This is a genomic window from Umezawaea endophytica (genome assembly GCF_025061645.1).
GTDB classification, from domain to species: domain Bacteria; phylum Actinomycetota; class Actinomycetes; order Mycobacteriales; family Pseudonocardiaceae; genus Umezawaea; species Umezawaea endophytica.
Genome location: NZ_JANYMP010000004.1, coordinates 123529 through 236046, shown reverse-complemented (window position 1 = coordinate 236046; position 112518 = coordinate 123529). Strand labels below are relative to the sequence as shown.

At 71.7% G+C, this 112518-nt stretch carries 109 protein-coding genes; 61 read left to right on the top strand and 48 right to left on the bottom strand.

What is annotated here, in order from left to right:
* The 3 genes from NZH93_RS11000 to NZH93_RS10990 all read right to left on the bottom strand — a co-directional run.
* Positions 1 to 475 (bottom strand): acetoacetate decarboxylase family protein (locus NZH93_RS11000; protein WP_259622886.1); only part of this gene is annotated, 475 nt, incomplete at its 3' end.
* A gap of 10 nt (positions 476 to 485) precedes the next feature.
* Positions 486 to 2156 carry a GMC oxidoreductase gene (locus tag NZH93_RS10995; protein WP_259622885.1) on the bottom strand — a complete coding sequence of 557 codons (1671 nt, stop codon included), beginning with the start codon at positions 2154 to 2156 and terminating at the stop codon, positions 486 to 488.
* Positions 2153 to 3598, bottom strand: coding sequence for a flavin-containing monooxygenase (locus NZH93_RS10990; protein ID WP_259622884.1), 1446 nt, complete (start codon positions 3596 to 3598; stop codon positions 2153 to 2155). The genes NZH93_RS10995 and NZH93_RS10990 overlap by 4 nt, the downstream gene beginning before the upstream one ends.
* 71 nt (positions 3599 to 3669) lie before the next feature.
* Between NZH93_RS10990 and NZH93_RS10985 the strand changes: the two genes are divergently transcribed.
* Positions 3670 to 4689 carry an AraC family transcriptional regulator gene (locus NZH93_RS10985; protein WP_259622883.1) on the top strand — a complete coding sequence of 340 codons (1020 nt, stop codon included), beginning with the start codon at positions 3670 to 3672 and terminating at the stop codon, positions 4687 to 4689.
* A gap of 6 nt (positions 4690 to 4695) precedes the next feature.
* On the opposite strand, the gene NZH93_RS10980 is transcribed toward NZH93_RS10985, so the two are convergent.
* The 4 genes from NZH93_RS10980 to NZH93_RS10965 form a co-directional block, all read right to left on the bottom strand.
* Positions 4696 to 5595: an alpha/beta hydrolase family protein gene (locus NZH93_RS10980; RefSeq protein ID WP_259622882.1), complete on the bottom strand. Its 900-nt coding sequence runs from the start codon at positions 5593 to 5595 to the stop codon at positions 4696 to 4698.
* A 142-nt stretch (positions 5596 to 5737) separates the two neighbouring features.
* Positions 5738 to 6205 (bottom strand): MarR family winged helix-turn-helix transcriptional regulator, encoded by a 468-nt coding sequence (locus tag NZH93_RS10975; protein WP_259622881.1) that lies wholly within the window; start codon positions 6203 to 6205, stop codon positions 5738 to 5740.
* A 34-nt stretch (positions 6206 to 6239) separates the two neighbouring features.
* Positions 6240 to 8264 (bottom strand): xanthine dehydrogenase family protein molybdopterin-binding subunit, encoded by a 2025-nt coding sequence (locus NZH93_RS10970; RefSeq protein WP_259622880.1) that lies wholly within the window; start codon positions 8262 to 8264, stop codon positions 6240 to 6242.
* Complete coding sequence (locus tag NZH93_RS10965; protein ID WP_259622879.1) at positions 8264 to 8734, bottom strand: (2Fe-2S)-binding protein; 471 nt, start codon at positions 8732 to 8734, stop codon at positions 8264 to 8266. Before NZH93_RS10965 ends, NZH93_RS10970 begins: the two co-directional genes overlap by 1 nt.
* 105 nt (positions 8735 to 8839) lie before the next feature.
* Here NZH93_RS10965 and NZH93_RS10960 point away from each other — a divergent pair, with 105 nt between their 5' ends.
* From NZH93_RS10960 to NZH93_RS49720, 9 genes are all read left to right on the top strand, one after another.
* Positions 8840 to 9826 (top strand): hypothetical protein, encoded by a 987-nt coding sequence (locus tag NZH93_RS10960; RefSeq protein WP_259622878.1) that lies wholly within the window; start codon positions 8840 to 8842, stop codon positions 9824 to 9826.
* The gene (locus tag NZH93_RS10955) at positions 9823 to 10680 is read left to right on the top strand and encodes an alpha/beta hydrolase (protein WP_259622877.1); all 858 of its coding nucleotides are present in this window, start codon (positions 9823 to 9825) and stop codon (positions 10678 to 10680) included. Before NZH93_RS10960 ends, NZH93_RS10955 begins: the two co-directional genes overlap by 4 nt.
* A gap of 71 nt (positions 10681 to 10751) precedes the next feature.
* Positions 10752 to 11495 (top strand): SDR family NAD(P)-dependent oxidoreductase, encoded by a 744-nt coding sequence (locus tag NZH93_RS10950; protein WP_259622876.1) that lies wholly within the window; start codon positions 10752 to 10754, stop codon positions 11493 to 11495.
* Positions 11496 to 11547: 52 nt separating this feature from the next.
* On the top strand, positions 11548 to 12654 hold the full coding sequence (locus NZH93_RS10945) for a threonine synthase (RefSeq protein ID WP_259622875.1): 1107 nt from the start codon (positions 11548 to 11550) through the stop codon (positions 12652 to 12654).
* Positions 12651 to 13271, top strand: a complete 621-nt coding sequence (locus NZH93_RS10940) for a helix-turn-helix transcriptional regulator (RefSeq protein ID WP_259622874.1) — start codon at positions 12651 to 12653, stop codon at positions 13269 to 13271. The genes NZH93_RS10945 and NZH93_RS10940 overlap by 4 nt, the downstream gene beginning before the upstream one ends.
* A 1-nt stretch (position 13272) precedes the next feature.
* Entirely contained in the window at positions 13273 to 14340 is a 1068-nt protein-coding gene (locus NZH93_RS10935; protein ID WP_259622873.1) for an alanine racemase, read from the top strand.
* Positions 14341 to 14344: 4 nt separating this feature from the next.
* On the top strand, positions 14345 to 15253 hold the full coding sequence (locus tag NZH93_RS10930; protein WP_259622872.1) for an ornithine cyclodeaminase family protein: 909 nt from the start codon (positions 14345 to 14347) through the stop codon (positions 15251 to 15253).
* Positions 15254 to 15530: 277 nt separating this feature from the next.
* Positions 15531 to 16763: a metallophosphoesterase family protein gene (locus tag NZH93_RS10925; protein ID WP_259622871.1), complete on the top strand. Its 1233-nt coding sequence runs from the start codon at positions 15531 to 15533 to the stop codon at positions 16761 to 16763.
* Entirely contained in the window at positions 16763 to 20416 is a 3654-nt protein-coding gene (locus tag NZH93_RS49720; RefSeq protein WP_276023174.1) for an AAA family ATPase, read from the top strand. Before NZH93_RS10925 ends, NZH93_RS49720 begins: the two co-directional genes overlap by 1 nt.
* Before the next feature lie 199 nt (positions 20417 to 20615).
* Here NZH93_RS49720 and NZH93_RS10910 read toward each other — a convergent pair whose 3' ends face one another.
* From NZH93_RS10910 to NZH93_RS10895, 4 genes are all read right to left on the bottom strand, one after another.
* Positions 20616 to 21392 carry a maleylpyruvate isomerase family mycothiol-dependent enzyme gene (locus NZH93_RS10910; protein ID WP_259622870.1) on the bottom strand — a complete coding sequence of 259 codons (777 nt, stop codon included), beginning with the start codon at positions 21390 to 21392 and terminating at the stop codon, positions 20616 to 20618.
* Positions 21393 to 21526: 134 nt separating this feature from the next.
* Entirely contained in the window at positions 21527 to 22324 is a 798-nt protein-coding gene (locus NZH93_RS10905; protein ID WP_259622869.1) for a MerR family transcriptional regulator, read from the bottom strand.
* Positions 22325 to 22332: 8 nt separating this feature from the next.
* Positions 22333 to 22647, bottom strand: coding sequence for a nuclear transport factor 2 family protein (locus NZH93_RS10900; RefSeq protein ID WP_259622868.1), 315 nt, complete (start codon positions 22645 to 22647; stop codon positions 22333 to 22335).
* 60 nt (positions 22648 to 22707) lie between these two features.
* On the bottom strand, positions 22708 to 23328 hold the full coding sequence (locus NZH93_RS10895; RefSeq protein WP_259622867.1) for an alpha/beta hydrolase: 621 nt from the start codon (positions 23326 to 23328) through the stop codon (positions 22708 to 22710).
* Between the two features lie 106 nt (positions 23329 to 23434).
* On the opposite strand from NZH93_RS10895, the gene NZH93_RS10890 reads away from it, so the two are divergent.
* The gene (locus tag NZH93_RS10890) at positions 23435 to 23899 is read left to right on the top strand and encodes a MarR family winged helix-turn-helix transcriptional regulator (RefSeq protein WP_259622866.1); all 465 of its coding nucleotides are present in this window, start codon (positions 23435 to 23437) and stop codon (positions 23897 to 23899) included.
* On the opposite strand, the gene NZH93_RS10885 is transcribed toward NZH93_RS10890, so the two are convergent.
* Both NZH93_RS10885 and NZH93_RS10880 read right to left on the bottom strand, forming a co-directional pair.
* The gene (locus NZH93_RS10885; protein WP_259622865.1) at positions 23896 to 25002 is read right to left on the bottom strand and encodes a M20/M25/M40 family metallo-hydrolase; all 1107 of its coding nucleotides are present in this window, start codon (positions 25000 to 25002) and stop codon (positions 23896 to 23898) included. The genes NZH93_RS10890 and NZH93_RS10885 overlap by 4 nt on opposite strands.
* A 128-nt stretch (positions 25003 to 25130) precedes the next feature.
* Complete coding sequence (locus tag NZH93_RS10880) at positions 25131 to 26429, bottom strand: NAD(P)/FAD-dependent oxidoreductase (protein ID WP_259622864.1); 1299 nt, start codon at positions 26427 to 26429, stop codon at positions 25131 to 25133.
* Between the two features lie 132 nt (positions 26430 to 26561).
* Between NZH93_RS10880 and NZH93_RS10875 the strand changes: the two genes are divergently transcribed.
* Positions 26562 to 27503 carry an alpha/beta hydrolase gene (locus tag NZH93_RS10875; protein ID WP_259622863.1) on the top strand — a complete coding sequence of 314 codons (942 nt, stop codon included), beginning with the start codon at positions 26562 to 26564 and terminating at the stop codon, positions 27501 to 27503.
* Between the two features lie 95 nt (positions 27504 to 27598).
* Positions 27599 to 28414, top strand: coding sequence for a pentapeptide repeat-containing protein (locus NZH93_RS10870; RefSeq protein ID WP_259622862.1), 816 nt, complete (start codon positions 27599 to 27601; stop codon positions 28412 to 28414).
* On the opposite strand, the gene NZH93_RS10865 is transcribed toward NZH93_RS10870, so the two are convergent.
* Positions 28415 to 29056, bottom strand: a complete 642-nt coding sequence (locus NZH93_RS10865; protein WP_259622861.1) for a MerR family transcriptional regulator — start codon at positions 29054 to 29056, stop codon at positions 28415 to 28417.
* 263 nt (positions 29057 to 29319) lie between these two features.
* On the opposite strand from NZH93_RS10865, the gene NZH93_RS10860 reads away from it, so the two are divergent.
* The gene (locus NZH93_RS10860) at positions 29320 to 29766 is read left to right on the top strand and encodes an STAS domain-containing protein (protein ID WP_259622860.1); all 447 of its coding nucleotides are present in this window, start codon (positions 29320 to 29322) and stop codon (positions 29764 to 29766) included.
* A 7-nt stretch (positions 29767 to 29773) separates the two neighbouring features.
* Here the strand turns inward: NZH93_RS10860 and NZH93_RS10855 are convergent, their stop codons facing one another.
* The 3 genes from NZH93_RS10855 to NZH93_RS10845 form a co-directional block, all read right to left on the bottom strand.
* Positions 29774 to 30052, bottom strand: coding sequence for an early set domain-containing protein (locus NZH93_RS10855; RefSeq protein WP_259622859.1), 279 nt, complete (start codon positions 30050 to 30052; stop codon positions 29774 to 29776).
* Positions 30053 to 30215: 163 nt separating this feature from the next.
* A complete protein-coding gene (locus NZH93_RS10850) occupies positions 30216 to 32159 on the bottom strand; it encodes a DUF8729 domain-containing protein (RefSeq protein WP_259622858.1) in 1944 nt (647 codons plus the stop codon).
* Positions 32160 to 32273: 114 nt separating this feature from the next.
* Positions 32274 to 32912: an HD domain-containing protein gene (locus NZH93_RS10845; protein ID WP_259622857.1), complete on the bottom strand. Its 639-nt coding sequence runs from the start codon at positions 32910 to 32912 to the stop codon at positions 32274 to 32276.
* Positions 32913 to 32971: 59 nt separating this feature from the next.
* Between NZH93_RS10845 and NZH93_RS10840 the strand changes: the two genes are divergently transcribed.
* Positions 32972 to 33958, top strand: a complete 987-nt coding sequence (locus NZH93_RS10840) for a GlxA family transcriptional regulator (RefSeq protein WP_259622856.1) — start codon at positions 32972 to 32974, stop codon at positions 33956 to 33958.
* Positions 33955 to 34896 carry an isopenicillin N synthase family dioxygenase gene (locus NZH93_RS10835; protein ID WP_259622855.1) on the top strand — a complete coding sequence of 314 codons (942 nt, stop codon included), beginning with the start codon at positions 33955 to 33957 and terminating at the stop codon, positions 34894 to 34896. The genes NZH93_RS10840 and NZH93_RS10835 overlap by 4 nt, the downstream gene beginning before the upstream one ends.
* Here the strand turns inward: NZH93_RS10835 and NZH93_RS10830 are convergent.
* Complete coding sequence (locus NZH93_RS10830) at positions 34883 to 36133, bottom strand: cation:proton antiporter (RefSeq protein ID WP_259622854.1); 1251 nt, start codon at positions 36131 to 36133, stop codon at positions 34883 to 34885. The two genes, NZH93_RS10835 and NZH93_RS10830, sit on opposite strands and share 14 nt — an antisense overlap.
* A gap of 144 nt (positions 36134 to 36277) precedes the next feature.
* Between NZH93_RS10830 and NZH93_RS10825 the strand changes: the two genes are divergently transcribed.
* Both NZH93_RS10825 and NZH93_RS10820 read left to right on the top strand, forming a co-directional pair.
* Complete coding sequence (locus NZH93_RS10825; protein WP_259622853.1) at positions 36278 to 37531, top strand: SLC13 family permease; 1254 nt, start codon at positions 36278 to 36280, stop codon at positions 37529 to 37531.
* 45 nt (positions 37532 to 37576) lie between these two features.
* Positions 37577 to 38419: an oxygenase MpaB family protein gene (locus tag NZH93_RS10820; protein ID WP_259622852.1), complete on the top strand. Its 843-nt coding sequence runs from the start codon at positions 37577 to 37579 to the stop codon at positions 38417 to 38419.
* On the opposite strand, the gene NZH93_RS10815 is transcribed toward NZH93_RS10820, so the two are convergent.
* A complete protein-coding gene (locus NZH93_RS10815; RefSeq protein ID WP_259622851.1) occupies positions 38406 to 40349 on the bottom strand; it encodes a glycoside hydrolase family 32 protein in 1944 nt (647 codons plus the stop codon). The genes NZH93_RS10820 and NZH93_RS10815 overlap by 14 nt on opposite strands.
* A 265-nt stretch (positions 40350 to 40614) precedes the next feature.
* Here NZH93_RS10815 and NZH93_RS10810 point away from each other — a divergent pair, with 265 nt between their 5' ends.
* The 5 genes from NZH93_RS10810 to NZH93_RS10790 all read left to right on the top strand — a co-directional run bounded on the left by NZH93_RS10810 (position 40615) and on the right by NZH93_RS10790 (position 45851).
* Positions 40615 to 41658: a sugar ABC transporter substrate-binding protein gene (locus tag NZH93_RS10810; RefSeq protein ID WP_259622850.1), complete on the top strand. Its 1044-nt coding sequence runs from the start codon at positions 40615 to 40617 to the stop codon at positions 41656 to 41658.
* Between the two features lie 5 nt (positions 41659 to 41663).
* A complete protein-coding gene (locus tag NZH93_RS10805) occupies positions 41664 to 42671 on the top strand; it encodes an ABC transporter permease (RefSeq protein WP_259622849.1) in 1008 nt (335 codons plus the stop codon).
* Positions 42668 to 43438 (top strand): ATP-binding cassette domain-containing protein, encoded by a 771-nt coding sequence (locus NZH93_RS10800; protein WP_259622848.1) that lies wholly within the window; start codon positions 42668 to 42670, stop codon positions 43436 to 43438. Before NZH93_RS10805 ends, NZH93_RS10800 begins: the two co-directional genes overlap by 4 nt.
* A gap of 144 nt (positions 43439 to 43582) precedes the next feature.
* Complete coding sequence (locus NZH93_RS10795; protein ID WP_259622847.1) at positions 43583 to 43942, top strand: putative quinol monooxygenase; 360 nt, start codon at positions 43583 to 43585, stop codon at positions 43940 to 43942.
* Between the two features lie 4 nt (positions 43943 to 43946).
* The gene (locus tag NZH93_RS10790; RefSeq protein WP_259622846.1) at positions 43947 to 45851 is read left to right on the top strand and encodes an FAD-dependent monooxygenase; all 1905 of its coding nucleotides are present in this window, start codon (positions 43947 to 43949) and stop codon (positions 45849 to 45851) included.
* 42 nt (positions 45852 to 45893) lie between these two features.
* Here NZH93_RS10790 and NZH93_RS10785 read toward each other — a convergent pair whose 3' ends face one another.
* On the bottom strand, positions 45894 to 46322 hold the full coding sequence (locus tag NZH93_RS10785) for a YybH family protein (protein ID WP_259622845.1): 429 nt from the start codon (positions 46320 to 46322) through the stop codon (positions 45894 to 45896).
* 108 nt (positions 46323 to 46430) lie between these two features.
* Here NZH93_RS10785 and NZH93_RS10780 point away from each other — a divergent pair, with 108 nt between their 5' ends.
* Together NZH93_RS10780 and NZH93_RS10775 are read left to right on the top strand one after the other, a co-directional pair.
* Positions 46431 to 46802: a YciI family protein gene (locus NZH93_RS10780; RefSeq protein WP_259622844.1), complete on the top strand. Its 372-nt coding sequence runs from the start codon at positions 46431 to 46433 to the stop codon at positions 46800 to 46802.
* Positions 46799 to 48013 carry an RNA polymerase sigma factor gene (locus NZH93_RS10775; protein ID WP_259622843.1) on the top strand — a complete coding sequence of 405 codons (1215 nt, stop codon included), beginning with the start codon at positions 46799 to 46801 and terminating at the stop codon, positions 48011 to 48013. The genes NZH93_RS10780 and NZH93_RS10775 overlap by 4 nt, the downstream gene beginning before the upstream one ends.
* Here the strand turns inward: NZH93_RS10775 and NZH93_RS10770 are convergent.
* Positions 47999 to 48439 carry a MarR family winged helix-turn-helix transcriptional regulator gene (locus NZH93_RS10770; protein ID WP_259622842.1) on the bottom strand — a complete coding sequence of 147 codons (441 nt, stop codon included), beginning with the start codon at positions 48437 to 48439 and terminating at the stop codon, positions 47999 to 48001. The two genes, NZH93_RS10775 and NZH93_RS10770, sit on opposite strands and share 15 nt — an antisense overlap.
* Positions 48440 to 48533: 94 nt before the next feature.
* Between NZH93_RS10770 and NZH93_RS10765 the strand changes: the two genes are divergently transcribed.
* From NZH93_RS10765 to NZH93_RS10725, 9 genes are all read left to right on the top strand, one after another.
* A complete protein-coding gene (locus NZH93_RS10765; RefSeq protein WP_308214191.1) occupies positions 48534 to 48941 on the top strand; it encodes an SRPBCC family protein in 408 nt (135 codons plus the stop codon).
* Positions 48942 to 49052: 111 nt separating this feature from the next.
* Complete coding sequence (locus NZH93_RS10760; RefSeq protein ID WP_259622841.1) at positions 49053 to 50213, top strand: LLM class flavin-dependent oxidoreductase; 1161 nt, start codon at positions 49053 to 49055, stop codon at positions 50211 to 50213.
* Between the two features lie 7 nt (positions 50214 to 50220).
* Positions 50221 to 51561, top strand: coding sequence for an NtaA/DmoA family FMN-dependent monooxygenase (locus NZH93_RS10755; RefSeq protein ID WP_259622840.1), 1341 nt, complete (start codon positions 50221 to 50223; stop codon positions 51559 to 51561).
* Positions 51558 to 52229 carry a GNAT family N-acetyltransferase gene (locus NZH93_RS10750; RefSeq protein ID WP_259622839.1) on the top strand — a complete coding sequence of 224 codons (672 nt, stop codon included), beginning with the start codon at positions 51558 to 51560 and terminating at the stop codon, positions 52227 to 52229. The genes NZH93_RS10755 and NZH93_RS10750 overlap by 4 nt, the downstream gene beginning before the upstream one ends.
* Positions 52230 to 52255: 26 nt before the next feature.
* Positions 52256 to 52618 carry a YciI family protein gene (locus NZH93_RS10745; RefSeq protein WP_259622838.1) on the top strand — a complete coding sequence of 121 codons (363 nt, stop codon included), beginning with the start codon at positions 52256 to 52258 and terminating at the stop codon, positions 52616 to 52618.
* Entirely contained in the window at positions 52615 to 53850 is a 1236-nt protein-coding gene (locus NZH93_RS10740; RefSeq protein WP_259622837.1) for an RNA polymerase sigma factor, read from the top strand. Before NZH93_RS10745 ends, NZH93_RS10740 begins: the two co-directional genes overlap by 4 nt.
* Positions 53851 to 53919: 69 nt before the next feature.
* Positions 53920 to 54624 carry a dihydrofolate reductase family protein gene (locus tag NZH93_RS10735; protein WP_259622836.1) on the top strand — a complete coding sequence of 235 codons (705 nt, stop codon included), beginning with the start codon at positions 53920 to 53922 and terminating at the stop codon, positions 54622 to 54624.
* Between the two features lie 52 nt (positions 54625 to 54676).
* Entirely contained in the window at positions 54677 to 55423 is a 747-nt protein-coding gene (locus tag NZH93_RS10730) for a type 1 glutamine amidotransferase domain-containing protein (protein WP_259622835.1), read from the top strand.
* 63 nt (positions 55424 to 55486) lie between these two features.
* A complete protein-coding gene (locus NZH93_RS10725; RefSeq protein ID WP_259622834.1) occupies positions 55487 to 56128 on the top strand; it encodes a hypothetical protein in 642 nt (213 codons plus the stop codon).
* A gap of 449 nt (positions 56129 to 56577) precedes the next feature.
* Here NZH93_RS10725 and NZH93_RS10720 read toward each other — a convergent pair whose 3' ends face one another.
* Positions 56578 to 57060 (bottom strand): Lrp/AsnC family transcriptional regulator, encoded by a 483-nt coding sequence (locus NZH93_RS10720; RefSeq protein WP_259622833.1) that lies wholly within the window; start codon positions 57058 to 57060, stop codon positions 56578 to 56580.
* Positions 57061 to 57173: 113 nt separating this feature from the next.
* Between NZH93_RS10720 and NZH93_RS10715 the strand changes: the two genes are divergently transcribed.
* Positions 57174 to 57647, top strand: a complete 474-nt coding sequence (locus NZH93_RS10715) for a DUF2000 domain-containing protein (RefSeq protein WP_259622832.1) — start codon at positions 57174 to 57176, stop codon at positions 57645 to 57647.
* A 71-nt stretch (positions 57648 to 57718) separates the two neighbouring features.
* Complete coding sequence (locus NZH93_RS10710) at positions 57719 to 58516, top strand: SAM-dependent methyltransferase (RefSeq protein WP_259622831.1); 798 nt, start codon at positions 57719 to 57721, stop codon at positions 58514 to 58516.
* 145 nt (positions 58517 to 58661) lie between these two features.
* On the opposite strand, the gene NZH93_RS10705 is transcribed toward NZH93_RS10710, so the two are convergent.
* A complete protein-coding gene (locus tag NZH93_RS10705; protein ID WP_259622830.1) occupies positions 58662 to 59699 on the bottom strand; it encodes a zinc-binding dehydrogenase in 1038 nt (345 codons plus the stop codon).
* Positions 59700 to 59763: 64 nt separating this feature from the next.
* Complete coding sequence (locus NZH93_RS10700; protein ID WP_259622829.1) at positions 59764 to 60903, bottom strand: alanine--tRNA ligase-related protein; 1140 nt, start codon at positions 60901 to 60903, stop codon at positions 59764 to 59766.
* Between the two features lie 367 nt (positions 60904 to 61270).
* Here NZH93_RS10700 and NZH93_RS10695 point away from each other — a divergent pair, with 367 nt between their 5' ends.
* Complete coding sequence (locus tag NZH93_RS10695; RefSeq protein WP_259622828.1) at positions 61271 to 61954, top strand: hypothetical protein; 684 nt, start codon at positions 61271 to 61273, stop codon at positions 61952 to 61954.
* A gap of 37 nt (positions 61955 to 61991) precedes the next feature.
* Positions 61992 to 63083, top strand: coding sequence for a threonine aldolase family protein (locus tag NZH93_RS10690; RefSeq protein ID WP_259622827.1), 1092 nt, complete (start codon positions 61992 to 61994; stop codon positions 63081 to 63083).
* Here the strand turns inward: NZH93_RS10690 and NZH93_RS10685 are convergent.
* Both NZH93_RS10685 and NZH93_RS10680 read right to left on the bottom strand, forming a co-directional pair.
* Positions 63063 to 64259, bottom strand: a complete 1197-nt coding sequence (locus tag NZH93_RS10685) for a cytochrome P450 (protein WP_259622826.1) — start codon at positions 64257 to 64259, stop codon at positions 63063 to 63065. The two genes, NZH93_RS10690 and NZH93_RS10685, sit on opposite strands and share 21 nt — an antisense overlap.
* Positions 64260 to 64320: 61 nt before the next feature.
* Positions 64321 to 65865: an MFS transporter gene (locus NZH93_RS10680; RefSeq protein ID WP_259622825.1), complete on the bottom strand. Its 1545-nt coding sequence runs from the start codon at positions 65863 to 65865 to the stop codon at positions 64321 to 64323.
* A 91-nt stretch (positions 65866 to 65956) separates the two neighbouring features.
* Between NZH93_RS10680 and NZH93_RS10675 the strand changes: the two genes are divergently transcribed.
* Together NZH93_RS10675 and NZH93_RS10670 are read left to right on the top strand one after the other, a co-directional pair.
* Positions 65957 to 66490, top strand: a complete 534-nt coding sequence (locus NZH93_RS10675) for a PadR family transcriptional regulator (RefSeq protein WP_259622824.1) — start codon at positions 65957 to 65959, stop codon at positions 66488 to 66490.
* Between the two features lie 414 nt (positions 66491 to 66904).
* Positions 66905 to 67471, top strand: a complete 567-nt coding sequence (locus NZH93_RS10670; RefSeq protein WP_259622823.1) for a DUF3455 domain-containing protein — start codon at positions 66905 to 66907, stop codon at positions 67469 to 67471.
* Positions 67472 to 67503: 32 nt separating this feature from the next.
* Here NZH93_RS10670 and NZH93_RS10665 read toward each other — a convergent pair whose 3' ends face one another.
* On the bottom strand, positions 67504 to 67758 hold the full coding sequence (locus NZH93_RS10665) for a hypothetical protein (protein WP_259622822.1): 255 nt from the start codon (positions 67756 to 67758) through the stop codon (positions 67504 to 67506).
* Positions 67759 to 67963: 205 nt separating this feature from the next.
* On the opposite strand from NZH93_RS10665, the gene NZH93_RS10660 reads away from it, so the two are divergent.
* On the top strand, positions 67964 to 68473 hold the full coding sequence (locus NZH93_RS10660; protein WP_259622821.1) for a hypothetical protein: 510 nt from the start codon (positions 67964 to 67966) through the stop codon (positions 68471 to 68473).
* Here the strand turns inward: NZH93_RS10660 and NZH93_RS10655 are convergent.
* Genes NZH93_RS10655 through NZH93_RS10630 form a run of 6 tightly spaced genes read right to left on the bottom strand, consistent with a single transcriptional unit; the run spans position 68470 to position 74244 of the window.
* On the bottom strand, positions 68470 to 69306 hold the full coding sequence (locus NZH93_RS10655; RefSeq protein ID WP_259622820.1) for a helix-turn-helix transcriptional regulator: 837 nt from the start codon (positions 69304 to 69306) through the stop codon (positions 68470 to 68472). The two genes, NZH93_RS10660 and NZH93_RS10655, sit on opposite strands and share 4 nt — an antisense overlap.
* A 59-nt stretch (positions 69307 to 69365) precedes the next feature.
* Positions 69366 to 69848 (bottom strand): RidA family protein, encoded by a 483-nt coding sequence (locus NZH93_RS10650; protein WP_259622819.1) that lies wholly within the window; start codon positions 69846 to 69848, stop codon positions 69366 to 69368.
* A 9-nt stretch (positions 69849 to 69857) separates the two neighbouring features.
* The gene (locus tag NZH93_RS10645; protein WP_308214186.1) at positions 69858 to 70433 is read right to left on the bottom strand and encodes a hypothetical protein; all 576 of its coding nucleotides are present in this window, start codon (positions 70431 to 70433) and stop codon (positions 69858 to 69860) included.
* A complete protein-coding gene (locus NZH93_RS10640) occupies positions 70420 to 72030 on the bottom strand; it encodes a vWA domain-containing protein (protein ID WP_259622818.1) in 1611 nt (536 codons plus the stop codon). The genes NZH93_RS10645 and NZH93_RS10640 overlap by 14 nt, the downstream gene beginning before the upstream one ends.
* Entirely contained in the window at positions 72027 to 73175 is a 1149-nt protein-coding gene (locus NZH93_RS10635) for a toxic anion resistance protein (RefSeq protein ID WP_259622817.1), read from the bottom strand. Before NZH93_RS10635 ends, NZH93_RS10640 begins: the two co-directional genes overlap by 4 nt.
* Before the next feature lies 1 nt (position 73176).
* A complete protein-coding gene (locus tag NZH93_RS10630) occupies positions 73177 to 74244 on the bottom strand; it encodes a hypothetical protein (protein ID WP_259622816.1) in 1068 nt (355 codons plus the stop codon).
* Between the two features lie 222 nt (positions 74245 to 74466).
* Between NZH93_RS10630 and NZH93_RS10625 the strand changes: the two genes are divergently transcribed.
* Positions 74467 to 75315 (top strand): alpha/beta hydrolase family protein, encoded by an 849-nt coding sequence (locus NZH93_RS10625; RefSeq protein WP_259622815.1) that lies wholly within the window; start codon positions 74467 to 74469, stop codon positions 75313 to 75315.
* Positions 75316 to 75371: 56 nt separating this feature from the next.
* On the opposite strand, the gene NZH93_RS10620 is transcribed toward NZH93_RS10625, so the two are convergent.
* The gene (locus NZH93_RS10620) at positions 75372 to 75887 is read right to left on the bottom strand and encodes a sigma-70 family RNA polymerase sigma factor (RefSeq protein ID WP_259622814.1); all 516 of its coding nucleotides are present in this window, start codon (positions 75885 to 75887) and stop codon (positions 75372 to 75374) included.
* Between the two features lie 226 nt (positions 75888 to 76113).
* Here NZH93_RS10620 and NZH93_RS10615 point away from each other — a divergent pair, with 226 nt between their 5' ends.
* The 3 genes from NZH93_RS10615 (at position 76114) to NZH93_RS10605 (ending at position 81246) form a co-directional block, all read left to right on the top strand.
* Complete coding sequence (locus tag NZH93_RS10615) at positions 76114 to 78993, top strand: AfsR/SARP family transcriptional regulator (RefSeq protein ID WP_308214185.1); 2880 nt, start codon at positions 76114 to 76116, stop codon at positions 78991 to 78993.
* Between the two features lie 193 nt (positions 78994 to 79186).
* On the top strand, positions 79187 to 80275 hold the full coding sequence (locus NZH93_RS10610) for a DNA alkylation repair protein (RefSeq protein ID WP_259622812.1): 1089 nt from the start codon (positions 79187 to 79189) through the stop codon (positions 80273 to 80275).
* Positions 80276 to 80352: 77 nt separating this feature from the next.
* On the top strand, positions 80353 to 81246 hold the full coding sequence (locus tag NZH93_RS10605) for a GlxA family transcriptional regulator (RefSeq protein ID WP_259622811.1): 894 nt from the start codon (positions 80353 to 80355) through the stop codon (positions 81244 to 81246).
* Here NZH93_RS10605 and NZH93_RS10600 read toward each other — a convergent pair.
* The 3 genes from NZH93_RS10600 to NZH93_RS10590 form a co-directional block, all read right to left on the bottom strand.
* Positions 81226 to 81846 carry a TetR/AcrR family transcriptional regulator gene (locus NZH93_RS10600; protein ID WP_259622810.1) on the bottom strand — a complete coding sequence of 207 codons (621 nt, stop codon included), beginning with the start codon at positions 81844 to 81846 and terminating at the stop codon, positions 81226 to 81228. The genes NZH93_RS10605 and NZH93_RS10600 overlap by 21 nt on opposite strands.
* 9 nt (positions 81847 to 81855) lie before the next feature.
* On the bottom strand, positions 81856 to 82512 hold the full coding sequence (locus tag NZH93_RS10595) for a hemerythrin domain-containing protein (protein ID WP_259622809.1): 657 nt from the start codon (positions 82510 to 82512) through the stop codon (positions 81856 to 81858).
* A gap of 150 nt (positions 82513 to 82662) precedes the next feature.
* Positions 82663 to 83451, bottom strand: a complete 789-nt coding sequence (locus NZH93_RS10590) for a DUF2382 domain-containing protein (protein ID WP_259622808.1) — start codon at positions 83449 to 83451, stop codon at positions 82663 to 82665.
* 225 nt (positions 83452 to 83676) lie between these two features.
* Between NZH93_RS10590 and NZH93_RS10585 the strand changes: the two genes are divergently transcribed.
* Both NZH93_RS10585 and NZH93_RS10580 read left to right on the top strand, forming a co-directional pair.
* On the top strand, positions 83677 to 84093 hold the full coding sequence (locus NZH93_RS10585) for a hypothetical protein (protein WP_259622807.1): 417 nt from the start codon (positions 83677 to 83679) through the stop codon (positions 84091 to 84093).
* Positions 84094 to 84111: 18 nt separating this feature from the next.
* The gene (locus NZH93_RS10580; RefSeq protein WP_259622806.1) at positions 84112 to 84513 is read left to right on the top strand and encodes a DUF6924 domain-containing protein; all 402 of its coding nucleotides are present in this window, start codon (positions 84112 to 84114) and stop codon (positions 84511 to 84513) included.
* A gap of 32 nt (positions 84514 to 84545) precedes the next feature.
* Here NZH93_RS10580 and NZH93_RS10575 read toward each other — a convergent pair whose 3' ends face one another.
* Both NZH93_RS10575 and NZH93_RS10570 read right to left on the bottom strand, forming a co-directional pair.
* Positions 84546 to 85121, bottom strand: coding sequence for a copper resistance CopC family protein (locus tag NZH93_RS10575; RefSeq protein ID WP_259622805.1), 576 nt, complete (start codon positions 85119 to 85121; stop codon positions 84546 to 84548).
* 93 nt (positions 85122 to 85214) lie between these two features.
* Positions 85215 to 86432 (bottom strand): cytochrome P450, encoded by a 1218-nt coding sequence (locus tag NZH93_RS10570; RefSeq protein WP_259622804.1) that lies wholly within the window; start codon positions 86430 to 86432, stop codon positions 85215 to 85217.
* Between the two features lie 164 nt (positions 86433 to 86596).
* On the opposite strand from NZH93_RS10570, the gene NZH93_RS10565 reads away from it, so the two are divergent.
* The gene (locus NZH93_RS10565) at positions 86597 to 87085 is read left to right on the top strand and encodes a GNAT family N-acetyltransferase (protein WP_259622803.1); all 489 of its coding nucleotides are present in this window, start codon (positions 86597 to 86599) and stop codon (positions 87083 to 87085) included.
* Positions 87086 to 87096: 11 nt separating this feature from the next.
* Here NZH93_RS10565 and NZH93_RS10560 read toward each other — a convergent pair whose 3' ends face one another.
* Positions 87097 to 87942: a hypothetical protein gene (locus NZH93_RS10560; RefSeq protein WP_259622802.1), complete on the bottom strand. Its 846-nt coding sequence runs from the start codon at positions 87940 to 87942 to the stop codon at positions 87097 to 87099.
* A gap of 283 nt (positions 87943 to 88225) precedes the next feature.
* On the opposite strand from NZH93_RS10560, the gene NZH93_RS10555 reads away from it, so the two are divergent.
* Positions 88226 to 89203, top strand: a complete 978-nt coding sequence (locus tag NZH93_RS10555) for a tetratricopeptide repeat protein (protein ID WP_259622801.1) — start codon at positions 88226 to 88228, stop codon at positions 89201 to 89203.
* 9 nt (positions 89204 to 89212) lie between these two features.
* On the opposite strand, the gene NZH93_RS10550 is transcribed toward NZH93_RS10555, so the two are convergent.
* Together NZH93_RS10550 and NZH93_RS10545 are read right to left on the bottom strand one after the other, a co-directional pair.
* Positions 89213 to 90085, bottom strand: a complete 873-nt coding sequence (locus NZH93_RS10550) for a LuxR C-terminal-related transcriptional regulator (RefSeq protein WP_259622800.1) — start codon at positions 90083 to 90085, stop codon at positions 89213 to 89215.
* Between the two features lie 135 nt (positions 90086 to 90220).
* The gene (locus tag NZH93_RS10545; protein ID WP_259622799.1) at positions 90221 to 90982 is read right to left on the bottom strand and encodes a TetR/AcrR family transcriptional regulator; all 762 of its coding nucleotides are present in this window, start codon (positions 90980 to 90982) and stop codon (positions 90221 to 90223) included.
* Positions 90983 to 91018: 36 nt separating this feature from the next.
* Between NZH93_RS10545 and NZH93_RS10540 the strand changes: the two genes are divergently transcribed.
* The 6 genes from NZH93_RS10540 (at position 91019) to NZH93_RS10515 (ending at position 96823) form a co-directional block, all read left to right on the top strand.
* On the top strand, positions 91019 to 92044 hold the full coding sequence (locus tag NZH93_RS10540; protein ID WP_372506605.1) for an ATP-binding cassette domain-containing protein: 1026 nt from the start codon (positions 91019 to 91021) through the stop codon (positions 92042 to 92044).
* Positions 92041 to 92835, top strand: coding sequence for an ABC transporter permease (locus NZH93_RS10535; RefSeq protein WP_259622797.1), 795 nt, complete (start codon positions 92041 to 92043; stop codon positions 92833 to 92835). The genes NZH93_RS10540 and NZH93_RS10535 overlap by 4 nt, the downstream gene beginning before the upstream one ends.
* Positions 92836 to 92868: 33 nt before the next feature.
* Complete coding sequence (locus NZH93_RS10530; protein WP_259622796.1) at positions 92869 to 93627, top strand: class I SAM-dependent methyltransferase; 759 nt, start codon at positions 92869 to 92871, stop codon at positions 93625 to 93627.
* 156 nt (positions 93628 to 93783) lie between these two features.
* On the top strand, positions 93784 to 95472 hold the full coding sequence (locus NZH93_RS10525; protein WP_259622795.1) for a phytoene desaturase family protein: 1689 nt from the start codon (positions 93784 to 93786) through the stop codon (positions 95470 to 95472).
* A 268-nt stretch (positions 95473 to 95740) separates the two neighbouring features.
* On the top strand, positions 95741 to 96589 hold the full coding sequence (locus tag NZH93_RS10520) for a helix-turn-helix domain-containing protein (protein WP_259622794.1): 849 nt from the start codon (positions 95741 to 95743) through the stop codon (positions 96587 to 96589).
* Between the two features lie 27 nt (positions 96590 to 96616).
* On the top strand, positions 96617 to 96823 hold the full coding sequence (locus NZH93_RS10515) for a DUF397 domain-containing protein (RefSeq protein WP_259622793.1): 207 nt from the start codon (positions 96617 to 96619) through the stop codon (positions 96821 to 96823).
* On the opposite strand, the gene NZH93_RS10510 is transcribed toward NZH93_RS10515, so the two are convergent.
* From NZH93_RS10510 to NZH93_RS10500, 3 genes are all read right to left on the bottom strand, one after another.
* Positions 96810 to 99092: an NACHT domain-containing protein gene (locus tag NZH93_RS10510; RefSeq protein ID WP_259622792.1), complete on the bottom strand. Its 2283-nt coding sequence runs from the start codon at positions 99090 to 99092 to the stop codon at positions 96810 to 96812. The two genes, NZH93_RS10515 and NZH93_RS10510, sit on opposite strands and share 14 nt — an antisense overlap.
* Before the next feature lie 295 nt (positions 99093 to 99387).
* Positions 99388 to 100239, bottom strand: a complete 852-nt coding sequence (locus NZH93_RS10505) for an NAD-dependent epimerase/dehydratase family protein (RefSeq protein ID WP_259622791.1) — start codon at positions 100237 to 100239, stop codon at positions 99388 to 99390.
* Between the two features lie 115 nt (positions 100240 to 100354).
* Positions 100355 to 100969 carry a TetR/AcrR family transcriptional regulator gene (locus NZH93_RS10500; RefSeq protein ID WP_259622790.1) on the bottom strand — a complete coding sequence of 205 codons (615 nt, stop codon included), beginning with the start codon at positions 100967 to 100969 and terminating at the stop codon, positions 100355 to 100357.
* 53 nt (positions 100970 to 101022) lie between these two features.
* Between NZH93_RS10500 and NZH93_RS10495 the strand changes: the two genes are divergently transcribed.
* From NZH93_RS10495 to NZH93_RS10485, 3 genes are all read left to right on the top strand, one after another.
* Positions 101023 to 102432, top strand: a complete 1410-nt coding sequence (locus NZH93_RS10495) for an FAD-dependent monooxygenase (RefSeq protein WP_259622789.1) — start codon at positions 101023 to 101025, stop codon at positions 102430 to 102432.
* 56 nt (positions 102433 to 102488) lie between these two features.
* Positions 102489 to 103412, top strand: coding sequence for a LysR family transcriptional regulator (locus NZH93_RS10490; protein WP_259622788.1), 924 nt, complete (start codon positions 102489 to 102491; stop codon positions 103410 to 103412).
* Between the two features lie 103 nt (positions 103413 to 103515).
* The gene (locus NZH93_RS10485; RefSeq protein ID WP_259622787.1) at positions 103516 to 104670 is read left to right on the top strand and encodes an NAD-dependent formate dehydrogenase; all 1155 of its coding nucleotides are present in this window, start codon (positions 103516 to 103518) and stop codon (positions 104668 to 104670) included.
* A 40-nt stretch (positions 104671 to 104710) separates the two neighbouring features.
* Here the strand turns inward: NZH93_RS10485 and NZH93_RS10480 are convergent, their stop codons facing one another.
* On the bottom strand, positions 104711 to 105637 hold the full coding sequence (locus NZH93_RS10480; RefSeq protein WP_259622786.1) for a lysyl oxidase family protein: 927 nt from the start codon (positions 105635 to 105637) through the stop codon (positions 104711 to 104713).
* Positions 105638 to 105825: 188 nt separating this feature from the next.
* On the opposite strand from NZH93_RS10480, the gene wecB reads away from it, so the two are divergent.
* A complete protein-coding gene (wecB, locus tag NZH93_RS10475; RefSeq protein ID WP_259623138.1) occupies positions 105826 to 106887 on the top strand; it encodes a non-hydrolyzing UDP-N-acetylglucosamine 2-epimerase in 1062 nt (353 codons plus the stop codon).
* Positions 106888 to 106926: 39 nt separating this feature from the next.
* Here the strand turns inward: wecB and NZH93_RS10470 are convergent, their stop codons facing one another.
* Positions 106927 to 108246 carry an NAD(P)/FAD-dependent oxidoreductase gene (locus tag NZH93_RS10470; RefSeq protein ID WP_259622785.1) on the bottom strand — a complete coding sequence of 440 codons (1320 nt, stop codon included), beginning with the start codon at positions 108244 to 108246 and terminating at the stop codon, positions 106927 to 106929.
* Between the two features lie 6 nt (positions 108247 to 108252).
* Positions 108253 to 109080, bottom strand: coding sequence for a glycosyltransferase (locus tag NZH93_RS10465; protein ID WP_259622784.1), 828 nt, complete (start codon positions 109078 to 109080; stop codon positions 108253 to 108255).
* Positions 109081 to 109497: 417 nt separating this feature from the next.
* On the opposite strand from NZH93_RS10465, the gene NZH93_RS10460 reads away from it, so the two are divergent.
* Positions 109498 to 110910, top strand: a complete 1413-nt coding sequence (locus NZH93_RS10460; protein WP_259622783.1) for a sugar transferase — start codon at positions 109498 to 109500, stop codon at positions 110908 to 110910.
* Positions 110911 to 110954: 44 nt separating this feature from the next.
* Complete coding sequence (locus NZH93_RS10455; protein WP_259622782.1) at positions 110955 to 112145, top strand: putative glycoside hydrolase family 15 protein; 1191 nt, start codon at positions 110955 to 110957, stop codon at positions 112143 to 112145.
* Positions 112146 to 112518: the final 373 nt, after the last annotated feature.

Here is a 112518-nt window from a genome sequence, read left to right as displayed (position 1 = left end):
CGCTCGCCCGCACCGGGGTGCGGGCGAGCGCGCCGTTCAGCGCCTGTAACACCGAGCCCGCGATCAGGAGCGGCACGCCCCGCCCGTACGAGGTGTGCCTCACCTCCGCGATGCCGACGGCGTTCGCGCTGAACGCGGGTGCGGGGACGATCGTCAGGTCGGCCAGCTCCTTGGGGATCCCCCACAGCTCCCGGCCGCCCGCCTTCGACTGCGGGCTGTCGACCCAGATGTCCGTGATCGACAGTCCCGGACGAGCGCCGTGCCGGACGAGCACGCCCACGAGCAGTTCGCGGTACGGCAGCAGGCTTCCCGGCAGGTAGTCCACGAACGCCGTCGTCACGAGCGCGCGGCCGAACGCCGTGACCGGCCGGACGCCGTCGGGCAGCGCGGGCAGGTCGCGGGCCCGGACCGTCCACAACGACACGCAGCCGTGCCCGTGCAGGTCCCACGGCTCGGGCGGGTACTCGACGTCCACTGAGCGGTCCTCACTTCGGGGTCAGGGGCAGGCGCAACGCGCCGGGCGCGGTGTGCGGGACCACGGGGTGCCGCGGCGCGACGGGCGCCACGCGGGCGTACGGCGAGCCGAGCGCCGGACGTGGGTCGGGCTCGCCCAGGTTCGGCCAGAGCGACGCGGCGCGCTCGGCGAGCGCGGTGATCGTGAGCGACGGGTTGACGCCGGGGTTCGCCGGGATGGTCGACCCGTCGACCACGTGCAGCCCCTCGTACCCGTGCACCCGGTGGTACGGGTCGACCACGCCGGTCGCCGCGGTGGCGCCGATGACGCAGCCGCCGATGAAGTGCCCGGTCATGGGGATGTCGGCCAGGTCGGTCCACGCGCCGCCGGGCACGCCGTCGATCTTCGCCGCGACCCGGCGTGCCACGTCGTGCCCGGCCGGGATCCAGGTCGGGATCGGGTCGCCCTCGCCGGGTGAACTGGTCAGCCGCCTGCCGAACACGCCTCGACGGGTGCGCGTGGTCAGCGAGTTGTCGAGGTTCTGCATCACCAGCAGCGCCACCGTCTGCTCCGACCAGTGCTTCGGCCCGAGGAGCCTGCGCAGGTCGTGCCGCCGCCGCAGGAGTTCCCGCGCGCCGAGCCGCCACCGCGGTGTGCCGGGTTCGGCGTCGACCAGCACGGTCATCAGCAGCCCCATGAGGTTGCTGCCCCGGCCGTAGCGGACCGGTTCGACGTGGGTGTGCTCGTCCGGGTGCATCGAGGACGTGACCGCGACGCCGCGCGAGTAGTCGACGCCGTCGGCGCGGGCCCGCACGCCCAGCACGGCCTCGGAGTTGGTGCGCGCCAACACCCCCAGCCGGTTCGACAACCCCGGCAGGCTCCCCCGGTCGCGCAGGGAGTGCAGCAGCCGCTGCGTGCCCAGCGACGCCGCGGCGAACACGACGTGCCGAGCGGTGAACGCCTTCCGCTCGCCGGGCAGGACCCCGGTCCCGCGCGCGTCGACGCGGTAGCCGCCGCGCACCGGTCGGACGTCGACCGCCGTGGTCAGCGGGTAGACGACCGCGCCCGCCCGTTCGGCCAGGTGCAGGTAGTTCTTCACCAGCGTGTTCTTCGCGCCCCGACGGCAGCCGGTCATGCACTCGCCGCAGTGCGTGCAGCCGGTGCGCTCCGGGCCCACGCCGCCGAAGTACGGGTCGGGGACACGCCGTCCGGGTTCGCCGAAGTACACGCCGACCCGCGCCGGGTGGCTGCGGACGCCGAGGTCGTCCGCCACCTCGCGCAGCACGTCGTCGGCCGGGGTGGCGCGCGGGTACTCGGCGACGCCCAGCATCCGGTTCGACTGGTCGTACCAGGGCGCGAGTTCGGCCCGCCAGTCGGTGATCCCGCTCCACCGCGGGTCGCGGTAGAACGGCTCCGGCGGCTCGTAGAGGGTGTTCGCGTAGACCAGCGACCCGCCGCCGACGCCCGCGCCGCTGAGCACCAGCACGTCGCGCAGCAGGTCGATCCGCTGGATGCCGAGGCAGCCGAGCCGGGGTGCGAACAGGTAGTCGCGCAGCCGCCACGAGCTGGCCGCGAACTCGTCGTCGGCGAACCGCCGCCCGGCCTCCAGCACGCCGACCCGGTAGCCCTTCTCGGTCAGCCGCAGCGCCGTGACGCTGCCGCCGAACCCGGAGCCGATCACCAGCACGTCGTAGTCGGTCATCGCGCTTCCCCGTGGTGGAAGTCCCTGTCGTCCACCCGCGCGGTGCGGCGGCGGTACTCCCACACCGAGCCGGGCCAGTTCGTGACGACGCGGCCGGTGGCGTCGCGGTACCAGTTCGCGCACCGCGTCCACACCGTTCGGGCCAGTCGGCGCTGCGTCTCGGCGTCGAACCGCTCCGCGACCTCCCGGCGGACCTCCACGGTCGCCACCGAGGCCAGGCGTCGCACCGCCTGCCGGACGTACTCGCACTGCGACTCGATCATGTACACGATCGAGTTCCCGCCCAGGTTCGTGTTGGGCCCGTACAGGACGAAGAAGTTCGGGAACCCCGGCACGGTCATGCCGAGGTGCGCCCGCGCGCCGGAGGCCCACTCGTCGGCCAGTTCCCGGCCGCCGCGACCGCGGATCCGCATCGGGGCGAGGAAGTCGATCGCCGCGAACCCCGTGCCGTACACGACCACGTCGACCGGGTGGTCGACGCCGTCGGCCGTGCGCACGCCGGTCGGGGTCAGCTCGGTGATCTTCTCGGTGACCACGTCCACGTTGGGCTGCGACAGCGCGGGGTACCAGTCGTTGGAGAACAGGAGCCGCTGGCAGCCGACCCGGTTGGTGGGCGTCAGGCGGGCGCGCAGCGCGGGGTCGGGCACCTGGCGGCGCAGGTGCAGCCGGGCCAGGCCGCTGATCAGCACACCGAGGGGCTGGACCGAGGTCAGGGCGGCCGTGAGGAGTTCGCCGACGAGCCAGATGCCCAGCCGTCCCGCGCGCTGCGCCACCGGCGCGGTCCGGAAGAGCCGGTGGTGCCACGGCCGGTACCACCGGTCGGGCTTGGGCACGACGTGCGGTGCCGTCCGCTGGAACACCGTGATCCGCTCGGCGAGGGGCTGGAGGTGCGGGACGAACTGGACCGCGCTGGCCCCGGTGCCGATGACCGCGATCCGGCGGCCCTCCAGGTCGAGCCCGTGGTCCCAGCGGGCGCTGTGGAACGCGGGACCGCCGAACGCGCCGGGCAGGTCCGGGACGACCGGCCGCGAGAGCTGGCCGACCGCCGAGATCACGACGTCGGCCTCGACGACCTCGCCCGAGGCCAGCTCGACGCGCCACCGGTCGGCGTCCTCGTCGAACGTCGCGGCGGCGACCTCGGTGCCGAACCGGACGTGGTCGAGCACCTCGACGGCGACCCGCCGCAGGTAGGCGTGGATGTCGGGGCGCTCGGCGTACCGGCGCCGCCAGTCCGGGTTGGGGGCGAACGAGAAGGAGTAGAGCGACGACGGGATGTCGCAGGCCGCGCCGGGGTAGGTGTTGTCCCGCCACACGCCCCCGAGGTCGTCCGCGCGCTCCAACACGGTCACGTCGACGCCGTCGCGCCGCAGGGCGATGGCCATGCCGATGCCCGCGAAGCCCGCGCCGATGACGACGACACGGGGACGTGACGAGGTGTTCACCTGATCGACGTTAGGGAGGTCCACACGTCCGGCTCAAGACAGGAGCGGACGCGGAATCGACAATGTCGGCCATGACGTCTCTCGCGGAGCCGGTGATCGGGCACTGGGACTTCCCGCGCAGCGTGGCCGGTGTGGCTCTCCTGGTGCGGTTCGGCGCGGAGCACGGCCTCGACGCCGGCACGCTGCTCGCGGACAGCGGCATCTCCCCCGCGGCCCTGAGCGACCCGGTCGCGGAGGTCGCGGCGGCGCAGGAGCTGCGGGTGGTCCGCACGCTGGCCGAGCTGATGCCGGACGCCGGGCCCGCGCTCGGCGGCCGGTACCACGTCACGACGTTCGGCATCCTGGGCTACGCGTTCATCAGCAGCCCCACCGTGCTGGACGCGGTGAACGTGGCCCTGCGCTACCTGGACCTCAGCTTCACGTTCAGCATCCCGCGCGCGTCACTGGCCGACGACCGGGTGCTCATCGAGCTGGACGACTCCGCCTTGCCCACTCCGGTGGCCCGCTTCCTGGTGGAACGCGACCTCGCGGCCATCCACACGGTCATCGGCGAACTGCTGCCCGGTGGGGTGCCGCTGCTGGCCGTCGACTTCGCCTTCCCCGAGCCGTCCGACGTGACGGGCCACGAGCGCGTGTTCGGCCAGCTACCCCGGTTCGGGCGACCCACGACGGTGGCGGCCTACGACTCGGCGTTCCTGTACCGGCCGTTGCCGCAGGCCGATCCGCACACCGTGGCGGCGTGCGAGGCGCAGTGCCGCGAACTCGTCGCCCGCCGCCGGGCGCGGGCCGGGATCGCCCACGAGGTGCGCGAACTGCTCAGCAGGCCGGGAGCGATCGGTGTCGGCATGGACCACGTCGCCCGCGAGCTGGCGGTCAGCACGCGGACGCTGCGGCGCAGGCTCGCGGAGTCCGGCACGTCCTTCCAGGAGCTGCTGGACGAGGTGCGCGAGGTGCTGGCGCAGGAGCTGCTGACCACGCTGGCCGTCGAGGACGTGGCGCTGCGGCTCGGGTACGCGGAGGCGTCGAGCTTCATCCACGCGTTCAAGCGGTGGAAGGGGGTCACGCCCGCCGCGTACGCGCGACGGGCGTGACGGCACCTACTGCACGCCCTCGAACACGACGGCCGGATCGGTGCGGGCGGGCTGGCCCCACACGTGGTCGACCGCGGCCGGGTCCCCGGCCAGGTAGTGCCGGAACCACGCGGTCGTGATCCTCTTGGTGGCGGCGAGCTGCGCCGCCCTGGTGGTGGAACCGCTGTCGCAGAACAGACCCGAGGAGTCCATGAACCCGCAGTGGAAGCCGCCGGTGACGGTGCGCAACTGCTTCGGCGCCCTCTTCGCCGTGTAGATCGGCCGCTGGTGGTCGGCGGGCGGCGCGATGGCGTCCTGCGACCCGGCCAGGAACTGGGCCGGTGCCGCGATCGTCGCGGCGGCGGCCTTCGCGGACGGGGTCGTCTCCGCGGCGGCCATCGTGGACACCGCCTTGACGGCCGGGTTGCGGGACGCCGCGAGCACGCTCGCCCCGCCGCCCATGGAGTGGCCGCTCACGCCGAGCGCGGCGGTCACCACGTGGTCGCGGAACCGCGATCCCGCGGTGGAGTCCTGCGCCACCAGCCAGCCGAGGGCCGCGTTCAGGTCGTCGGCGAACGCGCCGTGGTTCGGGCTGAGCCCTCCTTGCGTGCTGGGCACGATCACCAGGAACCCCCAGGACGCCAGGTGCCCGGTCGTGCCGGTGTACTTGGAGGTGGCCTGGAGGAAGCCGTGGCCGAACGCGATGGCGGGGAACCGGCCGGTGGCGATGGCGGTGCCCGATCCGGCGGTCGTGGCGGGGTAGAAGACCCGCGACGGCACCGAACGGCCGCCGGACACGGCGGTGACGTCGACGTAGCCGATCGCGTGCGAACCGGGTTGCGCGTAGTCCACGGCGGCGTGGGCGGCAGGGGTGCCCACGACCAGGCCCGCGCAGATCAGGGAGAGGACGAGTAATCGACTGAACACTGGGTTCTCCTCGCAGGGTGGAGGTTTCGGGACTCCACAGTGGAGTCACCTCCACGCTAGGCGCGCGGGAGGGCGGGGCACAGGACATCAGCGGCCGGGGAATGGACAATCGCGGCCAGGGAAACCTTTGCACCGCAAGGATCTACTCGGCGAAGCCGCCTTGATCGGTCACGACCGCGATGAGCGCGATCAACTGCTCGCGGAAGCGGTCGTAGTCGTCCACGGCGCCGAGCAGCACGTCGGACTCGCGCTCCTCGCGCCGGGCGGTCTTCAGCACCTTGCGCCCGGCGGGGGTGATCGCGACGAGGGTGCGCCTGCGGTCGCGGTCGTCGGAGTAGCGCCGGATGAACCCCGAGCGCTCCAGGCGTTCGGTGGTGCGGCTCATGGTCTGGTCGGTCACCCGGCACAGCACGGCCAGCTCGCGCTGCGCCAGCGGCTCCCGCACCACGTGGTGCAGGGTGATCATGCCCGCGTGGGTCAGGTCGAGTTCGGCGAGCACGGCGTCGAACCTGCCCTCGACCAGCCGCGCCGCGACCGACAGCAGCCGCCCGGTCGGCCAGGAGTGCACGTCGGCGCGCATGTCGCGCACCCGCTCGTCCGGCTCGGCCATCGGGTCATCTTCGCAGACGGGCCGGACACCACCGTCAGCCGACGTCCGTGTTCACCGGCATCCCGGTCACCGGCCGCCCGGTGGCGACGGCCACGGCGCTCGCGATGGCCGCGGCGGCGGGCGGGTAGGCCAGTTCCCCCAGCCCGCCGATCGGCGCGTCGGAGGGCACCAGCACCACGTCGACGTCCGGCGCGCGGTCGATCCTGGCCCACGGGTAGTCCCGGAAGGACGATTGCACGACCTGCCCGTCCCGCACGGTGATCCGGGCTCCGAGCACGGTCGACACGGCGTCCATCACGCAGCCCTCGACCTGCGCCCGCACGCCGGACGGGTGCAGCGCCGGGCCGACGTCGACCGCCGCCGTCACCTTCCGCACGCGCGGCACGCCGTCCTCCAGTTCGACGACGGCGATCACCGCGATGGCCGACCCGTAGTCCAGGTGGCACGCGACGCCGCGCGCCCTCTTCCGCGACGCGCTCCAGCGGGCCCGGTTCGCCGCCACGTCGAGCACCCGGCGCAGGCGGGACTCCGGGGGTAGCAAACGTCTGCGCAGCGCCACCTGGTCCCAGCCGCCGCGGTCGCCGAGCGCGCTGAGGAAGCACTCCTCGGCGTAGCCGAACTGGCCCGCGTACACCGCGCGCCAGTACGCCGTGCGCAACGGCGCGGGCGTGAGCCCGACGGTGACCGCGCCGGGCACGGTGTACGGGAAGTGGTCGCCGCTGCCCTTGACGACGGCGGGGTTGGCGAACGGCGGCGCGGTCGTCAGCGGCCACGTCGACACGGCGTGCGACCGCCAGGTCGGCAGGCCCTCGGCGTCGACCACGGCGCTGAGCCTGTGCACGGACATCGGCCGGTAGGAGTCGTGGCGCGTGTCGTCGTCGCGGGTCCACAGCACCTTGACCGGCGCGCCGACGGCTCGTGAGCAGGCGACGGCCTCCAGCACGTAGTCCGTCTCGATCCGCCTGCCGAACGCGCCGCCCGCGAGGGTCGGCTCCACCCGGATCATGGCCGGGTCGAGCCCGAGGGTCTGCGCGAGCAGCGTCCGCAGCCTGCCGGGGTCCTGCGTCGGCACCCACAGCGACGCGCTGTCCGGGCGCACGTCGGCGGTGGCGTTCATCGGTTCCATCGGCGCGTGGGCCAGCAGCGGCAGCCGGTACTCGGCTTCGAGCGCCACCGGTCCCGGCGCGGGCCCGGTCGCGGGCAGCGCGGCCGCCAGGTCCTCCAGCCACACCCGGCTGTCGGCGGTCGGCGTGCCGCCGGTCCACGTGACGCGCAGCGCCGCCCGTCCCCGCAGCGCGGCGGGGGCCGACCCGGCGACGACCGCGATGCCTGCCGCGACCCGGACCACGTCGGCCACCCCCGCCACCGCGCGGGCGGCCGAGTCGTCGACGACGTCCGGGACCGCGCCGATCCACGGCGGGCGCGCCACCACGGCGGTCAGCAGGCCGGGCCGGGCGACGTCGATGCCGTACCGGGCCTTGCCGGTGACGATGTCGTGCGCGTCGATCCGCCCGGCCTCGCGGCCGAGCACCCTCCACTCCGCCTGCGGGGTCAGCGTGACCGCGACGGTCGTCGGGTCGAGCGCGGCGGCGTCGGCGACCAGCGCCGCGTACGGCAGCCTCCGGTGCCGCGGGTGCGTCACGAACCCGTTGCGCGCCCGGCAGTCCTCCCTCGGCACACCCCACCGGTCGGCCGCGGCGGCCACCAGCAGGCATCGCGCGGTCGCCGCCGCACGGCGCAACGGCTCCGTCGTCTGCCGCAGGGTGACCGAGTTCCCCACGGCCTGCGAGCCGTAGCGGACGGGGTCGCCGAGCGCCTGTTCGACGCGCACGGCGTCCAGGTCGACGGCGAGTTCCTCGGCCACCAGCATCGCGACGACGGTCCGCACGCCCTGGCCGGAGTCCGGGCGCGGGGCGGTGGCGGTGATCCGGCCGTCGGCGTCCAGGCGCACGAAGACGTTCGGGACCAGCCCTTCGGCGTCGGCGAGCGCGGGCACCGGCAGTGCCACGACCAGCGCGCCGAGGCCCGCGGCGGTGAGGAAGGAGCGTCGGCCGAGCATCAGCGCTCACCCCTCGCCAGGCAGGCGGCGCGCTTCACGGCGACGCGGATGCGCGCGTACGTGCCGCAGCGGCACACGTTGTCCCGCAGCGCCTCGTCGATGTCCTCGTCGCTCGGGTCGGGGTGCTCGGCCAGCAGGGCGACCGTCGTCATGATCTGGCCGGGCTGGCAGTAGCCGCACTGGGCGACGTCCTGCTCGACCCAGGCCCGCTGCACGGGGTGGTCGCCGCGCCGCGACAGGCCCTCGATGGTCGTGATGTCCCCGCCGACCGCGTCGGCGACGCTCGTCGTGCACGGCCGGAACGCCGATCCGTCCACAATGGACGTGCACGCCCCGCAGGCGCCGACCCCGCACCCGTACTTCGGGCCGGTCAGCCCCAGGTCCTCGCGCAGCGCCCAGAGCAGCGGGGTGTCGTCGGGCAGGTCCACCTCGTGCCAGGACCCGTTGACCCGCAACCGGTGCGTACCCACCGCGTATTCCCCGTTCGTCGTCGGACGTTCTTCCCATGGTGCTGCCCGGCACGTTCCCACGGCAAGGGTTTGTTCAGCAAGCTGAACATCTGCATAATGCTCAGCGTGCTGAACGATGTGCGTCTCGACTCGACCCGCGCCCTGCTGTGGGGCGTCCTGGCCAGCGCCGTCCTGACGGGATTGGTCTGGCTGGCGGGCACCCGCCTGGGCGATGTGGTCCTGCTGCCGGACCAGGGCGCGTCCTGGTACTACTGGAAGCTCCCCGAGCCGACCGCGTGGACCCGAGCGTCCGCCTGGGTGGGCTACGCGGGGCACCAGCTCGCGGCGTGGGGCCTGATCTACTACGCCCAGACCAGGGTCAAGCGGTACACCAGCGGCCTGCATCCGGTGAACGTGGTCGCGCTCGCGGTGAACTTCGGCTTCATCCTGCTGCACGCCGTGCAGACGCAGGTCTTCTACGACGGCACCGCGCAGGACGTGTCGATCTTCAGCTCGCAGGGCTCGGTGGTGCTGCTCCTGGTCGTGGTGCTGCTGATGGAGAGCCGCAGGCGAGGCCTCTTCGTCGGGCACGGCCGCCCGTTCCCCGCCGACGTCGTCGGGTTCGCCCGCAAGTACCACGGCTACCTGTTCAGTTGGGCCGCGATCTACACGTTCTGGTACCACCCGATGGAGAACACCAGCGGCCACCTGATCGGCTTCTTCTACATGTTCCTCCTGCTCTTGCAGGGCAGCCTCTTCCTCACCCGCGCGCACACCAACCGCTGGTGGACCCTCTCCCTGGAACTGCTCGTGGCCGTGCACGGCACGCTGGTGGCGGTGATGAACTCCGGCCCGAACGGCATCTGGCCGATGTTCCTGTTCGGCTTCCTCGGCGTGTTCATGTTGACCCAGTTGCACGGCGTCGGCCTGTCCACGACCGCGCGCTGGTACGTGGCGGCGGTGTTCGCCGTCGGCGTCCTGGTCGTGTACTCGTGGCGCGGCTTCGACCGGATCGACGAGGTCGTCCGCATCCCCGCCATCGAGTACCTGCTCACCGCCGTGGTGGCGCTGCTGGTCTGGGTGGGCGTCCGGGTGGCGGCCGTCCGCCGATGAGCCACCTCCGCTGGGCGGTCCCGGCCGCGTGCCTCGGCGTGCCCGCGTGGTTGCTGGCGACCCGCTGGTCCACGATCACCCACGCCCACCCGGCCTACCTGGTCGTCCTGGTGCTCGTCGGCTGCGGCGGGCTCGCGGCGGCGGTCCGCCCGCCGCGTCCGCGCTGGTTCGTCCTGCTGCCCGTGGCGCTGCTGCTGGCGCCGCTGGTGTGGCTGCGCCCGTTCGCCGCCACCAGCGGTGTGGCGCGGACCGTCGACCACGCGACGACCGTCGAACTGGTCCCCACCACCCCGGTCCGCAACGGCCTGGTGTTCTACCCCGGCGCCCGCGTGGACCCCCGCGCCTACCTGCGCCTGCTCGACGCCGTCGCGGCGCGCGGCACGCTGGTGGTCGTCGTCAAGGCCCCGTTCGACTTCGCCCTGCTCACCACCGGTGCCGCGGCCGACGTGCTCGACGCCCACCCCGAGGTCCACGACTGGACCGTCGGCGGGCACTCACTCGGCGGCGTCGCCGCGAGCCGGTTCGCCGCGACCGGCGATCCCCGCGTGCGCGGCCTGCTGCTGTGGGCCTCCTACCCGGTGGACGACCTGTCCCACCGCACGGACCTGGCCGTCTGGTCGCTCTCGGGCGAGCGCGACGGCTTCACCACGCCGTCGGACGTGGCCGACTCCCGGCGGCTGCTGCCACCGGACACCCGGTACGTCCAGGTCCCCGGCGCGGTGCACGCGTTCTTCGGCGACTACGGCGACCAGTCCGGCGACGGCGTGCCGACCACGTCGAGGGAGACCGCCCAGGAGCGGATCGTCGAGGCGAGCGTCGAAGCGCTCAACCCCGGTCTGCCGATCAGGGGATAACCAGGCGGTGAACGCGGTCGCGGAAAGCGACGACCCTCGTGGTGCAAGCGAGAACCACGAAGGGAAGCACCATGAAGATCGCCATCGTCACCGGGGGCAACAGGGGCCTCGGCCGCAACGCCGCGCTCGCCCTCGCCCGCAGGGGTGTCGACTCGATCATCACCTACCGCTCGAACGCCGAGGAGGCGGACGAGGTCGTCGCCGGGATCGGCGCGCTGGGCCGCACGGCCGTCGCGCTGCGCCTGGACGTCGCCAAGCCCGCGGGCTTCGCCGACGAGGTCCGGCGGGCGCTGAAGGAGACGTGGGACCGCGACTCGTTCGACCACCTGGTCAACAACGCGGGCATCGCCCACCACCTGTCGTTCGCCGACACCACCGAGGAGGCGTTCGACGAGCTGCTGAACGTCCAGTTCAAGGGCGTCTTCTTCCTCACCCAGAACCTCCTCCCGCTCCTGGCCGACGGCGGGAGCATCCTGAACGTCTCCACCGGCCTCTCCCGGTTCACCTCGCCGGGCTTCGCCGCGTACGCGTCGATGAAGGGCGCGGTCGAGGTGCTGACCCGCTACCTGGCCCAGGAACTCGGCCCGCGCGGCATCACCGTCAACACCATCGCGCCGGGGCCGATCGAGACCGACTTCGCGGGCGGGGTGGTGCGCGACAACGCCGACTTCAACGCGCTCCTGGCGTCCCAGGCCGCGCTGGGCCGCGTGGGCCTGCCCGACGACATCGGCGGTGTCGTGGCGTCGCTGCTGTCGGACGACAACCGCTGGGTCACCGGCCAGCGGCTGGAGGTCTCGGGAGGCATCCACCTGTAACTTCTAGACCCTTCGTCTACACTTGGACCAAACGTCCAGACGAAGGGTGGTCATGTACCTCGACGCGCGGTCCGGCAGGACCTACCCGATCGACGCCCGACGCTGGCGCGGGGACGACGGGGCACCGTTGACGGTGGCCCCGTCGCCCGGCATCGGCCCGGACGACGTCGACACGCGGGAACGCTCGCTCTGGCGGTACCGCGCCGCGCTCCCCGGTGGCGTCGAACGGCCCGTCTCGCTGGGCGAGGGCTGCACCCCGCTGCTCGACCGCACCTGGGGCACGACGCCGGTCCGCTTCAAGCTGGAGTGGTTCAACCCCACCGGCAGCTTCAAGGACCGCGGCACCAGCGTGATGATCTCCCTGCTCGCGGGGGCGGGCGTGGACAGCGTCATCGAGGACAGCTCCGGCAACGGCGGCTCGTCGGTCGCCGCCTACTGCGCCGCCGCGGGCATCAAGGCCAGGATCCTCGCCCCGGAGGGCACGTCACCGGCCAAGGTCCTCCAGAGCCGCGCCTACGGCGCCGAGGTCACCCTGGTGCCCGGCGACCGGGAGGCCACCGCCGCGCGAGCGCTCCACGACTCCGCCGACACCTGCTACGCGAGCCACAACTGGCACCCGTTCTTCCTCCAGGGCACCAAGACCCTCGCCTACGAACTCTGGGAGGACCTGGGCTTCACCGCCCCGGACAACGTCGTCACCGTGGCGGGCGCGGGCAGCACCGTCCTCGGCTGCGACCTCGGCTTCGGCGAACTGCTGGCGGCGGGCCGGATCACCCGCCTCCCCAGGCTCCTCGTCGCCCAGCCGCGCAACTGCGCCCCCATCGCCGCCCACTTCCACGGCACCACGGCCGACCTGGCGTTCGCCCCCACGATCGCCGAGGGCACCGCGATCCGCGAGCCCGTCCGCCTGCCCGAGGTGCTGGCCGCCATCCGCCGCTCGAACGGCGACGTCGCCACCATCCCCGAGGACGGCATCGCCGCGGCCGTCCGGGACCTGGCGGCCATCGGCCTCTACGCGGAACCCACCAGCGCGACCGCGGCGGCGGCCATCGAGGTCTTCCGGGCCCGAGGGGCCATCCGTCCCGGCGACACCACGGTCGTCGTCCTGACCGGCTCCGGTCTCAAGGCCCCGACCACGATGGCGGGGGTGTTCGCGTGACCGAGGACGAGCTGCTGCTGCGCGAGGCGGAGACCATCGCCACCGCCATCGGCAGGATGTTCCCCGGCCTCTGCGAGGTCGTGCTGCACGACCTCCGCGACCCGGAGCACACGGTCCGCGTCATCGAGAACAACCTCTCCGGCCGCGAGGTCGGCGACCCCGCCACGGAGATCGGCGTCGCCCGCATCCAGGACCCGGACTACCCGAACGTCATCCAGAACTACCCCAACACCTTCCCGGACGGCAGACCCGCGAAGAGCACGTCCATCGGCATCAAGAACAGCGAGGGCACCTACGTCGCCGCCCTCTGCCTGAACCTGGACGTCTCCCTCTTCGCCACCGTGGCCCGCAGCCTGCACAACCTCGTCAGCACAGACGAGCAGCAGCAGCCGCTGACGGAAACCCTGCGCGCCCGCACCGTGGACGAACTCCGCACGCTCGTCGAGGAGTTCGCCGCGGCCCGAGGCCAAACCCCCCGCGGGCTCACCGCGAAGGACCGGAAGGAACTGCTCCGCGACCTCAAGGAGAAGGGCTACCTGGACGTGAAGCACTCCGTCCCGGTGCTCACCGAGATCCTCGGCGTTTCCCGCGCCACCGTCTACAACTACGTGAGCTGAGATGACGACGCCGCACCTCCTGGTGGACCCGACCAAGGTCGAGGCCAACACCACCCGCCTCCACGACCACCTCACCGCGCTGGGCTCGACCCTGCGCCTCCACGTGAAGACCGCGAAGTCGGTCGACGTGGCGAAGATCGTCTTCCGGGGCGGAACGGGCCCCATCACCGTCTCCACCCTGCACGAGGCCGAGGAGTTCGCGGCCCACGGCTTCACCGACGTCGTCTACGCCGTGGGCATCGCCCCGGACAAGCTCGACCGCGTGCGGGCCTTGCGGGCCAAGGGCGTGGACCTGGTCGTCCTGCTGGACAACGTCGACCAGGCCCGCGCCGCCGCCTCGGCGGGCGTTCCCGCCCTGATCGAGGTCGACTGCGACGGCCACCGCGGCGGAGTGCTCGCCGACGACCCCGCCCTCCTGGCCATCGCCGGCGCGCTGGGCGACGGGGTGCGCGGCGTGCTCACCCACGCGGGCGAGTCGTACTACTGCCGCACCGAGGAAGCCTTGGTCGAGGCCGCCGAGCACGAGCGCGCCACGGCCGTTCGGGCGGCGGAAACCCTGCGCGCGGCGGGCTTCCCCGCCCCGGTCGTCAGCATCGGCTCCACCCCGACGGCCCACTTCGCCAGGGACCTGACCGGCGTCACCGAGGTGCGCGCGGGCAACTACGTCTTCTTCGACCTCGTCATGGCCGGGATCGGCGTCTGCACCCTGGACGACCTCGCGCTGTCGGTCGTGACGACGGTCATCGGCCATCGCGAGGACAAGGGCTGGATCCTCACCGACGCGGGCTGGATGGCCACCTCGCGCGACCGGGGCACCGCGGACCAGCCGGTGGACCAGGGCTACGGTCTCGTCTGCGACCGCGACGGCCACCTCATCCCCGGCCTGCTCATGACCGGGGCCAGCCAGGAACACGGGGTCCTGTCCATGCGCCAAGGCCCGCTCCCCCACCTCCCGGTGGGCACGAAGCTCCGCGTCTTGCCCAACCACGCCTGCGCCACGGCGGCCCAGCACGACCGCTACCACCTCACCACCGGCGACACCGCGTGGCCACGACTGAACGGCTGGTAACCCCATGCGCTTCCTGTCCGAAGAGGACTCAGCGGCCCTCGTCACCGAAGAACTGGCCTACGGCGCCGTCCGCGAGGCGCTGATCGCCGCGGTGGCGCCCACCAGCACCACCTTCCCGGCCCTCCCCGCCCACGGCTCGGACCCGCGCAACAGGTTCACCCTGAAGTCCGCGGCGTCGGCGAACCTCGCGGGCGTGAAGATCGGCAGCTACTGGCCGGACAACACCACCGGCCCGAGGCACAACTCCACCATCATCCTGCTGGACCAGGACACCGGCCGGGTCGCGGCGGTCGTGGAGGCGGCGAAGGTCAACGCCTACCGCACGGCGGCGGCGGACGCCGTGGCGGCGAACACCCTCGCCAACCCCAACGCCACCACCCTGACCATCTTCGGCACCGGTCACCAGGCGTTCTACGAGTGCCAGGCGCTGGCCAAGATCCGCGCCCTCGACAAGATCAACGTGGTCGCCCGGACCGAGGCGAACGGCCACGCCTTCGTGGCCGAACTGAGGAACGCCAACCTCCCCGCCACCCTCACCGAGGCGGAACAGGCCGTCACCGAAGCGGACATCATCGTCACCGCCACCACGGCCAGGTCCCCGCTCTTCGAAGCGGACTGGGTGCGCCCCGGCACCCACGTCGCCTCCATGGGCTCGGACGCGAAGGGCAAGCAGGAACTCCCCCCTGACCTGCTGATCACCGCCTCGCTGTACTGCGACCTCCCGCCCCAGTCGACGACCATCGGCGAACTCCAGCACGCCCCGAAGCACCGCGACATCACCGCGATCGGCCACGTGCTCACCGGTGCGGCGGAAGGGCGGACGGCACCGGACCAGACCACGGTCTTCGACAGCTCCGGCATCGCGCTGCAAGACCTCTACATCGCCACCGCCCTGCTGGGGCTGATCGGCTGACCGGCCCCCTCCGGTCGTGCCGTGCCACGACCGGAGGGGCGCGGGCCGAGCCGCCGAACGGGTGAATCACAGTCGTGCGACTCCCCGATCCGCGCAGCGAGCGGCGGATCTCCGCACAACGGCGACCCGGCCGTCGACCACCGCCGTGTAGCAAGACGGCAGGCGCGCACGATGTGTCGACCATGATCCCTTTCCATGATCGATTGACTTCGGCGCCGGGTTCGCCCGCCGCCGATCACCTGGACGGATCCGGCGCGGGCGCGGAACGGTGACGGCGGTGCGGATCGTGCACGCCGCCGACATCCACCTCGACAGCCCGATGCGCGGTCTCAGCAGGTTCGCCGGGGACGACCTGGCGCGCAGGCTGCGCCGGTCGTCGCGGGACGCCCTGGAGAACCTGGTGCGGCTGGTCGTCGACGAGCGGGCGCAGGCCCTCGTCCTCGCCGGGGACATCTACGACGGCGACTGGCCGGACTACGCGACCGGGAAGTTCTTCGCGGATCAGATGGACTTCCTGCACCAGCACGGGATCCGGGTGTTCATGGTCGCGGGCAACCACGACGCGGAGAGCGTCGTCACGAAAGCGGTGCGCCTGCCGAAGAACGTCGACGTGCTGAGCACCGACCAGGTCGAGACGGTGATCGACGGGAGCCTGGGACTGGCCGTCCACGGCCAGGGTTACGCCGTGAGGGCGGTCCGGGAGAACCTCGCACTGTCCTATCCGGACCGCACGCCCGGCCTGGTGAACATCGGCGTGCTGCACACGGCCGTCACCGGGGCCGAAGGGCACGAGCCCTACGCGCCGTGCACGCCGTCCGATCTGGAGAAGGCCCGGTACGAGTACTTCGCCCTCGGGCACGTGCACAAGCACCGCGTGGTGAACGGCGGCCAGTGGGTGGCCGCGTTCTCCGGCAACCTGCAAGGCAGGCACGTCAAGGAGACCGGGCCGAAGGGCGCGCTGGTGGTGGACCTGGAGGTCGACGCCCCCGCGAGCGTGCGGTTCGTCCCGCTCGACGTGGCGCGCTGGGCCGACATCCGGGTCGATGCCTCGGACAGGCGAACGTTCGACGACGTGCTCGACTCGGTCGAGGAGCACCTCGGCGACGCGCGGGCGGGCATCGGCGAACGCCCGCTGGTCGCGAGGGTCACCGTGGAGGGCACGACGGCCGCGGCCGGGGCGCTGAGCGACCGGGACCGGTTGTCCGCGGAGGTCAGCGGACTTGCGGAGCGCAGGGGCGTGACGCTGGAGAAGGCCGTCTCCCGTGCCGTGTTCCCGCGAGCGGCGGGTCGGGTCGACGAGCAGCTCATCGAGGCGATCAAGCGCAGGGGCGGGGAGCTGGCCGTCGACGTGGACGCCCTGCTCGACCTGGTCAAGCCGCTCGACCGGGAGTTCGGCCGGGTGCTGCGCGCGAAGGACTCCCTCGACCTGCGCGACGAGGACTTCCTCCGCGGGCTCACCGAGTCGGCGATCAACGGCCTCGTGGCCAAGCTGTCGTCCGGGGAGGCGTGATGCGGGTCCGTTCACTCGTGCTGGAGCGGTACGGCGCGTTCGAGGGCCGGTCGATCGACCTCGGCACCGGGCTCAGCCTGGTGCTCGGGTCGAACGAGGCGGGCAAGTCCACGATGCTCGACGCGTTGGCGGACCTCCTGTGGTCGATCCCGCCCAACTCGCGCCGGGCGTTCCTGTTCAGCAGGGAAGCCTTGGCCGTTCGTGCCGTGCTGGAGCTGCCCGGTCGGGAGCCGTTCGAGGTCGAGCGGGTCGCACGGGGCTTGACGGCGGTGGCGACGGGGGCCGCGGAGTCCGCCGTCTGGCAGGGCGAGGACGACGACTGGACCAGGTGGCTCACCTCGTTCGGCCTCTCCCACGACAAGCTCAGGCAGGGTGGGCGCGACCTGTGCGAGGCGAAGGGGGACCTCGCGGGCCTGATCTTCGAGGCCCGGAGCGGGCAGTCCGTCCACCAGGTGCTGGCGGAGCTGTCCGAGCGCGCGAACACCCTGTACAAGGCGCACGGGAACGCCAAGACGGTGAAGACGCGCCTGGCGATGGCCGAGTACCGGCGAGCGTCCGAGCAGGCCGAGCGCGAGATGGCGCTCGCGGTGGACGTCACGAACGTGCGGGCCGGGCTGGCGAAGGCCGAGGACGAGGTCAGGACGGCCAGGGAGCAGGCCGAACGGGCGGCCGCGGCCCACGACGTCCAGGCCGCCAAGGTGAGGGTCCTCGACGACGTCCGCGAGTTGGACGTCCTGCGGAAGCGCGTCGCGGCTCTCGAAGCCGAAGGCCCCTGTCTGACCGAGGACGACCTCGCCACCTGGTCTCGCGCCAACGACCGGCTGGCGCGGGCCGAGGAGCGGATCACCGACCTCACCCGTGAAGCCGACGACGTGGCCCGGTCGTTGGCGGAGGTGGTCGTGGACCACGAGATCCTCGACGACCAGCAGGTGATCGCGCACCTGGAACGGCAGCACAGCGCCCGGCTCCAGGACGCGGAGAACATCGCCTCGAACGAGGAGGACGCCGAGCGGATCGACGCGAAGGCGCGCACGCTGCTGGGCGAGTTGGTGGGGTCGACGGACGCGCGTTCGGTCGACGTCCTGCTCGACGCGCTCTGGGTCGGTGAGGACCGCGCCGTCGAACTGGACGCGGCGGCGGTCGCGCTGGCGCAGGCCGAAGCGCTGGTCACCACGCGCCAGGCGGAACTGGAATCGACGCTGGACCACGCGTCGGCGGGCGACGGTCCGCCGGAGCCGGAAGAGCGGACCGTGGCGGCGGTGCGCGAGGTGGTCGACGGCGTGCACGCGGACGGCTCCGCGGTCCTGGCCTTCCGACAGGCCGTGGACGCGGAGGCCGCGGCGACCCGACGACGTGCCGACCTGCTGGTCGAGGCCGGTCTGCCGGTGGGCACCCGGTTGGGCGGCATCGCCTCGGCGGAGTCGGTGAAGGCGAACCGGGACGACCTCGTCGACCGGGGTGCCACGCTCACGACGGCCCGCGCGCACCTCGACTCCGTCGAGAAGCGGATGACCGGGATCCGGGAGCGGCTGGCCGAGTTCGACGCCCGCGAGGTCTCCGACCCCAGGGCGGTCACGACGGCCCGCGACGAGCGGGACGCGGCGATCGACGAGGTGGTCCGGGCCTGGCTCGCGGGCACGCCGTCCTCCGACGTCCCCGACCTGCCCGTCAGGGTGGAGCGCGTGGTGCGCGAAGCCGACCGCGTGGCAGACCTGGTGGCGGAACACCGGATGGCGGCCGCCGAACGCGACCACCTGGCCGTTCAGCTCGCGGAAGCGCAGGCGGACGCCACGGCCGCGGCGGCGGACGTGGAGATCGCCGAGTCCGCTCTGGCGGACGCGCGGCGGACTTGGCAGGACCTCTGGACGTCCGCCGGGGTCGCCGTTCCCGCTCCCGACGACGGGGTCCGGTTGCGCGAGCTGCTCGCGGCGGTGCTGGCGGCCGAGAGCGACGCCGAGGTCGCCCGCCACACCTCGGACGGGCTGCGGGAGGAGGTCGAGGGCAAGCGCGCCTACCTGGCCGAAATCCTGCGCCGCGCCGGACGGTCGCGCGACGACGCGGACCTGAGCAGCCTCTTGGAGGCGGCGAGAACCCTCCTCGCCGAGGACGACAGCGCCCGCGAGGCCCGCGCCGTGGCAGCGAAGATGCGGAACCTCACGTCAGCCGCCGAACAACGGCTCGCCGCCGCGCACACGGGTCTGGACTCGGCGGCGTCGGCCTGGCGTCGGGTCGCGGCGGACGCGGGGCTGGGCGCTCTCGGACCCGAGGGGTGGAAACGACGACGCGAAGTCCTCGACCAGGCCCGCGCCGCCCACACCGACGCGGAAGACCTCCGGCAGCGGGCCGTGCGCCTGGGCCGGCGCTACCAGGAGTTCCTCGACGCGCTCTCCACCGTCGCCGGACGGCACGGGATCGACGACACGGGGTCCGCCGTGGAAGTGCTGTGCGCACGCCGCACCGCCGCGAGCACGGCCAAGACCACGGCGGACGGTTTGGCGGAGCAGCACGACTCGCTCCAGCGCAAAGCGACCGACGAAGCGGCGGAACGGCTGTTGGCGATCGACGAGTTGGACGTGCTCCGAACGAGGACCGGAACGACTGACCTGCACCGGGCCGCGGAGCGCGGAACCGAACTGGCCGACCTCGTCCGGCAGATCGACCGGCACACCGGACTCGTGACGGCCGCACTGCCGAACGCCGACCTCGCCGCGCTCGTGGACGAACTCGCCGACGCCGACGCCGACGTCCTGAGCCTCGACGTCGACATGGCCGGGGAACTCCGCGAGAAGACCCGAGGAGAGCACGAGGCCGCCGTGGTGGCGCTCGGCGAACTCCGACAGCGCGACCAGGAACTCGTCGGACGTTCCGGCGCGGCCGAGTTGCACGCCGAAGCGCAGGAACGACTGGCGGAACTGGCGAACGAGGTGGAGGACTACCTCGTCGCCCTGATCCAGCAGACCGTGCTGCGCGACGAGTTGGACGCCTACGAGCGCAAACACGCCTCGCCGCTGCTGGACCGGGCCGGTCGTGTCCTGGAGGAGCTGACCGACGGCCACTACGTCGCCCTGCGCACGAACAACCACGGGTCGGGGAGGTCGTTGAGCGTCATCGGCCTGGACGAACAGGCCTACCGACCCGACCAGCTCTCCGAGGGAACAGCCGACCAGGCGTTCCTCGCCCTCCGCCTGGCGGGCATCGAATCGCTCCAGGAGGAGCGGGTGGCACGCGGACTGCCCACCCTGCCGGTCGTCTTCGACGACGTCCTGATGACCTTCGACGACAAGCGGGCGGAAGCCGCGCTGAAGGTGATGGCACGACTGGCCCGGCACTGGCAGATCATCGTGCTGAGCCACCACGACCACATCCGACAGGTCGCCGAACGCCTAGGCGTGGACAACCTCACGGTGTCAACGCTCTCACCCCCCACCCGCCCACGATCGTTGCGCAGCCCAAACGAAATCCGCGACGCCGTCCGCGAGAGCAGCGTCCTCGACAACCGACCACCCACCCACTCCGCTCACTCCGCGCGGGCCACGAGGACCTCGGACCCGACGGAGATCAGGGCGTGGGCGAGGGAGAACGGGATGCAGGTCGCCGACCGCGGCCGAATCCCAGGCGACGTCACCGACGCCTACGAGGCAGCACACCGGTAACGCCACCCACCGCCATCCCCGGCCTGTCCGGGGGTGAACGCTTTGCGTTGCGCCACAAGAGGTTGCCGCACCCGCCCGGCGGCGGCTCCCTCACTCCGGCAGGGATCGAGCACGCGTTCCAGTGGAAAGCGCTTGCCAAGCAGCGGAGCCGATCACCGACGACCGGCTGAACGCGGGCTCGGTCAGCGGTCGAAAGCGGTCAGCCGAACGCCACCGTCCTCACCCAGTGCTCCAGGAACGCCGAGTCGCCAAGCACCTCCGTCCGCTGCCCTGGTGGACGACGGCCATAGACGACCAGCAACAACTCCACCAGCGGCCCACGCACGGCCACGGCGGACTTCTCGTGCGCGCGACGCCAGGTGATGACGCCGCCCGTCAGATCGACCACCCACTCCGCGTCGGGAACGTCCGTCGCGTGCAGGTGAACGGTCCGACCCTCGCCCAGCAACTCGCGCCACGCCGGGTGGAAGTCGAACATCTCCGGCAGCGCACCGAGAGCCATCCACTCGTCCATGGAGTCAACCGCGACCTCCCGGTCGAGTTCGTACTCCACGCCCAGGGCGAGTTCGGCGTCCGCTCGGTGCACCACGGTCTCATGAGCGAATCGTCGCGCCCAAAAGGCCGTGGTCGTCCCGGCCCGCTCCAGCGGTGTCCACAGTTCCAGCGAGGACCCAGCCTCACGCAGGACCTCGGCCGTCAGCGCCGCTCCCTCGACCAGCCACGGTCCGACCACCGCCGGGTCCTCCGCCGTGTACGGCGACAGGTCACGGAAGTGGTCGTCCGGCGGCGGTGACGAGGCACGAGTACTCACCACCTCCGCACACCACCGCTGACCACCACCGAGATGGCGCACCAGTTGGCCTACGTTCCAACCGGGGCACGACGGCACTGGTGCAGTCAGGTCAGCGCCCACCAGTGACGCCCGCAGCAGGTCCGACTGCTTGACGATCTCCGCACAGTGCCGCTCGAAATCCATGCCCACACCGTAGAGCGAGGCACCGACAAACAACTCCTGGTGCTGCTTCGTGGCTGGTTGAGCACGCTGGACGGCGTCCTCTCCTGACCTGGCGGCCGTGAATGCGGTGGAGCAACCAGAACGCTGAATTCAGTTCACACTGAAGCCACAGAGGTAACAGGCCAGCAGATTTCCACACCTCCTTCCACGTAGTACTCGCGCACCGGACCGGCCGCGCCGATGCCTCTCTCGGCGACGAACGTCCCCAGTTGCCCGTACGTCTGGTCCTCGGCGGGCCCGGAGTGCACCGCCACGGCCAGTGAAGCGGCGGGCACGGTGACCATGTGCACCCGGCCGACCGGCGGGACCACCACGTCGACGGGGACGAAGACGGACGCCTCCCCCTCCTCCTCGCTGAACAGCTCGATCGAATAGAGCCCACCGACCACTCCGGACGGTGTGACGCCCGCTCCGGACAGGACGGTCGAGATCTCCGAAACGGCGCCCTTCCACCACTCCACGACCGAGTCGATCCCCACGACGGCGGTCACGGCGGCCGCTGCCACGGCGGGTTCCGAGCGGAATCCGATGGGTGGATCGGCGGACGAGTCGGACGACCGCGAGCCCAACAGCACGCGCAGGGACGCAATCGCCTCGCGAGTGCGTTCAGCCTGCTCCTCCAAGCGCCGCAGGTGCGCTTCGATCACCTCGTTCCGCACGGACTCGGACGGCGCCTCCAGGACCGCTTTCACCTCGGCGACGGGCATGTCCAGTTCACGGAACCGCCGGATGAGGTGCGCGGACCGCACCTGTGACGTGTCGTAGAACCGGTACCCCGTCTCGGGGTCGATCTTCGCGGGCTCCAACACCCCTACGTCGTGGTAGTGCCGCAACGCCTTCCGGCTGAGCCGAGTCATCGTGGCGAACTCCCCGATGGACAGCAGTACAGCCACAACTCCCCCTACCCGATCACCAACGACGAGATCAGCTCGCCGTCCACGGTGAAGTCAAACGCCAGATCGGCGACCCCGCCAGGAAAATCACCCTCCAGGTGGGCTCTCACCCGGTACCGGTCCTCCCCGGTGACGGCCGTGTCGGTGATCGTGGTCGTGTAGGTCCACTGGCTGGCGGCCTTCTCGCGCCACGACACGATCTCCTCGCGCCCGACGTAGGTCGCCCCCTCGTCGAACACGGTGCCGTCCGGCGTGAAGCACTCCGCCAGAGCGGCGGGGTCGGTGGTTTCCAGGTAACGGGTGACCACGGCAGGGATGCTCATCTCAGGTCCTCTCGGTGCGGATCGACTCCACCGAGCTTGGGCCTTCCCCTTACGGGAAGGTCAAGGAGTCCTCGACGACAGCCACTCGCCCAGGTGAACGACGGCCTCGGCGGCCAGCTCGTGCCCGACCGGATCCCGCCGCGACACCACCGAAGCCCCGGACTCCCCGTGCAGGTACTTCCACGTCCGATCCTGGAGTTCGGCGGGGATCACCTGGTCCATCGCCCCCTGCGCGACGAACACCGACGCGCCCTCCAACTGGCCGGGGGCGACCGGGACGCCCGCGTCGAACGGCAGCGTCCCGCACAGCACGGCCGTCCCGGCGTACCGCGACGGCGAGTCCAGCAGCAACCCGCCCGCGAACGCCGCACCCCCGCTGAACCCGATCAGCACCACCGGCCGCCCGTCCGGCGCCACCACGTCCAACCAGGACCGGAACCACCCCATCGTCGCGGCCAGCGAGGACGCGACCGGTCGACCGATCCCCTTGTTCTCGAACCACGCGTACCCACCGCCGAGGTCCACGGGACCGCGCACGGCCACGTAGGCGGGCCCGGACGGGAGGTGGTCCACCAGGCCGATGACCTCCGCCTCGTGCGACCCGCGCCCGTGCAGCAGCACCACGACGGGCGCCAGAGGATCACCGGACCCGCGCCACCCGACCACCGGTTCACCGAACATGACCACCCAATCAGTTGACTAGTCAGATGTTTACCATAAGAAGCACAATGGCGGACAAAGACAATAGCAAGCTATAAAATAGCGTCACATGTGCTTTACTGGACCCATGCCCGAGACAGCCGACCTCACCGACGACGAAGTCGACGAGTTCACCAAGGCGTGCAACAGGCTCTACGCCCTGATGCACCGCAACCGCAGCAGTCTCGCCGCCACCTCGACCGGCCCGGACCAGTTGTCGGAATCGCAACTGGTCCTCCTCACCCCGCTCACCGAGCAGGGCGCGATGGCCGTCGGCAGGCTCGCCACCCGAGCGGGAGTGGCGCAGCCCACCGCGACCCGAGCCCTCAAGCAACTGGAGGACAAGGGCTTCGTGGCGCGCAAGCGGGTGAGCGGCGACGATCGCACCGTCCTCGTCACCCTGACCCCGCGCGGCGAGACCGCCTGGCACGTCGCCGACAACCGCATGCGGGCCTTCCAACGGGAAGCGCTGGACCAGATCCCGCCCGAGCGCCGCACCTCGGTGGTCGACGCGCTGACGGAACTGGCCCGCGCGATCGACCGCACCGGCTAGGCCTCCAGCAGCTCAGCGACCAGTTCGGCCAGCAGCGCCGTCCGCGCGGGGAGTTCCGCCACCAGCACGTGCTCGTGGTCCGCGTGGGCGCCGCCGCCGACCGCGCCGAGCCCGTCGAGGGTCGGGACGCCGATGCCCGCGGTGAAGTTGCCGTCCGACCCGCCGCCCACGGCGACTCGGGTCAACGGCGGGTGCCCGATCCGGGCGGCGACCGCGGCGGCCCGGTCGAACAGGGCTGAGGACGCCTCCGCCATCAGCGGGGGCCGGTTCGGCTTGCCCAGCACCTCCAGCCGCGCACCGGGCAAAGCCGGCCGCAGGGCGTGGATCGCGGCGTCCACCCTGAGCTGCTCGTGGGCGAACCGGGCGCGCACGTCGACGGAGAACTCCCCCGCCGCGGGCACGGTGTTGCCGGTGGTGCCCGACGACATCACCGTCGGCGTGACGGTCGTGCCCAGCTCCGGGTCGACCAGCCCGGTCACCGCGAGCACCTGGTGGGCAAGTTCGACGGTGGCGTTGACCCCGCGCTCCGGCTCCAGCCCGGCGTGCGCGGCCAGCCCGTGCACCCGGACCCGGTACAACGACACGCCCTTGCGCTCGGTCTTGAGCGCTCCCCCGTCGGCCGACGCCTCCATCACCAGCGCGGCGGCGCACCCCGCCGCCTCGGCCTCGATCAGGGCCCGCGAACTCGGCGAGCCGATCTCCTCGTCGCCGGTCACCAGCAGCGTCACCCCGGACGGGTCGGCCAGCTCGGCGACGGCGTGCACCGACATCACCACGCCCGCCTTCATGTCGAAGCACCCCGGCCCGCGCAGCACGCCGTCGACGATCGAGAACGGGTGCGTCAGCAGGGTTCCGAGCGGCCACACCGTGTCGTGGTGGCACAGCAGCAGCACCTTCGACGGGCCGTCACCGAACTTCCACCGCAGGTGGCTCACACCGTCGACGACGATCCGCTCCGGCGCCACGCCGAGCCGCTTCTCACCGATCCGCGCGACGACGTCGGCCGACGCCGCGACCGCCGCGAGATCGGCCGACGGCGACTCGCACGTCACCAGTTCCTCGATGTCGTCCAACAGGTCCGGCAACGCGCGCTCGTGGTCCATGTGGCCCCACGCTAATCGAGCAGGGCCGCGTCCGGTCGACGGATTCGCGATGTCGACCTTGTCCCACGAGCCGCAGGCCCTCGCGCGCGACCGTCCCGAATGGACCGCCCCCACGGGGATGGCGAGTTCTAGCCGGGCTTCGACGTCTCCAGTGGAACGGCGTCGGAGCGGACCAGGCCGAGTTGGACGGACTGGCGGCCGAGTACCGCGTCGAGTGCCCAGTCGACGGCGGTGCGGATGCGGTTGCCGGGCATGGCGACCAGGTGGTAGCCGCGGGTGACGACCTTCGCCGGGAAGCCGGACAGGGGGATGTGGAGGGGGTTCGCGGCCGCGTCGAAGCCGCCCAGGTCGACGACGAAGCCGAGGTCGTGGTGCTTGTAGTCGCGCAGGACGGCGCCGTAGCCGAGTGAGGCGGCGACGTTCTTGCCCGCGAGGGTGCCCTGGCGGGCGGCGTGCTGGGCGGTCATGGCGGTCACCTCGCCCGGACGCGTGAGGTCCGGGACCGCGGCGGCGTCGCCGCAGGCGAAGACCTCGGGGTGGCCGGGGACGGTGAGGTTGGGGTCGACGCAGAGCCTGCCCTTCTCGGTGGGCAGGCCGGTGGCCTCGGCGAGGGGATCGGGGCGGACGCCGACGCACCAGGCGAGGGTGCGCGTGGCGACAAACTCGCCGCTGGTCAGCAGGACGCCTTCGCGGGTCGCCTCCTTCACGGAGGTGCCCATCTCGACCTCGACGCCGCGTTTGCGCAGCACCTTGTCGGCGGCGCGGGACAGCCGCGGGTCGAGTTCGGGCAGCACCTTCGGCGCGACGTCGAGGAGGATCCAGCGCATCCGCTGGTCGCGGAGTTCCTTGTGCCGCTTGATGATCGCCTTGGTGAACAGCGGTCCCTGCGCGGCGACCTCGGTGCCGGTGTACCCGGCTCCCACGACCACGAAGGTGCAGCGCGCGTCGCGTTCCGCCCGGTCGTCGGTGGCGGCGGCCAGCTCGACCTGCCGGATGACGTGGTCGCGCAGGTACAGGGCCTCGGCCACGCCGCGGAAGCCGTGCGCGTGCTCGGCGACTCCGGGGATGGGCAGCAGCTTGTTGGCGCTGCCGGAGGCGAAGACCACCCGGTCGTAGGAGAGGTCGTGCGCTCCGCCCTCGGGATCGGTGTAGCTGACCGTGCGGTCCTCCAGCGAGACACTGGTGACCTCACCGAGTGCCAGCCGAACGCGCGGCAGCGCGGCGGGCAGGGACACGGTGACGCGCCGCGGGTCCACGACGGCCGCGGCGACCTCGGGGAGGAGGGGGAGGTAGAGGAAGTAGTCCGTGCGGTTCACCAGCACGATCTCGACGGGCGCGTCCTTCGGCAGGGCGCGGGAGAGCGAGCGGGCGGCTTGGAATCCGGCGAATCCGCCACCGACGATCACGACACGGGTCGACTCTGCCATGGGTCCACCTTGGTGCACCGGGCCCGTGAGCGCGAGACGTGCGACACATCGTGCACGTTTAACTTGTGCACGAGCTAATTGCTTACTAGCGTTCACCACGTCAGCTTCGAGCAGCGAGTGAAGGAGCCAGCGATGACCGTCGTTCTGGAGCAGGCCGCGCAGGACTTCGCGGACGCCACCGCCAAGCCGCCCTACCTCTTCGACCTTGGCCCGGAGAAGGGCCGCACGACGGTCGACGAGGTGCAGTCCGGCGAGGTCGCCAAGCCCGCCGTCGACGTCGAGGACCTCGTTGTCGCGGGCGGTCCGACCGGTGACGTGCGAGTGCGGATCGTGCGCCCCGAAGGTGTCACGGGAGTGCTGCCGGTGATCCTCTACATCCACGGCGCGGGCTGGGTGTTCGGCAACTCCCACACCCACGACCGGCTGGTCCGCGAACTCGCCGTCGGCGCGGGCGCCGCCGTGGTGTTCCCCGAGTACAGCCTCTCCCCCGAGGCCCGCTACCCGGTCGCCATCGAGGAGAACTACGCCGTCGCCCGCTGGATCGGCACCCACGGCGCGAGCAAGGACCTCGACGGCACCCGCGTCGCCATCGCGGGCGACTCGGTCGGCGGCAACATGACCGCCGCCCTCACGCTGCTCGCCAAGGAGCGCGGCGACGTCGTGTTCACCGGCCAGGTGCTGTTCTACCCGGTGACCGACGCCTCCTTCGACACCGCGTCGTACCGCGAGTTCGCCGAGGGCTACTTCCTGCGCCGCGACGCGATGCAGTGGTTCTGGGACCAGTACACGACCGACCCGGCCCAGCGCGCCGAGATCACCGCGTCCCCGCTGCGCGCCACCACCGAGCAGCTCGAGGGGCTGCCGCGGGCACTGGTCATCACCGGCGAGGCGGACGTGCTGCGCGACGAGGGCGAGGCCTACGCGGCCAAGCTGCGCGAAGCGGGCGTGCCGGTCACCGCCGTCCGCTACCAGGGGATCATCCACGACTTCGTGATGCTGAACGCCCTGAGCCAGACCCACGCCGCCAGGGCTGCCATCGCCCAGGCGATCTCCTTCCTCAAGTCCGCTCTCTGAGCCGACGCCCCACCGCCCGGCCGTCGGCCGGGCGGTTTCGGCGTTCACCTACCCTGGTGGCACCGCCACACGCCCTCCCAGGAGACCGGAACCCGTTGCCCGAGAACACCCCGTCCGAGCTGCGCGCCGACTGCTCGAACTGCTTCGGCCTCTGCTGCGTCGCGCTGGCGTTCTCCAGGTCGGCGGACTTCGCGGTCGACAAGGACGCCGGGGACCCGTGCCGGAACCTCCTCGCCGACCACCGCTGCGACATCCACACCGCGCTGCGCGCGAAGGGCTTCTCCGGCTGCACGGTGTTCGACTGCTTCGGCGCCGGGCAGAAGACCTCGCAGGTCACGTTCGGCGGCGAGAGCTGGCGGGACTCGGAGGACACGGCGAAGCGGATGTTCGCGGTGTTCCCGGTGATGCGCCAGTTGCACGAGCTGCTCTTCTACCTCACGGAGGCGCTCGCCCTGCGCGCCGTCGAGCCGCTGCGCGCCGAACTGGAGGCGTCGCTGGCCGAGACCGAACGGCTGACCCGCACGGACCCCGACGCGTTCGGCGCCTTGGACGTGCCTGGCCACCGCGAGGGCGTGAACGCCCTCCTGCTCCGCGCCAGCGAACTCGTGCGCGCGGGCTCGCCGAAGCAGAAGAACAAGAGGATCCGCCGCGGCGCCGACCTGATCGGCGCGAAGCTGTCCGGCGCGGACCTGCGGGGCGCCAACCTGCGCGGCGCTTACCTGATCGGGGCCGACCTGAGGGGCGCGAACCTCCGCCTGGCCGACCTGATCGGGGCCGACTTCCGCGACGCCGACCTGCGCGGCGCGGACCTGACCGGGAGCATCTTCCTCACCCAGGCGCAGGTGAACGCCGCCAGGGGTGACGCGCGGACCGCGCTGCCGCCTGCCTTGAGCAGGCCCGCGCACTGGTGATCACCCCGCCGCGGGCGGGTCCTCGCCGAACATCTTGCGCGAGGCGAACTGCTGGGCGATCCGGCGCAGCGCGATGAACACCGCGTCACCCAGGATGGTCCCGACGACCGCGCTCTCCACCATCTGCTCAGCGGTCGGCAGGTCGCCTATCGCTTCGAGGTCGACCAGCGCGACGGCGTCGGCGATCTCGGCGTAGTGCGGAAAAATGCCGAGCAGGTGCGAGTGGCCGAGATCGCGGAACGTGCAGAGCAGGCTCACCAACGACTTGACGTAGGGATCGCCCTCTTCGAGCGTCCATTGGCGCTGCGCGGCGATGTCGTCGATGAGCGCCCGCGCCCACGCGCGGCTCTCCTCGTCGACCTCGTTCTTCCGCACGAACAGACCGTGCTGGGCGACGCCGAGGAGTTCGTGAGTCGGAGCCCGGTCGTCTATGGCTCGGACGACGTCGCGGACGTCGACGATCGAGAGGCCGCCGACCTCGAGCAGCGCGCGCACGAGCTTGAGCCGCTGGAGGTGCTTCGCCTGGTACTGGGCCTGGTTGGGGCTGGTCAGCTCACCGGAGGGCACCAAGCCCTCACGCAGGTAGTACTTGATCGTGGCGACTGGAACGCCAGACTCGGCGCTCAGTTCGGCCATGCGCATCCGGGCCCTCCCTTTCGAGTTCTCACCCGGTGCACAGTGTATCGCCGGTTACGGATAGTCACGCTATCCGTTTGGCGGACCACTCCGCTCCGCGATCTCCAGCCTCCGCGGGAATGCCTTTTACTCCCACCGACTGACTATTCAGTGACGAAGACGCGCATTGTCGAGTGAATCACGAAACGATAAAGTAGGACCGCTGTCCCGGTTGATATTCAGTCGTCTCATTCGGGAACACCCCGGTGTACACCCGAGTTGGCACGCACATGAGCTTGGAATTCGCGACCGGGCGGTCCGCGAGCAGGTCAGCGCAAATCCCGCCCTTCAGAGGCCTGTCCGTCACCGTCCGCCCCGCTCCACCGGCCAACGCCGGAGTGGTCACCGTGCGCGGCGAGGTGGACGCGATGTCGGCCGGGCTGCTCGCCGACCGCATCGCCCACGCCCGGCTGTGGTTCACCTCGGTGGTCGTCGACCTCAGCGAGGTCACGTTCTTCGCCGCGGCCGGGATCAACGCGCTGACCACCGAGCAGCCGCTGGCGCTGGTCTGCTCCCCCGCCGTGCTCAAGGTGATCACGACGTGCGGGCTGGAGAAACGGTGGGAACTGCACCGGTCGGCGTTCCTGGCGTTGGCCGCCGGGGTGTCGATGGACTTCGCCGCCACCACGGCGAGCCCCGAACCCGCACAGCGCGCGGCCGGGGCCCACCGGGCGTGAACCAGCTCTAGACCGAGATCAACTGCCCCCGGTCGTCGCGAGCCAGTTCGGTGTCGCGGTCGTCGAACCAGACGCCGTCACTGGCCAGGTAGCGGAAGCAGAGCGTCGCTCCGGAGTCGACCCGGACCGCCGTGGACCACGTGCCGTTGGAGCGCCTGACCAGCCGGTGCCTGCCCGGCGTCCAGTTGTTGAAGCACCCCACGACACTGGTGTGTCCCGGCGGTGGATCGGACAGCACGAACGTGATGTTGACCTGGCCGCCCGCCGAGGGCTTGACGCGGATCATGCAGCGGTTTCCTCCTGTGTCGAAGTCACCGACCACCCTGCACCGGCCCGCCGGACCCCGCCACACGGCTCACCCGGACGTGGGACCCCCGCGCGGCGGAGCCGGGCCTCCACGCGGAACTCCCCGCCACGACGGCGTCGTGACGGGGAGTTCGGGCGTCCGGCTAGGACACGACCAGCGCGTAGTCCGCGTCGGTCTCGGCCGTCTCGACGTGGCCGTCGGCGTTGACCTGCGTCGCGATCACCTCGACCGTCCACGTGCCCGCCGCGGCGGCGTCGACGAACACGTTCTCCACGTTGTCCACGGTGTTCGCCGCGCCACCTGAGGTGGACCAGACACCGGTGGACAGGCCGTTGTTGCCGAAGTACACCGTGCCGTCGGGCGCGGTCAGCTTCAGCGTCAGGTCGTTGACCCCGGCCTTCGCCGCGCCCGGCGTACCGGCCGGGTCGGTGTAGGCGAGCGTGGCGCGCAACGGCTTCGTGCCGTCCGAATCCACGGTGTACCGCTTGCTGTCACCCGTGGCCAGCAGGTCGGTCTCGTCCACCAGCACCGGCAGCTTCCAGCCGTTCGCCTCCGCCCTGGCGTGCAGGTTGCCGACGCTCGCCGAACCCCAGCCCTGGTGGGTGCGGGTCATGTCGTGCGCGGTCCCGGTGAACGCGTACTGGTTGGCGGTGTTGATGAGCAGCGCCTTGGCCGTGGCCGCGTGCGGGCGGGACGCGAACACGTCACCGGCCTTGCCCGGCCCGCCGGAGAACACGCCGTCCGCCCACATCTGGAACAGCAGGCCCGCGTTGCCGCAGGTGATCGGCGTCGCGCCGCTCGTGCCGCCGAACGACGTGGTGTACGAGGTGTTGCTGGTCGACGAGGTCGTGTCGATGCGGTCGTAGTAGTTGGAGATGTCCGGCTTGATCCGGCCGTCGGCCGCCGGTCCGATGCTGGCGCCGCTGTTCCACCTGTCGTCCGCCCGGTCGGCGGTGTTGAAGTGGTACTGGCCGCCGACCGACAGCACGTTCTTCGCCCACGCCTGCGGCCGGGAGCTGCGGGTGCCCGCGTTGCTCTGCGACTGGCAGATCAGCAGGTCGTGGTCGAACACGATCTTGTCCATCTGCGCGGAGATGGACGTGTACGAGGTCGTCAGCGCGTCGCCCCAGCTATTGCTCTGGAACACCGCGCGGTACGGGCCCGCCGGGTCGACCAGTTCCTTGGTGTGCGCGTAGCGGTCCTTGCCGGTGTACGTGGCGAAGATGCCCTGCGCGTCGGGCAGCATGCCCCGGTGCGCCGTGCTGACGCCGGAGGCGAAGATCTCGCCGTACGTCGACGTCCCGTGGCTGGTGTCCGTCGAGTTCGGCCCGTGCGCGACCGGCGGCTGGGCGGCGAACTCCTGGTGCGTGACGCGCAGGCCGCCGTCCATCACCTCGCCCCGCACACCACGGCCGGTGTAGCCGCCCGCGTCCTGGATCTTGTTGGCGCCACTGGTCTCCCGCGCGATGGCCATGTCGGTCTCGGGCGCGGACTCCGCGCCGACCGCGATCACCTCCGGCAGCCCCGCCACGGCGACGACCTGGTCCGCGCCGAGCACGGCCGTGAGGTGCTGGCCGCTGACCGACACCTCCTCCACCGCGCCGCCGAGCGCGGTGATCCGGTCCGCGACGGCCTTCTGGTCCTTGGAGTCCTGCTCGGCCAGCGTCACGAGGTAGCGCCCGGCGACGGCCGCGGTGGAGGGGTCGACCTTGTCCGCGGCCCGGAACTCCGCCAGGGCGCGGACGAACGGGAGCCGCTGGACCTTGGCGCGGGTGGTGGCGTTCATCCGCACCACGTGGGCGAGGTCGGGCACGTACGTGCCGACGCGCGCCCCCATCGCCCGCAACTGGCGGCGCTGGACGTCGGTGAGGCTTCCCTTGAACTGCACCAGGTACGCGCCTCTGTCCGCGACCGCGGCCTTGCTCTGCGCGGCGAGCGGGTCGAACGTGCGGCTGACCAGCCGGATGAACTGGGGACCGCCGTCGGCGGGGGCCGGAGCTGACTGCGCGCCGGTCACACCTCCCGCGGCGACGAGGAGCACCGCGAAGAACGCACCCGCGAGCAGGCCGCGTTTTTTGCGCAGCATGAAGAACCTCCACTACGGCAGGGGTTGCCCTGACCGGAGGGGGACCAGGGCACGTGATCCGAACGTATCGGACGAAGTTGACGTGAGGCATCCGCCGAACGACGGTTGCGCGTCTCACTCAGGCCAGTCGGAGCCGAGGATTGTTTCCACGAAGTCACCTCGGGTGAACTCGGGCGCGAAGTGGGTCAGCACATCGACTTTCACCGTGCCGAACGTCGTGTCGGGACGGTCCCGAACCCCGTCGGTAAACGCTTTCAGGATCTGTCGCTTGAAGTCCTGCCTCGGGTGCGCCGCGACGACCTCCGCGATCAGCGCCGGGTCGAGCAGGCCGTACCCGATGCCGAGGACGTCGGTCTCCACGCCCGCCGTCACCAGCGCGACCTCGGGTTCCAGGTGCCACGGGATCCGCGGGGTCGTGTGCAGGGCGATGGCCTCCCACACCAACCGCGCCCCGAACTCCGGAACACCATGTGAGACCAGGAATCGGCGGGCCTCGTCGGCGCCGTCGACCTCGAACCTCCGGTCGGTGCTCCGGTACCTGTCGGTGAGTCCCAGGTCGTGGAACAGGGCGCCGACGTAGAGCAGTTCCGGGTCGGCGGTGAGCCCGAGTCGCCTGCCCTGCAACGAGCCGAGCAGGAACACGCGGCGGGAGTGGTGGTAGAGCAGCGGACTCGCGACGTCGCGGACGAGTTCGGTCGCCTCGGCGACGAGGGCGGTGTCCGGGACGTCGATCCCGGCGATGCGGTCGGCCACGGTGGCTCCTGACGTTGTCGTGTGCCCACCACGGTGCTCCGCCCTATGCTGGACCGACCATGTCCCGAACTGCCAGGCGAACCACGGATACGGACACCCGCGTCGCCCTCCTCGTGTTCGACGGCGTCAAGCTGCTCGACGTGGCGGGCCCGTCGGAGGTGTTCGGCGAGTCCCGCCGGTACACCGTGGCGCTGTGCTCGCCCGACGGCGCGGACGTGCGGACGTCGATCGGCGTCCGGCTGGCGGTGGACGCGCGCGCCGACCGGATCGGGCCGGTGGACACGCTGCTGGTGCCGGGGTCGGACGCGTTTCCCGCCGCGCCGACGCCGCCGGACGTCCTGACCGCCCTTCGCGGGCTCGCTCCCGGAGCGCGGCGGATCGCCTCGGTGTGCACGGGCGCGTTCGTGCTCGCCGAAGCGGGGCTGCTGGACGGCAGGCGGGCCACGACGCACTGGCGGCACACCGCGACGCTCGCCCACCGGTACCCGCGGATCACCGTCGAGCCGGACGCGATCCACGTCGGCGACGGCCGCGTGTTCAGCTCGGCCGGGGTGAGCGCGGGCATCGACCTGGCGCTCGCGCTCGTGGAGCAGGACCACGGCGCGGAGCACGCCCGTGACATCGCCCGCTCGCTGGTCGTGTTCATGCGGCGGCCGGGCGGCCAGTCCCAGTTCTCCGTGCCGTCCCGCACGGCCGAGCCCCGCGGCCATCCGCTGCGCGCCGTGCTGGACCGGATCGCGGCCGATCCGGCGGCCGACCACTCCGCGACCGCGCTGGCCGCCGTCGCGGGCACCAGCACGCGGCACCTGACCAGGCTGTTCCACGAGGCGCTCGGCACCACGCCCGGCCGGTACGTGGAACTGGTCCGGCTGGAGGCCGCGCAGGCGCTGATCGTCGCCGGGCACACCGTCACGTCCGCCGCCGCCCGCAGCGGACTGGGCAGCGACGAGACGCTGCGCCGGGTGTTCCTCCGTCACCTCAACGTGTCGCCCACCGCGTATCGGAACCGCTTCGCGGCCTCCGATGCGGTTTCATGGACCCCATGACGGTTCCGCTGGTGGATCTGACCCCGTGGTTCGAGGGCACGCCGGAAGGCCGCGCCGCCGTGGCGGCCCGGATCGACGAGGCGCTGCGGGACTCGGGGTTCCTGCTGGTCACCGGGCACGGCGTGCCGGACGCGCTGCGGGCGCGCACCCGTGAGCTGTCCCGCCGGTTCTTCGCGCTGCCCGCCGAGGTGAAGGAGCGCTACGCCGTCACGGTCGGCGGCCGCGGCTGGCTGCCGCCGGGCGTGGAGGCGAACGCCTACGCCGAGGGCGGCGAGTCGCCACCGGACCTCAAGGAGTCGTACTCGGTCGGCGCGGACTCCCCCGTCGGGGACCCGGAGATCGACGGCTTCTGGTTCCAGCCCAACAGGTGGCCCGACGAGGTGCCGGGGTTCGCCGAGGCGTCCACCGAGTACCTGGCCCGGATGCGGGGGCTGTCCGACGAGCTGCTGACGATCTTCGCCGTGGCGCTGGACCTGCCGGAGGGCTTCTTCACCGACCACACCGGACACCCGACGTACACGTTCAACATCAACTGGTACCCGCCGATCACGGTGGTCGGCGAGCCGGAGGACGGCCAGTTCCGCATCGGACCGCACACCGACTTCGGCACCGTCACGGTCCTCGACCGGCAGGCGGGCGTGGGCGGGCTCCAGGTGTTCACCCGTGACGGCGAGTGGGAGGACGCGCCGTTCGACCCGGCCGCGTTCACCATCAACATCGGCGACCTCATGGCCCGCTGGACCGGCGACCGCTGGCGCTCGACCCGCCACCGCGTCCTGCCGCCCGACGCCTCCGCGCCGGACGAGGACCTGGTGTCGCTGATCTTCTTCTACGAGTGCGACCACGACGCCCGCGTGGCCGCACTGGACGGCAGCTACCCGGAGGTCGTCGCGTCGGAGTACCTGAAGGAGAAGCTGGACGCGATCACGGTGACGTGACGTCCTCGCGCTTGCGGTCGAGGAAGCGCATGACGGGGGTGGCCGTGATGCCGTGGACGATGATCGAGCCCACGACGACCAGGCTCACCACCCTCCACACCGCGCCCTCCTCCAGGAACTGCGCCGCTTCCAGCGCGTAGGCGACGTAGAACACCGACCCGACGCCGCGCACGCCGAAGAACGACACCACCACCCGTTCCCGCGGGCCCGCCCGGCCGCGGAACAGGCCGACGAGCCCGGCGGCCGGACGGATCACGAGCAGGACCAGCAGCGCCACCACGACCTCGCGCCACTGCACGCCCGCGAACAGTCCGGTCGCGACGGCGCCGCCCAACAGGAAGATGATCACCACGGTGAGCAGGCGCTCGATCTGCTCGACGTACTGGTGCAGCACGCGGTGGTAGCCGTCCGACCGCTCGGCGGCGCGGATCGTGCAGGCGCAGACGAACACGGCGACGAAGCCGTAGCCGTGCGCGAGTTCGGCGACGCCGTAGGCGAGGAACGTGGCCGCGAGCGCGACGAAGCCCTCCGCGTGGTGGGCCAGCCGGAACTTCTCCGACGTGGGGGCGAAGAACAGCTTGCGCAACAGCCACCCGGCGCCCAATCCGATCGCCACGCCCGCTGCCAGCCGCCACACCACGTCCACCGCGAGCCAGTGCGGCAGCCAGTCGTCGGGGGTCGCGGCGAGCCCGATGGCCAGGTAGGTGAACGGGAATGCCAGGCCGTCGTTGAGCCCGGCCTCCGACGTGAGCGCGAACCGCGCCTCGTCGTCGCTGTCGTCCTCCGGGTCCTCCACCGGTTCGGCGACCTGGACCTCGGTCGCGAGCACCGGGTCGGTCGGCGCGAGCGCGGCGGCGAGCAGCACCGCCCCGGCCGCGCCGAACCCGAGCACCGTCCACCCGAGAACCGCGACGGCGATCATCGTCAGCGGCATGGTGATGCCCAGCAGCCGCCACGTGGTCGCCCACCGCCGCAGCCCCGGTGGCCGGTTCAGCGCCAGGCCCGCGCCCATCAACGAGATGATCACGCACAGCTCGGTCAGGTGCAGCACGATCGACGAGTGCGCGACCGGGTTCGGGTCGGGCAGCGGGTCGATGACCGTGAACGTCAGCGCTCCCGCCCCCAGGAACACCATCGGCATGGAGATGGGCGCCTTGCTCAACACTCTCGGCAGCAGCGCGGCGGCGAGCGTCGCAACGCCGGCCGCCGCGAAGACCACCGGGCCCGCGTCCGCCACGAAGCCCCTTTCGCCGTTTGTCGGAATTCTGTCCGGTTAGCCCGTTCGACGCTCGGCGAAACGTCCACCGTGGAGGGTTGACGGGGATCACTGATCACCTCCAAGGTGAGAGATCCACGCGTTCGGCCTGTCGAGGGGACCCCGATGACGGCGCAGATCATCTCCATCGTCGTGCTGGCGCTCGTCTTCGTGCTGGCGACCACCCGGTCGACCAACATGGGGGCGCTCGCGTTCGCCGCCGCGTTCCTGGTCGGCACCCTGGCGGGTGGTCTGGACGCCAAGGGCATCTTCTCGAAGTTCCCCGGCGACATCTTCGTCGTCCTGGTCGGCGTGACGTACCTGTTCGCGCTGGCCAGGGCGAACGGCACGACGGACTGGCTGGTGTCGGCCGCGGTCAGGGCCGTCGGCGGCCGGATAGCGCTGATCCCGTGGGTGATGTTCGTGATCACCGGGGTGCTGACGGCGATCGGCGCGGTCAGCCCGGCCGCGGTGGCGATCGTCGCGCCGATCGCGCTCGGGTTCGCCGCCCGCTACGGCATCAACCCGCTGCTGATGGGCGCGATGGTCGTGCACGGCGCGCAGGCGGGCGGGTTCTCGCCGATCAGCGTGTACGGCTCGATCGTCAACGGGCTCGTCGAGCGGAACGACATCCCCGGCAACCCCCTCGTGCTGTTCCTGGCCAGCCTCGGCGTGAACCTGGCCATCGCCGTCGTGCTGTTCCTCGTGCTCGGCGGCAGGCGGCTCGGGGGCAGCGCCGAGGTCGAACAGGACGAGCAGGACGAGCAGGAGGAGGCGCCCCGGCTCGACGCCCCCAGGATCGCCACCCTGGTCGGCCTGGTGGTGCTGGTCGTCGGCACGCTGGTGTTCGACCTGGACGTCGGCCTGACGGCGTTGACGCTCGCCGCCGTGCTGAGCCTGATCTGGCCCGCGAGCAGCCGCCAGGCCGTCGGCGAGATCACCTGGCCGACCGTGCTGCTGATCTGCGGTGTGCTGACCTACGTCGCCGTGCTCCAGGCGATGGGCACGATCGACTTCGTCGGCAACGCCGTGACCGGGGTCGGTGTCCCGGTCCTCGCGGCGCTGCTGCTCTGCTACATCGGCGCGGTCGTGTCCGCGTTCGCGTCGTCCGTCGGCCTGATGGGCGCGCTCATCCCGCTCGCCGTGCCGTTCCTCGCGCTCGGGACCGTCGGACCGGTCGGTTTGATCGCGGCGGTCGCCGTGTCCGCCACGGTGGTGGACGTGAGCCCGTTCTCCACCAACGGCGCGCTGGTGCTGGCCAACGCGAAGGACGTCGACCGCGACCGGTTCTTCAAGCAGCTCATGGCCTACGGCGGGATCGTCGTCGCGGTGGCGCCCGTCGTGGTGTGGCTGCTGTTCGTCGTGCCGAACTTCGGCTGACCCGCCCGTCAGGTGGACCCGGCGCGGCGGGCGCACCATGGGGGGATGGACCTGAGAACCCGCCTCGCCTCGACCCTGTTCGCGAAGGTCGCGGGCCCGAACGGCCGGGAGGTCCGCGCCAGGGTCCACGACACGCCCGGCCCCCGCTGGTTCGCCGACGACCGGCCGATCCGCCGGGTCCACGGCGACGCGGCCCTGTTCGTCGGCGGTCTGCGCGCGCTCCTGCTCCAGTCGCTGCACCCGCTGGCGATGGCGGCCGTGGCGCAGCACTCCGACTACCGCGGCGACCCGTGGGGCAGGCTCCAGCGCACCAGCACCTTCCTGGCGATGACGACGTTCGGCGCCGCCGTCGACGCCCAGCGCGCGGTGGACAAGGTCCGCGGCGTGCACCGCCGCGTGCACGGCACCGCTCCGGACGGCCGCGAGTACCGGGCCGACGACCCCCACCTGCTGCTGTGGGTCCACGTCGCCGAGGTGGACAGCTTCCTGCGCACCCACCAGGTCTACGGCGCCCGGCCGCTGGACCAGGAGGGTCAGGACGGCTACGTCGCCGACACGGCCCGCGTCGCCGAAGCGCTGGGCGTCCCCGACCCGCCCCGCACCACTGCGGAGCTGGCCGCCCGGATCGCCGCCTACCGGCCGGAACTGCGCGGCACCGCGGAAGCGCGCGAGGCCGCCAGGTTCCTCGTCCGCAAGGCCCCGCTCCCCCTGCTGGCCCGGCCGCCCTACGCCGTGCTGGCGGCCACGGCCATCGGCACGCTCCCGCCGTGGGCCCGGCTCCCCCTGCGCCTGCCCTACCTGCCGCTGGCCGAGGCCACCGCGATCCGCACGGCGGGCCACGGCCTGGTGCGCGGACTGCGGTGGACGATGGCGGCTAGGCCAGCCTGACGTTCTGGAACAACGCCGTCGACGCGTACACGTTGAGGCCGAAGCGCCCACTGGCGTACTGGGCGTCCGTGGCGTCGATGACCGGCGTAGCGCGGTTGTCCAGGTACACCTTGATGTTCGTCCCCTTGGTCACGACCTTCAGGTGGTAGGTCGTGCCGTGGGTGACGGGCAGCGCGAACGTCGCGATGTCCCGGCCCGGCCGCCACAGCTTCACCACCCCGGCGGCGCTGTCGACGTTCGCGGTGTACCCGGCTCCCTGCTGGTCGGCGCGGAACGTGAGGCCCGCGGCGACGCCGTTGACCACGCGGACATCACCCTCGTAGGTGAAGTCCGCGCCGGTGTGGTCGCTGACGTAGAACGCGTCGCCGTTCGCCCTGCCCTGCTTGCCCTCGGTCACGTCCGTCCACACCCCGCTCGCGGGGCGCCACTGGCCGGGCAGGTTGTGCACCAGGGTGGACTCGCCGAGCCCCCAGGCGGGCGCCAGCTCGTGGAGGTCGAGGGAGATCAGCTTGACGTCCCCCTCGGTGAACAGCGAGACACCCCGGCTGTCGGACCGCTGGTCGAACACGACGTTGTCGCTGCGGGAGAACAGGCCGTCGTTGCCGAACACCTCCAACTGCCCTCGGTCGACCAGCATCCGCACCTTGACGCGGTTCCCGACCGGCGGCAGGGCGGTGCCCATGAGCGTGCCCGCGCGCACGTCGTAGACGACCTCCGCGCCCGCCGAGCCGTCCGGCCGGGTGTCGAGCCGGAAGCCGAAGCGGGTGGTGGACGGCGTGAGTTCGACCTCGGCCTGGACCTCGTAGGTCTCCACCGACTGGTCGCGCAGGAGCTGGGCGGCGAATGCCGGTGTCAGCACCCGGTTCCGGAAGGACGTCGTGCGGTGGCGCAGCGACTCGACGGCCGGGATCGGCGTCCTGGTGATCCGCGGTCCCGCAGGGGTGCCGCGAAGTCCCAGCGTCACGGGGAAGGTGGCGTTGCCGGTCCACGTGGCGCCGCGGTTGCTCGGCATCCACGCCATCTGCACGACGCCCTGGGGCGAGTTGGAGAAGACCTGCGCCGCGTAGAAGGACCCGTTCGGGTCGTTGCGGCCGTGGTCCATCCGCTGCGGGCCCGTCCAGTCGGTGCGGAACGTCGACCCGTCGAAGTCGCCGACGACGTACTCGGAACTGGCGTCGCTGAGCACCCACCTCGTCCGGGACGCGTCGCCGTCGACCGGGAGCGCGACGAAGTCGGGGCACTCGAACAGCCAGCCCGCGGCGAACCTGCTGCGGAACGTCCAGTCGCGCAGGTTCGGCGACGAGTAGATGTTGACGCCGTTGCCGCCCTCGTCCGACCAGACGACCATGGCCCACCGGCCGCGCGCCGCGTCCGAGAACACCTTGGCGTCCCGGCTCGTGCCCGGCATCCGGACGACCGGCGTGCCGTTGTTGTACGTCTGGAAGGTGCGGCCCGCGTCGTTGCTGTAGAACATCGTCACGCCGTTGGTGCCCGCGAACACCACGAGCGGGTCCTCGGTCCCGGTGCGCAGGCCGGAGGTGTTCGAGGAGTCGACGACGCCCGCGCCGGACCACAGGTCACCGGGGTGGATCCCCGGTTCCAGCGCTATCGGCTTCTGCGTCCAGTGGACCAGGTCGGTGCTGGTGGCGTGCCCCCAGTGCATGGTGTCCCATTCGAGACCGTGGGGGTTGTGCTGGTAGAAGAAGTGGTAGACGCCCTTGTAGTACAAGAGCCCGTTGGGGTCGTTCATCCACCCCGACTGCGAGCTGAAGTGGAATTGTCCGCGATGCGGCTCGCTGTAGGTCGTCGGCGGGTACGGGAATTCGGATTGCACGGCCGCGACCGTGGGCGGACCCGCCGAGGCGGTGGCGAGTGCGACGGAGGTCGTGAGCACCATGAGGGCGGCGGAGATTCGCTGAGCAGCGGTCATGAGCTGGCCTCCGGCAACAGTGGCGGGTCTCCCGCTGTGATTACCGCTCTTCGGCGAGGATGGGCAAGACGTCCGGCCGATCTTGTCCGCTAATGGCACACAATTCGCGCCCACCGCCGTTCCGTACCGCTGAACAGCCGAATTCCCTCTGTTAAAAAGCGGCGCTTGTCACGAAGTCTTCGGTGCGCGAAACATCGAGGTCGACTCGAATACGCCTGGTTGGCCGATTCATCGACGGTGTTGTCGACAACGTTCGGAGGCGAAGATGACCGAGAACGGGCGGGTATCCGTGATCCTGGTGGCGCTCACGGCGCTGCTCCTACCGGTGGCGGCCTGTGGAGGTGGTTCCTCCAGCGGGGGCGAGGTGCTCGTCGGCCTGGTCACCAAGACGGACACCAACCCGTTCTTCGTCAAGATGAAGGACGGTGCCCAGCAGGCGGCGGGGACGACCGGGGCGAAGCTCCAGTCGTTCGCGGGCAAGCAGGACGGCGACAACCAGACCCAGGTGGACGCGATCGAGAACCTGATCGGCGCGGGCGCCAAGGGCCTGCTCATCACGCCGAACGACTCCAAGGGCATCGTGCCCTCGGTCGACAAGGCCCGCCAGGCCGGGCTGCTGGTCATCGCGCTGGACACCCAGTTGGAGCCCGCCGACGCCGCCGACGCCACGTTCGCCACCGACAACTACCAGGCCGGTCTGCTCATCGGGAAGTGGGCGAAGACCACGTTCGAGAAGTCCGGCAAGCCGGTGAAGATCGCGCTGCTCGACCTGAGCCCGAACCAGGTCTCCGTCGACGTGCAGCGGGACCAGGGCTTCCTGGAGGGCTTCGGCGTCGACGTGAAGGACAAGAACCGGATCGGCGACGAGTCCGACCCGAGGATCGTCGGCCACGACGTCACCGACGGCGCGCCCGCGGGCGGCCGCACGGCGATGGAGAACCTGCTCCAGAAGGACCCCGGCATCACCCTCGTCTACACGATCAACGAACCCGCGGCGGCGGGCGCGTACGAGGCGCTCAAGGCCGCGGGCAAGCAGAAGGACGTCGTCATCGTGTCCGTCGACGGCGGCTGCCCCGGCGTCGGCAACGTCAAGGACGGCGTCATCGGCGCCACCTCCCAGCAGTACCCGCTGAAGATGGCGCAGATGGGCGTCGAGGCGGTGTCGAAGTTCGCCAAGGACGGGACCAAGCCCACCAACACGGCGGGCAAGAACTTCGTCGACACCGGCGTCACGCTCATCACCGACCAGCCCGCGTCCGGCGTGGAGTCCAAGGACTCCGCCTGGGGCCTCCAGAACTGCTGGGGCTGAGCACCGTGACCACCACCACCGGCACCGAGCAGGCGTCCCGGTCGCCGCTGTCGAGGTTGCAGCACCTGCTGCACTCCCAGGCCACCATCGGGCCCGCGGTCGTCCTGCTGATCGCGATCGTCGTGTTCGCCCTGCTGTCGGACCGGTTCCTCCAGCCCGCGAACATCTCCCTGGTCCTGCAACAGGTCGCGGTCGTCGGCACCCTCGCGGTCGGCCAGACCATCGTCATCCTCACCGCGGGCATCGACCTGTCCTGCGGCGCCATCATGGTCCTGACGTCGATCGTGATGGCGAAGGTCGCCGCCGAGACCGGTCTGCCGGGCTTCCCCGCGCTGCTGCTGGGCTTCTTGCTGGGCACGGTGTGCGGGCTGGTCAACGGCCTGCTCGTCACGCGGCTCAAGCTGCCGCCGTTCATCGTCACCCTCGGCACGCTCAACGTGTTCTTCGCGCTGAACCTCTGGTACTCCGAGAGCGCGACGATCCGCGGCGGTGACATGCCGAAACTGCTGCTGTGGACCGGGGAGACGGTCACGATCGGCGGCACGCGGGTCACCTACGGGTCGATCATCATGGTGCTGCTGGTGGCGGTCATGGCGTTCGTGCTCAAGAACACCGCGTGGGGCAGGCACGTCTACGCCACCGGCGACGACGCGGAGGCCTCGCGGCTGTCCGGCATCCGCACCGCCCGCGTGCTGCTCAGCGTCTACGCCACGGCGGGCGCGGTGTACGCGCTGGGGGCGTGGATCCTCATCGGCCGCATCGCGTCCGCGAGCCCGCAGGCGGGCCAGTTCGAGAACCTCGACTCCATCACCGCCGTCGTCATCGGCGGCACCAGCCTGTTCGGCGGGCGCGGCGCGATCGTCGGGTCGCTGATCGGCGCGCTGATCGTCGGCGTGTTCCGCAACGGGCTGGCGCTGGCGGGCGTGGACGTGCTGTGGCAGACGTTCGCGGTCGGCGTCCTGATCATCGCGGCGGTCTCGATCGACCAGTGGATCCGGAAGGTGAAGCCATGACGCCGATCCTGCAAGCACGGGGACTGGTCAAGCGGTACGGGCGGGTCACCGCGCTGGCGGGCGCGGACCTCGACCTGGAGCAGGGCGAGATCCTCGCCGTCATCGGCGACAACGGAGCCGGGAAGTCCAGCCTCATCAAGGCGTTGTGCGGCGCGGTCGTGCCGGACGAGGGCACGGTATTGCTGGACGGCGAGCCGATGTCGTTCGCCACCCCGGTGGACGCTCGGATCGCGGGAATCGAGACGGTGCACCAGAGCCTCGCGGTGGCCCCGTCGCTGGACATCGCCGCGAACCTGTTCCTCGGCCGCGAGCGCCGTCGCCCCGGCGTGCTGGGGTCGGTGTTCCGGATGCTCGACCGCACCGGCATGCGCGAGGAGGCCAAGCGGCAGCTCGACGCGCTCGGCATCATGACCATCCAGAACCCCGGCCAGGCCGTGGAGACCCTGTCCGGCGGCCAGCGCCAGGCCGTGGCCGTCGCGCGGGCGGCGGCGTTCGGCAGCCGGGTCGTGATCATGGACGAGCCGACGGCCGCACTGGGCGTGCGGGAGTCGAGAGCGGTGCTGGACCTGATCCTCCAGGTGCGCGAGCGCGGCCTGCCGGTGATCCTGATCAGCCACAACATGCCGCACGTCTTCGAGGTCGCCGACCGCGTCCACATCCAGCGGCTCGGCCGCCGCAAGGCCGTGGTGGACCCGAGGTCGATCTCGATGTCCGACGCGGTGGCGATCATGACCGGCGCGCTGGAGGTGGACGAGGAGGCGAGCTGACGCACCCGGTCCTCTGTGGACCCGACTCCCTCCACAGTGGAGCGCGGAAGGCAGTCCCGGTGAGCGGGACGGGCGCTAGGTCCCGTCCCGCCGCGGGTGCGAAGGTGGGCCCCGACCGAGCACCACCAGGACGGGAGTTCACCGATGAGCGATGGACGGGTCGTGCTGCCCGAACCGGACGAGGACGAGTCCGGGCCCTACTGCCACCTGGGTTTCGCCAAGGCGAAGCCGGGCAGCGAGGACGACGTCGAGAAGCTGATCCTCGACCTGGTGGAGCCGCTGCGGGCGGAGGACGGGGCGATCGAGTTCCACGTCCACCGCGACCGCGCGGACCGGTCGCTGTTCGTGATCTACGAGTCGTTCCGCTCCAAGGCGCACCTGGAGCGCCACCTCGCGCAACCGCACACGCAGGAGTTCCGCAGGCTGATCCAGCCGCACGTCGAGGGCCCGCTGCGGCAGCAGTTCCTGCGGATGTGCAGCGACCTCCCCGTCGGAGTCGGGTGACTCCGTGGGACTGATCATCATCGCGCTGGTGACCGTGGTCGCGCTCCTGTCGCGCAGGCTGTGGGCCAAGGTCACGAAGAACCCGCTGCCGGTGGTCCACGCCCGGCCGGGCGCGAAGGGCGTCCGCCGGGTCCTCGACGGGCTCGGCAAGGCCAAGGCCCCCACGCGCTCGAACCCGACGTCCTCGCCCGACGAGGTCGAGCGGTGGCGGCGGGACGTGCGGGACGCCCGGTCGTCGAAACCGAGGCCGGTGACCGACTGCGAGGTCCTGGTCGTCGGCGCCGGGCCGAGCGGGCTGATGACCGCCGCTCTGCTGATCCGCCAAGGGGTGCACGTCCGGGTCGTCGACGCGAACGCGGGCCCCGCCACGGAGTCGCGCGCGTTCGCCATCCAGGCGCGCACCGTGGAGCTGTTCCGCGGTCTGGGACTCGCCGACGAGCTGCTGCGCCGCGGTGTCATCACCACCGGCATCCGCTTCCACATCAAGGGGAAGCAGGTCGGCGGTCTCGACTTCGACCGCTCGAAAGCGTCCACCACGCCGTACCAGTTCATCCTCATGGCCCCGCAGGCCGAGGTGGAGGAGCTGCTGCTGGCCGATCTCGCCCGGCACGGCGTGGAGGTCGAGCGCGGCACCCGGCTGGCCTCGCTCACCCAGACCGACTCGACCGCCGTGGCGCGGCTCGTGTCGGCCACCGAGACCGTGGTGACCTGCCAGTACGTCGTGGGGGCGGACGGCGCCCACAGCACGGTCCGGTCGCAGCTCGGCCTGTCCTTCGAGGGCGGCGAGTACGTCCAGCGCTTCCTGCTCGCCGACTGCCGGGTGGAGTGGCCGCTCGACCACTCCCACTTCCGGATCTTCATGAACGGCAGGCGCATCGGGCTCTTCCTCCCGCTGCGGGGCGCGGAGGTGTCCCGCGTGATGACGACCGACCTGGCCCCGCGCGACGACACCGACCGCGCCCCGATCTCCCTCGACGAGCTGCAAGCCGAGCTCCGCGAGGCGATGGGCGTCCCCGTCTCGCTGAGCGACCCGGTGTGGACCAGCAGGTACAAGGTCAACCTGCGGCAGGCGGGCGGGTACCGGGCCGGGCGGGGTTTCCTCGTCGGCGACGCCGCCCACATCCACTCCCCCGCGGGCGGGCAGGGCCTCAACACCGGGCTGCACGACGCGGCGAACCTGGCGTGGAAGCTCGCGGCCGTCCTGCACACCGGCGCGGACGAGTCGCTTCTGGACACCTACGCGGAGGAGCGCCACCCCGCCGGGGTGCAGTTGCTGAAGTTCACCGACCGCCTGTACAAGGTCGCGGCCGACCTGCGCGGCTGGCGGGCGTGGCTGCGCGACACCATCGGCCCGTTCCTGGTGGGCCGGATGTCCGCGGCACCGCTGCCGCACCGCAAGTCGTTCCAGCGGCTCTCGCAGATCAGCCTCGGCTACCGGCCAGGCGACTTCACCGTCAACGAACTGCTCTACTCCCTCAAGGGCCCGCTCGCGGGCAGGCGCGCGCCCGACGCGCGGATCAACACCGAGCGGACCGTGTTCGACCTGCTCCAGGGCTACCGGACGCACGTGGTCGCGTTGTCCCGCAAGCACCTCTCCGAGGCCGAGATCGCCGAGCACACCGCCCAGTTGGACAGCGTCGCCGAGTTCGGCGGCACCGTGGAGACCCACCTCGTCGGCCGGGTCGCCGTCCGGCGCCACGACCAGGTCGAGCAGGTCGAGTCCGTGCAGGTGTTCGAGCACTACGGCCTGACCGAGCCCGATTCCCAAGCGCTGTACGTCATCCGCCCGGACGGCCACGTCGCGTGGCGCTCGGACGAACTGGACTTCGACGCGTGCCGCCGCTTCCTCGGCAGGGTGCATGGCGGCATCGCCGAGCGCGAGGCCCACAGCCGGACCTCGGCGGCCTAGGGAGGGCGCTCCCACCGGGAGCGCCCTCCCTGCGGTATCGGCTCAGGGCTCCAGGTCGGTGGCGGCCAGGAACGACCCGTCCATGTGGAACGGCGTCGACGTGTGCTCGTGCGTGATGAGCCACCGGCCGTCCTGCTTGCGCAGGCCCGCGGTCATCCGGAACCACATCGTGAACCCCTCCGGCGAGCCCGCGGGCGTGGCCGACATGCGGTTGAGCGCGTGGCAGAAGGCGACGTCCTCGCCCGCGGTGATCTCCAGGTCGACCACCTCGTAGCCCACCGGCCCGTCGAAGCCCGCGAACCACTTCGCGGTCCCCTCGACGTCGGGCCCGACGTGGCGCAGCGGAGGGGCCAGGTCGAACCGGACCACGTCCGCGGTGCAGCGGGCGGCGAGCCGCGCGGCGTCCTTCGCCGCCATCGCGGCCTCCACGTCCTTCACGACGGTCTGGATCTGCTCGATGTCGCTGGTCATGATGTGCTCCTCAGGTTCTCCGGTCCACTTTCACCCGGAACGTCGAAGCAGGCGGTCCGGCTTCGACGTTCCGGGTGAAGGGATCCTCGAACCACCTCGGAGGCAATCGTGAAGTACCTGATCCTGATCCACAGCAACCCGAAGTCCAGGGCGCTCTGGGAGACGTTGGACGACGACCAGCGGTACGCACTCGGCAAGGGGCACATGGAGCTGACGGAGGCGTTGACCGAGTCCGGCGAGCTGGTCGTCTCCGAGGGCCTGGCCGACCTCGAACTGGCCAAGAGGGTGTCGGTGCGCGACGGCAGGACGCTGACCAGCGACGGACCGTTCGCCGAGGTCAAGGAGCACCTGGCGGGCTTCTACCTGGTCGACGTCGAGAGCTACGAGCGGGCCGTCGAGATCGCGGCCCGCACGCCGGACGCCGCCACCGGCGCGGTCGAGGTGCGCCCGGTGCTCGACATGAGCACCTGGGACCTGTGAGGACGCCGTTCGAGGACCTGGTGCGCGACCTCGCGCCCCAGGTCCTCGGCGCGCTCGTGCGCCGCTACGGCGGGTTCGACACGTGCGAGGACGCCGTTCAGGAAGCGCTGCTGGCGGCGGCGGTGCAGTGGCCGACCAAGGGCGTTCCGGACAACCCGAAGGGGTGGCTGATCACGGTCGCGTCCCGCCGCCGCACGGAGCTGTTCCGCAACGAGAGCGCCCGCAGGCGCCGCGAGGAGGTGGTGGCCGCGCAGGCCGTTCCGGAGCCGGAGCCCCCGCCCGCGGTGGACGACACCCTCACGCTCCTGCTGCTGTGCTGCCACCCGTCGCTGACCGGGGTGTCGCAGGTGGCGCTGACGCTGCGCGCGGTCGGCGGCCTGAGCACCGCCGAGATCGCCCGCGCCCTGCTCGTCCCGGAGTCGACCGTGGGTCAGCGGATCAGCCGGGCGAAGCAGCGGATCAGGGCGGACGGCGCCGAGTTCCGCCTGCCGCCGCCCGAGGAGTTCCCGGACCGGGTGGCGGCCGTGCTCCAGGTGCTCTACCTGATCTTCAACGAGGGCTACACCGCCAGTTCCGGCACGTCGCTCAACCGCGTCGACCTCACGTCGGAGGCGATCAGGCTGACCAGGCAGCTCCACGACCGCCTCCCGAACGACGGCGAGGTCACCGGCCTGCTGGCGCTGATGCTGCTCACCGACGCGCGCCGCCCCGCGCGGACGCTCCCGGACGGCGCGCTCGTGCCGCTGGCCGAGCAGGACCGCCGCAGGTGGGACGCCGACGCCATCGCCGAGGGCGTGGAGCTGATCACGAGGTCGCTCGCCGAGACGCCCGTCGGCCCGTACCAGCTCCAAGCCGCCATCGCCGCCGTCCACGACGAGGCCGAACGCGCGGAGGACACGGACTGGCAGGAGGTGCTCGGGCTCTACGAACTCCTCAACGCGGCCGCGCCCGGCCCCATGGTCACGCTCAACCGCGTCGTCGCCCACGCCATGGTCCACGGCCCGCTGCCCGCGCTCGCGCACCTGGCCGCGGCCGAAGCCGACCCGGCGCTCGCGAACCACCACCGCGTGCACGCGGTGCGGGCCCACCTGCTGGACCTGGCGGGTGACCACGAGTCGGCGAAGGAGCACTACCTCAAGGCCGCGCGCACCACCCTCAGCCAGCCGGAGCAGCGCTACCTGGAGGCCAGGGCGCGGTCACGACCCGAGTAGCACCCGGCCGAGCAGCCGGACCAGCTCCGCCCGGTCCTGGGCCGAGAGCCGGTCGAGCAGCTCGTCCTGCGCCTCGGCGAGCACCGCGTCCAGTTCCTCCAGCTTCGCCACGCCGTCGTCGGTCACGGCGACGACGTGGCGCCGCCGGTCGTCTGGGTCCGTCACGCGGGACGCGAACCCCTGCTCGACCAGCTCGTTCACCACCGCCACGACGTCGCTGCCGTGCACGCCGCTGCTCCGCGCCACCCCGGCCTGGCTCGCGGGCCCGAACTCGGCCAGCGCCGCCAGCACCCGGTAGTGGTAGCGCCGCGCGCCGACGGCGGCCAGGCGTTCGCCCACCAGCCGCTCACCCACCGCCGCGACCTGCGCCACCAGCCAGCTCGGCATCGTCCGCAAGCGGGCGGGCGCCCTGTCGTCGGCCCTCATCCCGCGAGCCTAGCCGCGTCGTCCGCCCGATCGCCGACGACGCGAGCCGCTGCCCGGCGGACTCGGTCCACGCGGCCGGTCCTAAGCTGGCCGCATCGCCACGATCCGCCAGTCGTTCACGGTCGACGCCCACCCCAAGCAGGTGTGGGCGGGTCTGCGCGACGTCGGCGCCGTCCACGAGCGGCTCATCCCCGGCTACGTGACCGCGACCAGGATCGACGGCTCGCACCGGTACCTGACGATGGCCGACGGCTGGGTCGTGCACGAGCTGGTCGTCACCGTGGACGACGACGCGCGGCGGCTCGCGTACGCCGTGGTCGAGGGGTCCCGGCCGGAGCTGGAGCACCACCACGCGTCGTTCCAGGTGTTCGACGACGGGCCGGGCACGAGCCTGGTCGTGTGGACCACGGACGTGCTGCCGGACGAGCTGGCGCCCGAGGTCCGGCTGCGCGTCGAGCGCGGCTCGCAGGTCATGGCGCGGGCGCTAGCACGAAAGTCCTGACCCGGCCAGGTCTTCCTGCTCACCGTCCCGCATCCCGGACGCTCGGGCGCGACACCCCTTCTCGCTGTAACCCTGGTGAGGACAGGGTGAACGGGTGAGAAGAGGGTCGGCATGCCAGGCAGGTCACCACTGCACCTCGCGGTCGCGCTCGACGGTGCCGGCTGGCACCCGGCCGCGTGGCGCGAGGCCGACGCGCGGCCTCGGGAGCTGTTCTCCGGGCGGTACTGGACGGAGCTGGTCCAGGAGGCCGAGCGGGGTCTGCTCGACTTCGTGACGATCGAGGACTCGCTCGCCCCGCAGTCGACGCTGCTCGACGGGCACGACGACCGGGTCGACCAGGTGCGCGGACGGCTGGACGCGGTGCTGATCGCCGCCCGCGTGGCGCCCAGGACGAGCCGCATCGGACTCGTGCCCTCGGCGGTCGTGACGCACACCGAGCCGTTCCACCTGTCCAAGGCCATCGCGACGGTCGACCACGCCAGCCTCGGCCGAGCCGGTTTCCGACCGGTCGTGTCGGCGAAGGCCGGTGACGCCAGGCACTTCGGCAGGCGCGACGTGCCCGTGCTGGAGCGGATCGACCCGGCCGACCCTCGACTGCTCGACCTGTTCGAGGAGGCCGCCGACTACGTCGAGGTCGTCCGGCGGCTGTGGGATAGCTGGGAGGACGACGCCGAGATCCGCGACGCCGACACCGGGCGGTTCGTGGACCGGGAGAAGCTGCACCGGATCGACTTCGAGGGCCGCTGGTTCTCCGTGCGCGGGCCGTCGATCACCCAGCGGCCACCGCAGGGGCAGCCGGTCGTCAGCGTGCTGGCCCACATCACCGCCGCCTACCGGTTGGCGGCCCGTTCGGCCGACGTCGTGCACGTGACCCCGTTCGAGACCAACGACGTGCACCGCATCCTCAGCGAGGTCGCCGGTGTGCCGCACGTGTTCGGCGAACTGGTGGTGTTCCTCGACGACGTGCCGGGCGCGGCGGCGTCCCGCAAGGAACGGCTGGACTCGTTGGCGGGCCTGGAGTTCACCTCCGACGCGCTGGTGTTCACCGGTACCGCCGGGGAACTCGCGGACCTGCTGCTCGGGTGGCGCGAGGCGGGCCTGAGCGGGTTCCGGCTCCGGCCCGGCGCCGTGCCGCACGACCTGGAGGCGATCACCAGGGCGCTGGTGCCCGAACTCCAGCGCCGCGGCGCGTTCCGCACGGAGTACGAGGCCGACACCCTGCGCGGGCTGCTCGGCCTGCCCCGCCCCGCCAACCGCTACGCCCCCGCGTGAGGACGAGATGACCAAGCCGCGCAAGCAGGTCCACCTGGCCGTGCACTTCCCCGGCGTGAACAACACGACGGTGTGGAGCGATCCGCGGTCGGGCAGCCACATCGACTTCAGCTCGTTCGAGCACCTCGCGAAGACCGCCGAACGCGCCAAGTTCGACTTCCTGTTCCTGGCCGAGGGACTGCGGCTGCGGGAGTACGCCGGGCAGATCCACGACCTGGACGTGGTCGGGCGGCCCGACACGTTCACCGTGCTGGCCGCGCTCGCCGCCGTCACGGACCGGCTCGGGCTGGCGGGGACGATCAACTCCACGTTCAACGAGCCGTACGAGGTGGCCCGGCAGTTCGCCTCGCTCGACCACCTGTCCGACGGGCGGGCGGCGTGGAACGTGGTGACGTCGTGGGACGCGTTCACCGGCGAGAACTTCCGCCGCGGCGGGTTCCTGCCCGCCGAGCAGCGCTACGAGCGGGCCGAGAGGTTCATGCGCACGGCGTGGGAGCTGTTCGACTCGTGGAACGGCGTGGAGGTGCTCGCGGACAAGGAGAGCGGCCGGTTCGTCAGCGATCCCGCCGCCGGGGCGTTCGCCCACCGCGACGACCACTTCGACATCGAGGGCCGCTTCAACGTCCCCACCAGCCCGCAGGGCCGTCCGGTGATCTTCCAGGCCGGTGACTCCGACGGTGGGCGCGAGTTCGCCGCCGCCACCGCGGACGCCATCTTCAGCAGGCACGGCGAGTTCACCGCGGGCCAGGCGTTCTACGCCGACGTGAAGGGCAGGCTGGCCAAGTACGGCCGGAACCACGAGGACCTGCTGGTGCTGCCCGCGGCGACGTTCGTGCTGGGCGACACCGACGCCGAGGCGCAGGACGTCGCGGCCGAGGTGCGGCGCCAGCAGACCAGCGGTCCGACCGCGATCCGGCTGCTGGAGGAGGTGTGGAACCGCGACCTCACCGGCTACGACCCGGACGGCCCGCTGCCCGAGGTCGACCCGGTCGCGGGCGAGAACACCGTCGTGAAGGGCCGGGCCAGCGTGCGGCAGCACCGCGACCCCCTCGCCGTCGCCAAGCAGTGGCGGGAACTCGCCGAGGCGAAGTCACTGTCCATTCGGGACCTCGCCATCCACGTGTCCGGCAAGCAGACCTTCATCGGCTCGCCGGGTACCGTCGCCGAGACGATCAACCGGGCGGTGCAGGAGGACGCCAGCGACGGCGTGATCCTGGTGCCGCACATCACCCCCGGCGGGTTGGACGAGTTCGCCGACAAGGTCGTGCCGCTGCTCCAGGAACGCGGGGTGTTCCGCACCGAGTACGAGGGCACCACCCTGCGTTCGCACCTCGGGCTGCGCCCGTGACGCCGCTGCCTCCCGCCGACCCGGTGCTGGACTCCCTCACCGGCGCGCACGCCCACCTCGCGGAGTCCAAGGGCAGGGCGTTCCGCTACCAGACCGACGTGGCCGGGTTCACGGCCGTGCAGGGCGAACGCGACGCCGAGGCGTGGGCCGACCTGGCCGACCTCGTCGGGCCGGGCCAGACGCTCTCGGTCTCCGAGGACCCGCCGCCCGGCTGGGAGGTCCAGTGGAACGCCACGGGCGTGCAGCTCGTGGCGGTCTCCCTCGACACCGCGCCGGACCCCGCCGCGCGCCCGCTCGGTCCCGCCGACGTGCCCGCGATGCTGGACCTGGTCGCCCGCACCGAACCCGGCCCGTTCCGCCCGCGCACGATCGAGATGGGCACCTACCTCGGGTTCTTCGAGGACGGGGCGCTGGTCGCGATGGCGGGCGAACGCCTGCACCCGCCCGGCTGGACGGAGATCAGCGCCGTCTGCACCGACCCGGCCCACCGCGGCCGCGGTCTGGCCTCACGCCTGGTCAGAGCGGTCGCGCACGGGATCGTCGAACGCGGCGAGCACCCGTTCATGCACGCCAAGGCCGACAACGCGCCCGCCATCCGGCTGTACGAGCACATGGGGTTCGAACTGGTGCGCCACCGCGCGTTCATCATCGCCCGAACGCCGCTCTAGGGGCGTTGCGGGCACAATGGCCTGCCATGAAGTACCTGATGTTGATCTACGGCAACGAGACCGTGTGGAACAGCCTGCCGCCCGCCGAGCTGACGGCGTTGATCGACCGCGTCGACGCGTTCAACCAGGAGCTGCGCGAGTCGGGTGAGCTGATCACGGCGGAGGGCCTGGTGGAGCGCCCGCGCTCGGTCCGGATGGGACCGGACGCGCCGATCGTCACCGACGGCCCGTACCTGGAGGCGAAGGAGTACGTCGGCTCGATGTTCGTGGTGGACGTCGAGGACGAGGAACGGGCGCTGGAGATCGCGAAGGCGTATCCGGGGATCCGCTTCAAGCACGGGGTCGGCGGCGGCCTGGAGGTGTGGCCGCTGATGGAGCACGACCGTTGACCGCGGTCGACGACCTCCTGCGGACGCTCGCGCCACGGGTGCTCGGCACGCTCGTGCGCCGGTACGGCGACTTCACGCGCTGCGAGGACGCCGTGCAGGAGGCGCTGATCAACGCCGCCGACGCGTGGGCGCGCGCCGGCGTCCCCGAGCACCCGCTGGGCTGGTTGACGACGGTCGCGGCCCGGCGGTACGTCGACCAGGTGCGCGCCGACACCGCGCGCGAACGCCGTGAACTGGCGGTCCTCGACGCCACGCCGCGCGACGCGCTGGTCGCGCCGCCCGCCGACGCCGAACCGGTGCGCGACGACCTGCTCGAACTGCTGTTCCTGTGCTGCCACCCGGCGTTGCCCGCGCCCGCGCAGATGGCGCTCGTGCTGCGGGCGGTCGGCGGCCTCACGACGCCGGAGATCGCCGCGGCGTTCCTCGTGCCCGAGAAGACCATGGGTCAGCGGATCTCCCGCGCGAAGCAGCGCCTCCGTGACGCGGGGGCCCGGTTCGAGCTGCCGCCCGAGGCCGAGCGCGGGCCGCGGCTGCGGGTCGTGCTGCACGTGCTGTACCTCGGGTTCAACGAGGGCTACAGCGCCAGCGCGGGCCCCGACCTGCACCGGGTCGACCTCACCGCGCAGGCGCTCCGGCTCGCCCGCGACCTGCGCGACCGCCTCCCCGACTCCGGCGAGACGACGGGTCTGCTCGCGTTGATGCTGCTCACCGAGGCGCGCGGCCGGGCCCGCACCGGTCCGGAGGGTGTCCTGGTCCCGCTGGCCGAGCAGGACCGCTCGCTGTGGGACCGCGCGGCCATCGCCGAGGCGACGGCGATGCTCGACCACAGCCTGGCGACGTTCCCCCTCGGCCCCTACCAGGTGCAAGCGGCCATCGCCGCGCTGCACGACGAGGCGGCCTCCGTCGAGGCCACCGACTGGCCGCAGGTCCTCGCCCTGTACGACCTGCTGGAACGCCTGGCGCCGAACCCGGTCGTGTCGCTCAACCGGGCCGTCGCGCTCGGCGTGGTCCACGGGCCCGAGGCGGGTTTGGCGGCCGTCCGCGAGCTGGGCGCGGGTGTCCTCGCGGGCAACCACCGCCTGCTCGCCGTCGAGGCCCACCTGCTCGACCAGGCCGGGGACCGGTCCGCGGCGGCCCGCCGGTTCCAGGAGGCCGCCCGGCTGGCGGGCAGCCACCCCGAGCGCCGGTTCCTGCTGTCACGGGCCGCGGAAGTCCTGTCGAACCCGGTGTAGAAATCGCCGCGACGGCTCCGATCCACTGCGGGAGCGCCCGACGGGTGCTGTGGATCGAGGAGTTGTGACATGACGAAGGTGACCGCGCAGATGTCCGTGTCGCTGGACGGCTTCTACGCCGGACCGCGCCACGACGGCGAGGGTGACTGGATGGCGTCGGCGGAGGCCGCCGCGTTCTTCCGCGTCACGCGCTGGGCGATCGACGCGGCGGCGTGGCGCGAACGCCAGGGCTTCGCGGGCGGCGAGTCGGACGTCAACTCCGACATCATCGGGGAGATGTTCGAGTCGGCGGGCGCGTACGTCATGGGGCGGCGCATGGCCGAGGGCGGCGAGGTCCCGTGGGGCGACGAGCCGCCGTTCCGCGCGCCGGTCTTCGTCGTCACCCACCGGCCGCGGCCGACGCTGCAACGCCTGGGCGGTACCAGCTTCACCTTCGTGACCGACGGGATCGCCAGCGCCATCGACCAGGCCCGCGCCGCTGCCAACGGCAAGAACGTCGCCGTCGCGGGCGGCGGCGAACTCGTTCGGCAGGTGCTGCAAGCAGGACTCCTGGACGAGCTGGAACTGCACGTCGCACCGGTCGTAGTCGGCACCGGGCTGCGGCTGCTGGACATCCTCGACCTGCCCGCGAAGGAGGCGATCGAACTCGTGCCGACCAGGGTCGTCCACACGCCCTCGGTGACGCACATCCGGTACTCGGTGGGCGGCCGTGCGCCGCTGGTGCTGGACGACAGGGGCCGCGGCGGAGGGCCCGCGCAGGTCGATCGCGCGTAGGCGGCACCGGGCCGGGCTGCTCACGCCCGGCCCGGTTTGGTAGACAACGGCCATGCGCGTCCTCGTACCCCTGCCCGACCGCGACTTCGACGTGACCGAGGTGGCCGTGCCGTGGCGGTCGCTGCGCGACGCGGGCCACCAGGTCGTGTTCGCCACCGAGCACGGCACCACCCCGGCCGCCGACCCGCTGCTGCTCACGGGAGTCCTCTTCGGACAGTTGGGCGCCGAACCGGAGCCGCGGCGGTTCTACCAGGAGATGCTCGCCGACGAGGCCTACCTGAACCCGATGACGTGGGCCGACCTGGAGCCCTCGGCGTACGACGGCCTGCTGCTCCCCGGCGGCCACGCGCCCGGCATGCGCCAGTACCTGGGCAGCGCCGTCCTGCGCGCCCACGTCCTCGCGTTCTGGCGCCTGGGCCGCCCCGTCGGCGCCATCTGCCACGGCGTCCTCGTGCTGGCCCGCACCGTCGACCCGGAGACCGGTCGATCGGTGATCGCCGACCGGCGCACCACGTGCCTGCCGAAGTACCTGGAACGCATCGCGTACTACCTGACCGCGTGGCGCCACGGCCGGTACTACCGGACCTACCCGGCGTACGTGCAGGACGAGGTCACCGCCGCCCTGGACTCGCCAACGCACTTCGAACGCGGCCCCCTGGAACTCTCCCGCCGCGGCACCGCGACCGACGACAGCCCCGCGTTCGTCGTACAGGACCGCAACTACGTGTCCGCCCGCTGGCCGGGCGACGCATACCTGTTCAGCCGCCACTTCCTGGCCCTTCTCCACTCGAAGGAGTGAATCCGGGGCGTTGAGCCCGTCGAAGTGGCCATTTTTGTCGGTGCTCGTCGCGACCATCGACGCATGGTGAATCGCAGGATCGGTGGTGCTGGGGGCGGCTCGGACAAAGCGGGCGGCGGCTTGGCGGCGGTGGTGGTCGTGCTGGTGGCGCTGGGCGCGCTCGGAGCCGGAACGACAGGGGTGGTCGGCTCCGGCGCCGGGTCGTCCGCCAGCGTCGGCGTGCGCAAGGCGGAGAGCAAGAATTCCGCGCGCGAGGGCGACTCCGAGGCGGCGTGGCGGCGGATGGGCGTGCGCGAGCTGAAACGGGTGTCGAAGCAGGAGGCGGACTGCCTGAGCGCTTCGCACGGTCAGGTCCAGGAGTTCTTCTTGCGCACGCCCTGCACGTCGCTGGACCGGCTGCTTCTCGCGGTGGCGGATGGCGAGGGCAACAGCGCGGTCGTCTCGGTGGCGTGGGTGGGCTTTCGCAAGAGCGGCGACGTGAGGGCGTTCAAGGCTGTCATGGACAGACAGGGCAGCGGAGACATCCGCTCACTCGCGACACCGCTGCTGGGGCTGGCCGACATCCGGTTCAGCGGGCACAACTACGGATCCGAGACCAACGGGAAGGGGATCACCATCGCCGAAGCCGAAGCGGCCACGGGTGCGGTGGCACCGGACGTGCTCGACGCACTGGCGGAGGTCGCGGCACTGCTCCCCCGCCCATGACGTGGGGCGCGGCCTGTTGGCGGGCTTGGGCTGCGGCCCGGTTCGAGGCAGTGGTGCAGGAGTGCAGCGCTGCTTCCCTGTTCGCGGACCTGAACTGCTGCGCGGTTCGATGTGGCCCATGGGTGGCGTGTGTCCAACTGCCGGGCCGCAGGAACCAGCGGATGTCCGCAGTCATCGCGCTCAACTGCTCTCCCGGCGGCAACCACGGCGTCACCGAAGCCGTCCACGGCCTGCAGGGCGCCGCAGGCCACCGACGGTCCCGGTCGTCAACACCTGACGGCCGCCGTGCACCGCGTCGATCCACGGGTCGCACCGGTGCCGGAGCCGAACCGCTGAACCCGTGGGAGAACCGATCGCCGCCGTTTCAGGGGCGTCGGTCATCCGGGGCGTACACGCAGTCCATGGGCGCATGGGTGGGCACCCGCACCTCCCGACATGGCGCGGTTGTCTCAGCGGCGGGGGCGGGCGGGGGTGGCTGGTTCGATGATCGGGCTGCGGATGTGTTCGTAGACGACGCTGGTGCGGACGTCTGCGACCTCCGGGCGTTGGGTGAGGCGGTCGATGACGAAGGCGTAGAGGAACTTGTTGTCGGGGACGGCTACGTGGATGAGGAAGTCCTCGCCGCCTGCCACGACGAACACGCCGACGGTTTCCGGGAGGCGGGCCGCCCATTCGCGGAAGGCCTCGATGGTGGGGCGGGATGGTGGGCGGACGCGGACGGAGATCAGGGCCTGTACCGGGCGGCCCACCTCCTCCAGGTCCAGGTCTACGAGGAAGCCGCGGATGACGCCGCGGTCGCGGAGTGAGCGGACGCGTTCCAAGGAGGTGGAGGGGGAGACGCCGGTGGCGGCGGCCAGTTCGCGGTTGGTGCGCCGTGCGTCGTGCTGCAATTCCCGCAGGAGTGCCTGATCTAGTTCGTCCAAGTCAGCCATGACGCCCCTTCTGCCGAATTAAGTTCGACGAGGGTACCCCGGTCCGGATTTCGTGCTTAACATCGGCGAATCAGCGCCCACACGTGTGGCGAAAGCTTGTTTGAGGGAGTCACGTGACCACCGCCGTCGTACCCGCACTGGAGCCGCACGAGATCCGCACCGACCTGCCCACCCGCAACGCGCGGCTGAAGTGGGTGATGGTGGTGGACACGGCGCTCGGTGCCGGGCTGCTCGCGAACGCCGCCGTGTGCATGGCGGCGGCCGTCGGGAACGCCATCCCGACGCTGCTCGGACCGGGCACGACGGACGCGTCGGGCACGCACCACCCTGGTCTGCCGTGGACGGGGTGTTCGATCCTGGCCGGGGACTCGGTGACGGTCGGCGAGGTGCGCGCCAAGGCGATGACCAGGGAGGGGCTGCTGGTGGTGGACATGCCCGAGCAGGCGCAGACCAGCCGGGTGTACGACGAGTACCTGGCCGCGGTGGCGAGCACCGAGGCCGCCGACCTGACCTACTACGCCGTGAGCATCGTGGGGCCGCGCAACAAGGTGGACAAGCTGGTCGGGAAGTTGTCGTTGTTGCGCTGACCGGCGTGTGCGGCCCGGCTCGTGATCGCGACCCCGCTAGGCTGCCCGCCCCGACTAGTGCGAGGTGCGCGATGACGGATCGTCCCACCTGGGTGCCGGACTCGATCAACACCGAACTGCCCAGTGCCGCGAGGGTCTACGACTACCTGCTGGGCGGTGGGCACAACTTCGCGATCGACCGGGTCGTCGGCGAGAAGGTGTTGCGGGTGCTGCCGAACGGCGGTCAGATCGCCGGGTCGAACCGGGCGTTCCTGCGGCGGGCGGTGCTGTTCATGATCGATCAGGGCATCACGCAGTTCCTGGACCTCGGGTCCGGCATTCCGACGGTGGGCAACGTGCACGAGATCGCCCAGCAGGCCGATCCGAACGCGCGGGTGGTGTACGTGGACTACGACGAGGTCGCGGTGACGCACAGCGAACTGCTGTTGCAGGGCAACGAGAACGCGACCGTCGTGGCCGCGGACGCGACGCGGCCGGACCGCGTGCTGTCGGCGCCCGCGGTGCGGAAGACGCTGGACTTCGACAAGCCCGTCGGGCTGCTCATGGTGGCCGTGCTGCACTTCGTGCCGGACGAGAAGAAGCCGCACGACGTGCTGACCCAGTACTTCGACGCGCTGCCGGCGGGCAGCCTGGTCGCGCTGTCGCACCTCACGGCCGACGGCAAGCCGGACGAGATGGCCGAGGTCGTGGAGGCGATGAAGAACAGCCGCGACCCGATGTACTTCCGCACGCACGCCGAGTTCGCCGCGATGTTCGAAGGCCTGGAGGTGCTCGACCCCGGCGTCGTCAGCGCGCCCCACTGGCGCCCCGACGTCGACTACGACACCAGCCCGGAGGACGTCTACGCGGGCGTCGCCCGCAAGGTCTGACCGAGCACACCAACCGCGGGCCTCGGGGACCGAAGCCAGGAACCGAAGGCAGGGCCTGGGGTCGCGAGTCCGTGCTCAGGGGCGGGAAGTGCGAAGGACCGAGGGCTCGCGACCCAGCGCGGCAGGGCCGGGGGACGGCCGGGTCTCACGGTACGAGGACGAGGCGGATCGGGTCGCCGTCGCGGTCCGCCAGCATGCGCACCGCGTCGGCCGCGTGGGCCAGCGGGATGTGGCCAGTGATCGACTCGGCGAAGTCCAGGCGGTGGTAGGCGGTCAGGGCGACCAGTGCCTCCACGTCCTCCGGCATCGACCCGTAGTGGCCGAGCAGGCGCTGGCCCCGGACGCTGAAGCCGATGCCGTCGGTGAGGGTGAGCGGGCCGCCCATCAGGCCGACCAGGACCAGCGCGCCGCCCAGGCCCAGTACCTCGGCGGCCTGGTCGCGGACCGCGGGGACGCCCGCGAAGTCGAAGGCGTGGTCCAGGCCGCGGCCTCCGGTGGCGGCGCGGACGCGTTGGGCGAAGTCCGTCGCGGCGGGGTCCAGCGCGAGGTCCGCGCCGAACACCAGGGCCCGGTCGCGGGCGCTGGGCAGCGGGTCGACCGCGACGATCGGCGCGGCCCCGATGGTGCGCAGCACCTGCACGGCGTGCGCGCCGAGGCCGCCGACACCCCAGACGCCCGCGGACTGGGCGGGGCGCACGCCGGCAGTGGTGGTGATCGCGGCGTACGGCGTCGACACGGCGTCCGGGATGATGGCGGCCTCGTCGAACGGCAGGTGGTCCGGGATCGGCACGAGCGTGTCGTGCCTGGCCAGCGCGTACTTGGCCCACCCGCCGTCGTAGTGCACTCCCCTGGTCCGGCCGGTCAGGCACGGTTTGCCGCGGACGCACAGCTCGCACCGCCCGCAGCTCTGCCCGGCTTGCAGGATCACCCGACGCCCGACCTCGACCGACGGCGGCACGTTCGAGCCGAGCACCTCGACCGTCCCGGACACCTCGTGGCCGAGGGTCAGCTTGGGCTGGTCGTTGTCCCACACGCGGAGCGTGCCGTCGATCAGGTGGAGGTCCGACAGGCACACGCCCGCGGCCGCGACGGCCACCAGCACCTCGTCGGGCCCCGGTTCCGGGATCGGCACCTCCTCGACGGCGAACTCCAGCGTGGTGAGGTTGAGGCGGGCTGCGGGCATCACCGGTCGAGTATGGGCGCGGCGAAGCCCGCGCACCTGACGGTTAGGGGGCGCGCTGGGGCCCCTACATCTCCCGCAGCACCACCACCAGGTCCCTCGGGATCCCGTGTGTCTCGTGCAGGTACCGGAAGTCCTGCTCGGTCAGCGGGTCGCGGTAGCGGGACACCAGCGTCCGGCCTCGCGTGACGAGCGAGCGGAAGCGGCGCTCCTCGTCGCGCAGCACCTCGAACACCCCGCCCGACTGCCCGAAGTGCGTGAGGGTCCCGCGCACCAGGGGTTCCGGCAGGTCGGACAGGGTGCGGTCGGGGTCGTCGCGCCACAGGGTCGTGAGCACGCGCCGCAGCAGCCTGCGCAGCACGTAGCCGCGGCCGGTGTTCGACGGGGTCACGCCGTCGCCGATCACCACGACACTCGACCGCAGGTGGTCCACGACCAACCGGTTGTCCGGCAGGTCCCATGGCAGGCCGCGCACCCACGGCGTGAGCAGGTCGGTCTCGAACACGGACCGCTTGCCCTGCAGGAACATCAGCATCCGCTCCAGGCCCATCCCGGTGTCCACTGTGGAGTCGGACAGCGGCGTGAGCGAGCCGTCGGGGTGCCGCCGGTAGCGCATCATCACGTGGTTCCACACCTCCGTCCACCGGTCGTCGGTGGTGGGCGTGCCGGTCGGCGGCCCGTCGCCGGTCCACACGAACACCTCGCTGTCCGGCCCGCACGGTCCTGTCGGCCCGTTGGACCACCAGTTCTCCGACACCGTCAGCTCGACGGGGACGCCGAGCGAGGTCCACGTGTCGAGCGACCCGGTGTCCGGCCCGACCTGGTCGTCACCGCCGAACACGGTGACGTGCAGCAGGCCGGGGTCGACGCCGAACCCGTCGCACAGCAGTTCGTGGCCCCACCGCAGGCTCTGGGGCCCGTCGTAGGAGCGCAGCGACCACGACCCGAGCATCTCGAACACGGTCAGGTGCGTCGGGTCGCCGACCTCCTCCAGGTCGGTGGTGCGCAGGCAGCGCTGGACGTTGACCAGGCGGTCGCCCAGCGGGTGGTCCCGCCCTTCGAGGAACGGGGTCAGCGGGTGCATGCCGGACGTGGTGAACAGGACGGGGTCGCCGGGCGGTGGCAGCAGCGACGTGCCGGTCACCCTGCGGTGGCCGCGGGAGGTGAAGAAGTCGAGGAAGGTGTCGATGACGTGCTCGGTGTCCATGGCGGAGGTCCTCTTCCGGTGGGGTGGGGACGACCGGAAAGGACCACGGCGGGACACCAGGCGGACCGTTTCCGGTCGCCGGGGGGTTGTCGGGGTCAGGCAGCGGCGGCGACCGACGAGCGAGGAGCTCGCGCGGCCGCGGCGACGTGCTGCGGGTGGACCGACATGCCCCAACCCTAGGCCACGGCGCAAGCCGTTTAACCGTCCACAGTGGATCCGCTGGGCCTTCCGGGTGAAGAAGAGCGGCGGGCGAAGTTGCCGTTCGCGCAGGTCACGCCGCGAAACACCAGGTCGGGGCCGGTGCCGCTCCGGCACCGATCCGGCGCACCACCGTTACGCGCGGGGTGCCCGTCCCGATGTCAGGGGCATGGTGACCGGAGCGGGAGCGGTGAGGGGCCGGGAGCGGCGCGAGCCGCTCGCGATCTCCGGGGTGGTCACCCTGCTGGTCCTGGCGAGCGTCTACGTGTGGGCTTCGGTGCTCTCGCCCGAGGGGCGGGTCGCCGCGGTGACCAGCATCGGCGTCCGGGACCACTGCGCTTCCGGGTGGGTCGTACCGGACGCCGGTGACGCTCCGATCCCGATGGCGGGCAGGCCATCGGGGTCGGTGCTCGGCAGCGGCGGCGCGGTGACGGTCACGGTGCGCGGCCTGACGGGTGACGACATCGTGCTCGGCCAGCCGGTCGTCGAGGTGGTCAGCCGACGGCCCGCGCTGCCGGGGGTGTTCCTGCCCGCGCCGTGCGACGTCTCACCGCCCTCGGGTTTCCTGGTCGTCGACCTGGACCGCCCCACGGTCCCGCTGAACCCGGACGGGGAGCCCGCCGAGTTCCCCTACCAGGTCACCGGTACGGAACCCGACCACATCGTGGTCCGGCCGGTGTCGACCACCGACGACGTCGAGTGGCGGCTGCGCATCCCCTGGACGTCCGGCGTGGGCACGGGGGTGCTCGTGGTCGACGACGACGGGAACCCGTTGCGCACCACCGCCACGAGCGCCGCCCGGCCGTTCTGCGTGGAGCTGCCGGACAGCGCGCGCTGGGTGTCGTGCGAATAGGGATGACCTCGGGCGGGTCGTGTGGAACGGTGGAGCGGTGTCCGACGTCGAGAAGCGCATCCAGATCCGCCGGAGCTGCGCCCGGTCCCTGTCCGGCCACGGCGAGCCGACCATGCGGGAGCGGCTGGCCGGGCTGATCGCCCTGCCGGAGTCCGAGGGCTACCCGGACCTCTACGGGTTCGGCGATCCCGTGACGCTGCTGGAGCACCGCGTCGCCGAGCTGCTGGGCAAGCCCGCCGCGCGGTTCGTGGTCAAGGGCGTGATCGCCCAGCAGGCCGCGCTGCGGACGTGGACGGACAGCGTCCGGATCGGCACCGTGGCGCTGCACCCGTTGAGCCACGTCGACTCCGACGAGCTGGGCGCGTTCGAGCGGCTGCACCCGCTGCGCGGTGTGCGGCTGGGCGGGAAGCGCGGGTTCGGGGTCGAGGAGCTGGAGAAGGTCGGCGAGCCGCTCGGCGCGGTGACCGTGGAGCTGCCGCTGCGCAACGCCGGGTTCGCGCTGCCGGAGTGGGACGACCTGGTCGCGGTGTCGCGGTGGTGCCGCGAGCACGGTGTGCCGCTGCACTTCGACGGCGCGCGCCTGTGGGAGTCCGCGCCGTACTACGGTCGCGGGCTCGACGAGCTGGCCGATCTGGCGGACTCGGTGTACGTGTCGTTCTACAAAGGACTCGGCGGGCTCGCGGGGTGCGCGCTGGTCGGGTCCGAGGACTTCCTGGCGCGCGCGACGCCGTGGCTGACCCGGCACGGCGCCAACGTGTGGGCGAACTACCCGTACGCGCTCTCGGCGATCGACGGGCTGAACCGGTACCTGCCGCGGATGTCGGCCTACCGCGACCGGGCGATCACGCTGGCGGCGGCCATCGCGGGCGTGCCGGGTGTGACCGTGGGCGAGCCGCAGACGAACGGGTTCCGCGTGTTCCTGCCCGGCTCGCCCGACGCGCTGCGCGACGCGCACCTGCGACTGGCCGAGCGCACCGGCACGTGGCTGTTCCCCGGCGCCGCCGAGACCGACGTGCCGGGGCTGTCCGCGGTGGAGGTCGTGGTCGGCGAGGCGACCTCGGCGGTGACCGACGCCGAGGCCGCGGCGCTGTTCGCCGACCTGCTGGCCTCAGTCGAGGGTGACGGGTAGCGCGGCGAAGCCGAACATGAACGGCGAGATCCGGTGCGCCAGTCCCGCGCGCTCGACGCCGAAGCCCAGGTTCGGGTAGCGGTCGAACAGCGCGGTCAGGCCGACGCGCGCCTGCAACCTGGCCAGTGCCGCGCCGACGCAGTGGTGCGGTCCGTGGCCGAACGCGAGGTGCGGTGGGTCCGTCCGGTCGATCCGCACCCGGTCCGGCTCGGGGTACACCAGCGGATCGCGGTTGGCCGCGCCCACGAGCAGCCCGATCGTGGCCCCCTTCGGGATGGTGGTGCCGCGCAGCTCGATCGGCTCCAACGCGAACCGGAACGCGGGTGAGAGGACCACCGGTCCGGAGTGGCGCAGCAGTTCCGCGACCGCCTGGTCCGTCACGACGTCGCGCGGCTGGTCGGGGTGGTCGAGCAGGGCGACGACCGCGTTGGCGAAGAAGTTCGCCGTCGTGTCGTAGCCCGCGCCCAGGAGGTTCGCCGTGATGGCGGCGACCTCGTCGTCGTCCAGGCCGTCCTTCCCCTCGGCCGCCAGCAGCAGCAGGGAGAGCAGGTCGTCGCCCGGCTGCCCGCGCTTGACCTCCATCTGGCCGCGCACGTAGTCCAGGGTCGCCAGCAGGGCGGCGTTGGCGGCCTCGCGGTCCGGGCTGGTGGCCGCGTCGGACCAGCCGCGGAGCATCTCGTGGTCCGACTGCGGGGCGCCCAGGACCGTTCCGATGGTGGTGATCGCGAGCGGGTAGCCGAACGACCGCAGCAGGTCCGGCTCGTCCTCGTCCACCATCGCGTCCAGCAGCGTCGCGGCGGTCTCGGCGATGAACGCCTCCCACCCGGCGATGACCCGCGGTGTGAGGGTCCCGCCGACCACCCGGCGCTGGCGCGTGTGGTCCGGCGGGTCGAGCACGAACGCCCGTTCCCACCCGGTGCCGACGCCCATCGCGAGGCCGGAGGCCAGGAAGCGGTCGCTCGACGACCGGGTGTCGGCGCTGATCCGCGGGTCCGTGGACAGGGCGCGGATGTCGTCGTGCCGGGTCAGCAGCCACAGGTCCAGGTCCGCGAACGGCAGCGCCACCTCCGCGACGGGGTTGTCCTCCCGCAGCCGTGCCAGCACCGGGAACGGGTCGGCGTAGTACTCCATCGAGAAGATGTCCGGCAGGAGGCTCGGCTTCGCGACACTCGTCATGGGGCACTTCCTCCACCGTCGTCCGGGTGATCCAGTCGGGGCGCGGACGGCCCTTCCTCGGTCAGGCGGTCCGACGCCGGTCGCGAGGGTAGAGCGCCGCGAGGACCAGCAGTACCGCCATCGCGAGCGCCATTCCGGTGAACGCCCACTGCACCGCGCCCGCGTAGTCGGTCCGCACGGCCGCCATCACCCGCTCGTGCACCGCTGAGGGCGCGCCGCCGTCACCACCCGCTCCGGTCACGAGGTCGACGGCCTTGCGGGCGTCGGCCGCCGTCGCCCCCATGGCCTCGAACGACGCGGTGAGCCTGGTCGTGAGCTGACCGGTGACCAGCGTGGTGAACACCGCCATGCCGAACGCGCCGCCGAAGTTCTTCATCGACTGCGACAGCGCGGTGACCTCGCCGTAGGAGGCGCCGATGGCCCGGTTCACCGCGTCCGTGCTCGCGGCGCTGAGCATGAAGCCCACACCGGCCCCGGCGAGCGCGATCGGCCAGGTCTGCTGGTTGAGGAACGCGGAGTGGTCGAAGTCCAGGTCCGTCACGGTCGCGGCGAGCCAGCCGAAGCCCGCGACGCCGAGCGCGCCGCCGATCGCCAGCACCGGGCGGGCGCCGACGCGGTCGAACATCGACGAGCCGAACCGCGAGGCGATGACGAAACCGAGGAACAGCTTGAGGAACAGGACGCCGGTGAGCGTGGCGGACAGGCCGAGCGACACCTGGCCGTAGACGCTGAGGAAGAAGAACACCGCGATGAACGCGACCGAGGAGAACAGCGTGGCCAGCGTGGAGATCGTGAAGCCTCGGTCGCCGAACGCCCGCAGGTTCACCAGCGGCTCGTGCGTGCGCAGCTCGTGGACGGCGAACGCGGCCAGGAACACCACTCCGCCGACGAGCGCGGCCAGCACGCCGGGGCTCGTCCAGCCCCAGCCGCTCGCCTGCTGGAACCCGAACACGACGAGGCCCATCCCCAGCGCCACCAGCACCGCGCCGACCCGGTCGACGCGCTCGGCGCGCCGGGGCGACGGCGCGGCGGACAGCCCCACGACGACCATGGCGACGATCGCGATCGGCACGTTGACCCAGAAGATCGAGCGCCACGTCCACGCCGTCAGGTAGCCGCCCGCCATCGGGCCGATGGCCGTCATGGCGCCGGTGATCGCGAAGAACATCGCCATCGCCCTGCCGCGGCCCTCGCGGGAGAAGCTCTGCACCACGATGCCGATGGCGGCCGGGAACATGATCGCGCCGCTCACGCCCTGGAGGACTCGCGCACCGACCAGCCACGCCTCGGCGAGGTCGCCCGCCGGGGCCAGGCCGCACAGCAGCGACGTGACGCCGAACGCGGCGATGCCGACCATGACCATCCGCTTGTGGCCGACCACGTCGGCGAGCCTGCCGCCGAGCAGGAAGAACGCCGCCGTGGCGAGCAGGTAGGCGTTGACGGCCCACTGGATGCCGTCGTGCGACAGGCCTAGCTGGCTTTGGATCGTGGGTGCGGAGAGCGCCACGATCGTCTGGTCGATGGTGGTCATCGACACCGCGAGGATGAGGCCGACGAGCGCGCGGACGCCCGTCTTGCCGGTGGTGCCGCTGGTCAGCGTGGTCATGGCGGGGAACTCCGTTTCGACATGTCAGTAGTGACAGGTCGAAGCTAGACGTTCCTACTCAGACATGTCAATGATGAACTATGCTGCCGGCGTGAGCCTCAAACACGCCACCCTGGGCCTCCTGACCTACGGTCCGGCCAGCGGCTACGACCTGCTCCAGAAGTTCCGCGAGTCGCTGGCCAACGTCTGGCCCGCCACGCAGAGCCAGCTCTACGGCGAACTCGGCAAGCTGGCCGCCGCCGGTCTGGTCACGGTCGCCGCCGAAGGTCCGCGCGGGCGCAAGGAGTACGCGATCACGCCCGAGGGGTCCGCCGAGCTGCGGCACTGGCTCGGCGAGGTCCCCCCCGCGCCCAACCGGCGCAGCGAGATGCTGCTGCGCGTGTTCTTCCTGGGGATGCTGACCCCGGAGCAGGCGCGGGAGTACCTGGACGACCGCGCGACCGTGGCCGCCGAACTCCAGGCCGAGCTGCGCGAGCTGGCCACGACCGTCGACCCGGACAGCGGCCCGCTGGCGGTCTACGGACGGCTCGCGCTGGAGTGGGCGCTGCGGTTCTCGGTGATGCAGGAGGAGTGGGCCACCTGGGCGGCCGACGAGGTGCGCCGCGCGCAGGAGGGCGTGGAGTAGGGCGACGCCCCGCGTCTCGTCGTACGCGTCGGTGCGGTTCGCGGCAGCACCCCGAGGTCCGCGGAACTGGACCAATCACCCACCCGGTCACGGCCCACGTACAAATGTGGAAAACGGTTCAACCCTGTTCGTCACCAATTTTTCTTGGCACACGGGCTGTTTTCCAAGACTGCGGAGTGACGTTTCTTCCACAACGCGCCAAAACCCGCTCCTACCAGCGAAATCACCACCGCGAACCCACCGGCCCACGAGGACGATCCGGACATCTTGGTGCGGTACAACCGTTTGCCGTCCGATGAACCGATCAGTCCTGGCCGATTCTCGCCACCTGGAATTTCGTCTCAAACGGACCATTGCCGCGCCGGTACCCCTACATTGTCGGCGATAGGTTTCCCCACCCTTGGAGAACTGCACATGATTTCCGCACGTCGTTCCAGCACCAAGCTCACGGCCGCCGCTGTGGCGGTCGCGGGCGGCCTGCTCGCACTGGCCCCGGCCGTCGCGCAGGCGGCTCCCGCCCTCACCGCGCCGACCGTGCCTGCGGAGCTCGCGGTCCCCGCCGGGAACCACGTCACCTCCCGCTACGACGCCGTCGGCTACCAGGTGTACGAGTGCAGCACCGCGGGCACGTGGACGCTGCACGCGCCGAAGGCCAGGCTCTCGACGAAGGGCGACATCGGCGTCCACTTCGGAGGGGTCGACGCGAACCTCCCGGCGGGCCCGTACTGGCAGTCGCTGCGCGACGGCAGCCGCGTCCACGGCGGCGGCGCGGTCAGCTCGGCGTCCGGCACCGGCGCGATCCCGCTGCTGCGCCTGACCGGGCTCGACAGCAGCGGCGCAGGCGCGTTCGCGGGTGTCACGTACATCCACCGGCTCAACACGGTCGGCGGCGTCGCTCCCACCACCACGTGCGACCCGGCGGACAAGACGTTCAAGAACGTCTACTACAGCGCGACGTACTACTTCTACAAGGCTGACTAGTCGAGCACGCGGAGGCCGCGCCGGGTCGGAGTTCAGACCTGGCGCGGCCTCTGCGCGTCTCCGGGCGTTCGGGGCGACATCCGCCTGCGCACCTCGGCGATGGCCGCGGCCAACTGGTCGAGCTCGTACCAGTCGAACACGCCGGTCCCCGGCGCGGGCATGGCGACCATGGCCCCACCGGTGTCCGGATCGATGCCCACCCGAGCCTCGCCCGATCTCCCCGACACGGTCCGGCAGTGGATGGGCACGTGGCTCCTCGGGTAGACGCGGTGGCAGAAGTACGCCACCCACCAACCTGCGTGATCGGGAGTGGCCCGTCAATTCCCCGATCGGGCCTCGTCACCATCGGGATTCGACGCGGCATGTGCTTGCTCACATCATCGCCACAACTGTTGACAACGGGCAGTGCGCATGGGTCTTTCGGGCAAAGTTCACCCGCTACCGCGCGGTTCTGTGCTGAACTCGGTCCGCACCAGACCAAGGAGGCACTCGATGTCACCCCTTCCACCGCGCCGCAACGCCCTGCCGAACGCCGACATGGGGCACGCGCTGACCTGGTACCGGGACCAGATGGGCTGGGACGTCCGACTGGTGGACGGGGTGCCGACCCTCTCCCTCACGCACGGGATGACCGGGTTCCTGTTCCCCAGGGCGTGGTTCGCGCCGGTCGCGTCGCTCATGTCCACGATGGACGTGCAGGGTCCGGTCATCGGGTTCCTGGACGAGGTGGAGTCCAAGGCGGTCGCGCTGGCCGACACCAACGACTGCGTGTTCAGCCAGGCCCAGATGCCGCCGGGCGTCACGCTGCTGCGCACGCCCGGCCTGGTGCCGCTGCCGCCGAAGATCGGGTCGAGCTGGCTGATCGAGCCGCACAACGAGCGCCGCTGGCTGCCGTCGGCCACCGCCGTGCTGTCGGTCCTCCAGGCCGCGCAGTCGCCCGCGCGGCCCCCGCGCACTCCTCGGACGCTGCCCTACCGGCAGCTCCAGGCTGCCCGGCGCTAGGCGAACGCCTGGGTGCCCAGCACCCGCAGCAGGTCGAGGCGTTCCGCGCAGCCGGTGCCGGGCTGCGGGCGCAGGGACACGAGCCGCAAGCCGGTGTCCGGGCTGGTGATCACGTCGCACTGCATCTCCAGCACCCCCACCGCCGGGTGCACGTAGGTCTTGCGGCTCGACCGCAGCGGGCGCACCTCGTGCAGCTCCCAGACCGCCGCGAACTCGGCGCTCACCTCCAGCAGGTCGGCCACCAGCGCCGCGGACACCGGGTCCTTGCCCCGCCGCACGACGGCCGCGCGCAGGTCGGCCACGTACCCACGGCCCAGCTTCTCGTGCTCGGCGGGCAGGTACACGTCGCGGCTCGCCGGATCGGTGAACCAGCGCCACACCGTGTTGTCCTCGCGCCCCGCCGTGCCGACCGACGGCCCGAACAGCGCAGCCCCCAACGGGTTCTGCGCGAGCACCGTCGTGAGGTCGTCGCAGACGATGGCGGGCACGGTCGTCAGCGCGTCCAGCACGTGCATCAGGCCCGGATCGACGTACCCGCTCGGCCCGTGCGCGACCGGTGGCGGGTAGCCCGCCAGCACGTACAGGTGGTCGCGCTCGTCGGTCGACAGCCGCAGCGCCCGTGCCAGGCACGCGACCAGCGGCTCAGAAGGGTGCGGCCCGCGCGCCTGCTCCAGCCGCTCGTAGTAGTCCGTCGACATGCTCGCCAGCAGCGCCACCTCCTCGCGCCGCAGGCCGGGGGTCCGCCGCCGGGGGCCGGGCACCAGGCCCACGTCGGCGGGCCTCAGCGCCTCGCGGCGCACACGCAGGAACGAAGCCAGCTCGGAGCGGTCCATGCCCCGATCGTCCCAGGGAACCGCTCCGGGATCCCCGGACAACCAGTCCCCCGATGCGGTCAGCCCGCGATGGCGACCTCGGCCTCGATCTCCACCGGGATGCCGAACGGCAACTCCGCGACGCCGATGGCCGACCGGGCGTGGCTGCCCGCGTCCGGTCCCCAGAGCTGGAGGACGAGGTCGGAGAAGCCGTTGATCACGGCGGGCGCGGTGCCGAAGCCGGGTGACGCGGCGACCATCCCGAACACCCGGAGCCACGCCGTCACGCGGTCCAGGTTGCCCAGTTCCCGTTGCAGGCTGGCCAGCACCGCCAGCGCGGTCAGCTTGGCCGCGACGTACGCCTGCTCGGGCGTCACGTCGACGTCGACCTTGCCGAACGGGCCCGCCAGCGTCCCGTCGGGGTTCAGCGGGCCGTGGCCGGAGACGTACGCCCGGTTCCCGTGGACCCTGACCCAGGGGAACGGCAGGAACACGCCAGGGGGCAGCCGGAGTTGCTCGGGCAGCAGCAGGCCGAGTTCCGCGAGCTTGTACTCGATGCGCACCGACCGAGGCTAACCCTCGCGTCCGCGGTCCTCCAGGTAGCGCGTGTGGTCCGACTGCCGCCGCGCGTCCGCGTCGTGGAAGCGTTCCGCCGTCCGCACCACGTCGGCCTCGATCAGGTCCAGTTGGCGCAGCAGTTCGGCGTCCGACTGCCGGGCGGCGGCGTACCACCACGGCAGGTTCAGGTAGTTCTGCACGGACAGCGGCAGGTCGGTGCCGATGACCCTGGTGGCCGTGTGCAGCGCGTCCGGGTCGGCGCGCAGCTCGCGCGGGCGGTCCAGCAGGCCGCGCAGCACGTCCGCCACGCGGTCCAGGCGCGGCGCCACGCCGTCGGGCACGCGCGCGGCGGCGACGTGGGCGACGAGCGCGTCCAGGTCGCGGCGCAGCCCGGCCGCCTCCTCCGTCGGATCGGTCACCAGCGTCACCCGCTCCGGTGGCGCCAGCAGGGCCCCGACCCCGTACAGCCCGACGACCACGACGAGCCAGTAGCTGCCCGCGAGACCCGCGAAGTGCAGGCCGAGCCCCAGCAGGCCGCCCGCGCAGCCGACGAGGTTCCGGGTCGAGCCCAGGTACCTACTGATAGCCACGGATCTCCTTGAACGCCTCGGCCAGCGTGCGGGAGCGCGCGTCGAACACCTTGCCGCCGCTCATCGACGCGACGCGCCCCATCTCGTCGGCGGCGCTCTCGCCGAACAGCACGGGGAAGACCGGCACACCCCTCAGTGCCGGTTCGAGCCCGTCGTGGAACGCGGCGAAGTCGTCGAACCCGTCGCCCGAGGTGTTCTCGCCGTCGGTCATCAGCACGATCGACGTGAACCGGTCCTGGTCCGCGGCGGACTGGGCCCGCAGCACGTCGTAGCCCTGCCGCAGGCTGCTGTAGATCGCCGTCCCTCCCCTGGCCCCCAACCCCTCCGCGGCGGACTTGATCCGCCCGAGGTCGGCGTCGGTGGTCACGGTGAACTCCCGCGGCGACTCGGGCGCCCCGTTGAATGGCAGCAGGGTCACCTGCTCGCGGCCGTGGAACTTGCTGAACCTGCCGGAGAGCGTCGTGTCGGCGCCGGTGAGGCCGATGACGGCCTGGCGCAGGCCGTCGATCCGCTCGCCCTCCATGGAGCCGGACGTGTCCAGCACGTACAGCGTGCGCGACGGCCTGCGCAACTGGTCGAAGTACGCGGTGACCAGGCCGTCCACGGCGGCACCGCTGCCGGGGAACGGCAGTTCGACCAGGTCCCGGACGGCGAACCGGCCGTCGAGCTGGACCTCCGGGCTGGCCGGGCGACGGCCGGTCACCTCGGAGATCCGGCGCTGCGCGTCCGGCGAGCGCAGGTGGGCGGTGAGCCGGTCGTACGACCCGCGCGCGTCCTCCCCCGCCGAGCCGAGCAGGGTCAGCGGGTAGTCGGCGGTGACGACGCCGTCGTTCGGGTAGACCAGCGTCAACGGCTCGGGCAGCACGTTCGCGGCGTTGACGGACAGCAGCACCGACTCGTAGTTGAGCAGCCCGTCGACGCGCGCTCCGGGGTCCTCGCCGCGCGCCCGGCGCTGGTAGGCCTCGGAGAGCCAGCCGGACGAGCCCGCGGACAGGGTCTGCGCGGAGAAGAAGTCCTTGAGCTCGGGAGCCACCGAGGTGATGGCGGCGGCGTCCAGCGCCGAACCGCTCCCGGTGAGCGCGGACGCGATGCCGACCAGCGCGGAGAACCCGGAGTTCGACGTCGACGGGTCCGTCATGCCGTAGGTGAACCGCTTCTGCCCGGCGGCGTCGGCGATCTCCGCCCAGCCGACCCGCTTGGCGTCCCAGCCCAGCTCCCGCACCTTGGAGGCGGGCAGGCCGAGCACGACCGGGGAGCTCATCACCTTGGTCGGCCTGCCGAGCCGCTTCGCCGCCTCCGGCAGGAGTTCGAGGTAGCGGTTGGAGGAGAACCAGACCGCGTCGAAGCCCTGCTCGGCGGTCCCGTTCGCGACGGACTCGGCGCCGTCGAGCGTACCGGTGTAGCTGAACTCCACCCTGACGCCGGTGGCCTTCGCGGCCTCCTCCAGCACGGGGGCCATGTCGGTCAGCTCGCTGCCCGCGAGCACGCGCAGCACGCCGGGTCGGGCCTCGCCGACCGGGCTGCCGGCGGGCGGGTCGCCGGAGCACCCGGTCAGCAGGGCGACGGCGGCGACGCCGATCAGGGCACGACGGATCATGCGGGCTCCTCGGTGCTGCGCACGCGGGTCAGGTGGTCGTGGGCGCGCCGGATCTCGTGGTCCAGCGCGGAGACCGTGCCCGCCATGCTCTCGGCGGCACGGGCCTTGAAGGTGTCGATGGCGTCGATGGTCGCGTAGACCTGGTCGAACGACGTGCGGATCGCGTCCACGCCCACCATCGGCTCGCTCGAGATCCGCTGGATGTCGTTGCCCTGCAAGGAGAGCAGGTCGGCGTTCGCCCGCAGCAGGCCGTCAGTCAGTCCGCGCACGGCGTCGATCTGCTCGACCACCTCGCGCTGGTCGGCGAGCGCCGCTGCGACCACCATCCCGATCCGCAGCGCGGTGACGGTCGTGCCGACCGCGCGTTCGACGCCCTTGATCAGCTCGTCGTTGCCGCGCCGGACCACGTCGAGCGCCAGGTAGCCCTGCGCGCAGACGGCGAGCTGGGTCAACAGGTCCTGGTGCCGGACGCGCACCGGGTGCAGCACGTCGGCGCGCAGCGCGGTCGCCCGCTGGGGGTCGGACAGCTCGACGATCCGGGCCTGCTGGTCCACGGCCTCGTCCACCGCCGCCGCGAGCACGGCGTCCGCGGAGAGCCGGGTCATCACGGCCCACAGCCGTTCGCGCTCGCCCCGGACCGCCGCGTTGTCCCGCCGCAGCTCGTCCTGCCCGCCGCGCAACTTCAGCACCACGCGGTTCAGCGGCTCGTCCGCCGCCCGGAACCGGGCCAGCAGGGCGCGGGCGGAGCCCCCGAACGGGATCAGGCCGAGCAGCTTGCGCCCGGTGAGCCCGCGCAGGTCCTTGGGGTCCAGCTCGCGGACCGTGCGGCGCAGCTCGTTCAGCCCACCCGTGACCTGCCGCTGCGCGCCGGGCTCCGCGAGCGCGGCGAGCGACCGGTCCAGCAGCCTGCCCGCGACCTGGGCTGCGGCCCGCATGTCCGACTCCCCCAGCACCAGCACCCGGTCGAGCAGGACGGTGAACTCCGGCGAGTGGACGTCCACGGTGGACAGTTCGGCGACGAACTCCTCGGCTCGCCGCAACGACTCCCGGCGGGTCGTGTCGTCGACCGGGATCAGCCCGGCGGCCCGTTCGACCGGTACCGGGGCCACCGGTTCCGGCGCGGTGAGGACGAAGTCGGCGTCCACGTCAGTACTGCTTCGCGATGGCTTCGAGCATCCGCTCCAGCGTCTCGTACGACGGCGGCTCGACCACGTCCACGACGGTCGCGGGCACGGACACGCCGTGCTCCTTCACGACCTCGTCGAAGTAGCGCGGGTCGGCGGTGCGGAAACCGAAGGTGGCGGCCAACCTCCCCAGCTCGGCGTCCGTGGTGAGCAGCTCGCCCACCTGGTCACCGGACGGCTTGAGCGGCACGAGCGTGTGCTTGGACAGCACGGTCGGCGCGGGGTACAGCAGCGTCATGCCCGGCCGGATCGTCGAGTCGCCCCGCACCACCCGGTCGACGAACTGCGCCTCGTAGGCCAGGACCATCGGCGTCTTGCCCATGCCCGCGGACAGGTAGTCCTCGAACGGCCCGTCGGTGCTGCTCTGCGTGTACCCCTGCTCCAGGAACAGCTTCCCGACGGCGGGCAGCACCTTCGCCTCCGCCTCCGGCGAGGCCACGACCCCGCCGTTGGCCACGAACGACGTGATCGCCAGGTACATCGCGGCGGAGTTCGAGTCACGCGGGTCGGTCGTCGTGACCAGCACGTTCTTCCGCGCCGGGAAGTCGGTGTTGTTGGGGAGCTGGTCCCAGCGGGTGCCCGCCGCCGTCAGCTCGAGGTACTTCGCGACGTCGAACACCTGACCGGGCCGCACGACCCCCTGGTCGGCCAGCAGCTTCACGATCGGGTCGAAGGTGGCGATCACCATCGGCGACGAGAACGGCGCGTACGTCCTGGCCGCCTTGCGGGTCTGCTGGATCCGCTCGGCCGCGGGGGCGCTGGAGGGGAACGCGAAGTCGTACCTGTCCAGCTCCACCGTGGTCGCGATCTGCCGCGACCCGGCCGGGTCGACCTCGACGGCCAGGCCGTGCCGCGCGAACGCGTCCCGCACCCGCTGGTCGGCGAAGAAGGCGAGCTTCTCCGAGCCGATCACGCCGCGCACGGTCCTCAGGTCGGTCGAGGAGGTCTCGTCCGACCTGCCGCGCACGACCGCGAACACCACGCCCACCAGCAGGACCACCGCGAGGGCGGTACCTCCCAAGCGCTTCACCAAGGCCACCTCGTGAGACTCGTCCACCGTTCGGATCATCCGTCAGTGGGACGCGCTCCGGTGGCGTTCGGTCGCAACTCGTGACGTGAACAATCGGTGAACGCGCAGGGGTGGATCCCCTACGCCGCAACGGCTTCGCGGTGACCGGTACGGCCGCCGGCGGTCGTGGCCCGCGCGCCGGGCGGGCGGTGGATGTCGGACCTCGGTGTTAGCGTGCCGGACATGACCAGGTCAGCGGGCTGCCGAGCCGTCGAACTGCGGGCGAGCGGGAAGGACTACACCTTCCCGCTGCTGGTCCTGTACCCGACGGAGGCCCCCGAGGCGCCGGAGTCGTTCGGCCCCTACCCGGTCGAGGTGGCGATGGACGCGCCGGTCGTCCCCGGCACCCACCCGCTGGTGGTGATCTCGCACGGCACGGGCGGCTCGCACCTGCTCTACCGGACGCTGGCGGCGCACCTGGCGCGCGCCGGGTTCGTCGTCGCGCTGCCCGAGCACCCGCTGAACAACCGCAACGACAACGAGCTGGGCGGCACCGCCGAGATCCTGGCGAACCGCCCGAGGCACGTCCGCCAGGTCGTCGACCACGTGTCCGCGGAGTTCGACGTCGGCCCGGTCGCGGTCGTCGGGCACTCGCTCGGCGGCTACACGGGCCTGGCGCTCGCGGGAGGCAGGCCGACGGCGTTCCCGCACGAGACCCCGGACCGGCTGCCGCACCCGGTCGAGGTGGTCCCGGACGAGCGGGTCCGCGCGCTCGTGCTGCTGGCCCCGGCCACGGCGTGGTTCGCGCACGAGGGCGCGCTCAGCGCCATCACCGCCCCGATCCTGCTGCTCACCGCCGAGCACGACGAGCACACGCCCCCGTGGCACGCCGAGATCGTCACGAACGCCGTCGCCGACGTCGAGCACCGGGTCGTGCCCGGAGCGGGCCACTACTCGTTCCTGTCCCCGTTCCCGGCCCGCATGACGAGCCCGGCGTTCCCGCCGTCCCAGGACCCCGAGGGTTTCGACCGGGCGGCTTTCCACGCGCACCTGAATGACGAGGTGCTCGCGTTCCTCCGCCGGGTGTTCTAGGGGGAGGCGGACCACTCCCCGCACCGGTTCGGCGATTTCCCCCGGAAAGCGTTCCGCTAGTTCGCCAGCAGTTCCCGCATCGCCCGGCGCGCGGACGTGGACCGCGACTTCACCGTGCCGATGGGCAGGTCCAGCGTGTCCGCGGCCTCGGCCATGCTGCTGCCGCGCAGGTAGACCTCCACCAGCACCTCGCGGTGCTCGGGGCGCAGCCGGACGAGGGCCTCGCGGACGGTCACACCGTCCACGACGGACCTGGCGTGGTCGCCGGGCGCCGGGGCCTCGTGCGACGGGCCGTCCGGTGTGATCGACACCTCGTGCGGCCGCACCTTCCGCCGTCTCGACAGGTCGATGACGATGTTGGTGGCGGTCGTCAGCAGCCATCCCCTGACCGATCCCTGCCCGTTCGACAGCGCCTCGCTGTGCTGCCAGGCGCGCACCAGCGTCTCCTGCGTCACGTCCTCGGCCGCGGCCCTGTCCCTGGTCAAACTGGTGGTGTGGGCCAGGATCGCGCCCACGTGCTCGGTGTAGAGCTGGCGGACCAGCGCATCGGCCCCGGTGCGTCGCGACGTCACGGTTCTCCCCTGTCCTGACCGCCCTCGACCGGACGGCGTGCCGTCGTGCAACGGCTTTGTCACCCCTGGAAACACGTGGTCCTCATCATTGAGACGCGGCGCGCGAATGATTTCCGGCGAATGCGTATCCGGGGCGCGTCGGGCCGCTCCTGTGTCGAAGAAGGCAACCACTGCACGCAGAGCGTAATTCGCCCGACTTGATGACCAATGACTAAAGTGTGACCACGTGCTCCCCCGCGGGGGAGCCACCTACCGCGGCGGAGCGAAGTTGTTCCCAGAACCCTCTCGAAGCAGCCTGCGACTGGCCGTGCTCGGTCCTCTTCGCGCGTGGCTCGACGGTGTTGAGGTGGAACTGGGGCCACCTCAACAGCGTTCGGTGCTCGCACTCCTGCTGGCTCACGGCGGACAGCCCGTGAGCGTGGCGTCGCTCGTCGACGCCCTGTGGGGCGAAGACCACCCCGGCAGCGCCGTCAACCTGCTGCACCGCTACGTCGGCGCCCTGCGCCGCGCGCTGGAACCCGAACTGGGCCACCGCGAAACGGGGAGGTGGTTGATCAGGGGTGCGGGCGGCTACCGCTTCACCGCGGACGCCGCCACGCTGGACCTGCTGCGCTTCCGCGACCTCATGGGGAAAGCGCGTTCCGAGCGGGACGGCGGGGCCGAGCGGCAGGCCGTCCACACGTTCGCCGAGGCACTCGCGCTGTGGGACGGGCCGGTGGCCGCGAACACGCCCGCGCCGGTCCGCTCGCACACCGTCTTCACCGCGCTGGAACGGGAGCACGTCGCCGCCGTCAACGAGGCCACCGACCTCGCGCTCCGGTGCGGGCTGCCGAAACCGGTGCTCGTACCGTTGCAGTGGGTGACGTCGCAGCACCCGTTCGACGAACCGTCGCACTCCAGGCTGATCCTCGCGCTGGCCGCCGCGGGCTACCGGGCGGACGCGCTGGACGTCCACGCCACCATCCGCGGCAGGCTGGCCGAGGAGCTGGGCATCGACCCCGGCGCCGAACTGCGCGCCGCCCACGAGGCAGTGCTGCGGGAGGAACCGGACCAGCCGCAGCAGGAGGTCCACCACGAGACCGAACCGCTCGTGGACGCCCCCATGCCCGCCCCGTCCGTCATGCCGGCGCAACTCCCCCGCGACCTGGCGGTCTTCGCGGGCCGCCGGGACGAGCTGGACCACCTGCTGGCCGAGCACGACGACCCGCACGGCGCGACGGCCGTCACCCTCATCCGCGGCATGGCGGGCGTCGGCAAGACCACCCTCGCCGTCCGCTACGTGCACCGCATCGCCCACCTGTACCCGGACGGCCAGCTCTACCTCAACCTCCGCGGCTTCGACCAGACCGGCGACGTCGTGCAACCGGAGGCCGCGGTCCGCCGGTTCCTGGACGAGCTGGGCGTCCCGTCGGCCCGCATCCCGGTCGGCTTCGACGCCCAGGTGAACCTCTACCGCAGCGTCCTGGCCGAACGCCGCATCCTGGTGGTGCTGGACAACGCCCGCGACGCGGAGCAGGTCCGCCCGCTGCTGCCCGGCTCACCCGGCTGCCACGTGGTCGTCACCAGCCGCAACCAGTTGCTCTCGCTGGTGGCGGTGGAGGGCGCCCGGCCGCTGCTCCTCACCCCGCTGTCGAACGTCGAGGCGCGGGAGTTCCTCACCCGCAGGCTCGGCAGCCGGTCGGCGGGCTCGGACCCGGCGGCCATCTCGGAGATCATCGAGCTGTGCGCGGGCCTGCCGCTGGCGTTGGCGATCGTCGCCGCGCGCGCCGCCCTCCAGCCGCTGCACCCGCTCAGCGCCGTCGCGCAAGCCCTGCGCGACACCAGCACCAGCCTGGACAGCTTCTCCGACGCGGACTCGATCATCGACGCCAGAGCGGCCTTCACCTGGTCCTACCAGGCGCTGGGCCCGGCCGCCGCGGACATGTTCCGCGTGCTCTCCCTGCACCCCAGCCCGGAGATCCCCACCAGGGCGGCGGCCAGCCTCATGGGCCTGCCGGTGGCGAGGGCCGTGCCGCTGCTGGACGAACTCGAACGCGGCCACCTGATCGCCCAGTACGCCCCGCGCCGCTACACCATGCACGACCTCGTCCGCGTCTACGCGACGGAACTCGCGAACGCCTCGGACGCGCCGGAGGCACGGCGAGCGGCCCGCGTCCGCGTCCTGGACCACTACCTGCACAGCTCCTTCACCGCCGCGGCGCTGATCGACCCGCACCGGCCCCGCATCACCCTGCCCCCGATGAGCGAGGGGGCGGTGGTCGAGGTCCTCCACGACCGCGCGGCCGCGCAGGCGTGGACCACCGCAGTGTCCCCCACGCTGTTCGCGGCCGTGGAGATGGCGGGCGAGCACCACCTCGACGACCACACCTGGCGCCTGGCCTGGGCCTTCGACCCGTACCTCGACCGCAACGGCCACTGGCACCAGAAGGTCATCGCGCAGGAGGCGGCGCTGGCGGCGACGGAACGCGCGCACGAGGTGCGGGGCCGCGCCTACGTGCACCGGAGCCTGGGCTACGCCCACAAGCACCTCGGCAACCTCGTGCGGGCGGCGGGCCAGTTCCGCTCGGCGCTGGAGCTGTACGTCGAGCTGGGTGACCTGCGGGGCGAGGGCCGGACGCACCAGAACATCGCGGACCTGTGCACGAAGCAGAACATGTTCCAGCAGGCGCTGGAGCACGAGGTCTGCTCCTACGAGATCGCACGGGTCCTGGGCGACCAGTTGATGGAGGCGGACTGCCTCAACAACGTCGGGTGCGCGCACAGCGACCTGGGTGACCACGACCAGGCGATCGTGCTGTGCGAGCAGGCGTTGGCGCGGTCGCGGGAGCTGGGCAACCGGCCGCTGGAGGCGGCGGCGCAGGACAGCCTCGGCAAGATCCACCACCGGGCCGGGCGGTACGCGGTCGCGGTCGGGTACCTCGGGCAGGCGCTGGAGACGCACCGCGACCTGCAAGACCTGTACAACGAGGCCGTGACGCTGCGGAACCTGGCCGCCGCGCACCTGGCCGTCGGCGACAAGAGGTCGGCGGAGGACTGCACCCGGTTGGCGGCGACCGTTCTGGGACAACCGCTCCCGTTCACGCTGTCGGCGGCCAGCGCGAGCTAGCCGGGCGTCACTTGGGAGCGACGGTGCCGCCGGGCCGGAGGTCGCCCTCGCTGTTCGGTCGGGCAGTCCGCCGACGGCCATCGGCTCCACGCCCTGAACACCAGCGGCTGCTTGTACGAGTCGACGGCGCACCAGCCCGGAATTGTCGTACCCCGCTCCTAGACTCGGGCCTCCCGCCATCACAAGGAGTTCCGTGCCCACCGCAGACGAACTGCTCAACGCCTCCGCCGTCACCGGGCTCGCCCGGATCCTGTCCGTGCCAGCCCCGTCCGTCGCCGCCGCGGCGGGCGAGCTGGCCGGGCTGGGGCTGCGGGAGCGCACCGACCTCGTGCACGACGCGCTGCTGGCCGACCTGCCGGAGAGCTACTCGCGCTTCGAGGCCGTGGTGCGGAAGGCCTTGCGGGACCACGGGTTCACCGGCTGGATGCTCTGGCCGGTGACGGAGGCGATCACCAGCCGCGCGCTGGCGGACGGCGGTGGCGAGGCGTTCGACCGGGCGCTCGCGCTGCTGGCGGACCTGACACCGCGGCTGACGGCCGAGTTCGGCATTCGACGTCTGCTGGAGGCCGACCTGGGCCGTGCCCTGCCGATCGTGCTCACGTGGACGGAGCACCCGGACGAGCACGTGCGCAGGCTCGCCAGCGAGGGCACGCGGCCGCTGCTGCCGTGGGCGAAGCGGGTGCGGGCGATCTTCGAGGACCCGGCGGCCGCGGTGCCGGTGCTGGACGCGCTGCACCGCGACCCGTCGGAGTACGTGCGGCGCTCGGTGGCGAACCATCTCAACGACATCAGCCGCCGCGACCCGGCGCTGGCCGCGGCGACGGCGGCCCGCTGGCTGGACGACGAGCCGGGGGCGGACACGCTGCGGCTCGTCCGGCACGGCCTGCGCACGCTGGTCAAGCAGGGGCACCCGGAGGCGCTGGCGCTGCTCGGGTTCCCGGCGGTCACCGGTCTGGTGGTGGCCGGGCCGGAGCTGGACACGACGGCCGTGGCCGTAGGCGGCGCCCTGGGCTTCTCCTACGTCGTGGAGAACACCGGCCCGTCGCCCGCCAAGCTGGCGATCGACTACGTGATCCACCACCGGAAGGCGAACGGGACGACCACGCCCAAGGTGTTCAAGCTGACGACGAGGACGCTCGGGCCCGGCGAGCGGCTGACGGTCGCCCGCACGCACTCGTTCAAGGTCATCACCACCCGCGCCTACCACGCGGGCGAGCACGCCATCGCACTCCAGGTGAACGGGGAGGTGTTCGGCCGGTCGCCGTTCACGCTGCTGCCGTAACGGACATCGGGCCGGATTCCACCGCTCTCGGACGACCCGGATTTGTCCCGGCGCAGTCGATCTTGTATCTATCGTCCATGAGAACGCGCTCCACCGTGACCGAAGTCGTGTTCTTGCTCCCGCAAGCGTTGTCCCTGTTCGACCTCGCAGGCCCGGTCGGGGTGTACCGGGCCGCCATGGCGCACGGTCTGCCGTATCGGCTGTCCTTTGTGGCCGATGCGCCGGACCTCGTCACCGAGGAGGGCCTCGGCCTGCGGGCCGAGCCGACGTGGCCTGCCCTGTCCCCCGCCGACCTGGTCTTCGTGCCGGGCGGCCTGCGTCTCACGCCCGAGAGCCTGGCCGCGCTGCGCGGGCACCACGAGAAGGGCGGCACGGTCGTCGCCGTGAGCACGGGCGCCGAGGCGCTCGGCCACGCAGGCCTGCTCGACGGCAGGCGGTCCACTACCCACCACGACAGCGGCCGTGCCCTCGCCAAGGCCGCTCCCGCCACGACGGTCGTGGAGGACGTCCTGCACGTCGTGGACGGCAGGGTCGCGACCTCGGCGGGCAGCGCGGCGGGAGTCGACCTGGCGCTGCACCTGCTCGCCACGGCCTACGGCCCCGCCGCCGCCGCGCGCGTCGCCAGGGACCTGGTGTTCTACCCGAGGGGCAACGGCGACGAGCCGCCGGTCGGCGTGCCGCTGCGGTACCGCGGGCACGTGGACGACCTGGCGCACCGGTTGCAGGACCTCGTCGAGGCCCGGTTCACCGAACGGCTGCGGCTCGTCGACATGGCCCGCGAACTGGGCTTCAGCGAACGCACGCTGACCCGGCACTTCCGCCGGGCGACCGGCCTGACGCCGTTGCGCTACCAGCAGTTGCTGCGGGTGGAGCGGGCCGAGCAGCTCATCGACCGGGGCGCGACCGTGGACGCCGCGGCGCGGGCCGTCGGCCTCACCGACGCCCGCGCGCTACGCGCCCTGCGCGGCTAGCAGCGAGGCGGAGCGGGTGGCGAGCCACCGCTCCGCCTCGTCCCAGGTCCAGCCGCACTCCCGCACCAGCGCGCGCCACGACTGCGGGCCGAAGCAGTGCCACAGCACGTCCGCCGCCCTGGTCGGGTCCGCCAGCGCCCCGACGCCCTCCAGGTGCGCGACGACGTCGCGCAGCACGGCCCGGTACGACGCGGTCCCGTGTTCCCACAGGGCTTCGGCGTCGTCGTGGACGGGCATCGCGGCGTACAGGATGTCCAGCGCCGCCTGGTAGGTCTGGTTGCCCGTGCGGGTGCGGTGCGCCAGTACCCGCATCGCCTCGGCGAGGTCCGTGGTCGCGCGGATCTCGACCATCGCCTCGTCCGGCCGCGAGCCCTCGACACCCGCGGTGATCAGCTCGTTGAGGATGTCGGCCTTGCTGCCCGCGCTCGCGTAGACGGTCTTCGACGCCACGCCCGCGCGCTCGGCGATGTCGGCGACCGTCACGCGGGCGTAGCCCTTGGCGGTGAACAGCTCCGTGGCGGCGGCCATGATGTCGTTCCGCGTGGCCGCCGCGTCCTGTTCGCGGCGCGGGGAGCGGTAGGCACGGCGGGGCGTCGACACGGGCCCAACCTACCGGGCCGCGAGCGCGCCGAGCGTCGAGTGGAACCTGCGCAGCAGCAGGGGGCGCAGGAGCCGCACCGGGGCGGGGAAGTTCGCCATCATCACGTCGTGGCCGGGCGCGGGGACGGGCTCGCTGAGCAGCCCGATCACGAGGTCCGGTCCGCCGCGCGGCGCCCCGTCCACGATGGCCTTGCGCAGCCGGACGATGTCGGCGTCGGGGACCCGCGGGAACAGACCCTTCAACACCGGTTCCTCGGCGTCCAGGTGGCCGATCAGCACGTCCCGCACGGAGGTCGCGGCGGGCAGCGCGGCCCCGGCCGCCTCCCGCACGTCCACGTCCTTCTCCGCGAGGGTGTCGATCGCCACGCTCAGCGCCCTCAGCTCGTGGTCGAGCTTCTCGTGCTCGGCGCTGAGGCCGTCCAGCCCCGCCACCACGTCGGGGAAGAGGGTCCGCAGGACCGGCCAGAACAGCTCGTCCTCGCTCTCGTGGTGGTGGTGCACGAACTCGGCCTGCCACCGGGCCAGACGGACGACGGCCTTGACGCCGACCGGCTCGCCCGCGACCAGCCGTTCGAGCGAGGCCGTGGTCAGGTCCGCCCCTCGCCGCATGATCGTGTGCACGGCGATCAGCTCGTCGTACATCAGCAGGCCCTCGGACTCCACCACGGGGTTCCTCAATTCAGGTTAGACATCGGATAAGCAATATCCTCCCATGGTAGCCAAAGCCGGGCCGCGCCTCCCACCGGTGGCCACTCGTCGCCACCGCGCGGGCGGCCGGGGTGGGCGCCTCCACGCACCACCCCGGTGCCACGACCCCTAGCGCCGCCTGTCGCCCGGCTCACCCTTGGTGTCGTCCACGACGTCGACGCGCTCCTTGCGGATCTCGCCGCCGACGGTGCGCTGCTCGGTCACGGTCTCCTTGCCGAGGCCGACGCGTTCGACCGCCACGGTCTCCTTCTCCACGACCGGGCGCTCCTCGTGCAGGACCACCTCGGCCTCCTCGTCGCGGAAGGACTTGCCGCGCGGACCGGCCGTCCCGTCCGCGATCGGTTCGCGCACGACCCGGACCTCCTCGTGGGAGACGGGCACGGTGACGTTCTGCTGCTCGGTCACGGTGTGCTTGACCAGGCGGACCCGACCGGTCTCGACCTGCTCCGTGCCGACCTTCAGGCGCTCCTCGGAGCGGGTCATGCCCTGCTCGCCCTGGCGGTTCGCGGTGCGCTGCTCCGCGTGCCCGCTCGCCATCCCCCGGCGGTCGCCGAGCCGGTCGTGCTCGCCGGTGTTGGGGGTCGGCATCATGCCGTAGTACTCGTAGAGGCCCGCCTGCTCGGCGTCGGAGAGCCTGCCGCCGGAGGCGTCGACCTCCGGGGCGTCCTTGACCTTCTGCTTGTCCACGGCGACCGTGATGTGTTTGTCCGCCACCTTGGCGTCCTGGATGGGGACGAGGCTCTCCCGCATCCCGAACAGTCCGGTGTGGACGGAGGCCCAGACGGGCTGACCGCTCTGCTCGTCCAGCCAGACCTGTTTGACGGACCCGATTCGGTCACCTCGCGCGTCGATGACATCGCAGTCGTACAGGCGCTCCACCGATTTCTGGTCGATCATCGGACAACCTCTCTCCCGAATGGACTGTCTCGCCGGAACCTGGCTACCCGCCTCGGCCGGTTCGACTCGGGATCGACCCCAAGGCCACCCGGAAGAGAAGTCGACGCCGTGGAAGTGGACCGTCCGTAGTCGCCCCACCCCCTATCGGGAGCCTCATCACGGTGGTCGACCCGACTTCGGTCACTCCCTTGGGCCGGAGCCGGTCCGCCGTGGATGATCTGGGGCATGTACGGCATCGGCTCGGAGCCGCGTCCGCAGTCCCGGACCAGCACGCGGGTCCTGCGGGTCCTCGCCCTGTGCGGGGTCATCGGCTGGATCCTGTTCATCGCGCTGCGGATCCACGCCGAACCGCCTCCGGGGTCGCCGTCGCCGCGGGAGCTGGCGCTCGCGTACGAGTCGGCGCTGAACTCCGGGCACGCGGACCAGGTCGCGCCGCTGCTGGGCGAGCCGGTGGTGGGCAACGCCGACGTCGCCGAGTACCTCGTCGGGCAGCCGCACGAGGGGCGGTGGCACGTGGCGGTCGTGGACCTGGACGGCGCGACGTTCCTCGCCGTGAACGACGACCGCGGCTTGGTCGTCCACCTGCCCACGACCTCCGTGGACGGTCACTGGCAGGTCAACCCGCTGGTATCACCGCGCTGACACCCGAGGACGTTCCGCATGACGAGCCTGCCGTGGTCCACCGACACCCTCTTCGTCCGCACGCACTTCGCCGACGAGGAGGCGTGGCGGGCGTTGGCCGTGGCGGTGGGGACGCCCAGCGAGGACGGCTTCCTCGCGAACCTGCACGTCGTGGACGACCCCGCCCACCACGACCTGACGCCCGCGCGGGTCGCGGCGCTCGCGACCGGGCACCGGCTGGTCGTCGTGGCGGACAGGACCGCCATGACCGCGCCCGACCTGCCGCTGCTGGTCCTCCACCGGGGCGGTGCCGGGTGGGAGGAGCTGCGGGTGGTCGCCGAGGAGCTGTGGTCGATCGAGAACAACATCTCGCTCGCCAACATGGGCTGGGAGGAGTTCACCGGGAACGCCGACGACGACGGCGTGTTCCGGGGTTTCTGAGCCGGGGGGCCGCGGCGGTGGCCCCCGGTCGACTACTCCGGCTTGGCCTTGCGGAAACGCGTGGCCGCGAAGGCTCCTGCACCGGCCACGACGACCGCGGCGATGATCCACACCGACACCGGGACGCCGCCGCCGTCCTCGCTCGCGGGCTGCGCCGCGGGAGCCGCGGCACTGCTCGAGGTCGGCGCGGCCGTGGTCGTCGTGGTGGTGGGCGCGGCGGACGTCGTGGGCGGCGTCGCGGGCGCGGCGAGCGTGAAGCGGATCTTGTCGCCGACCTCGTCACCGTCGTCGGAGACGACCCGGTAGTCCACGACGTACTCCCCCGCGGGCCCGGTGGCCTCGACCGGCGCGGTGATCACCGCGCCCGCCGCCACCGCCTGGCCGACCTTCCACGTCGCCCCGTCCGGCCCGGTCACGGTGATCGGCGTGGCGGCCAGGCCGACCGGCTCGCTGAAGGTGAGCACGACCTGCGTCGGTGCCGCGGGCAACGACGCGCCCGCCGCCGGATCACTGCTGAGGAGTTCCGCGTGCGCGAGGGCGGGTGTGGCCGTGGCCGCCAGCGCCAGGCCGGTCAGCAGGAGCGCGGCGCCGAGGCGTCGGAGGTTCATCGGTGGGCCTTTCGTGGTGCGGTGCGGGGCATCCCGCCACTAGTCGTACCAAACGGCGGGTTGGTTCCCGGCGCTCCCCCACCGCCCGAGACGTCACGCGTCCCAGGTGACCGGCAGCTCGTGGACGCCGTAGATGTTCATGTCAGCCTTGAGCCTCACCTCGCTCGACGGCACCGCGAGCCCGAGGGTCGGGAAGCGGCGCAGCAGCGCCTCGAAGCCCGCGCGCATCTCGATGCGGGCGAGTTGCTGACCGAGGCACTGGTGGACGCCGTGGCCGAAGGACAGGTGGCCGCGGGCCTTGCGGCGGATGTCGAGCACGTCGGGGTCCTCGAAGCGCAGGGGGTCGCGGTTGGCGGCCAGCACCGACACGACGACGGTCGAGCCCTCGGGGATCTTCTCGCCGCCGAGTTCGACGTCCTCCGCGGCGTACCGGATGAAGACGTCGACGATGGACAGGTAGCGCATGAGCTCCTCGACGGCGTCGGGCAGCAGCTCCGGGTCGGCGCGCAGGTCTGCCACCTGCGAGGGGTTCTCCAGGAGAGCGAAGGTGCCCAGTCCCAGCATGTTGGCGGTGGTCTCGTGCCCCGCGAGCAGCAGCAGGAACGCCATGCCGGTCAGCTCCTCGACGGCGAGGTCGTCGTCGCGGGCCAGGTCGGACAGGATGTCGTCGTCGGGGGCCGCGCGCTTGCGCGTGACCAGTTCGGCCAGGTACGTGGTCAGGCTGGTGAACGCGGCCATCTTCTCCTCCAGCGTCTGGTCCTTGACCAGGAACTGGGCGGAGTTGGCCTGGAAGTCCTCCCGGTCCGCGTAGGGCACGCCGAGCAGAGCGCAGATCACCAGTGACGGCACCGGCAGCGCGAACTCCTTGACCAGGTCGACGGGCGGGGTCAGGTCCGCCATCGCGTCCAACCGCTGCTCGACGACGTCGACGATGTGCTCTTCGAGCTGCCGCATGCGCTTCACGGTGAAGGCGCCGGTGAGCTTGCGCCGCAGCCGGGTGTGGTCCGGTGGGTCCATCGCGAGGAACAGGCCGGGGGTCTGCGGTGACGGTCCGGCGGAGGAGGGCATGCCGGGCACGTCGAACGGCATGTGCAGGACACCGAGGTCCTGGCGGGAGCTGAAGCGGGTGTCGGCCAGGAGTTGGCGGACCGCGTCGTACCCGGTGACGAGCCAGCCCACGTGCCCGTCGGGGAAGGTCAGCGGGCTGACGGGACGCGTGTCGCGGAACCGGGTCATCGCGCTGTGCGGGTCGAAGGGACCCGCGTCGCGCTCCGTGAACATGCCTTCCGGGACGGGAACCGGCTCGGTCATGGGACTTCCTCTCGTGGCGGTTGGTCCCGGTCGTGGTCGCCGACGGCGGCACGACCAGGTGCGTGGTGCCATCATGGCACAACTTTGGCACCATTCGAGCCACATTGGCTCAACGTGGTGCCACCCGCTCGGAGGAAGGGGCCGTGCTGATCTAGGGTGCCGCCATGACGCCCACGCTCCGGCCGCTCGCGCTCGGCGACGTCACCGCCGTCCACGACTGGGCCCGCCTGCCGGAGTCCTGCCGCTACCAGGCGTGGGGACCCAACACCCACGAGCAGACCGAGGCGTACGTGCGGGCCGCGGTGGCGGCACCCCCGAACCGGCTGGTGTTCGCGGTGCTCGTCGACGGCGACGTCGTGGGCAGCGCCGAGCTGAAGCTGCGCGGCCCGACCACCGGCGAGATCACGTACGCGGTGCACCCGCGGCTGTGGGGGCGGGGCACCGCCACGGCCGCGGCTCGGGAACTGCTGCGCATGGGCTTCGACGAGCACGGGCTCCACCGCGTCTGGGCCACGTGCGACCCGCGCAACCTCGCCTCGGCCGCGGTGTTGCGCAGGATCGGCATGCGCTACGAGGGCCGGATGCGCGGCACCGCGTACGTCCGCGACGGCTGGCGGGACTCGGACCTGTACGCCGTCCTCGCCGACGACTGACGCCCGACGAGCTACGTGAGCGTGTTCGGCACGTTCTTGTGGGGACCGAAGTAGCCGACGTACACCTTGGCGGTCTCGCGGTCGGCGACGAAGTACACGCGGGGCAGCAGCGTGCCGCGGCCGACGCCGATCTTCAGGTGGGTCCCCATGTAGACCGTGCCGGACGGGTCGTACGCGCGGTCCACCGGGAACATCCGCTTCGCGCTCATCCGGCCGGACCTGCCGACGCTCTTGCTCTCGCTCATGGCGAGCTTCTTCGCGTTGGACGGCCACACGTACCGGTGGTGGGAGTTCTCGCACCACGCGCGGAAGTTGCCGGGGTTCTTCTCGGCGGCCAGCGCCTCGCCGTAGGCGTGCAGGGCGAGGAACCCGCGCCACGCGTTCTCGCCCCACGTGCGGGACTCGGGCACGTTGTCGATCCGGTCGAGTTGCACGCACGCCTCGAGCGGCAGGCTGAGGTGGTCGGCGAGGTGCAGGCGGGCCAGTTCCGCCGCGTGCGACGGCGAGTCGGCCGTCGTGGGCAGGTCGTCCGCCTCGGTCGGGTCCTCGGGCACCAGTCCGCGGTAGACGGTGGTCAACCTCCCGCGCAGCCGGTTGTTCTCCTCTTCCAGCCTGCACTGGTCCTCGACGGCTTCCTGGTACCTGCGGTCCAGCTCGTCGAGTTGTTCCTGCTTCTCCGCCAGTTCGACGTCGGCCATGACCAGCAGTTCTTCCAGTTCCGCCGGTTCACGCGCCGGGACGGGGTCGACCACAGCGGGTTCGACCGGCGGGGGCTCGGGGTGTTCGACGTGTCTTCGCTCCGGCTCGGGCCCCCGTCTTCGCTCGTCCTTGTTGCGCCCCTTCAGGAATCCCCGCACCGCGCGCGACAGCATCGCTATTGATCGCCAACCCTCTTCGTCGTGCTCGCCATGACTGCGATCAACCTTGCCACGGGGGGAACGGCGCTTCCGGGTCGTTTCCTGGACAGAACGGGGTCAGTCGCCACGCCGGGGCATCGCACGACCGTTCGACCCCAGACCGCACGAGCGCGCCGATCGGCCGAGTCCGCTCGGGTGGTGCGCGGGTCCCGTGACGACGTTCGGCGGTATACCTCCTTTGAGGCCCGTTTCAGCGCTTTGAGGATGTGAGCGAGGTACGACCATGGCCGAGTTCGACGCGACCGCGGCAGGGGAAGGCACCGGACGCCCGGTGCGCGGGCACAGCGGGATGGCCGAGGTCAGACACGTGGAATCCGCGACGAAGGAACTCCGCGCCCTCGACCACCGGTTCGGCGGCGGGGCCTGCCGCGAGGCGGTGCTCGCCCTGTCGTCGTGGAGCGAGCGCGTCCTGACGCATTCGAGCACCACGCGGGCCGTGCGCGACAGGCTCGGCTCGGCCATGGCGGACCTCCACAACCTCGCGGCGTGGACGTGCTTCGACTCGGCCGAACAGGACCTGGCCCGGATCCACGTCGACCGAGCCTCGGAATTGGCGGCGTTGGTGGGCAACCACGACCTGGCCGCGAACGTCCTCTACCGCTCGGGGCGGATGCACCTGCACCGCGACGACTTCGCGGAGGCGCTGACGGCGTTCCGGTTGGGCGAGGTGTCGGCGCGGAGGGCCGAGAGCGACCTCGGGGTGGCGATCCTGTGCGTCAACCAGGCGTGGACGCACGCCCGGATGGGCGACCGGGACCAGGCGCTGACGCGGATGGGCTGGGCGCGGGACGCCTTCGAGGCGGCCGACCGCGACGCGACGCCGACGTGGTCGGCGTTCTTCGACGAGACCGACCTGGGGGCGATGACCGGGATCGTCTACACCGAGCTGGCGCGCACGGTGGACCTGGCGTACACGGCGTTCGCCATCCCCCCGCTCACCTCGGCCATCGCGACCTACTCGGAGGGGATGACCAGGAGCCGGGCGCTGAGCCAGATCGCGCTGACCGTGAACCACGTGCTGGAGCACGACTTCGACCACGCGGCCAAGGTCGGCCTCCAGGCCGTGGACTCGTCGGCGAAGGTGACGTCCACCCGCACCAGGGACCGGATGCGCCCGCTGCGGGACGCCGCGGCCCGCTACGAGGACGAGGACGCGCGCGAACTCGTCCACCGGATCGACCAGTTCACCGCGAGCGCCTGACCGCGGGTCTCACGGCAGGAGGCCCAGGGACTTGGCGTGCAGCACGGTGGCGAGCCGGTCCGCGGTGCCGAGCTTCCGGTACAGGTGCTGGAGGTGCCGGTGGACGGTGCGCGGCGAGATGTCGAGCCTGCGCGCGATGGCGTCGGCGGTGAGGCCTTCGGCGAGGACGGCCAGCACGGTGAACTCGCGCTGCGTCAGGCGGTGCCTGCTCGCGTCGCCCAGCCGCACCACCGGCGCGATCCTCTCGTCGGCGCGGTGCCGCTCGGCTTCGGCGAGCACGGCCGTCAGCGCCGCCGGGCTGCGCAGCGGGTCGTGCGCCACCACCAGCAGGATCGGCGTTCGCGGTCCGCGCCGCACGAGGTGGTCCAGCAGCCCGATCGACGCCTGGTCGACGTGGTGCGCGTCGTCGAGCAGCAGCACGGTCCCGGCGGGCCCGGACATCGCGTCCAGTGTCGCCGTCACGGCCCGGTGCAGCCGGTGGTGCTCCGCGTCGGGCACGCCCAGCGCCTCGCTCGCCCACCCCGGCGTGCGGAGCGACCGGAACAGCCCGCGCAGCAGCAGGTTCGCGTCCTGCTCCAGTTCCGTGAACACCTCGGGGTTGCCCGTGGCGTGCTCGAACGCGTCCGCGAACAGCCCGTACGGCTGCGCCCCCTCGACCGCCCTCCCGCGGACCACCGGCAGGTCGTTGCCACCCGCCAGCAGCGCGTACGCGTCCAGCAGCCGCGTCCGGCCGAGGTCCGACCGCTCGGCGACCGGCACCACCCGCACGCCGGGCCGGTCGTCGCTCGCCAGCAGGCTCGCGAACAGGTCCGACGCCACCTCGTGCTGGGCGCGGGCCAGGTCCGGGCGGGTTTCCACCGAACCGTGGACAGCGATGCTCATCCCAGGCCCCCATCAGTTGTTCGACGGTCGGGAATAGCCTTTCCACCAGTGAAAGAGCCGCCGGTCGGGTGACAAATACGTGTTCGGGCCACCCAATCCGGTCGGATGGGGAAAATGCGGCGTCGCGCCGCCGGACTAGGCCTCCGCGCGCCCGATGAGGGCGGCCACGCCGTCCAGGTACAGCGTCAGCCCGAACATCCCGTCGACCTCGTCGTCGTAGGGCACCTCGCCGTCGAAGACCCCGGAGGTGACCACCCTGCTCAACGCCGGGAACCGCAGCGGGTCGACCACCCTCGCCAGCGCCAGCCCGTACTGCCGCCCGAACGCCTCCGGGTTCTCCCGGTAGCCCGTGCTCAGGTCCAGGCTCAGCCGCGCCTCGCCCTGCACGTAGGTCAGCAGCCCCATGACCACGCCGACCTTCTCCTCCTCGGACAGCCCGGTGCCCCCCAGCGCTCCCAGCGCCCGGTCGAACCACGACAGGTTGTTCGGCCCGACCGGCGGCCCGCTGATGGGGATCTGGACGACCCACGGGCGCGCCCGCAGGACGGCGAGCACCCGGCGGACCCAGACCGTCAGCCCTTCCCGCCACTCCAGCCCCTCCGGCAGCGCGGGCGCGGGCCCGATGGCCGCGTCGGCCATCAGCAGCAGCAGGTCGTTCTTGCTCTTCACGTACCGGTAGAGCGCCATCGTGGCGTTGCCGAGCCGTTCGGCGACCTTCGCCATCGAGACCGCCCCGAGCCCTTCGGCGTCCGCGACCTCGACCGCGGCACGGGTGATGTCGGCGACCGTGAGCGACGGTTTCCGCCCTCTCCGCGCGGTCTCCCGCAACCCCCACAGCAGGGTCACCTCGGCGGGCAGGTCGATCTCCTCGGTCATCCGCTCCCTCTCGTCCGGCACGCAGTCTAGGAAAACCCCTTCCCCTCACCTATGCGTATGACCTACGCTTTTAAGCGTACCTACTACGCATTGGGGGAACCGGTGATCGTCGAAGCAGAGGGCTTGACCAAGTCCTACGGCACCACGACGGTGCTGGACGGCGTCGACCTGCACGTCCGGAGGGGGACCGTCTTCGCCCTCCTCGGCCCGAACGGCGCGGGCAAGACCACCACCATCCGCATCCTGACGACGTTGACCAGACCGGACGCGGGCACCGCGCGGGTGGCGGGCCACGACGTCGTCCGGGAACCGACGAAGGTCCGCGGGGCCATCAGCCTGACCGGCCAGTTCGCCGCCGTGGACGACCAGCAGACGGGCCGGGAGAACCTGACCGTGGTCGGCAGGCTCATGCACCTGGGAGGCCCCGCGGCCCGGCGCCGCGCGGTGGACCTGCTCGACCGGTTCGACTTGCGGGACGCGGCCGACCGCAGGGTCAAGACCTACAGCGGCGGCATGAGGCGCAGGCTCGACCTGGCGATGAGCCTCGTGTCGACCCCCGAGGTGATCTTCCTGGACGAGCCGACCACCGGCCTGGACCCGGTCAGCAGGACGACCATGTGGGACGCCGTCCGGGACCTGGTGGCGGCGGGCACGACCATCGTCCTCACCACGCAGTACCTGGAGGAGGCCGATCGACTGGCCGACACCGTCGCCCTGCTGCACGAGGGGCGGGTCGCCGTCTCCGGCAGCACCGACGCCGTGAAGGCGCGCGTGGGCGGCCACCGGCTCGACCTCGGTTTCACCACGGACCACGACACGACCCGCGCGGCGGCGCTGCTGTCCGCCCGGCGCACGGACGCGCCCCTGGCACTCGGCCTCCCGTCGGACGGCACGGCCACCCACCAGCACCACGTCCTGGACGCCCTGCGCACGGCCGGGATACCGGTGGCCACGATCAGCACCCACCGCCCGACGCTGGACGACGTCTTCATCGCGTTCACCGGCGGGCAGTCCCCGACGAGCCCGGACCAGGCGCCCCTCGACCTCGTCACCGCCACCCCTTACGCGGAGGACCTCGCATGACCACCCTCCAGGCCCGACCGACCCACACCGGGCTGGGGAACGCCCTGACCGACCACCTGACGATGATCGGCCGGTGCGTCCGACTGACCAGGCGCAACACCGAGACCCTGATCATGTCGATCGCCCTGCCGCTGCTGATGATGCTGCTGTTCGTCTACGTCTTCGGCGGCGCGATCAACACCGGCACGCAGTACGTCAACTACGTGGTCCCCGGAATCGTCCTGCTCTGCACCGGCTACGGGGCCGCCGCCACGGCCATGGCGGTCGCGAACGACATGACCACCGGCGTGATCGACCGGCTGCGCACCCTCCCGATCCGCGGCTCGGCCGTCCTGACCGGGCACGTGGTCGCCAGCGTGGCCCGGAACGCCCTGTCCACCACCATCGTCGTCACCGCGGCCGTCGTCATGGGCTTCCGGCCGCGGGCCGCGTTCGCCGAGTGGCTCCTGGCTGCCGGGCTGCTGCTCCTCTACGTCCTGGCCCTCTCCTGGTTCGCCGCGGGCCTCGGCGTGATCGCGAAGTCCGTCGAGTCGGCCAGCGCGCTCAGCTTCGTCATGCTGTTCCTGCCCTACCTCAGCAGCGCCTTCGTGCCCCCGCACACCATGCCGCGGTTCCTCAGGGGCATCAGCGAGCACCAGCCGATCACGCCGGTGATCGAGACCGTGCGAGGACTCCTGACCGGGACCCCGATCGGCGCGAACGGCTGGATCGCGCTCCTCTGGTGCACGGGCCTGCTGGCGGCGGCGTCCACCTTCGCGGCCTGGCTCTTCCGCCGCCGCAACGCCGTCTGATTCTCGGTCGACACCGTGGTTACCGTCGGGAGCATGACCACTTTCGAGGACCTGATCGAGGAAGGCGAAGCGGTTCCCACGGCGGGCTGGGACTTCGGCTGGTTCGAGGGCCGCGCGACGGAGGAACGCCCGAGTTGGGGCTATTCCCGGCTGCTGGCCGAGCACATGGCCGACGCGGAGGCCGCGCTGGACCTCCAGACCGGTGGGGCCGAGGTGCTGGCCGGGATCCCCAGCGCGCCGAAGACCCTGTGCGCCACCGAGTCCTGGCCGCCGAACCTGGAGATCGCCCGGCGCAACCTGGCCCCGCTGGGCGGCACGGTGGTCGAGGTCCAGGACACCGACGACCTCCCGTTCGACGACGGCTCGTTCGACCTCGTCGTCAGCCGCCACCCCACGACCGTGCTGTGGCACGAGATCGCCAGGGTGCTCAAGCCCGGCGGGACCTACCTCTCGCAGGGCATCGGCTCGGGCACGAACCGGGAACTCAGCGAGGCCTTCCTGGGACCCCTACCCGCCCCGGAGGACCTGGGAATCGAGGCGGACGCGGACGCGGCCGGATTGTCGATCATCACCCTTCAGCACCAATCCCTGCGGGCCGAGTACTACGACATCGGGGCGATCGTGCACTTCCTGCGCAAGGTCCTGTGGACCGTCCCCGGCTTCACCGTGGACCGGTACCGGCCCCAGTTGGCCGCACTCCACCAGCGCATCGTCGAGGAGGGCCCGTTCGTCTCCCACGCACGCCGCTACCTGCTGAAAGCCGAAAAACGGGTACCCGTGCACCACCCCTGAACACGAAGGATATTCACTAAAAAACAGCGTCATATAACGCTGTTTTAGGGGTTAGCAGGGGTAGGAGGACTGCGCCGAAGGGAGGAATCTCAGTGGGGTGCCCTTACCGGAGAGCAACCAGAACAGGGGTTGCTCCGATCTTCGAGCGGAGTCGCGTTGACGACACAACGAAGTGACTGGGATGCCATCGTCGTCGGTGGAGGTCTCGGCGGCCTGACGAGCGCCGCGTACCTGGCCGCCAGCGGGCGCAAGGTGCTCGTGCTGGAGCAGCACGACTGGGCGGGTGGCAACAGCCACGTGTTCCGGAGGAGGAGGAAGTACGAGTTCGACGTCGGCGTCCACTACCTCGGCGACTGCGGGGAGGACGGGATCATCCCGACCGTGCTGCGCGGTCTCGGCGCGGACGGGCGGGTGGAGTTCCACCAGCTCAACCCCGACGGGTTCGACAAGATCGTGATGCCCGGCCTCACGTTCGACGTGCCGTCGAACTGGGACGAGTTCCAGCGCAGGCTGGAGACGACGTTCCCCGAGGAGGTGGAGGGGATCCGCGAGTACGTCGAGGTCGTCCGGGCGACCGGCGGCGAGCAGCACTTCGCCCTCGGCTGGGCGCCGGACATGCCGTTCGAGGAGATCATGGAGGGCACGCAGTACCTCCAGGGCTGGGGCTGGCACAAGCTGGTCACGCTCTTCGACCACTGCAAGCTCTCGACGCGGCTGCGGACCGTGCTGGCCGCCCAGTCCCCCAACTACGGCCTCGGCCCGACCGAGGTGTCCGTCGCGACGCACTCGATGATCACCGACCACTACATCCGCGGCGCCTACCACCCGGTGGGCGGCGGCCAGATGATCGCGGCCACGCTGACCGAGGTCCTCGAGGCGCACGGCGGCGAGATGCGCACCAACTCCCAGGTCGACCGGATCCAGGTCGTCGACAACGTCGTGACGGGGGTGGCGCTGGCGGACGGCACCGAGCTGACCGCACCGCTGGTGATCTCCAACGCCGACTACCGGCGCACGATCCTCGACCTGGTCGGCGCCGAGCACTTCGCCCCGGAACTGGTGCGGGACACCAAGGAAGCGTCCATGGGCCTGCCGTTCGCAACGGTCTACGTCGCGCTGGACCGCGAGCTGGACACGCGGCCCGAGGACGCGAACATGTGGTGGTACGCCGGGGACGACATCGAGCACCTGTACGAGAGCCTGCACAACGACGGGCAGCCGGAGGAGATCAAGCACCTGTTCATCTCGTTCGCCTCCCGCAAGGACAACGACTCGCGGCACATGCACCCGAAGGGCCACTCGACGTTCCAGCTCATCACGCTGTGCCCGCCCGGCTACGCGGGCTGGGGCGTGGAGAACGGCCCCGCCGACGGCGAGAAGTACCGCCGCAACCCGGACTACCTGGCGGAGAAGGAGCGCTTCACCGAGGCCGTGGTGAAGGCGGGCGAACGCGCGCTCGGGCCGTTCCGCGACAGCATCGTGCACCTGGAGATGGCGTCGCCGCTCACCCAGGAGCGCTACACCCGGTCGACCGGCGGTACGCCGTTCGGCATGGCCAAGTGGGGCGACGCGGGCCAGCGCCCGGTCTTCGAGACCGGCGTGGGCGGCCTGTACGTCGTCGGCCAGAGCACGCAGTTCGGCAGCGGCATCACGGGTGTGATGGCGGGCGGCATGGTGTGCGCGGGCCAGATCATGGGCAGGCCCCTGCTGTTCGGCGAGGTCTCGAAGGGCTCGGTCGTCGGCAACCGGGAACTCCTGCCGGAACGCCCCGCGGGGTGGGACCCGGTGGCCGTGTCGCGCGGCGCCGCCCGTGCCGACGCGCGGGGGCTCGCGACGCTCGCCTGACCACCTCTCGAACGCGCCCACGGGGGACCGCCCAAGCGGTCCCCCGTGGGCGCGTTGGCGTACCCGTGGAACTGCGGTCTCCGACGCCTCCGATTCCAATTTCCCTAAACAATCCGGGCACCCGGCCGCCCCCTATCAGCCAATTTACCGAATAGACCCGGATTGGCTAGTGAACTCGTTTAACCAAATCGAATACTCGTGAGATCGGATGTCGGGGCCTGCTACTTTCCGTCATCACTAGTGACGCTCACGTACTACGGAGGCCCCGATGACCGCCGCTATCCCCAAGCGGGTCGTCAACATCATCATCGGGCGCAAGCTCGAAGCACTGCGCAACGCGTGCGCGATGAGCCAGGCGGAGGCGGGCAAGCTGCTCGACTGCACGCAGAACAAGATAGGCAACATCGAGCGCGGCGAGAGCGGCGTCAAGATCCCCGATCTGAACACGCTGCTCAGCGGGTACAAGACCGACCCGGCGCTGCGCCAGGACCTGCTCGAGATGGCTCGCGGCCGCGAGGGCCGCTACTCGCCGAAGTCACTGCGAGCCCGGTTCCACGGGACCATGCGCGAGGTCGTCGACCTGGAGACCAGCGCGCACTACCTGTGGCAGCACACGTCCATGACCATCCCCGGCCTGCTCCAGACCGAGGCGTACATGCGGCACCTGATGCGCTCGGTCCGGCCGTCGCGAACAGCCGAGGCCATAGAGCAGGCGACGGTGAACAGACTCGAGCGCCAACTGATCCTGGACAACCTCGACAACCAGTTCTGGTTCATCGTCGACCAGGCCGCTTTCGAGCGGATGGCGAACATGTCCGGCAGCGGCGCAATTCGACGTGGTCAGAAGGACCACATCGCTGAGATGATCGACCGTCCCAACGTGGAAGTCCAAGTGGTGCCGTGGGAAGTCGGTTACTACTGGGGACAGGAGTTCAACTACACGATCTTCGGGTACTCCAGTGAGCCGCCCGTGGAAGTGGTCCACGTCGAAGGGGTGAGGGACGGCAAGGTCACGTCCGAGGAGGAAGAGGTCGCCGACTTCCTCGCCGTGTGGGAACAGCAGAAGGCCGCCGCGCTGGGGCCCGAGCAGTCCCGCACCTTCCTGCTCGCGAGGTGATCATCCAGGAAGGAACGTGACCTGCACATGACCGATAACCACCCGACGCCGCGAGATCCCCAGGTCTCCGGGTGGCGCAAGGCGACCTACAGCAATCCCGACCAATCGTGCGTGGAGATCAACCACACGGGCGCCGCGGTCGGGGTCCGCGACACGAAGAACCGGACCGCGGGCGCCCTGGCGTTCCGCCACGAGGCTTGGGTCCGGTTCCTGTCGAACCTCATCCGGCCTTGACGAGTTCGGCGCGGCGGCGCTCGACCGCCGCGCCGAGTTCGGCCGGGTCGCAGGTCGCGAGGTGGTCGCGCACCAGCGCGTGCGCGAACCGGTACTCCCCCTCCACGTGCAGCAGCAGCATCCGGTCGCCCGCGAAGTGCAGCAACGCCTTGCGGCGCAACGGCAACTCCCCCAGCACGAGCGGCCGGGACAGCGCCTCGGCCATTCCGGTGGAGATCAGCTCGAACGGCAGCAGGTGCTCGCGCGCCGACGTCGGCGCGCTGAACAGCCCGATCAGGACGCCGGTCATCGGCGCCAGCACGGCCGTGGTGATCGGCGCGCCGAACCAGAAGGCCAGCCCCGTTCCCGCCACCGCCCCGATCCCGCCGCACGGCAGCGCGACCAGCAGCCACCAGCGGCCGCGGCCGACCAGCGCCGTCGACTGCTCGACGTGCAGCGCCCGCCACACCCCGAAGAACCCGCTGACGAACAGGCTCGTCGACAGACCCGCGAGCAGCCCGATCCCCAGTCCCACCAGCAGTTCCCGCGACGGGCCCGTCCACACCATCACGGCGGCGGGCAGCAGCGACACCGCGACGGCCCAGTACGGCGCGTCCCGCACGGCCTCCAGGTGCACGCTCGCGCTCAACGCCACCAGGAACGTGATCACGATGACCGCCGCGAACGCGAGCGGCACCGGCAACTGGAAGAGCAGCAGGCCGATCCAGGAGCCGACCACGCCGAGCACCAGGCCGACCGCCGCTCCCAGCACCAGGCCGACCAGCACGGAGAGCACCCCCCACGTCTTGACCCCACCGGGGCGGTTGAAGACGAACAGGTGCGTCACCAGGAAGTGGTTGACCACGATGACCAGCGCCGTCAGGCACGCGCCGGTCAGCAGCCCCGACAGAAGGCCGAGCCGCAGCCCCACCACGGTCGACAGCGCGCCGACAGCTCCGGTGAGCACGGCGGGCTGGACCCGTTGGAACAGCAGCCAGATCGGGGTCGCGGGCAGCAGTTCGAGCCACGCGACCCTGCTGGGCAGCCTGCCGCGCGCGACCAGGTCGTTCCACAGTGGACTCGCGGCGAGCCTGGCCAGGAACCTCAGCGAGCGGAAAGCGCGTTCCGGCGCGGGCGCGGACGTCGACGCGGAGTCGCGGGCGACCATCTCCACCAGGTAGGTGTCGAGCAGGTCGCGCTCACCGCCGGTGGGGACGTCCCGGCCGACCCTGCCGGTGCGGTAGGTGAGGGCGAGCAGGTCCAGCATCAGCGGGGTCGTCATGGCGTTCCACAGCTCCGGCTCGCGCTCCAGCGCCTTGCGCAGGCCGTCGAGCCGCGGGCTGACCGACTCCAGGTACTCCTCGATCTGCTCGCGGTCGAGGGGCTCGACGCGCACGGCGTGCTGGGACTTGAGGGTCGTGCTCAACCGCTCGTAGTCGGTGACCCGGCTGGCGACCGCGATGCGCGGCACGGCGGACCGCTGGCCCAGCGCGTTGATCTGCTCGACGCAGCGGTCGCGGTCGTCGGGGGCGACCTCGTCCAGACCGTCGAGCAGCAGCGCCATCCGGCCCTCGGCGAGCCAGACGCGACCGACGGCGACGGGGATGCGGTAGCGGCGCTGGACCTCGCGCACCAGCCACTCCACGAAGTCCTCGGGTTTGGTGGACCTGCTGCGGTCCCTGGGCTTGAGCGCGGTCGTGGACCACGACGACAGGTCGAGCAGCACCGGCACCGGCTGGTCGTCGTCCGCGCGCGCCCGGCTGAGCAGGTCCGCGCACAGGTCGACCAGCAGCGTGCTCTTGCCGGAACCGGGGGCGCCCAGCACGAGCAGCACCTCCCGCGTCTCGGCGAACACCTCCGCGATCCCCGACGGCGGCTCGTCCGGATCCGGCCGCGCGCCGCTGTCGATCCGCGCCAGCACGGGGTGCGGCGGCGTCGTGAGACCGAGCTTCGACACGATCTGCTCGGCGAACGACCCGTGCCTGCGGCGCAGCACCTCGCGTTCGACCCGGCCCACCGCCTCCACCCGGTGCGACGGGTGGCCGGGACGCCTCGGGATGAACCGCACGCCCTGGTCGCTGCCCCGGTCCCAGAGCACCAGCCCGACCATGACCCCGGCGAGCAGGACGATCATGGGCCAGAGCCAGTCCACCACCGGCCCCAGCACCTCGGGGGCGGTTCCACCGGTGGCCACGTTGATGGCGACGGGCAGCAGCCCGAGGATCGTCACGACACCCACGACAACGAACGCGACGACCCGCAAAGTCCTGGCCGCGGATCTCCACACCATGATCACCTCCCACGTCGGAAACCGACCGTAGTGGCGAACCGGCCATCGGTGGTAGGTGCGCGCGACTCGATAGCCCGAATGGCCGCTGCTCACGGCCGGTTCGGGCGGTCGACTACTACGCGGTCATTCTCACCAACGGCCGTCCTGCCACGTCAACCCCTATCCGGACGCCGGGGGTCGCAGTCCGATCGGTCTACCGCGCCGTGCTCCGGTCTTCGAGTTGACGAAGATCGTCCACGGGGGCGGTTGGGCAGTCGCGGCACGCCATCCGCCGCTTGCCCTGGCGGACACCGCATCAACCCGCCAGGTCCGCCAGGACGTCGAGGCGCCGGGGCCGCCAGCCGAGGTCCTGCCGCGCCCGCGCGCCGGTGAAGCGCTGGTCGAGCGCGAACGCCTCGGCGATCGGCCCCATCTCCGCCACGGCCTCCTCCGGCGTCACCCGGCGCAGTTCGCCGGGGCACCCGGCCGCCCTGCTCAGCGCCAGCGCCGCGGCCCGCTGGGTCACGGTGGCGCTCACGCCCGCGTACACCGAGCCGGGCTTCGCCCGCAGCGCCAGCACGTACAGCTCGGCCACGTCGTCGACGTGCACGACGGCCCAGTGCGCCGTCCCGTCGCCGATGACCGCGACCGCCCCGGAGGCGCGGGCGGGCTCGACGAAGAACGCCTCGGTCAGCCCGGCCCGGTGCCCGTGGACCAGGCCCGGCATCACGATGACGGGGTGACCGCCGCGGGCGAGCACCCGGCGTTCGTTCGCGAGCCGCCACGCGGTGATCGACGGAGGCGCGAACGGCGCGTCCTCGTCCACGACCCCGGCGGTGTCGCCGTACACCCAAGTCCCTCCCGTATGGACGTACGGCCGGTCGCCCGCGCCGTCCTGCATGGCTCCCGCCGCCGCCAGGTCGACGGCAGCGGTCTCCGGCCCGGCGAACTGCGCGAGGTGCAGCACGCCGTCGGCCGACGCGGCGGCGGCGCGCAGCACGTCCAGGTCGGTCAGCCCGCCCGCGACCGGCTTGGCGCCCGCCGCCGCGACCACCGCAGCCGCCCGCTCGTCCCGCGCCAGCGCGGTCACCTCGAACCCGTGCCGCACCAGCGCGCCGACCACGGCACGACCGAGGTAACCGGACCCGCCTGTCACGAAAACGCTCATCACCGTTCCACCCTTCGAGTTCGACTGCGACGTCGACTCTCGTCCGCGGGCGAACGGCCGTCCAAGACCTGTTCAGTCGTCCCTGATGCCCTCAGGACACCAGGAACGCGGGGCCTCACCGGTCCAGCAGCGCGCCCGCGGCCTGGGTCGCGAGCCACTCGGCGGCCTCGTCCCAGCCCCAGCCGAGGCCGCGCGCGGTCCGCCACGCCTCGAACCCGAAGTAGAACCACAGCACCTGGCCGACCCGGTCGACGTCCAGGCCCGGCCGCAGTCCGCCGACCTCCACCAGCCGCGCGGCGACCAGGTCGAGCCGGTCGCGCACGACGCGGGTCGCGGCGTCGGCGGCCGCGGCCACGTCGGGGTCGGAGGTGCGGTTGTCGAGCAGGATCCCGAGCACCTGCCAGCGCGCGCGGCGCACCCGTGCGGTGCCCTTCGCGGTCAGCAGGAGGATCTCCGCCGGGTCGGCGGACTCCGCGATCCGGCTCACCGTCTCGATCGCGGTCGGGTCACCGGCCCCGTCGTCGGTCAGCGCCATGATCAGCGCCGACTTCCCGCCCACGCTCGTGTACACGGTGTTCAGCGCGACCCCGGCCGCCGCCGCGACCGCCGCGACGCTGGTGCGCGCGTATCCCTGCTCGGCGAACAGCGCCGCGGCGGCGTCGACGATCGTCCGCCGGGTGTCCTCCGCGTGCCTGGCCCGCACGGACGACCGGTACTCACGCGTTGCCATGGGCCGATGGTAGTGCCCGATCAATTCGGAGTATGGTCATTACTATGAATCTAATGTCCAACCAATCGAATGAGACGGCCCAGGTCATCGTCGTGGGCGCGGGCCCGGTCGGGCTCTGGGTCGCGGCGGAACTCGCGCTGGCGGGCGTGTCGACGCTCGTGCTCGAACGCGCCGTCGAGCGCAGCCCGCACTCGAAGGCGATGGGGATGCACCCGCGCACCGTGGAGGTGCTCGCCCTGCGCGGCGCGGAGAAGCGGTTCCTCGCCGACGGGTTCCCCCGGCCGAACTGGCACTTCGGGATGCTGGAGAACCGGCTCGACTTCAGCGGACTCGACACGCCCTACCCGTTCATGCTGGCGTTCCCCCAGACCCGCACCGAGGAGCTGTTCGAGCAGCGGGCGCTGGACCTCGGCGTCCGGATCCACCGCGGCCACGCCGTCACGGGGCTGGCGCAGGACGCCTCGGCGGTCACCCTGACCCTGGACGACTCGCGCACCCTCACCGCGTCGTACGTGGTCGGAGCCGACGGCGCGGGCAGCACCGTCCGCAAGGCCGCCGGGATCGCCTTCCCCGGCTCGGACGCGACCACCTTCGGGTACGTCGGTGAGGTGTCGCTGACCGAGCAGCCGGTGCTGAGCGCCCAGACCGACGACGGCGCGCTCATCACCGTTCCCCTCGGCGGCGGCCGGTACCGCCTCGCGGGCATGGACGCCCACCGCCAGGGCCCCGACGACCCGTTCACCCTGGAGGACCTGCGCGCCACCACCCGCCTCGTCGCGGGCAGCGACTTCGGCATGCACGACCCGACCTGGCTGTCGCGGTTCGGCAACACCACCAGGGTCGCCGCCGAGTACCGCAGGGGCCGCGTGCTGCTCGCGGGCGACGCCGCCCACATGCACTTCCCGGCGGGTGGCGTCGGCCTGAACGTCGGCGTCCAGGACGCGATGAACCTGGGCTGGAAGCTCGCCGCCGAGGTCCACGGCCGCGCGGCACCCGGTCTGCTCGACAGCTACCACGCCGAGCGCCACCCCGTCGGACTGGCGCTGGCGCAGCACACCCTCGCTCAGACCGCCCTCATCAGCGCGACGACACCCGAGCAGCGCGCCCTCCGCACGCTGGTGAACGACCTGATCGGCACCGTCCCGGCGTTCGCGACGGCCCTCGCGGACAAGCTCGCCGCGCTCGACGTCGCCTACCCGGCAGCGGACGCGCACCCGTTGGTGGGCAGGCGGATGCCCCTGCTGGCGCTGCTCGCCGGACGGCCGCTGCTGCTGGCCCGCACCACGCTGCCGGAGGCCTTCGCCCTGGCCGCCGAGCTGGGCTTCGAGACCGCCGTCGACCCCGACCTGCCCGACGCCCGCGCGGCGGTCGTGCGGCCGGACGGGCACGTGTGGTGGGCGACCGACGACACCTCCGAGGTGCCCGCGGGCCTCACCGGCCTGGGAACCACCTTCGCGGACTGACGCACTGCCCGCTCAGGCGAGTGCGCCCGGCGGCGCGGCTCCACGATACTTCAGCCATGCTGTTGCGCCAGCTCGAATACCTCGTCGCGCTCGCCCGCGAACGCCACTTCGGGCGAGCCGCCGCCGCGTGCCACGTGTCGCAGCCGTCGCTGTCCGCGGCGATCCGCACGCTGGAGCGGGAACTGGACGCGCCGCTGGTGCACCGGGGCCAGCGGTTCGACGGGCTCACGCCGGAGGGCGAGCGGGTGCTGGTGTGGGCGCACCGGATGCTGGCCGAGCGCGACGGGCTGGTCGACGACCTCGCGGCGATGAAGCAGGGCCTCACCGGAACGTTGAGGATCGCCGCGATCCCGACCGCGCTGACCGCCGCGTCGCTGCTGACGGCGCCGTTCTGCGGACGCCACCCCCACGCCCGCGTGTCGCTGCTGTCGTTGTCCTCGCGGGAGATCGCGCACGGGCTGGCGGAGTTCGAGCTCGACGTCGCACTGACCTATTTGGACGGTGAACCGCTCGGGCGCGTGCGCAGGCTGCCGGTGTACGAGGAGCGGTACCTGCTGCTGGCCCCGGAGGACAGCGACCTCGCCAGGCAGGGCGGGGCGACGTGGGCGCAGGCCGCCGCCGTGCCGCTCTGCCTGCTGTCCCAGCGGATGCGCAACCGGCGGATCCTCGACGAGGTGTTCGCCGCCGCGGGCGCGACCGTGGAACCCGCCGTCGAGACGGACTCGGTCGCCGCGCTCTACGCGCACGTCGCCACGCGCGCCTGGTGCAGCGTCATCTCCCACGCGTGGCTGCACATGTTCGGCGTGCCTCCGGGGATGCGGGCGCTGCGGCTGACCGGGTCGTCGCACGCGCCGCGGATCGGCCTCGTGACGGCGCGGCGCGACCCGGCGTCGGCGCTGGCGACCGCGCTGATCGACGTCGCCCGGCAGGTCGACGTCCGCGCGGCGCTGGACAAGCTGGTGGAGGACCACGCCTCCTGATAGCCGAGGGCTATCGGGCGACAGCGAAGAACGCTTTGACCGCGTTCGGCGGCCGGGGAACCGTGGAGGACGTACCCGATCGGCGCTGAAGAGGAGTGCTCCCATGGCAAAGGTGCTGTGCGTGCTGTACGAGGACCCGACCGGCGGCTACCCGGAGACCTACGCCCGCGACGGCCTGCCGCTGGTCGAGGCCTACCCCGGCGGCCAGACCCTGCCGACGCCGCGGGCGGTCGACTTCACGCCGGGCGCGCTGCTCGGCAGCGTGTCCGGCGAACTCGGGCTGCGGGCGTTCCTGGAGGCCAGGGGCCACACGCTGGTCGTCACGGCGGACAAGGACGGGCCGGATTCGGAGTTCGAGCGCGAGCTGGTCGACGCGGACGTCGTGATCTCCCAACCCTTCTGGCCCGCGTACCTGACCCCCGAGCGGATCGCGAAGGCGCCGAACCTGAAACTGGCCGTCACCGCGGGCATCGGCTCCGACCACGTCGACCTCGCCGCCGCCATCGAGCGCGGCATCACCGTCGCGGAGGTGACCTACTGCAACAGCATCAGCGTCGCCGAGCACGCGGTGATGATGATCCTGGCGCTGGTGCGCGACTACCTGCCCGCGCACCGGATCGTCCGCGACGGCGGGTGGAACATCGCCGACGCGGTCGCCCGGTCCTACGACGTGGAGGGCATGCACGTCGGCACGGTCGCCGCGGGCCGCATCGGGCTGGCGATCCTGCGCAGGCTCGCGCCGTTCGACGTGCGCCTGCACTACACCGACCGGCACCGCCTGCCCGAGTCCGTCGAGCGCGAGCTGAACCTGGTGTTCCACCCCGACGCGGCCTCGATGGTGCCGCACTGCGACGTCGTGACGATCAACGCGCCGCTGCACCCGGAGACCGAGGGGCTGTTCGACGAGGCGCTGCTCGCGTCGATGAAGCGCGGCGCCTACCTGGTGAACACCGCGCGGGCGAAGATCGTCGACCGCGACGCCGTGGTGCGGGCGCTGGAGTCCGGACACCTGGCCGGGTACGCGGGTGACGTCTGGTACCCGCAGCCCGCGCCCGCCGACCACCCGTGGCGGACGATGCCGCACCACGGCATGACGCCGCACATCTCCGGGTCGTCCCTGTCCGCGCAGGCCCGCTACGCGGCGGGCACCCGCGAGATCCTGGAGGACTTCCTCGACGGGAACCCGATCCGCGACGAGTACCTGATCGTCGACGGCGGGAAGCTCGCGGGCACCGGCGCGCACTCCTACTCGAGCTGACCCGGCGCGCGGAGAGCACCACGGTGCTCTCCGCGGTACGTCAGGAACAGCGCGCCTGGCCGGGGCAGCTCCGCAGGAGCTCGACCTTCGGCGGGGTCACCAGCGGCCCGGCCTCGTCCGGCCAGACGATGGACAGCGACACCGAAGACGAGTTGTTGGCGTAGTCCTTCTCCAGGAACGTCCGGTCCGGGTTCACCGTGTGCACCAGGTCGTACACGCCCGACGCGACGTGCGTGACGTCGAGCCACTGGTGGTCGACGTCGTACCGGTGGTCGTCGCCCGCGCCGACGGAGATGCCCTCCACGACGTCGAGGGCGGCTTCGCCGAGGTGCCCGCACGTGTTGCCGCTCAACACCTCGGCGACCTTGCCAGCGGGTGTCCCGCTCCCCGGCGTGTAGGTCAGCCTGCCGACGTCGTGGGCCGCGTGGCGGTCGCCGAGGCAGTACCCGGTCTTGCGCTCGGCGGGCAGCGGCTCACCGGCGGCCGTGCGGAGCTGGAAGCGCTCGAACCCCATGAGGTGCCAGTGCTCGTGGGACGGCTCGGGGTCGTAGTAGGCGAACGCCGTCGTCGCGCCCTGCGCGCCCGCGAAGCCGTCCGGGATCGGACCGTCCACACCGGACTGGAAGGCCTGGCGCACCCGCATGGTGGGCTCGTCCGGGCTGTCGCGGCGGCCGAACAGCAGCAGCGGGCCGTCGCCGACGTTGTCCGCCGAACTGGTGAACCGGAGGCGGACCGCCTTGGCGGGACCGGACTTCAGGCACTCGCCGCGCGCCGGGGCGACCTCCGCGACCAGGCAGACGTCCCAGTCCGCGCACGCCAGCGGGTCGCCGCCGTAGCCGCCGGGGCAGCCCACCGGCGCCTGGCGCAGGTCCGGCAGCATCGGCGACGCCTCCGCGACCGCCCGCGGGACCACCACCGTGAAGACCGCCGCCACGACGACGGCCACCAGCGCCCCGAACTTTCCCACCACGCTGAAGTTCCCATTCCCGCTAGCCGACGACCTCGTGCCACGCCAACCCTAGAGAACTCCCAGCCCATCACCCGCACGCGGACCCCGCCGTTCACCCGATGGGCTGAGGTAGGGGAAATCACGGTGGTCGAATCAGTAGCGTGGCAGCACCACGTTGGGGCGAAAGGAAACACCTAGTGATCACCATGGTGTGCGGGACACGCCCCGAGCTGATCAAGCTCGCTCCGCTGCTCCGGCACTTCGGCCAGGACGCGGCACTGGTCTACACCGGACAGCACTACGACCGGGCGATGTACTCCCAGATCCTGGACGACCTGCCGCAACCGGGCCGCTTCCACGAGTTCGCGGTCGGCGGCGTCGGCCGCGGCGCCCAGTTGGGGCGGGCCGTGCAGGTGGTGGACGAGGTGCTGGCCGCGCACCCGGCCAGGGCCGTCATCGTGCAGGGCGACACGACGTCCGCGCTGGCGGGCGCGTTGGCGGCCAACGCGAACGGCGTTCCGCTCGTGCACGTCGAAGCCGGGCTGCGCAGCCACGACCGGGCGATGCCCGAGGAGCACAACCGGGTGATGATCGACCACGTCGCCGACCTGTGCTGCGTGCCGACCGAGCTGAACCGGCGCAACCTGCTCGCGGAAGGCGTTGCGGTGGAACGGATCGCGCTCACCGGCAACACCGTCGTCGAGGCGCTGGACTCCGCGCTGCCGGACACCGACGAGCAGCAGGCCGTCCTGGCGCGGCACGGGCTGGCGGTCGACGGGTACGTGGTCGCCACGATCCACCGCCCGGAGAACGTCGACGACCACGAGAACCTGGAGACCGTCCTGCGGGAGCTGGCGACGCTGCCGCTGCCCGTCGTGCTGCCGCTGCACCCGCGCACCGCGAAGCGGGTCCGGGAGTTCGGGCTGGACGGGCTGCTGGCGGCCCTGCGCGTGGTGGAACCGCAGGCGTACCCGGCCTTCCTCGCGCTGGCACGGGGCGCGGCCGTGGTGGTGTCGGACTCCGGCGGCATCCAGGAGGAGGTGAGCGTGCTGAAGCGGCCCGTCGTGGTGGTGCGCAGGAGCACCGAGCGGCCGGAGATCGAAGGCACCTTCGGCACGCTCGTCCCGCCCGCCGGGCTGCGGGCGGAAGTGCTGCGGTGGCTGGACGACGTGCCCGGCCACCGGGTGCGGCTGGCGGAGATCCCCTCGCCGTACGGGGACAACTCCACGTCCAAGCTCATCGCGACGGCCGTGGAGAACCTGGTCTGACGCGGCGGGGGTCGCCGACCCCCGCCGCGTGCCCACCCGTCAGACGCGTTCGGCCACCGGGTCGACGGCCGCGAGGACCATCGCGGACACCTCGTCGGCCAGCGCGACGCTGGAGTTCCAGCTCGTCACGTCCGGGTAGATGTGCGCGGTGGTCGCGAGCAGGACCGAGGTGCCCGGCACCTCGACCGACGGCCGCCGCTCCAGGAAGCCCAACGGGTACACGGGTTCCACGAACGGCGCCTTGAACACCCTGACCTCGTCGACGTCGGCCTCGGTCAGCCCCAGGTCCCGGTGCAGGTCGAGGAACTGGCGGGTCCAGCGCTCGGCGACGACCTCCGAGTCCTCCTGGTAGAGCGCGGAGTTCCGGCCGGTGTAGTGCATGACGTACGCGAGGTGCCTGCCGCCGTAGACCTCCGTGCCCGCCAGCGCGGACATCTCGATGACGCCGTCGAACTCCGTGCCGGACCGCAGGACCGGCGCCCAGTAGTTGCCGGTCAGCGGGCGCTTCAGGAAGAACAGCGCGTTCACGACGCCCTGGTACGGCAGCGACAGCGTCGGCAGCCGGTCGGCCAGCTCGGCATCGGCCAGCCCCCGCAGCAGCGGCAGCGGGACCGTGGACACAACCTGGTCGGCCTCCAGCACCTCGCCGTCGGCGAGCGCGACGTGCGAGCGCTCCGGCGTGCTCCTGAGGCCCTGCACCGGGGTGCCGGTCCGCACCACGCCGCCCGCGGCCTCGATGGAGGCCCTCAGCGCGTCGATCACGGCCTTGTAGCCGCCCTCGGGGTACCCGCGGGTCGCCACGTTGCTCTCACGGCCCAGCCGCTGCCACAGGTACAGCGCTGGCACGTCGCCGAAGGCGTCGCCGAACTTCGAGCCGAACATCGGCGCGAACAGCTCGGACCAGATGACGTCGCCGTACAGCTTGCGCAGCCAGTCCTCGGCACGCAGGTTGTCCAGGTCCTTGCCCTTGCCCAGGCGGCGCAGCAGCAGCGAGACGACGCCGAAGCGGACCCGGTCGCGCAGCCGCAGCGGCGTGAACCTCAGCAGGTCGAGCGCGGAGTTGAACCCGTAGTGCTCGCCGTCGACGACCATGCCCATGCGGGTCGGCTTCCACCGAACGCCGTCGCGCGCGCCGATGTCGCCGAGCAGCGCGAGCAGGCTGTCGTCCGTCGGCATCACGCAGTGGTAGAAGCGCTCCACCCAGCGGTCACCGGTCGGGAAGAACGTGCCGAGGCCACCGAGCTGGTCGCTGCTCTCCAGCAGCGTCACGCGGGTACCGGCGTGGGAGAGGCGGTGCGCGACGGCGAGGCCGCAGATGCCTCCGCCGACGACCACGACGTGGCGGGTCGATTCACTCATCGGCGGTCACAGCTTCCGGAACGGCGCGGGGCTCAGCCGATCGCGCATGAGCAACTTGGCGTACTGGCCCATCGTGCGCCGCAGCTTCAGCTTGCTGACGCTCTGCTTGCGGTCGTAGCGCAGGGGCAGCGGGACCTCGGCGATCACCGGGTCGCAGTGCCGGAGCTTGAGGAGCAGCTCGACCATGCAGGCGAAGCCCTGCTCCTCGACCAGCCGCTCGCCCCAGTGGTCGACGGCGCGGCGCAGCAGCGTCGCCCGGTACGCGCGGAAGCCGCTGGTGAAGTCGCGGACGCCGTCCACGGCGAGAGTGTGGCGGAACACCGCGCCCGCGCCGCGCGACAGCATCCGGCGGCCCATCGGGGCGGTGGTGTCGTCGCCGCCGTCCACGAACCTGGAGCAGATCACGACGTCCGCGCCCGCGGCGATCTTCTTCTGCAACAACGGGATCAGGCCGGGGTCGTGCGTGTCGTCGGCGTCCATCACGACCACCACGTCGTCCTCGCCCGCCACCTGGAGCGCCGCGCGCAGACCGCTCTGCAACGCCCGGCCCAACCCGAGGTTGACCACGTGGCGGACGAGCCGCACGTCGAGCCCGTCGACACCGCGCTCGGCCGCGGCGGCGGTCTCGTCGGACGAGCCGTCGTCGACGACCCACACCGTCAACCCGCCCGCGAGCGACAGGTTCGCCAGCCTGCGCAGCAGCGGCGGCAGCGAGCCCTCCTCGTTGAACGCGGGCAGCACCACGTGCGCCCTCCCACAGGTCAGCGTCACGCTGCCCGACAGCGGAACGACCGACACCGGCCTGATCCGCACCTCGGCCTCTTCGAGTGCCACAGTGCCCCTCACCATTGCTCGTCAATCGGACGGCGGAGACAATTGCCCATCCGCGTCGTGAGTCATATTCGGCTATGTTTCGTGGTTTCTTTAACCTGGTCCTGACAGGCGCGGTGACCAAGGCAACCGATGCGCACACGTCAGTCACCGGGAGGAGGGTTTCTTGTCCACCGGACGAGTGATTCTTTCGAGCTTTTCCGCCGATTTCCGCGTGGCGGACGCTCGATAACACCGAACGGGTGAACTCCATCGGGTGCCCTGTGGTGGCTGGGGAACGGCTGCCGGGAGCAGCCCCCAGGCCGAATTCGGAGAGGAAGTAGTTCGGGATGTGGCAAGGCGCGGCGTGGCCGCCGCCGCGGAGACCGGAAAGTGCTCATCGTCCAGCGGTGTGGAATTCCCACGAAAGAGTGAATTTCGATGACTGATCTGGTGTCGGCCGTCACCTCGCCCAAGGACGGGCGGCACGCGCGGAAATCGCCCGGCCCCCCGACGCGGCCGTTGTCCGCGAGGGTGAACGCCGTCGCGGTCGCGCTGGGCCTCGTCGACGGGGCCGCGCTCGTCGCCGGGGCGGTGTGGACCCGTCCCGGCTGGGGCGCGGCGGTGCTCACCGGCGTCCTGCTGCTGGTCGTCCGGTCGAGCGGCCGGATCTACCGCAGGCGGCTCTGGCTGTCCTGGTTCCAGGACCTGCCCCGCTCCCTCGCCACGACGGCGACGACGTTCGCGCTGCTCGCCTGCTGGGCCATGGCCACCGGCCAGCCCGTGCAGGTGATCACCGCGCTCCAGCACCTGCTGGTCCTCTTCATCGTCTGCGGCGAACCCGTGCGGTTCGCCATGTTCTGGCTCGGCCGCTGGGGCCGCCGCCGCTTCGGCCGCTGCGACCGGACGCTCGTCGTCGGCGCGGGCAAGGTGGGCGCGGACCTCGTGACCACCATGATCGAGCACCCCCAGTTCGGGCTGCGGCCGGTCGGGTTCGTCGGCTCGGAGCCCTGGCTCGGCCGCGAGGACCTGCCCGTCGGGCTGCTGAGAGAGGACCTGGCCTCGGCCATCACCCGGCTTGGCGTCGGCACGGTGATCCTGGCGTTCTCCGACACCCGCGACACCTCGGCGGTCGACGCGGCCATCACCGCGCACCGGCTCGGCTGCACGACGCTCGTCGTGCCGAGGATGTTCGAGCTGTACCAGGACAACCACGACGTCGAGCGGCTCCGCAGCTACCCGCTGGTGCGCCTGGGCACGGCGCCGACGAGCAGGCCGAGCTGGTGGCTCAAGCGCGCGATCGACGTGCTGCTGGCCGCGCTGGCGCTCGCCGTGCTGTCGCCGCTGATCGGCCTGTGCGCGCTGGCCGTGCTGGTCGAGAGCGGCAGGCCGGTGATCTTCCGCCAGGTCCGCATCGGCATGGACGGCCGCAAGTTCCGGATCTACAAGATCCGCAGCGTCCGGCCGAGCACCACGGACGACTCGCAGACGAAGTGGTCCGTCCAGGGCGACGCCAGGGTCGGCCCGGTCGGCCGGTTCCTGCGGAGCACCTCGCTCGACGAGCTGCCGCAGTTGTGGAACATCGTGCGCGGCGACATGTCGATCGTCGGCCCCAGGCCGGAACGCCCGGTGTTCGTCCGCGAGTTCTCCGCCATCCACGAGCTCTACTGGGCGAGGCACCGGGTACCGGCGGGCCTGACCGGCTTGGCCCAGGTGCACGGGCTGCGCGGCGACACCTCGATCGCCGACCGCTCCCGGTACGACAACTACTACATCGCCAACTGGTCGCTCTGGCTCGACCTGAAGATCCTAGTGCTGACGGTGGGTGAATTGGTGTGCCGCAAACAGCGGTAGTCCGGCGCGGTGGCCTCTCCAGGGCGCGGAGGGCCGCCACGGCCGTGGCCGCACTGCTCTTCGTGCAGGCGTGTGCCTTCAGCCAGGCAGCCCAGGACGAGGACCCCCCGCCCAAGGCCACCGCGCCGTGCGCGTGGTGGTACGGCATCGGCGACTCCCCCTCGGCGCGCGACATCCGCTTGGCGGCGCAGCGCTACGACGTCGTCGTGCTCAACGCCATGGAGACCGCGGCCATGCGGCAGCTCCACCAGTTGAACCCGAAGATCAAGGTGCTGGTGTACAAGGACCTCTCCAGCACCCGCAACTACCAGGGCGCGGTGATCGGCGACCAGGACGCGGCCTACCTCCCGTCCGGCCTCGGCTACAACACGGCCCAGCGCGAACACCCCGGGTGGTTCGCGCTGGACACGACGGGCAAGCGCATCGAGTGGAACGGCTACCCGATGCACTGGCAGATGACCGTGTGGGACAAGGCCTACCAGCAGGCGTGGACCAAGGCCGTCACCGCCGAGGTGACGCGCGAGGGCTGGGACGGCGTGCTGGCGGACAACGACTTCAACTCCCTCAGCCACTACTCCCGCGCCGTGCTGGCGGGCACCGCCGACGTCAAGGCAACGGACAGGCTGCTGCGCGACGGCCTCGACGAGTTCTTGGGCGTAGCGGGCGAAGCACTCACCAAGGCCGGGAAGCTGTTCGTCCCGAACGTCTCGGAAACCCACCTGACACCCGGCCGCTGGACCGCGCACTCGCGGTTCGGCGGCGCCATGGAGGAGAACTTCGGCTTCCGCGACTCAGGCGGAACAGGCGGCCTGCTCACGTTCCGCGGCAACGAGTTCAACGAACTACGCGCCCAAGCAGCACTGGGAGAATCACTACTACTACTGGTAACCCGCACCCGCGAACCACGCGAAGAACGAGCAGGCTACGCCAGCGCCGCACTACTAGCAGGCCCACACACCTGCTGGACCCAGGCAACAACAAACGACTACCTCAACCCCGAATGGTCACAACTACAGGCCACCGGCTTGGGCGAGGCGGTAGAAACAGCCATCCGCCGCCCAGACGGCCTGTGGAGCAGACAATTCACCCACGGCTGGGTAGCGGTAAACCCAACCGGCACCCCACTCAAGCTGACACCCCCAGCGGGCCTGCACACCTTGGACGGCAAAGCCACAACCACCACAATGGACCTACCCGCAGCAGACGCCGTAATCCTGGTGAAGCCCAAACCGTAGACAACCACCCGAACCAGCACAGCGATGCTGCTGGTTCGGGCCACCAACCGACCAGTACGACGGTTGAGCGGGCGCTGGCAGAGCGGACTTGACCAGCGCCGAACGTTAGTGACGCGACAGATTGGTAGCGCAGACAGCGACAACTCGCACGCTGGCGGCGTAACGACTCAACGGAACCACCGCCACAACCTGCCCGAAAAAGCTCCCACCCACCAACGCGACCAGCAGCGTGCCCTACCTATCCCCCACCAAACCGCCACACCACCACCCAACCGTGGTCGATTTTACTTGGGGGATTTGCCCCTTAAACTCGAGTCGGACGGCGGCTTCACCTCCCCGCCGTTTTCGTCCGACCAAGGGGCAAATCTAGGGG

Bases quoted from the DNA above. Each gene is read 5' to 3' on its own strand.
- NZH93_RS10995 (WP_259622885.1), bottom strand. From the start codon at position 2,156: ATGACCGACTACGACGTGCTGGTGATCGGCTCCGGGTTCGGCGGCAGC.
- NZH93_RS10985 (WP_259622883.1), top strand. From the start codon at position 3,670: ATGACGTCTCTCGCGGAGCCGGTGATCGGGCACTGGGACTTCCCGCGC.
- NZH93_RS10975 (WP_259622881.1), bottom strand. From the start codon at position 6,205: ATGGCCGAGCCGGACGAGCGGGTGCGCGACATGCGCGCCGACGTGCAC.
- NZH93_RS10970 (WP_259622880.1), bottom strand. From the start codon at position 8,264: ATGCTCGGCCGACGCTCCTTCCTCACCGCCGCGGGCCTCGGCGCGCTG.
- NZH93_RS10955 (WP_259622877.1), top strand. From the start codon at position 9,823: ATGAGCCACCTCCGCTGGGCGGTCCCGGCCGCGTGCCTCGGCGTGCCC.
- NZH93_RS10950 (WP_259622876.1), top strand. From the start codon at position 10,752: ATGAAGATCGCCATCGTCACCGGGGGCAACAGGGGCCTCGGCCGCAAC.
- NZH93_RS10945 (WP_259622875.1), top strand. From the start codon at position 11,548: ATGTACCTCGACGCGCGGTCCGGCAGGACCTACCCGATCGACGCCCGA.
- NZH93_RS10935 (WP_259622873.1), top strand. From the start codon at position 13,273: ATGACGACGCCGCACCTCCTGGTGGACCCGACCAAGGTCGAGGCCAAC.
- NZH93_RS10930 (WP_259622872.1), top strand. From the start codon at position 14,345: ATGCGCTTCCTGTCCGAAGAGGACTCAGCGGCCCTCGTCACCGAAGAA.
- NZH93_RS49720 (WP_276023174.1), top strand. From the start codon at position 16,763: ATGCGGGTCCGTTCACTCGTGCTGGAGCGGTACGGCGCGTTCGAGGGC.
- NZH93_RS10910 (WP_259622870.1), bottom strand. From the start codon at position 21,392: ATGGATTTCGAGCGGCACTGTGCGGAGATCGTCAAGCAGTCGGACCTG.
- NZH93_RS10900 (WP_259622868.1), bottom strand. From the start codon at position 22,647: ATGAGCATCCCTGCCGTGGTCACCCGTTACCTGGAAACCACCGACCCC.
- NZH93_RS10895 (WP_259622867.1), bottom strand. From the start codon at position 23,328: ATGTTCGGTGAACCGGTGGTCGGGTGGCGCGGGTCCGGTGATCCTCTG.
- NZH93_RS10890 (WP_259622866.1), top strand. From the start codon at position 23,435: ATGCCCGAGACAGCCGACCTCACCGACGACGAAGTCGACGAGTTCACC.
- NZH93_RS10885 (WP_259622865.1), bottom strand. From the start codon at position 25,002: ATGGACCACGAGCGCGCGTTGCCGGACCTGTTGGACGACATCGAGGAA.
- NZH93_RS10880 (WP_259622864.1), bottom strand. From the start codon at position 26,429: ATGGCAGAGTCGACCCGTGTCGTGATCGTCGGTGGCGGATTCGCCGGA.
- NZH93_RS10875 (WP_259622863.1), top strand. From the start codon at position 26,562: ATGACCGTCGTTCTGGAGCAGGCCGCGCAGGACTTCGCGGACGCCACC.
- NZH93_RS10865 (WP_259622861.1), bottom strand. From the start codon at position 29,056: ATGCGCATGGCCGAACTGAGCGCCGAGTCTGGCGTTCCAGTCGCCACG.
- NZH93_RS10860 (WP_259622860.1), top strand. From the start codon at position 29,320: ATGAGCTTGGAATTCGCGACCGGGCGGTCCGCGAGCAGGTCAGCGCAA.
- NZH93_RS10855 (WP_259622859.1), bottom strand. From the start codon at position 30,052: ATGATCCGCGTCAAGCCCTCGGCGGGCGGCCAGGTCAACATCACGTTC.
- NZH93_RS10850 (WP_259622858.1), bottom strand. From the start codon at position 32,159: ATGCTGCGCAAAAAACGCGGCCTGCTCGCGGGTGCGTTCTTCGCGGTG.
- NZH93_RS10840 (WP_259622856.1), top strand. From the start codon at position 32,972: ATGTCCCGAACTGCCAGGCGAACCACGGATACGGACACCCGCGTCGCC.
- NZH93_RS10835 (WP_259622855.1), top strand. From the start codon at position 33,955: ATGACGGTTCCGCTGGTGGATCTGACCCCGTGGTTCGAGGGCACGCCG.
- NZH93_RS10825 (WP_259622853.1), top strand. From the start codon at position 36,278: ATGACGGCGCAGATCATCTCCATCGTCGTGCTGGCGCTCGTCTTCGTG.
- NZH93_RS10820 (WP_259622852.1), top strand. From the start codon at position 37,577: ATGGACCTGAGAACCCGCCTCGCCTCGACCCTGTTCGCGAAGGTCGCG.
- NZH93_RS10815 (WP_259622851.1), bottom strand. From the start codon at position 40,349: ATGACCGCTGCTCAGCGAATCTCCGCCGCCCTCATGGTGCTCACGACC.
- NZH93_RS10810 (WP_259622850.1), top strand. From the start codon at position 40,615: ATGACCGAGAACGGGCGGGTATCCGTGATCCTGGTGGCGCTCACGGCG.
- NZH93_RS10800 (WP_259622848.1), top strand. From the start codon at position 42,668: ATGACGCCGATCCTGCAAGCACGGGGACTGGTCAAGCGGTACGGGCGG.
- NZH93_RS10795 (WP_259622847.1), top strand. From the start codon at position 43,583: ATGAGCGATGGACGGGTCGTGCTGCCCGAACCGGACGAGGACGAGTCC.
- NZH93_RS10785 (WP_259622845.1), bottom strand. From the start codon at position 46,322: ATGACCAGCGACATCGAGCAGATCCAGACCGTCGTGAAGGACGTGGAG.
- NZH93_RS10770 (WP_259622842.1), bottom strand. From the start codon at position 48,439: ATGAGGGCCGACGACAGGGCGCCCGCCCGCTTGCGGACGATGCCGAGC.
- NZH93_RS10760 (WP_259622841.1), top strand. From the start codon at position 49,053: ATGCCAGGCAGGTCACCACTGCACCTCGCGGTCGCGCTCGACGGTGCC.
- NZH93_RS10755 (WP_259622840.1), top strand. From the start codon at position 50,221: ATGACCAAGCCGCGCAAGCAGGTCCACCTGGCCGTGCACTTCCCCGGC.
- NZH93_RS10745 (WP_259622838.1), top strand. From the start codon at position 52,256: ATGAAGTACCTGATGTTGATCTACGGCAACGAGACCGTGTGGAACAGC.
- NZH93_RS10735 (WP_259622836.1), top strand. From the start codon at position 53,920: ATGACGAAGGTGACCGCGCAGATGTCCGTGTCGCTGGACGGCTTCTAC.
- NZH93_RS10730 (WP_259622835.1), top strand. From the start codon at position 54,677: ATGCGCGTCCTCGTACCCCTGCCCGACCGCGACTTCGACGTGACCGAG.
- NZH93_RS10725 (WP_259622834.1), top strand. From the start codon at position 55,487: ATGGTGAATCGCAGGATCGGTGGTGCTGGGGGCGGCTCGGACAAAGCG.
- NZH93_RS10720 (WP_259622833.1), bottom strand. From the start codon at position 57,060: ATGGCTGACTTGGACGAACTAGATCAGGCACTCCTGCGGGAATTGCAG.
- NZH93_RS10710 (WP_259622831.1), top strand. From the start codon at position 57,719: ATGACGGATCGTCCCACCTGGGTGCCGGACTCGATCAACACCGAACTG.
- NZH93_RS10705 (WP_259622830.1), bottom strand. From the start codon at position 59,699: ATGCCCGCAGCCCGCCTCAACCTCACCACGCTGGAGTTCGCCGTCGAG.
- NZH93_RS10700 (WP_259622829.1), bottom strand. From the start codon at position 60,903: ATGGACACCGAGCACGTCATCGACACCTTCCTCGACTTCTTCACCTCC.
- NZH93_RS10695 (WP_259622828.1), top strand. From the start codon at position 61,271: ATGGTGACCGGAGCGGGAGCGGTGAGGGGCCGGGAGCGGCGCGAGCCG.
- NZH93_RS10685 (WP_259622826.1), bottom strand. From the start codon at position 64,259: ATGACGAGTGTCGCGAAGCCGAGCCTCCTGCCGGACATCTTCTCGATG.
- NZH93_RS10680 (WP_259622825.1), bottom strand. From the start codon at position 65,865: ATGACCACGCTGACCAGCGGCACCACCGGCAAGACGGGCGTCCGCGCG.
- NZH93_RS10670 (WP_259622823.1), top strand. From the start codon at position 66,905: ATGATTTCCGCACGTCGTTCCAGCACCAAGCTCACGGCCGCCGCTGTG.
- NZH93_RS10660 (WP_259622821.1), top strand. From the start codon at position 67,964: ATGTCACCCCTTCCACCGCGCCGCAACGCCCTGCCGAACGCCGACATG.
- NZH93_RS10655 (WP_259622820.1), bottom strand. From the start codon at position 69,306: ATGGACCGCTCCGAGCTGGCTTCGTTCCTGCGTGTGCGCCGCGAGGCG.
- NZH93_RS10640 (WP_259622818.1), bottom strand. From the start codon at position 72,030: ATGATCCGTCGTGCCCTGATCGGCGTCGCCGCCGTCGCCCTGCTGACC.
- NZH93_RS10625 (WP_259622815.1), top strand. From the start codon at position 74,467: ATGACCAGGTCAGCGGGCTGCCGAGCCGTCGAACTGCGGGCGAGCGGG.
- NZH93_RS10605 (WP_259622811.1), top strand. From the start codon at position 80,353: ATGAGAACGCGCTCCACCGTGACCGAAGTCGTGTTCTTGCTCCCGCAA.
- NZH93_RS10590 (WP_259622808.1), bottom strand. From the start codon at position 83,451: ATGATCGACCAGAAATCGGTGGAGCGCCTGTACGACTGCGATGTCATC.
- NZH93_RS10585 (WP_259622807.1), top strand. From the start codon at position 83,677: ATGTACGGCATCGGCTCGGAGCCGCGTCCGCAGTCCCGGACCAGCACG.
- NZH93_RS10580 (WP_259622806.1), top strand. From the start codon at position 84,112: ATGACGAGCCTGCCGTGGTCCACCGACACCCTCTTCGTCCGCACGCAC.
- NZH93_RS10575 (WP_259622805.1), bottom strand. From the start codon at position 85,121: ATGAACCTCCGACGCCTCGGCGCCGCGCTCCTGCTGACCGGCCTGGCG.
- NZH93_RS10570 (WP_259622804.1), bottom strand. From the start codon at position 86,432: ATGACCGAGCCGGTTCCCGTCCCGGAAGGCATGTTCACGGAGCGCGAC.
- NZH93_RS10565 (WP_259622803.1), top strand. From the start codon at position 86,597: ATGACGCCCACGCTCCGGCCGCTCGCGCTCGGCGACGTCACCGCCGTC.
- NZH93_RS10555 (WP_259622801.1), top strand. From the start codon at position 88,226: ATGGCCGAGTTCGACGCGACCGCGGCAGGGGAAGGCACCGGACGCCCG.
- NZH93_RS10550 (WP_259622800.1), bottom strand. From the start codon at position 90,085: ATGAGCATCGCTGTCCACGGTTCGGTGGAAACCCGCCCGGACCTGGCC.
- NZH93_RS10540 (WP_372506605.1), top strand. From the start codon at position 91,019: ATGACCTACGCTTTTAAGCGTACCTACTACGCATTGGGGGAACCGGTG.
- NZH93_RS10535 (WP_259622797.1), top strand. From the start codon at position 92,041: ATGACCACCCTCCAGGCCCGACCGACCCACACCGGGCTGGGGAACGCC.
- NZH93_RS10530 (WP_259622796.1), top strand. From the start codon at position 92,869: ATGACCACTTTCGAGGACCTGATCGAGGAAGGCGAAGCGGTTCCCACG.
- NZH93_RS10520 (WP_259622794.1), top strand. From the start codon at position 95,741: ATGACCGCCGCTATCCCCAAGCGGGTCGTCAACATCATCATCGGGCGC.
- NZH93_RS10515 (WP_259622793.1), top strand. From the start codon at position 96,617: ATGACCGATAACCACCCGACGCCGCGAGATCCCCAGGTCTCCGGGTGG.
- NZH93_RS10510 (WP_259622792.1), bottom strand. From the start codon at position 99,092: ATGGTGTGGAGATCCGCGGCCAGGACTTTGCGGGTCGTCGCGTTCGTT.
- NZH93_RS10505 (WP_259622791.1), bottom strand. From the start codon at position 100,239: ATGAGCGTTTTCGTGACAGGCGGGTCCGGTTACCTCGGTCGTGCCGTG.
- NZH93_RS10500 (WP_259622790.1), bottom strand. From the start codon at position 100,969: ATGGCAACGCGTGAGTACCGGTCGTCCGTGCGGGCCAGGCACGCGGAG.
- NZH93_RS10495 (WP_259622789.1), top strand. From the start codon at position 101,023: ATGTCCAACCAATCGAATGAGACGGCCCAGGTCATCGTCGTGGGCGCG.
- NZH93_RS10490 (WP_259622788.1), top strand. From the start codon at position 102,489: ATGCTGTTGCGCCAGCTCGAATACCTCGTCGCGCTCGCCCGCGAACGC.
- NZH93_RS10485 (WP_259622787.1), top strand. From the start codon at position 103,516: ATGGCAAAGGTGCTGTGCGTGCTGTACGAGGACCCGACCGGCGGCTAC.
- wecB (WP_259623138.1), top strand. From the start codon at position 105,826: ATGGTGTGCGGGACACGCCCCGAGCTGATCAAGCTCGCTCCGCTGCTC.
- NZH93_RS10470 (WP_259622785.1), bottom strand. From the start codon at position 108,246: ATGAGTGAATCGACCCGCCACGTCGTGGTCGTCGGCGGAGGCATCTGC.
- NZH93_RS10460 (WP_259622783.1), top strand. From the start codon at position 109,498: ATGACTGATCTGGTGTCGGCCGTCACCTCGCCCAAGGACGGGCGGCAC.